Source organism: Bacillus sp. FSL K6-3459 (assembly GCF_038003305.1).
Classification (GTDB): domain Bacteria; phylum Bacillota; class Bacilli; order Bacillales; family Bacillaceae; genus Bacillus; species Bacillus pumilus_O.
The window spans coordinates 1,326,446-1,441,788 of record NZ_JBBOOW010000001.1; the positions used below are offsets into that span (position 1 = coordinate 1,326,446).

The 115,343-nt window shown below is 40.7% G+C and carries 124 protein-coding genes (2 of these 124 running past the window's edge); 91 read left to right on the forward strand and 33 right to left on the reverse strand.

The genetic code is table 11. The features are described from left to right. From ptsP to MHI35_RS06585, 6 genes are all read left to right on the forward strand, one after another. Positions 1-1,508: the 3' portion of a phosphoenolpyruvate--protein phosphotransferase gene (ptsP, locus tag MHI35_RS06560; protein ID WP_335349798.1), read on the forward strand. It extends 211 nt beyond the left edge of the window; the window shows 1,508 of its 1,719 coding nt (coding positions 212-1,719); its start codon lies beyond the left edge, outside the window; it ends in the stop codon at positions 1,506-1,508. 97 nt (positions 1,509-1,605) lie between these two features. Then, a complete protein-coding gene (locus MHI35_RS06565) occupies positions 1,606-1,848 on the forward strand; it encodes a transcriptional regulator SplA domain-containing protein (RefSeq protein ID WP_044331928.1) in 243 nt (80 codons plus the stop codon). Between the two features lie 82 nt (positions 1,849-1,930). Further along, positions 1,931-2,959, forward strand: a complete 1,029-nt coding sequence (gene splB / locus MHI35_RS06570) for a spore photoproduct lyase (protein ID WP_335349799.1) — start codon at positions 1,931-1,933, stop codon at positions 2,957-2,959. A gap of 118 nt (positions 2,960-3,077) precedes the next feature. After that, entirely contained in the window at positions 3,078-5,039 is a 1,962-nt protein-coding gene (locus MHI35_RS06575; RefSeq protein ID WP_335349800.1) for a methyl-accepting chemotaxis protein, read from the forward strand. Between the two features lie 74 nt (positions 5,040-5,113). Further along, positions 5,114-5,899 carry an SDR family oxidoreductase gene (locus MHI35_RS06580; RefSeq protein WP_144522839.1) on the forward strand — a complete coding sequence of 262 codons (786 nt, stop codon included), beginning with the start codon at positions 5,114-5,116 and terminating at the stop codon, positions 5,897-5,899. Between the two features lie 13 nt (positions 5,900-5,912). After that, a complete protein-coding gene (locus MHI35_RS06585) occupies positions 5,913-6,782 on the forward strand; it encodes an NAD(P)-dependent oxidoreductase (RefSeq protein ID WP_144522838.1) in 870 nt (289 codons plus the stop codon). 40 nt (positions 6,783-6,822) lie between these two features. On the opposite strand, the gene MHI35_RS06590 is transcribed toward MHI35_RS06585, so the two are convergent. Continuing rightward, positions 6,823-7,617, reverse strand: coding sequence for a CAP domain-containing protein (locus tag MHI35_RS06590; RefSeq protein WP_012009765.1), 795 nt, complete (start codon positions 7,615-7,617; stop codon positions 6,823-6,825). 336 nt (positions 7,618-7,953) lie between these two features. Here MHI35_RS06590 and MHI35_RS06595 point away from each other — a divergent pair, with 336 nt between their 5' ends. Further along, entirely contained in the window at positions 7,954-10,080 is a 2,127-nt protein-coding gene (locus MHI35_RS06595) for a peptidoglycan D,D-transpeptidase FtsI family protein (protein ID WP_335349801.1), read from the forward strand. Between the two features lie 155 nt (positions 10,081-10,235). Next, positions 10,236-12,065, forward strand: coding sequence for a PAS domain-containing protein (locus MHI35_RS06600; RefSeq protein ID WP_335349802.1), 1,830 nt, complete (start codon positions 10,236-10,238; stop codon positions 12,063-12,065). 26 nt (positions 12,066-12,091) lie between these two features. On the opposite strand, the gene MHI35_RS06605 is transcribed toward MHI35_RS06600, so the two are convergent. Further along, a complete protein-coding gene (locus MHI35_RS06605; RefSeq protein WP_144503362.1) occupies positions 12,092-13,261 on the reverse strand; it encodes an aminotransferase A in 1,170 nt (389 codons plus the stop codon). Positions 13,262-13,553: 292 nt separating this feature from the next. On the opposite strand from MHI35_RS06605, the gene MHI35_RS06610 reads away from it, so the two are divergent. Continuing rightward, positions 13,554-14,438 (forward strand): cation diffusion facilitator family transporter, encoded by an 885-nt coding sequence (locus MHI35_RS06610; protein WP_144523711.1) that lies wholly within the window; start codon positions 13,554-13,556, stop codon positions 14,436-14,438. A gap of 61 nt (positions 14,439-14,499) precedes the next feature. Here the strand turns inward: MHI35_RS06610 and MHI35_RS06615 are convergent, their stop codons facing one another. Continuing rightward, positions 14,500-14,652, reverse strand: a complete 153-nt coding sequence (locus tag MHI35_RS06615; RefSeq protein ID WP_186303696.1) for a hypothetical protein — start codon at positions 14,650-14,652, stop codon at positions 14,500-14,502. A gap of 300 nt (positions 14,653-14,952) precedes the next feature. On the opposite strand from MHI35_RS06615, the gene MHI35_RS06620 reads away from it, so the two are divergent. From MHI35_RS06620 to MHI35_RS06630, 3 genes are all read left to right on the forward strand, one after another. Beyond that, positions 14,953-15,492 (forward strand): RDD family protein, encoded by a 540-nt coding sequence (locus MHI35_RS06620; protein WP_144469948.1) that lies wholly within the window; start codon positions 14,953-14,955, stop codon positions 15,490-15,492. 125 nt (positions 15,493-15,617) lie between these two features. Then, on the forward strand, positions 15,618-16,928 hold the full coding sequence (locus MHI35_RS06625; RefSeq protein WP_211063918.1) for an MFS transporter: 1,311 nt from the start codon (positions 15,618-15,620) through the stop codon (positions 16,926-16,928). A 73-nt stretch (positions 16,929-17,001) separates the two neighbouring features. Next, entirely contained in the window at positions 17,002-17,910 is a 909-nt protein-coding gene (locus tag MHI35_RS06630; RefSeq protein ID WP_012009773.1) for a chemotaxis protein, read from the forward strand. Positions 17,911-17,944: 34 nt separating this feature from the next. Here MHI35_RS06630 and MHI35_RS06635 read toward each other — a convergent pair whose 3' ends face one another. Both MHI35_RS06635 and MHI35_RS06640 read right to left on the reverse strand, forming a co-directional pair. Next, positions 17,945-18,406: a YkyB family protein gene (locus MHI35_RS06635; RefSeq protein WP_335349803.1), complete on the reverse strand. Its 462-nt coding sequence runs from the start codon at positions 18,404-18,406 to the stop codon at positions 17,945-17,947. Between the two features lie 503 nt (positions 18,407-18,909). Then, positions 18,910-19,125, reverse strand: a complete 216-nt coding sequence (locus MHI35_RS06640; RefSeq protein WP_144523236.1) for a hypothetical protein — start codon at positions 19,123-19,125, stop codon at positions 18,910-18,912. Positions 19,126-19,301: 176 nt separating this feature from the next. Between MHI35_RS06640 and MHI35_RS06645 the strand changes: the two genes are divergently transcribed. Further along, positions 19,302-19,469, forward strand: coding sequence for a hypothetical protein (locus tag MHI35_RS06645; protein WP_186325104.1), 168 nt, complete (start codon positions 19,302-19,304; stop codon positions 19,467-19,469). Between the two features lie 126 nt (positions 19,470-19,595). Next, entirely contained in the window at positions 19,596-20,951 is a 1,356-nt protein-coding gene (locus tag MHI35_RS06650) for an IS1182-like element ISBpu1 family transposase (protein ID WP_284553833.1), read from the forward strand. A gap of 114 nt (positions 20,952-21,065) precedes the next feature. Here MHI35_RS06650 and MHI35_RS06655 read toward each other — a convergent pair whose 3' ends face one another. The 3 genes from MHI35_RS06655 to MHI35_RS06665 form a co-directional block, all read right to left on the reverse strand. Further along, positions 21,066-22,343 carry an MFS transporter gene (locus MHI35_RS06655; protein ID WP_211063915.1) on the reverse strand — a complete coding sequence of 426 codons (1,278 nt, stop codon included), beginning with the start codon at positions 22,341-22,343 and terminating at the stop codon, positions 21,066-21,068. A 73-nt stretch (positions 22,344-22,416) separates the two neighbouring features. Next, a complete protein-coding gene (locus MHI35_RS06660; protein WP_335349089.1) occupies positions 22,417-22,914 on the reverse strand; it encodes a L,D-transpeptidase family protein in 498 nt (165 codons plus the stop codon). 156 nt (positions 22,915-23,070) lie between these two features. Continuing rightward, complete coding sequence (locus tag MHI35_RS06665; RefSeq protein WP_335349090.1) at positions 23,071-23,928, reverse strand: metallophosphoesterase; 858 nt, start codon at positions 23,926-23,928, stop codon at positions 23,071-23,073. A 137-nt stretch (positions 23,929-24,065) separates the two neighbouring features. On the opposite strand from MHI35_RS06665, the gene fadH reads away from it, so the two are divergent. The 15 genes from fadH to MHI35_RS06740 all read left to right on the forward strand — a co-directional run bounded on the left by fadH (position 24,066) and on the right by MHI35_RS06740 (position 35,158). Next, positions 24,066-24,830, forward strand: coding sequence for a 2,4-dienoyl-CoA reductase (gene fadH, locus MHI35_RS06670; protein WP_335349091.1), 765 nt, complete (start codon positions 24,066-24,068; stop codon positions 24,828-24,830). Between the two features lie 64 nt (positions 24,831-24,894). Then, complete coding sequence (locus MHI35_RS06675; RefSeq protein ID WP_335349092.1) at positions 24,895-26,115, forward strand: EAL domain-containing protein; 1,221 nt, start codon at positions 24,895-24,897, stop codon at positions 26,113-26,115. A 291-nt stretch (positions 26,116-26,406) separates the two neighbouring features. Further along, a complete protein-coding gene (locus tag MHI35_RS06680; protein ID WP_012009782.1) occupies positions 26,407-27,303 on the forward strand; it encodes a manganese catalase family protein in 897 nt (298 codons plus the stop codon). Between the two features lie 183 nt (positions 27,304-27,486). After that, a complete protein-coding gene (locus MHI35_RS06685) occupies positions 27,487-27,729 on the forward strand; it encodes a YkuJ family protein (RefSeq protein ID WP_003212254.1) in 243 nt (80 codons plus the stop codon). A 147-nt stretch (positions 27,730-27,876) separates the two neighbouring features. After that, positions 27,877-28,392 carry a ribonuclease H-like YkuK family protein gene (locus tag MHI35_RS06690; protein ID WP_144523231.1) on the forward strand — a complete coding sequence of 172 codons (516 nt, stop codon included), beginning with the start codon at positions 27,877-27,879 and terminating at the stop codon, positions 28,390-28,392. A 149-nt stretch (positions 28,393-28,541) separates the two neighbouring features. Next, on the forward strand, positions 28,542-28,733 hold the full coding sequence (gene abbA / locus MHI35_RS06695) for an antirepressor AbbA (protein ID WP_003210802.1): 192 nt from the start codon (positions 28,542-28,544) through the stop codon (positions 28,731-28,733). A 147-nt stretch (positions 28,734-28,880) separates the two neighbouring features. Next, positions 28,881-29,324: a cyclic-di-AMP-binding protein CbpB gene (gene cbpB / locus MHI35_RS06700; RefSeq protein WP_003210874.1), complete on the forward strand. Its 444-nt coding sequence runs from the start codon at positions 28,881-28,883 to the stop codon at positions 29,322-29,324. A gap of 96 nt (positions 29,325-29,420) precedes the next feature. Next, positions 29,421-30,302 (forward strand): LysR family transcriptional regulator, encoded by an 882-nt coding sequence (locus MHI35_RS06705; RefSeq protein ID WP_144523230.1) that lies wholly within the window; start codon positions 29,421-29,423, stop codon positions 30,300-30,302. A gap of 86 nt (positions 30,303-30,388) precedes the next feature. Further along, positions 30,389-30,811 carry a DUF4275 family protein gene (locus MHI35_RS06710; RefSeq protein ID WP_088003931.1) on the forward strand — a complete coding sequence of 141 codons (423 nt, stop codon included), beginning with the start codon at positions 30,389-30,391 and terminating at the stop codon, positions 30,809-30,811. Positions 30,812-30,997: 186 nt separating this feature from the next. Beyond that, positions 30,998-31,474, forward strand: coding sequence for a flavodoxin (locus tag MHI35_RS06715; RefSeq protein ID WP_335349093.1), 477 nt, complete (start codon positions 30,998-31,000; stop codon positions 31,472-31,474). Beyond that, complete coding sequence (locus tag MHI35_RS06720; protein WP_335349094.1) at positions 31,464-32,357, forward strand: WD40/YVTN/BNR-like repeat-containing protein; 894 nt, start codon at positions 31,464-31,466, stop codon at positions 32,355-32,357. Before MHI35_RS06715 ends, MHI35_RS06720 begins: the two co-directional genes overlap by 11 nt. 16 nt (positions 32,358-32,373) lie before the next feature. Next, entirely contained in the window at positions 32,374-32,832 is a 459-nt protein-coding gene (locus MHI35_RS06725) for a flavodoxin (protein WP_417894677.1), read from the forward strand. Between the two features lie 109 nt (positions 32,833-32,941). Beyond that, positions 32,942-33,652, forward strand: coding sequence for a 2,3,4,5-tetrahydropyridine-2,6-dicarboxylate N-acetyltransferase (gene dapD, locus MHI35_RS06730; RefSeq protein WP_211063904.1), 711 nt, complete (start codon positions 32,942-32,944; stop codon positions 33,650-33,652). Between the two features lie 32 nt (positions 33,653-33,684). Beyond that, entirely contained in the window at positions 33,685-34,869 is a 1,185-nt protein-coding gene (locus MHI35_RS06735) for an N-acetyldiaminopimelate deacetylase (protein ID WP_335349095.1), read from the forward strand. Between the two features lie 46 nt (positions 34,870-34,915). Next, positions 34,916-35,158 carry a YkuS family protein gene (locus MHI35_RS06740; protein ID WP_003211408.1) on the forward strand — a complete coding sequence of 81 codons (243 nt, stop codon included), beginning with the start codon at positions 34,916-34,918 and terminating at the stop codon, positions 35,156-35,158. Positions 35,159-35,184: 26 nt separating this feature from the next. Here the strand turns inward: MHI35_RS06740 and MHI35_RS06745 are convergent, their stop codons facing one another. Further along, entirely contained in the window at positions 35,185-35,994 is an 810-nt protein-coding gene (locus tag MHI35_RS06745) for a mechanosensitive ion channel family protein (protein ID WP_144523224.1), read from the reverse strand. Between the two features lie 271 nt (positions 35,995-36,265). On the opposite strand from MHI35_RS06745, the gene ahpA reads away from it, so the two are divergent. The 3 genes from ahpA to rok all read left to right on the forward strand — a co-directional run bounded on the left by ahpA (position 36,266) and on the right by rok (position 38,401). After that, on the forward strand, positions 36,266-36,808 hold the full coding sequence (gene ahpA, locus MHI35_RS06750) for a biofilm-specific peroxidase AhpA (protein WP_003211758.1): 543 nt from the start codon (positions 36,266-36,268) through the stop codon (positions 36,806-36,808). Positions 36,809-36,890: 82 nt separating this feature from the next. Continuing rightward, the gene (locus MHI35_RS06755) at positions 36,891-37,349 is read left to right on the forward strand and encodes a TlpA family protein disulfide reductase (RefSeq protein WP_050945138.1); all 459 of its coding nucleotides are present in this window, start codon (positions 36,891-36,893) and stop codon (positions 37,347-37,349) included. Positions 37,350-37,819: 470 nt separating this feature from the next. Further along, positions 37,820-38,401 carry a transcriptional regulator Rok gene (rok, locus tag MHI35_RS06760; RefSeq protein ID WP_144523223.1) on the forward strand — a complete coding sequence of 194 codons (582 nt, stop codon included), beginning with the start codon at positions 37,820-37,822 and terminating at the stop codon, positions 38,399-38,401. Between the two features lie 50 nt (positions 38,402-38,451). Here rok and MHI35_RS06765 read toward each other — a convergent pair whose 3' ends face one another. After that, the gene (locus tag MHI35_RS06765; RefSeq protein WP_144523222.1) at positions 38,452-39,369 is read right to left on the reverse strand and encodes a sigmaE regulated sporulation protein; all 918 of its coding nucleotides are present in this window, start codon (positions 39,367-39,369) and stop codon (positions 38,452-38,454) included. 84 nt (positions 39,370-39,453) lie between these two features. Here MHI35_RS06765 and MHI35_RS06770 point away from each other — a divergent pair, with 84 nt between their 5' ends. From MHI35_RS06770 to moaD, 6 genes are read left to right on the forward strand one after another with little or no spacing between them, the layout of a single operon-like run. Beyond that, positions 39,454-40,035, forward strand: a complete 582-nt coding sequence (locus tag MHI35_RS06770) for a molybdenum cofactor guanylyltransferase (RefSeq protein WP_211063903.1) — start codon at positions 39,454-39,456, stop codon at positions 40,033-40,035. A gap of 29 nt (positions 40,036-40,064) precedes the next feature. Then, positions 40,065-41,081, forward strand: coding sequence for a thiazole biosynthesis adenylyltransferase ThiF (locus tag MHI35_RS06775; protein ID WP_144523220.1), 1,017 nt, complete (start codon positions 40,065-40,067; stop codon positions 41,079-41,081). A gap of 9 nt (positions 41,082-41,090) precedes the next feature. Continuing rightward, positions 41,091-42,368, forward strand: coding sequence for a molybdopterin molybdotransferase MoeA (locus tag MHI35_RS06780; RefSeq protein ID WP_260983052.1), 1,278 nt, complete (start codon positions 41,091-41,093; stop codon positions 42,366-42,368). After that, on the forward strand, positions 42,350-42,874 hold the full coding sequence (mobB, locus tag MHI35_RS06785; protein ID WP_335349096.1) for a molybdopterin-guanine dinucleotide biosynthesis protein B: 525 nt from the start codon (positions 42,350-42,352) through the stop codon (positions 42,872-42,874). The genes MHI35_RS06780 and mobB overlap by 19 nt, the downstream gene beginning before the upstream one ends. Next, positions 42,871-43,362 (forward strand): molybdenum cofactor biosynthesis protein MoaE, encoded by a 492-nt coding sequence (locus tag MHI35_RS06790; RefSeq protein WP_335349097.1) that lies wholly within the window; start codon positions 42,871-42,873, stop codon positions 43,360-43,362. The genes mobB and MHI35_RS06790 overlap by 4 nt, the downstream gene beginning before the upstream one ends. Further along, a complete protein-coding gene (moaD, locus tag MHI35_RS06795; protein WP_065097192.1) occupies positions 43,355-43,588 on the forward strand; it encodes a molybdopterin converting factor subunit 1 in 234 nt (77 codons plus the stop codon). The genes MHI35_RS06790 and moaD overlap by 8 nt, the downstream gene beginning before the upstream one ends. Positions 43,589-43,634: 46 nt before the next feature. On the opposite strand, the gene MHI35_RS06800 is transcribed toward moaD, so the two are convergent. After that, a complete protein-coding gene (locus MHI35_RS06800) occupies positions 43,635-44,012 on the reverse strand; it encodes a Rok-like winged helix domain-containing protein (RefSeq protein ID WP_003211488.1) in 378 nt (125 codons plus the stop codon). A gap of 517 nt (positions 44,013-44,529) precedes the next feature. Here MHI35_RS06800 and MHI35_RS06805 point away from each other — a divergent pair. The 8 genes from MHI35_RS06805 to lepB all read left to right on the forward strand — a co-directional run bounded on the left by MHI35_RS06805 (position 44,530) and on the right by lepB (position 52,824). After that, the gene (locus MHI35_RS06805) at positions 44,530-45,156 is read left to right on the forward strand and encodes a YIP1 family protein (RefSeq protein ID WP_012009800.1); all 627 of its coding nucleotides are present in this window, start codon (positions 44,530-44,532) and stop codon (positions 45,154-45,156) included. 9 nt (positions 45,157-45,165) lie between these two features. Then, the gene (locus tag MHI35_RS06810) at positions 45,166-46,272 is read left to right on the forward strand and encodes an efflux RND transporter periplasmic adaptor subunit (RefSeq protein ID WP_144523216.1); all 1,107 of its coding nucleotides are present in this window, start codon (positions 45,166-45,168) and stop codon (positions 46,270-46,272) included. Then, positions 46,269-46,970 (forward strand): ABC transporter ATP-binding protein, encoded by a 702-nt coding sequence (locus MHI35_RS06815; protein WP_144523215.1) that lies wholly within the window; start codon positions 46,269-46,271, stop codon positions 46,968-46,970. The genes MHI35_RS06810 and MHI35_RS06815 overlap by 4 nt, the downstream gene beginning before the upstream one ends. Beyond that, the gene (locus tag MHI35_RS06820; protein WP_144523214.1) at positions 46,957-48,150 is read left to right on the forward strand and encodes an ABC transporter permease; all 1,194 of its coding nucleotides are present in this window, start codon (positions 46,957-46,959) and stop codon (positions 48,148-48,150) included. Before MHI35_RS06815 ends, MHI35_RS06820 begins: the two co-directional genes overlap by 14 nt. Before the next feature lie 320 nt (positions 48,151-48,470). Next, the gene (locus MHI35_RS06825; RefSeq protein WP_144503347.1) at positions 48,471-49,226 is read left to right on the forward strand and encodes a DeoR/GlpR family DNA-binding transcription regulator; all 756 of its coding nucleotides are present in this window, start codon (positions 48,471-48,473) and stop codon (positions 49,224-49,226) included. After that, positions 49,223-50,134 (forward strand): 1-phosphofructokinase, encoded by a 912-nt coding sequence (pfkB, locus tag MHI35_RS06830; RefSeq protein ID WP_144523213.1) that lies wholly within the window; start codon positions 49,223-49,225, stop codon positions 50,132-50,134. The genes MHI35_RS06825 and pfkB overlap by 4 nt, the downstream gene beginning before the upstream one ends. 13 nt (positions 50,135-50,147) lie before the next feature. Further along, positions 50,148-52,040 (forward strand): PTS fructose transporter subunit IIABC, encoded by a 1,893-nt coding sequence (locus MHI35_RS06835; RefSeq protein WP_211063899.1) that lies wholly within the window; start codon positions 50,148-50,150, stop codon positions 52,038-52,040. A gap of 211 nt (positions 52,041-52,251) precedes the next feature. Beyond that, positions 52,252-52,824, forward strand: coding sequence for a signal peptidase I (gene lepB, locus MHI35_RS06840; protein ID WP_284553841.1), 573 nt, complete (start codon positions 52,252-52,254; stop codon positions 52,822-52,824). A 65-nt stretch (positions 52,825-52,889) separates the two neighbouring features. Here the strand turns inward: lepB and MHI35_RS06845 are convergent, their stop codons facing one another. Further along, positions 52,890-53,165: a hypothetical protein gene (locus MHI35_RS06845; protein WP_340991516.1), complete on the reverse strand. Its 276-nt coding sequence runs from the start codon at positions 53,163-53,165 to the stop codon at positions 52,890-52,892. A gap of 143 nt (positions 53,166-53,308) precedes the next feature. Between MHI35_RS06845 and MHI35_RS06850 the strand changes: the two genes are divergently transcribed. Further along, entirely contained in the window at positions 53,309-54,928 is a 1,620-nt protein-coding gene (locus MHI35_RS06850; RefSeq protein ID WP_050945126.1) for an ABC-F family ATP-binding cassette domain-containing protein, read from the forward strand. Positions 54,929-55,034: 106 nt separating this feature from the next. Here the strand turns inward: MHI35_RS06850 and MHI35_RS06855 are convergent, their stop codons facing one another. The 4 genes from MHI35_RS06855 to mreBH form a co-directional block, all read right to left on the reverse strand. Further along, on the reverse strand, positions 55,035-56,390 hold the full coding sequence (locus MHI35_RS06855) for an IS1182 family transposase (protein WP_340991384.1): 1,356 nt from the start codon (positions 56,388-56,390) through the stop codon (positions 55,035-55,037). 289 nt (positions 56,391-56,679) lie between these two features. Then, a complete protein-coding gene (locus MHI35_RS06860; protein WP_335349098.1) occupies positions 56,680-57,912 on the reverse strand; it encodes an aminopeptidase in 1,233 nt (410 codons plus the stop codon). Positions 57,913-58,018: 106 nt separating this feature from the next. After that, on the reverse strand, positions 58,019-58,150 hold the full coding sequence (locus MHI35_RS06865) for a protein YkpC (protein ID WP_335349099.1): 132 nt from the start codon (positions 58,148-58,150) through the stop codon (positions 58,019-58,021). Positions 58,151-58,224: 74 nt separating this feature from the next. Next, positions 58,225-59,232 (reverse strand): rod-share determining protein MreBH, encoded by a 1,008-nt coding sequence (gene mreBH / locus MHI35_RS06870; protein WP_144523207.1) that lies wholly within the window; start codon positions 59,230-59,232, stop codon positions 58,225-58,227. 275 nt (positions 59,233-59,507) lie between these two features. Here mreBH and MHI35_RS06875 point away from each other — a divergent pair, with 275 nt between their 5' ends. The 5 genes from MHI35_RS06875 to ade all read left to right on the forward strand — a co-directional run bounded on the left by MHI35_RS06875 (position 59,508) and on the right by ade (position 64,781). After that, positions 59,508-59,786 carry an AbrB/MazE/SpoVT family DNA-binding domain-containing protein gene (locus MHI35_RS06875; RefSeq protein WP_012009813.1) on the forward strand — a complete coding sequence of 93 codons (279 nt, stop codon included), beginning with the start codon at positions 59,508-59,510 and terminating at the stop codon, positions 59,784-59,786. A 144-nt stretch (positions 59,787-59,930) separates the two neighbouring features. Continuing rightward, positions 59,931-61,241 (forward strand): ATP-binding protein, encoded by a 1,311-nt coding sequence (locus MHI35_RS06880; protein WP_335349100.1) that lies wholly within the window; start codon positions 59,931-59,933, stop codon positions 61,239-61,241. Positions 61,242-61,245: 4 nt separating this feature from the next. Beyond that, complete coding sequence (locus tag MHI35_RS06885; protein WP_335349101.1) at positions 61,246-62,082, forward strand: gamma-glutamylcyclotransferase; 837 nt, start codon at positions 61,246-61,248, stop codon at positions 62,080-62,082. 37 nt (positions 62,083-62,119) lie between these two features. Further along, complete coding sequence (locus tag MHI35_RS06890; RefSeq protein ID WP_144523204.1) at positions 62,120-62,788, forward strand: potassium channel family protein; 669 nt, start codon at positions 62,120-62,122, stop codon at positions 62,786-62,788. A 262-nt stretch (positions 62,789-63,050) separates the two neighbouring features. Beyond that, on the forward strand, positions 63,051-64,781 hold the full coding sequence (gene ade, locus MHI35_RS06895; protein WP_211063896.1) for an adenine deaminase: 1,731 nt from the start codon (positions 63,051-63,053) through the stop codon (positions 64,779-64,781). Between the two features lie 102 nt (positions 64,782-64,883). Here the strand turns inward: ade and rnjA are convergent, their stop codons facing one another. Continuing rightward, positions 64,884-66,551, reverse strand: coding sequence for a ribonuclease J1 (rnjA, locus tag MHI35_RS06900; RefSeq protein ID WP_335349102.1), 1,668 nt, complete (start codon positions 66,549-66,551; stop codon positions 64,884-64,886). A gap of 5 nt (positions 66,552-66,556) precedes the next feature. Then, the gene (locus MHI35_RS06905; protein WP_003211882.1) at positions 66,557-66,766 is read right to left on the reverse strand and encodes a DNA-dependent RNA polymerase subunit epsilon; all 210 of its coding nucleotides are present in this window, start codon (positions 66,764-66,766) and stop codon (positions 66,557-66,559) included. A 395-nt stretch (positions 66,767-67,161) separates the two neighbouring features. Here MHI35_RS06905 and MHI35_RS06910 point away from each other — a divergent pair, with 395 nt between their 5' ends. Further along, a complete protein-coding gene (locus MHI35_RS06910; protein ID WP_335349103.1) occupies positions 67,162-67,941 on the forward strand; it encodes a Cof-type HAD-IIB family hydrolase in 780 nt (259 codons plus the stop codon). Between the two features lie 237 nt (positions 67,942-68,178). Here MHI35_RS06910 and def read toward each other — a convergent pair whose 3' ends face one another. Together def and MHI35_RS06920 are read right to left on the reverse strand one after the other, a co-directional pair. Beyond that, positions 68,179-68,736, reverse strand: a complete 558-nt coding sequence (def, locus tag MHI35_RS06915) for a peptide deformylase (RefSeq protein ID WP_144523201.1) — start codon at positions 68,734-68,736, stop codon at positions 68,179-68,181. Positions 68,737-68,848: 112 nt separating this feature from the next. Further along, positions 68,849-69,037, reverse strand: a complete 189-nt coding sequence (locus tag MHI35_RS06920) for a YjcZ family sporulation protein (protein WP_041816227.1) — start codon at positions 69,035-69,037, stop codon at positions 68,849-68,851. Positions 69,038-69,271: 234 nt separating this feature from the next. Between MHI35_RS06920 and MHI35_RS06925 the strand changes: the two genes are divergently transcribed. The 5 genes from MHI35_RS06925 to lpdA all read left to right on the forward strand — a co-directional run bounded on the left by MHI35_RS06925 (position 69,272) and on the right by lpdA (position 75,315). Then, on the forward strand, positions 69,272-69,940 hold the full coding sequence (locus MHI35_RS06925) for a YkyA family protein (protein ID WP_144523200.1): 669 nt from the start codon (positions 69,272-69,274) through the stop codon (positions 69,938-69,940). 410 nt (positions 69,941-70,350) lie between these two features. Continuing rightward, complete coding sequence (gene pdhA / locus MHI35_RS06930) at positions 70,351-71,466, forward strand: pyruvate dehydrogenase (acetyl-transferring) E1 component subunit alpha (protein ID WP_003211678.1); 1,116 nt, start codon at positions 70,351-70,353, stop codon at positions 71,464-71,466. A gap of 3 nt (positions 71,467-71,469) precedes the next feature. Then, positions 71,470-72,447: a pyruvate dehydrogenase complex E1 component subunit beta gene (gene pdhB, locus MHI35_RS06935; protein ID WP_003211433.1), complete on the forward strand. Its 978-nt coding sequence runs from the start codon at positions 71,470-71,472 to the stop codon at positions 72,445-72,447. A gap of 107 nt (positions 72,448-72,554) precedes the next feature. Then, complete coding sequence (locus MHI35_RS06940; RefSeq protein ID WP_335349104.1) at positions 72,555-73,898, forward strand: dihydrolipoamide acetyltransferase family protein; 1,344 nt, start codon at positions 72,555-72,557, stop codon at positions 73,896-73,898. Positions 73,899-73,902: 4 nt separating this feature from the next. Next, entirely contained in the window at positions 73,903-75,315 is a 1,413-nt protein-coding gene (lpdA, locus tag MHI35_RS06945) for a dihydrolipoyl dehydrogenase (protein WP_003211097.1), read from the forward strand. Positions 75,316-75,632: 317 nt separating this feature from the next. On the opposite strand, the gene MHI35_RS06950 is transcribed toward lpdA, so the two are convergent. Beyond that, positions 75,633-76,013, reverse strand: a complete 381-nt coding sequence (locus MHI35_RS06950) for a hypothetical protein (RefSeq protein WP_249407426.1) — start codon at positions 76,011-76,013, stop codon at positions 75,633-75,635. Positions 76,014-76,329: 316 nt separating this feature from the next. Between MHI35_RS06950 and MHI35_RS06955 the strand changes: the two genes are divergently transcribed. Continuing rightward, positions 76,330-76,449 (forward strand): GapA-binding peptide SR1P, encoded by a 120-nt coding sequence (locus MHI35_RS06955; protein WP_003212464.1) that lies wholly within the window; start codon positions 76,330-76,332, stop codon positions 76,447-76,449. Positions 76,450-76,492: 43 nt separating this feature from the next. On the opposite strand, the gene MHI35_RS06960 is transcribed toward MHI35_RS06955, so the two are convergent. Next, positions 76,493-77,965 (reverse strand): aminotransferase class I/II-fold pyridoxal phosphate-dependent enzyme, encoded by a 1,473-nt coding sequence (locus MHI35_RS06960; protein ID WP_144523196.1) that lies wholly within the window; start codon positions 77,963-77,965, stop codon positions 76,493-76,495. A gap of 190 nt (positions 77,966-78,155) precedes the next feature. On the opposite strand from MHI35_RS06960, the gene MHI35_RS06965 reads away from it, so the two are divergent. After that, positions 78,156-78,425, forward strand: coding sequence for a UPF0223 family protein (locus MHI35_RS06965; protein ID WP_050945118.1), 270 nt, complete (start codon positions 78,156-78,158; stop codon positions 78,423-78,425). Positions 78,426-78,455: 30 nt separating this feature from the next. Here the strand turns inward: MHI35_RS06965 and MHI35_RS06970 are convergent, their stop codons facing one another. After that, positions 78,456-79,091, reverse strand: a complete 636-nt coding sequence (locus MHI35_RS06970) for a DUF1054 domain-containing protein (RefSeq protein WP_335349105.1) — start codon at positions 79,089-79,091, stop codon at positions 78,456-78,458. Between the two features lie 288 nt (positions 79,092-79,379). Between MHI35_RS06970 and MHI35_RS06975 the strand changes: the two genes are divergently transcribed. Next, positions 79,380-79,568 carry a hypothetical protein gene (locus MHI35_RS06975; protein WP_003211901.1) on the forward strand — a complete coding sequence of 63 codons (189 nt, stop codon included), beginning with the start codon at positions 79,380-79,382 and terminating at the stop codon, positions 79,566-79,568. Between the two features lie 133 nt (positions 79,569-79,701). Next, complete coding sequence (locus MHI35_RS06980) at positions 79,702-80,508, forward strand: inositol monophosphatase family protein (RefSeq protein WP_335349106.1); 807 nt, start codon at positions 79,702-79,704, stop codon at positions 80,506-80,508. Positions 80,509-80,664: 156 nt separating this feature from the next. On the opposite strand, the gene MHI35_RS06985 is transcribed toward MHI35_RS06980, so the two are convergent. Both MHI35_RS06985 and MHI35_RS06990 read right to left on the reverse strand, forming a co-directional pair. Then, a complete protein-coding gene (locus tag MHI35_RS06985) occupies positions 80,665-81,300 on the reverse strand; it encodes a hypothetical protein (protein WP_211063892.1) in 636 nt (211 codons plus the stop codon). A 274-nt stretch (positions 81,301-81,574) separates the two neighbouring features. Then, positions 81,575-81,754: a DUF5325 family protein gene (locus MHI35_RS06990; RefSeq protein ID WP_003211596.1), complete on the reverse strand. Its 180-nt coding sequence runs from the start codon at positions 81,752-81,754 to the stop codon at positions 81,575-81,577. A 113-nt stretch (positions 81,755-81,867) separates the two neighbouring features. On the opposite strand from MHI35_RS06990, the gene typA reads away from it, so the two are divergent. Together typA and MHI35_RS07000 are read left to right on the forward strand one after the other, a co-directional pair. After that, positions 81,868-83,706: a translational GTPase TypA gene (gene typA / locus MHI35_RS06995; RefSeq protein ID WP_144523533.1), complete on the forward strand. Its 1,839-nt coding sequence runs from the start codon at positions 81,868-81,870 to the stop codon at positions 83,704-83,706. Between the two features lie 96 nt (positions 83,707-83,802). Beyond that, positions 83,803-84,084, forward strand: a complete 282-nt coding sequence (locus MHI35_RS07000) for a YlaH-like family protein (protein ID WP_044334035.1) — start codon at positions 83,803-83,805, stop codon at positions 84,082-84,084. Between the two features lie 31 nt (positions 84,085-84,115). Here the strand turns inward: MHI35_RS07000 and MHI35_RS07005 are convergent, their stop codons facing one another. Both MHI35_RS07005 and MHI35_RS07010 read right to left on the reverse strand, forming a co-directional pair. Continuing rightward, positions 84,116-84,346 carry a YlaI family protein gene (locus tag MHI35_RS07005; RefSeq protein ID WP_012009835.1) on the reverse strand — a complete coding sequence of 77 codons (231 nt, stop codon included), beginning with the start codon at positions 84,344-84,346 and terminating at the stop codon, positions 84,116-84,118. A gap of 101 nt (positions 84,347-84,447) precedes the next feature. Continuing rightward, on the reverse strand, positions 84,448-85,065 hold the full coding sequence (locus tag MHI35_RS07010; protein WP_335349107.1) for a YhcN/YlaJ family sporulation lipoprotein: 618 nt from the start codon (positions 85,063-85,065) through the stop codon (positions 84,448-84,450). A 140-nt stretch (positions 85,066-85,205) separates the two neighbouring features. Between MHI35_RS07010 and MHI35_RS07015 the strand changes: the two genes are divergently transcribed. Then, positions 85,206-86,528 (forward strand): PhoH family protein, encoded by a 1,323-nt coding sequence (locus MHI35_RS07015; RefSeq protein WP_144523530.1) that lies wholly within the window; start codon positions 85,206-85,208, stop codon positions 86,526-86,528. A 15-nt stretch (positions 86,529-86,543) separates the two neighbouring features. On the opposite strand, the gene MHI35_RS07020 is transcribed toward MHI35_RS07015, so the two are convergent. Continuing rightward, positions 86,544-87,023 carry a peptidyl-prolyl cis-trans isomerase gene (locus MHI35_RS07020; protein WP_335349108.1) on the reverse strand — a complete coding sequence of 160 codons (480 nt, stop codon included), beginning with the start codon at positions 87,021-87,023 and terminating at the stop codon, positions 86,544-86,546. A 120-nt stretch (positions 87,024-87,143) separates the two neighbouring features. On the opposite strand from MHI35_RS07020, the gene glsA reads away from it, so the two are divergent. The 5 genes from glsA (at position 87,144) to MHI35_RS07045 (ending at position 94,957) form a co-directional block, all read left to right on the forward strand. Next, positions 87,144-88,073, forward strand: a complete 930-nt coding sequence (gene glsA / locus MHI35_RS07025; RefSeq protein WP_335349109.1) for a glutaminase A — start codon at positions 87,144-87,146, stop codon at positions 88,071-88,073. 122 nt (positions 88,074-88,195) lie between these two features. Next, on the forward strand, positions 88,196-88,477 hold the full coding sequence (locus MHI35_RS07030; RefSeq protein WP_003212509.1) for a YlaN family protein: 282 nt from the start codon (positions 88,196-88,198) through the stop codon (positions 88,475-88,477). Between the two features lie 207 nt (positions 88,478-88,684). Beyond that, the gene (gene ftsW / locus MHI35_RS07035) at positions 88,685-89,896 is read left to right on the forward strand and encodes a putative lipid II flippase FtsW (RefSeq protein ID WP_335349110.1); all 1,212 of its coding nucleotides are present in this window, start codon (positions 88,685-88,687) and stop codon (positions 89,894-89,896) included. An 80-nt stretch (positions 89,897-89,976) separates the two neighbouring features. Beyond that, positions 89,977-93,423 carry a pyruvate carboxylase gene (gene pyc / locus MHI35_RS07040; protein WP_335349111.1) on the forward strand — a complete coding sequence of 1,149 codons (3,447 nt, stop codon included), beginning with the start codon at positions 89,977-89,979 and terminating at the stop codon, positions 93,421-93,423. 100 nt (positions 93,424-93,523) lie between these two features. Then, a complete protein-coding gene (locus tag MHI35_RS07045) occupies positions 93,524-94,957 on the forward strand; it encodes a cryptochrome/photolyase family protein (RefSeq protein WP_335349112.1) in 1,434 nt (477 codons plus the stop codon). A 40-nt stretch (positions 94,958-94,997) separates the two neighbouring features. On the opposite strand, the gene MHI35_RS07050 is transcribed toward MHI35_RS07045, so the two are convergent. Continuing rightward, on the reverse strand, positions 94,998-95,921 hold the full coding sequence (locus tag MHI35_RS07050; protein WP_144494271.1) for a COX15/CtaA family protein: 924 nt from the start codon (positions 95,919-95,921) through the stop codon (positions 94,998-95,000). 393 nt (positions 95,922-96,314) lie between these two features. On the opposite strand from MHI35_RS07050, the gene cyoE reads away from it, so the two are divergent. The 6 genes from cyoE (at position 96,315) to ctaG (ending at position 102,482) form a co-directional block, all read left to right on the forward strand. Beyond that, entirely contained in the window at positions 96,315-97,232 is a 918-nt protein-coding gene (gene cyoE / locus MHI35_RS07055; RefSeq protein WP_047201764.1) for a heme o synthase, read from the forward strand. A gap of 278 nt (positions 97,233-97,510) precedes the next feature. Then, positions 97,511-98,578: a cytochrome c oxidase subunit II gene (coxB, locus tag MHI35_RS07060; RefSeq protein WP_003212202.1), complete on the forward strand. Its 1,068-nt coding sequence runs from the start codon at positions 97,511-97,513 to the stop codon at positions 98,576-98,578. Between the two features lie 171 nt (positions 98,579-98,749). Then, positions 98,750-100,621 (forward strand): cytochrome c oxidase subunit I, encoded by a 1,872-nt coding sequence (ctaD, locus tag MHI35_RS07065; protein WP_012009844.1) that lies wholly within the window; start codon positions 98,750-98,752, stop codon positions 100,619-100,621. Further along, on the forward strand, positions 100,621-101,241 hold the full coding sequence (gene ctaE, locus MHI35_RS07070) for a cytochrome c oxidase subunit III (RefSeq protein WP_003210862.1): 621 nt from the start codon (positions 100,621-100,623) through the stop codon (positions 101,239-101,241). Before ctaD ends, ctaE begins: the two co-directional genes overlap by 1 nt. A 2-nt stretch (positions 101,242-101,243) precedes the next feature. After that, positions 101,244-101,573, forward strand: a complete 330-nt coding sequence (gene ctaF / locus MHI35_RS07075; protein ID WP_003211520.1) for a cytochrome c oxidase subunit IVB — start codon at positions 101,244-101,246, stop codon at positions 101,571-101,573. A 30-nt stretch (positions 101,574-101,603) separates the two neighbouring features. Beyond that, positions 101,604-102,482 (forward strand): cytochrome c oxidase assembly factor CtaG, encoded by an 879-nt coding sequence (gene ctaG, locus MHI35_RS07080; protein WP_335349113.1) that lies wholly within the window; start codon positions 101,604-101,606, stop codon positions 102,480-102,482. 31 nt (positions 102,483-102,513) lie between these two features. On the opposite strand, the gene MHI35_RS07085 is transcribed toward ctaG, so the two are convergent. Beyond that, the gene (locus MHI35_RS07085) at positions 102,514-102,879 is read right to left on the reverse strand and encodes a YugN family protein (protein ID WP_211063885.1); all 366 of its coding nucleotides are present in this window, start codon (positions 102,877-102,879) and stop codon (positions 102,514-102,516) included. A gap of 161 nt (positions 102,880-103,040) precedes the next feature. Here MHI35_RS07085 and MHI35_RS07090 point away from each other — a divergent pair, with 161 nt between their 5' ends. The 9 genes from MHI35_RS07090 (at position 103,041) to coaD (ending at position 108,100) form a co-directional block, all read left to right on the forward strand. Beyond that, a complete protein-coding gene (locus tag MHI35_RS07090; RefSeq protein WP_213019757.1) occupies positions 103,041-103,463 on the forward strand; it encodes a CBS domain-containing protein in 423 nt (140 codons plus the stop codon). Positions 103,464-103,587: 124 nt separating this feature from the next. Then, positions 103,588-104,631: a CAP domain-containing protein gene (locus MHI35_RS07095; protein WP_144523516.1), complete on the forward strand. Its 1,044-nt coding sequence runs from the start codon at positions 103,588-103,590 to the stop codon at positions 104,629-104,631. Positions 104,632-104,738: 107 nt separating this feature from the next. Further along, entirely contained in the window at positions 104,739-105,152 is a 414-nt protein-coding gene (locus MHI35_RS07100) for a YlbD family protein (protein ID WP_144523514.1), read from the forward strand. Positions 105,153-105,171: 19 nt separating this feature from the next. Continuing rightward, positions 105,172-105,420, forward strand: coding sequence for a YlbE-like family protein (locus tag MHI35_RS07105; RefSeq protein ID WP_058014067.1), 249 nt, complete (start codon positions 105,172-105,174; stop codon positions 105,418-105,420). Positions 105,421-105,492: 72 nt separating this feature from the next. Further along, positions 105,493-105,900, forward strand: coding sequence for a hypothetical protein (locus MHI35_RS07110; protein WP_211063882.1), 408 nt, complete (start codon positions 105,493-105,495; stop codon positions 105,898-105,900). A gap of 57 nt (positions 105,901-105,957) precedes the next feature. Continuing rightward, positions 105,958-106,407 carry a YlbF family regulator gene (locus MHI35_RS07115; RefSeq protein ID WP_007499807.1) on the forward strand — a complete coding sequence of 150 codons (450 nt, stop codon included), beginning with the start codon at positions 105,958-105,960 and terminating at the stop codon, positions 106,405-106,407. A 66-nt stretch (positions 106,408-106,473) separates the two neighbouring features. Continuing rightward, positions 106,474-106,746, forward strand: coding sequence for a YlbG family protein (locus MHI35_RS07120; RefSeq protein ID WP_003212137.1), 273 nt, complete (start codon positions 106,474-106,476; stop codon positions 106,744-106,746). A gap of 280 nt (positions 106,747-107,026) precedes the next feature. Next, positions 107,027-107,614, forward strand: a complete 588-nt coding sequence (gene rsmD / locus MHI35_RS07125) for a 16S rRNA (guanine(966)-N(2))-methyltransferase RsmD (protein ID WP_335349124.1) — start codon at positions 107,027-107,029, stop codon at positions 107,612-107,614. 3 nt (positions 107,615-107,617) lie between these two features. Continuing rightward, positions 107,618-108,100: a pantetheine-phosphate adenylyltransferase gene (gene coaD / locus MHI35_RS07130; RefSeq protein ID WP_044142001.1), complete on the forward strand. Its 483-nt coding sequence runs from the start codon at positions 107,618-107,620 to the stop codon at positions 108,098-108,100. A gap of 13 nt (positions 108,101-108,113) precedes the next feature. Here coaD and ylbJ read toward each other — a convergent pair whose 3' ends face one another. After that, positions 108,114-109,322 (reverse strand): sporulation integral membrane protein YlbJ, encoded by a 1,209-nt coding sequence (ylbJ, locus tag MHI35_RS07135; RefSeq protein WP_335349114.1) that lies wholly within the window; start codon positions 109,320-109,322, stop codon positions 108,114-108,116. Positions 109,323-109,480: 158 nt separating this feature from the next. On the opposite strand from ylbJ, the gene MHI35_RS07140 reads away from it, so the two are divergent. Together MHI35_RS07140 and MHI35_RS07145 are read left to right on the forward strand one after the other, a co-directional pair. Continuing rightward, entirely contained in the window at positions 109,481-110,260 is a 780-nt protein-coding gene (locus tag MHI35_RS07140) for a patatin-like phospholipase family protein (protein WP_012009855.1), read from the forward strand. A gap of 4 nt (positions 110,261-110,264) precedes the next feature. Then, positions 110,265-111,293 carry a SepM family pheromone-processing serine protease gene (locus MHI35_RS07145; protein WP_211063880.1) on the forward strand — a complete coding sequence of 343 codons (1,029 nt, stop codon included), beginning with the start codon at positions 110,265-110,267 and terminating at the stop codon, positions 111,291-111,293. 38 nt (positions 111,294-111,331) lie between these two features. Here MHI35_RS07145 and MHI35_RS07150 read toward each other — a convergent pair whose 3' ends face one another. Beyond that, positions 111,332-112,576, reverse strand: coding sequence for a nucleotidyltransferase (locus tag MHI35_RS07150; protein ID WP_335349115.1), 1,245 nt, complete (start codon positions 112,574-112,576; stop codon positions 111,332-111,334). A 206-nt stretch (positions 112,577-112,782) separates the two neighbouring features. Between MHI35_RS07150 and MHI35_RS07155 the strand changes: the two genes are divergently transcribed. The 3 genes from MHI35_RS07155 (at position 112,783) to gerR (ending at position 114,174) form a co-directional block, all read left to right on the forward strand. Then, complete coding sequence (locus MHI35_RS07155) at positions 112,783-113,301, forward strand: YceD family protein (protein WP_003210956.1); 519 nt, start codon at positions 112,783-112,785, stop codon at positions 113,299-113,301. A gap of 21 nt (positions 113,302-113,322) precedes the next feature. Beyond that, positions 113,323-113,496: a 50S ribosomal protein L32 gene (gene rpmF, locus MHI35_RS07160; RefSeq protein WP_008354700.1), complete on the forward strand. Its 174-nt coding sequence runs from the start codon at positions 113,323-113,325 to the stop codon at positions 113,494-113,496. Between the two features lie 138 nt (positions 113,497-113,634). Further along, positions 113,635-114,174 (forward strand): sporulation-specific transcriptional regulator GerR, encoded by a 540-nt coding sequence (gene gerR, locus MHI35_RS07165; protein WP_335349116.1) that lies wholly within the window; start codon positions 113,635-113,637, stop codon positions 114,172-114,174. Between the two features lie 46 nt (positions 114,175-114,220). Here the strand turns inward: gerR and MHI35_RS07170 are convergent, their stop codons facing one another. Further along, the gene (locus tag MHI35_RS07170) at positions 114,221-114,700 is read right to left on the reverse strand and encodes an N-acetyltransferase (RefSeq protein ID WP_003211702.1); all 480 of its coding nucleotides are present in this window, start codon (positions 114,698-114,700) and stop codon (positions 114,221-114,223) included. A gap of 209 nt (positions 114,701-114,909) precedes the next feature. Here MHI35_RS07170 and MHI35_RS07175 point away from each other — a divergent pair, with 209 nt between their 5' ends. Next, a protein-coding gene (locus MHI35_RS07175; protein ID WP_335349117.1) for a 2-dehydropantoate 2-reductase crosses the window boundary here: on the forward strand, positions 114,910-115,343 show its 5' end (the start). It continues 466 nt past the right edge of the window; only the first 434 of its 900 coding nucleotides appear in the window; the start codon lies at positions 114,910-114,912; the stop codon falls past the right edge of the window.

The following is a 115,343-nucleotide window of genomic DNA, read 5'->3' on the forward strand; positions in this document are numbered from 1 at the left end:
ATATCTTTTCTGCACACCTTCTTGTGTTAAGTGATCCAGAGCTGCTAAACCCAGTAAAGGATAAAATCAACTCTGATAAAGTAAATGCTGAATTTGCTTTAAAAGAAACAGCGACAATGTTTGTTACGATGTTCGAAGCAATGGACAATGAATACATGAAGGAACGTGCAGCGGATATTCGCGACGTAACAAAACGTGTAACTGGACATTTGCTAGGCGTTGACATTCCGAATCCAAGCATGATTTCTGAAGAAGTGGTCATCATTGCTGAAGATTTAACACCTTCTGATACTGCTCAGCTGAACAGACAATTTGTCAAAGGTTTTGCAACAGATATCGGCGGTCGTACTTCTCACTCAGCGATTATGGCAAGATCAATGGAGATTCCAGCCGTTGTTGGAACAAAAGAAGCAACAAAAACCGTGAAAAACAATGATCTGATCATTGTGGATGGTATTAGCGGAGACGTCATCATTCAGCCTTCTGAAGATGAAGTGAAAGCGTATCAAAAAAAGCATGAAGATTACTTAGCTCAAAAAGCGGAATGGGCGAAACTTGTTGATCAACCAACGGTCACAAAAGACGGCGTTCACGTAGAGCTAGCTGCTAATATCGGAACACCTGAAGATGTAAAAGGTGTACTTGAAAATGGCGGCGAAGCAGTCGGATTGTACCGTACCGAATTTTTATACATGGGCAGAGATCAGCTTCCTACAGAAGAAGAGCAGTTCGATGCGTATAAAACGGTTTTAGAGAAAATGGAAGGCAAAGCAGTGGTTGTCCGCACACTTGATATTGGTGGCGATAAAGAACTTCCTTACTTGCAGCTTCCAAAAGAAATGAACCCGTTCCTTGGCTATAGAGCGATCCGCCTTTGCCTTGAAGAACAGGAGATTTTTAGAACACAACTACGCGCCTTACTTCGTGCAAGTACATATGGAAACTTGAAAATCATGTTCCCTATGATCGCGACGTTATCAGAATTTAGAGAAGCAAAAGCTATTTTACTTGAAGAAAAAGAAGCATTGGTTGCCACTGGTACAGACGTTTCTGATTCCATTGAAATCGGAATGATGGTGGAAATTCCATCAACTGCTGTTATCGCAGACCAATTTGCAAAAGAAGTTGATTTCTTCAGTATTGGAACGAATGACTTGATTCAATACACAATGGCTGCTGATCGAATGAACGAACGAGTGTCTTATCTTTACCAGCCTTACAATCCAGCCATTTTACGTCTCATTACGCTTGTTATTGAAGCAGCGCATAAAGAAGGTAAATGGGTTGGCATGTGCGGTGAGATGGCAGGAGATGAAATCGCAATCCCTCTTCTACTTGGATTAGGATTAGATGAATTCTCAATGAGTGCAACATCTATTCTTCCAGCAAGAACACAGCTAAGAAAGCTTTCTAAGGAAGAAGCTGCATCATATAAAGAGCATATTTTATCACTTAGCACGACAGAAGAAGTGGTTGATTTCGTAAAGAAAACGTTTCAACATAACTAAGTGAATTCAAACCAGACAGTCACCCTGTCTGGTTTTTTTGTCGAATTTTATCATATTGGGTCATATCCGTCAGAGAGAAGGGCATTCTATAAGAAAAATGGAGGTGACCAGATTGCCTTTCTCAGACTATAAACCGGGTGATCAAGTATATGTGATTTATCGAAATCCGCATGCAGCAAACGTAGCACAAATCAAAGAAGCAGAAATTGTTTCACATCCATACAACGAAGAGGAGCTTGCCCTCTTTTTACTTGAAACGTACCATCCTTTAGCTCCAGATGATGCGGTCTTTCCCACATATGAAGAAGCAGAAGCTCTTTATCAAGATTTGTTTGAATAAGGGAGATTTTAGAAAGGATAAAAGCCATCCTGCACGGTTAAAGTAACGGTATGAAAACCTATAAGGTAAGGATGTGCTAAATATGATCAAACCTTTTGTGCCCCAGCTTGTGTACATTGAACCACGGGCGTTAGAGTACCCGTTAGGACGAGAGTTGAAGGAAAAGTTCGAGGGTATGGGGATTGAAATAAGAGAAACGACTTCACATAACCAAGTAAGAAATATTCCAGGTAAAAATGACTTACAAAAGTATCGTAATGCAAAATCAACGCTTGTCATTGGTGTGAGGAAAACGTTGAAGTTCGATACGTCTAAACCATCTGCGGAGTATGCGATCCCTTTTGCGACAGGCTGTATGGGACATTGTCATTATTGCTACCTGCAAACGACGATGGGAAGTAAGCCATACATTCGAACATATGTGAATGTTGAAGAAATATTAGATCAGGCGGAGCAGTACATGAACGAGCGTGCGCCAGATATCACAAGGTTTGAAGCTTCGTGTACGTCAGATATCGTCGGAATAGACCATTTGACACATACATTAAAAAGAGCAATTGAATACTTCGGTCAGACTGATCTTGGTAAGCTTCGTTTTGTGACCAAATTTCATCATGTCGATCATTTACTTGATGCAAAGCATAATGGCCGGACAAGATTCCGCTTTAGTATCAATGCGGATTATGTCATTAAATATTTCGAACCTGGTACATCACCGTTAGATCAGCGGATTGAAGCGGCTGTCAAGGTTGCAAAAGCAGGTTATCCGCTAGGCTTTATTATTGCCCCAATTTACATCCACGAAGGCTGGCAGGAAGGATATAAAGTTCTTTTTGAAAAACTAGATGCAGCCCTTCCTGAAGATGTAAGACGCGATATCACCTTCGAAATGATCCAGCATCGTTTTACAAAACCAGCGAAGCGTGTCATTCAAAAAAACTATCCGAAATCAAAATTAGAATTAGATGAAGAAAAAAGACGTTACAAGTGGGGTAGATATGGAATTGGGAAATATATCTATCAAAAAGATGAGGAACAAGAACTAAGACAGACGTTAGAATCATATATCGATCAGTACTTTCCGAATGCAAAAATTGAATATTTTACTTAAAGCAAGCCTGTATGGCTTGCTTTTTTCTATTTAAATTTTCTCACAACTATTGAATGCGGTATCAATTATGCCGATATATACAACAAGGTATGAAAGTAGGATATAGGGGTGTGAGGAGATGTTTAAGAAACTTCAAGTGAGAATAGCTGTTTTCATCTCAGTTATTTTAATTTTAACCGTTGTGGCAGTTCAAGTGGGTTCCAACTTGGTATTAACACCACTGATTGAACGAGATGCAAAAACGACCGCTACAGCAACGGCAGAAAGCATGAGAGATATTATTGCTCAAAAGCTTGATAATTACGGGGATACAATTTACAAACTGGCAACAAGTACGCTGACAGAAGATTTTGCCCAAAAGCAAACAAAACAGACATTAGCCTTTGAAAACGATGAACTAAAAGGCTTGCAAGAGCAGGATGAATTGATTTCACTTGCCTATATAGGAACAAGTGACGGCAAAATGTTTGCCTTCCCAGAATCTGATTTTGGTGAAGGATATGATCCAACAAAGAGAGATTGGTTTATCCATTCTGCTGAAAAGCCTGATGAAGTCATCTGGACAGATCCGTACATTGATAAAGCAACGAATGAAATGGTTGTCTCTGCCACCAAGGCAATTGTGCGAAATGGAAAGGTTGTTGGAGTGGCGGGACTTGATTTGAAGCTATCTTCCATTCAATCGTATATTAAGGAACAAAAGATTCCTTATATGGGGACTGCTTTCTTAGTTGATGGCAAAGGAACGATTTTGGCACATCCAACTGAACAAGGAAAAAACATATCAAAAGTTGCTTATGTAAAAAAAGCGGTCGACAATTCCGGAATTGATGATAAAAAAGAACTGACGGTTATTTCTAAAATCAAAGATGCAGACTGGACAATAGGTGTCAGCTTTGAGAAAAAGAAACTGCTTTGGATCACAGAACAAATGAATCAGACAAGCATCATTATTTCAATGATTGCCATTATTATTGCGATCATTCTCAGTTTCTTATTAGCAAGAAGCATTACAACGCCAATCAAGCGTCTGATCGAGCATGTGCGTAAGGTGTCTGAAGGTGATTTAACCAGCTCACTTGAAACGAAGTCTCAAGATGAAATTGGTCTCCTCACGAAAAGCTTTAATCAAATGATAGAGGACATCAGGGAGTTAATTGAAAAAGTGAAAGGGGCTTCAGATCAAGTTGTGACATCAACAGATGAAGTGACCCAAATTTCAAATGAAACCTTGCTGTCGAGCGAACAGATTGCAACTGCCATTCAAGAGGTGGCAACAGGGGCGTCTAAACAGGCATCAGATGCAGAAACGATTAATGAGAAATCAGAGCATTTGTATGAGAAAGTGCGCCATATGGGTGATCTTGCCTCACAAATGCAAACCAACTCAAAATCATCTGAAGATGCAAGCTATAAAGGGCTAGATGCACTTGGTGTGCTCGTCCAAAAATCAACAAAAGCGAGCGAAGAATCGAAAAAGGTAGAGCAAATGTTGCTCGACCTTGAGCATAAAACGAAAAATATTGAAAATGTTGTGACAGCGATCTCTCAAATCTCGGATCAAACGAATTTACTTGCCCTGAATGCAAGCATTGAAGCAGCGAGAGCTGGAGAAAGCGGAAGAGGTTTTGCTGTTGTTGCAGAAGAAGTCAGAAAGCTTGCTGAGCAATCTGCGCAATCAACTAAACATATTAGTGAAACCGTCAAACTCATTCAAGATGAATCGAAGAAGGCGGCTGAAGCGATGACAGTAGCAAGCAAGATGAATGAAGAACAAGGTGACGCCATTAATGCAACAGGCGAGGCACTGAGCAGCATCACAATGGAAATGCAGGCACTTGTCGGATCAATCGACAGTATTCATACACAGATCAATGAAATGACAGAAGAACAACAGAAGATGAGTGACTCTATTCAAAGCATTGCGGCAATTTCTGAAGAATCTGCGGCATCAGCCGAGGAAGTGCATGCGTCTACAGATGAACAAGTTCAGGCGTTGGAAAGAACGAAAACTTCGACTGAAATGCTGAACGAATCAAGCCAGGCGTTACGTCAGGCGGTTGACCGATTTAAGGTGTAGTCATGAAGAAAGGAACCTTGCGACGTGAGCAAGGTTCTTTTTGTATGATAAAATAATGCAGAGGAGGTGTTGACATGAATGTCAATTTATCTGGAAAAAAAGCATTGGTCGCTGCAAGCAGTCAAGGTATCGGAAAAGCGATTGCCTTTGCTCTAGCAAAAGAGGGAGCAGATGTCATGCTTTCAGGAAGACATGAGCACACGCTGAAAGAAACAGTGAAAGAATTATCTCCGCTTGTAAAAGGAAAGCTGACTTATCAAGTATGTGATGTGTCTGACGCGCAGCAAATCAAGGCGCTGGTTCAAGCGGCAGCTGGTGATGAGAAGTGTCTCGACATTCTTGTGAACAATACAGGTGGTCCTAAAACAGGGACGCTTGAAACCTTAACAGATGAAGACTGGTTTGAATCATTCCAGCTTCATTTACTGAGCTATATTCGATTATTAAAAGAGGCATTGCCTTATTTGAAAAAACGCGGTGCACGCGTGTTAAACATTGCGTCTATGTCCGTAAAAGAACCGATCCCAGGCTTGATGCTGTCAAATACGTTTAGACCGGCTATTGTCGGCTGGACAAAAACAGCTGCTCAGGAGCTTGCCAAGGATGGAATTTTGATTAATACGTTAGCCCCAGGGAAAATTGAAACAGACCGCGTCAAACAGCTAGACAAGCACCGCGCGCAGGCAGAACACCAAACAGTTGAAGAAATCAAAGCACAGGCTGAACGTACGATTCCGCTTGGCCGTTATGGACAGCCAGAGGAATTTGCAGCATATGCAGCATTTCTTTTATCTGAAGCAAATACATACATGACAGGTCAAACACTCATCATTGATGGTGGTTTGACAAAGTCTCTTTAAGGAGGAACAAGTGATGACAATCAAAACAGTTGGTTTTATTGGAATTGGTGTAATGGGACGCAGTATGGCAGAACATTTAATGGATGCTGGATATGAAGTTCTCGTTTATACAAGAACAAAAGCGAAAGCAGATGCACTCATTCAAAAAGGCGCAACATGGAAGCCGGAAGTGAAGGAAATTGCACAACATGCAGATGCTGTGATCACAATGGTAGGATACCCATCAGATGTAGAAGAAATTTATTTAGGTGAAGAAGGGCTTGTGGCACATGCTACGCCTGGTACTTATCTGATTGATATGACTACATCGAAGCCTCAGCTGGCAAAAGAAATTGAAGAGAAAGCGAAAGAAAAAGGGCTGTTTGCATTAGATGCACCAGTTTCTGGCGGAGACGTAGGCGCAAAAAATGGAACGCTTGCGATCATGATTGGCGGAGAAAAATCAGCCTATGAAGCGTGTCTTCCTTTATTTGAGAAAATGGGCGAAAATATTCAATATCAAGGACCTGCAGGGAGCGGTCAGCATACCAAAATGTGTAACCAAATTGCGATTGCAGCAGGGATGGTAGGTGTCGCAGAGGCGATGGCCTATGCTGAAAAATCAGGACTTGATCCAGAGCATGTGCTTAAAAGTATTACAACGGGCGCAGCAGGAAGCTGGTCTTTGTCAAACCTTGCACCAAGAATGCTGAAAGGGGATTTTGAGCCAGGGTTCTATGTGAAGCATTTTATTAAAGATATGGGCATTGCACTTGAAGAAGCAGAACTGATGGGAGAGGAAATGCCAGGGCTATCACTTGCAAAGTCACTCTATGAAAAGCTGAGTGAGCAGGGAGAAGAAAACAGCGGCACACAGAGTATATATAAATTATGGGTGAAATAAAAAAGCCTGTCCCACTTAGGGACAGGTTTTATTGATCTTCTTATTTTCCGATGAATTGCTGCGTCCAGTAGTTGCCAGATTTCACATAGCCAACACCGATATGTGTATAGTTTTTGTTTAAGATATTGGCTCTATGACCTTCACTGTTCATCCAAGCAGTTACCACTTCTTGAGGAGATCTTTGACCTTGGGCAATGTTTTCACCTGCTGTTTTGTAAGTGATCCCGAATTGCTTCATTTGATCAAATGGAGATCCGTAAGTTGGGCTTGTATGAGAGAAATAGTTTTTATCTTTCATATCTTGAGATTTTGCGCGAGCAGATTTGCTTAATTTTGAATCAACAGAAAGTGCTTTTAATCCTTGTTTTGCACGCTCTTTGTTTGTAAGCTCAACGACTTCTTTTTCAAATGCATTCAAGCTGCTGTCTGCTTTTGTTGCCGTTGTGTCTTTTTGGTCAGCTTTTGTATTGTTATTTGTGTTTTGTTTTGCTGGTGTACTTGGTTTAGAAGCAGTAGGTTTTTTCACTGATTCTTGTTTTTGTTCATTTTTTGCTTTGTTTACTTCTTTCACCACTTTTGTGCCAGTAACAGGTTGACCACTTTTGATCAGCTTGTTTAAAAGAGCTTCGATCTCTTTTTGATTCGACTTGCTTAGCTTGTTTACATCTGAAGAGATATGTAATTTTGCAGCTAATGTATGAAGATCAATGGTTTGATGCTGTACTTGTATCACTTGTTTCAGGTTAAGCTCCTTCGCATCAGCTGAATGTCCCCCGGTGAACGTGATGAGTGCAGCAGCCGTTAGCGCTGAAAAAAAGAATGATTTCTTCTTCATATTGTAACTCCTCCTAAAATCTTTGTTTTGTTTTCTCACAGAAAATCATAACATGGACTTTTTGTTATAAACGTACCAGCATCCTCCATTGACAATGCCTGTTTGTCATTTTTGTTAAAGTCACAAAAAAACCCGCCTCATATCAAAGGATAGGGAATTCTACCATTTAATGAAAACGACATAAACATACCAATATTTTAAAGTGTTAGTATATTTTTTTGCATAATAGGGATTGACAGCTTTTTTTCACTTGTTTCGCTGTAACAACTATTACAAAAGTGTTACAATAATGAGTGGTAATTGTAAAAGATTGAAAGGATGAGAGGAGCTACATAAGTGGGAGAGAAACAGCATCAAGGTGGTGCCGAGCAGAAAAAAATCAAGCGCCGGAACGCCTGGAGGATTAATCTCTTTTTCTTCGCTGTCTTTAGTTTATTTGCTGTACTTGTGATCAAGCTTGGTGTGCTGCAGATCGTCAATGGTGAGGATTATAAAAAGCAGGCAAACCGAACAGAGGTCAAAACAGCATCATACCCGTCCCCGAGAGGAAAAATGTATGACGCAAGAGGAAGAGTCGTCGTTGATAATGAAAGTGTACCTGCCATTGTTTATACATCAGAAAGCGGTGTGAAAGCGGAGGATAAGATTAAAGTAGCAAGAAAACTTGCGACTTATATAAAAATGGATACTAATTTTTTAAGAGAGCGTGATATTCGAGATTTTTGGCTGGCAAGCCATCCGAAAGAAGCGGATAAGCTCATTTCAAAAGCAGAGCAAAAGAAACTTAAAGCAAAAGATGTCTATCCGCTTCAAGTAGAGCGCGTGCCTAAGGAAGAAGTCAAGGCGATCGAAAAAAATGCAGAGGAAAAAGCAGTTGCAGCGATCTATCGCAGGTTTACAGGCGGATATGCCTTTGAGCCTCAAATCGTGAAAGCAATGGACCCAAATGAAGAGAAAAAAGGGGACGAAAAAGTTGCTCTACTCGATGAAACAAAAGAGTCAAAGCAGACATCATCTGTCAGTTTGACCTATGAAGAGATTTCACTTGTGTCAGAGCATCTTGATGAGCTGCCCGGTGTGAATGTTATCAATGATTGGACAAGAAAATATCCGTATGAGAAAACCCTTTATAATGTGCTTGGCGGTGTGACTACACCAGAGCAAGGGATTATAAAAGAGCGTGAAGATTACTATATGGCTAGAGGTTACTCACGTAATGACCGAGTAGGAAAGAGCTATTTAGAGTATCAATACGAGGATTTTCTAAATCCAGAGAAAGCGACCATTCAATATACACAGGTTGGCGGGAAGCTGCTCGATGAAATTAAGCGGACAGAGGGACGAAGAGGACTTGATCTGGCACTGACATTTGATATGGAGTTGCAAAAGGAAGTCGACAAGATCGTCGAATCAGAGCTTAGATCCGCTAGTGCGAGAAACTATATGATGGACCGCGCATTTGTCGTGATGATGGACCCTCACACTGGGGATGTTCTTGCGATGTCTGGCAAGAAAATGGACGGTAGAGACGTCACCGATTATGCCATCGGAACATTTACGACCCAGTACGAAATGGGCTCTGTAGTCAAAGGAGCCACAGTACTTGGCGGTTATCAGGACGGAATGTCACATAACCAATCCTATATGGATACACCGCTCTTTTTTGCAGGAAGTGGGGGAAAACCGAAGAGGTCTTACAAAGATCTTGGATGGGTCAACGACATTCAAGCACTCCAAAAAAGTTCCAACGTCTACATGTTCCAAGTAGCGATGAGAATGGCGGGCATTACTTATCAAAAGGATGGTCCATTACCAGCACGACCTGAGCACCTGCAAAAAATGAGAAACTACTATGCGCAATTCGGTCTTGGCGTGAAAACAGGGATCGATTTGCCGCAGGAATCAAGCGGGATGCAGACACATCCGAAGACGGTCGGCGGACTTTTGCTCGATGAAGCAATTGGCCAGTATGACACGTATACACCACTTCAAGTGGCGCAGTACATGTCGACGATCGCCAATGGTGGAAATCGCGTTCAGCCAAGAGTAGTGAAAAGCGTTCATCTTCCAACGAAGAAAGATGAAGTCGGCCCAGTTGTGAAAAAATATGAGCCGAAAGTGCTGAATACAATTAACAACTCGAAAGCAGATATTGACCGCGTCAAAATGGGACTGAAAATGGTCACATCGACCGGCGGTACTGCCGCAGGCCGTTTTGGTCAGCATGATGTCGCAGGAAAAACAGGCACAGCCCAAACCTTCTACTATGGTGCCAACCGCAGCTGGTGGGGAAATGCCACGTACAATTTAACCTTTGGAGGATATTATCCATCGTCCAATCCAAAAGTGGCTTTTAGTGTCGTGGCACCTTATGTCTCAGACAAAGATTCCGTCATTAAAACCATCCCAAGTAAAATTGTTGATAAGTACGTTGAATTACAAAAGAAATACGAAAAGCAGTAAACAGCAGAGAGCACAGCAAGAGAATGTGCTCTTTTTTGCTGAAAATATGGACGTTTCCCTCGATGACGGAAGGAAAATACGGGTTTTCTAGCGAATCTTTTTTATACATCAATCTAAGGACAACCCTAAAAAATGAAAAGGAGGGTCGGACGACGATGGAACAAAAAATGAAAGATTCGAATCACCTTTATTCGAATATCGATTTACATGCCGTTCTTTCTTCCAATGGCCGCTTTCTCTACATTTCTTCTAACTGTAAGCAGCTTTTGCTCTATGAACAAAAGGATTTACTAGGGTGTTTTTTGAAAGACTTTGTTCATACCGAAGATCAATTTCTCGTCGAGAGTTATTTCTACAATCAGCACATGCTAGAGATTTGCCACTTTAGGCTGCTTAGAAGTGATCTAACAGCTGTATGGATTGAAGCTAGTATTGATTTTGTTGCTTGTGATGAGTTAGACAGTGAATTAAGTAGAGAAATGATCCTAAAAATGAGGGTACTAGACGCTGAACCGCAAAAAGCAGCATTTCAAACAACATCAGAAGTGTCAGAACAGTCGTTAGGCAGTCTGCCGGCTTTCCAACATGTTAGTGAAGCTGAACAATTGATTGCCATGCTGCCAAATCCGTTATGTATTACGATTTTAGGGGAAATTGTTTATGCGAATGATGCGATGCTTCAATTAATGGGGGTCAGTACAAGAGATGACATGATCGGCAAAACTGCATTTGACTTTATTGCTGAGGAGTACCATGACATTGTGAGAAGCCGAATTACGAGGCTACAAGAAGGTCTTCCAGTCGGAATGATTGAACAGATTTGGAAGCGGAAAGATGGGAGTAGCATTCATATTGAAGTGAAATCATCACCAACAATCTATCAAAATCAGCGGGCAGAGCTTTTACTGTTAGTAGACATCTCATCCCGTAAGAAATTCCAAACCGTTCTGCAAAAAAGCCGGGAGCGGTATCAGCTGCTTATCCAAAACTCCATTGATACGATTGCAGTCATTCATGATCACAAATGGGTGTTTATGAATGAATCAGGCATTAAATTATTTGAAGCCGAGCATTACGATAAATTAATAGGAAAAGATATTTTCCATCAAATCCATTCATGTGACCAGCAAAAAGTGAAAAAGAGCATATCACGTATTATTGAAAGAGCTTCAGATTCTGAGATTGTCACGATGAGCTGTCATACGTTTAAACACAAGCTGATTTATACGGAAATGGTATGTATCCCAACTACATTTTTTGGAGAAACAGCCGTTCAAATTATTTTAAGAGATATATCCGAACGTAAGCAGACAGAAGAGCTCATGCTTCGATCTGAAAAATTATCGATCGCAGGCCAATTGGCTGCGGGCATTGCACATGAGATCAGGAACCCATTAACTGCCATCAAAGGCTTTTTGCAGCTCATTAAACCGAAAACGAAAGATCGAGATCAATATTTCGAGATTGTTTTTTCTGAACTGAGCCGGATAGAAATTATTTTAAGCGAGCTGCTCATGCTGGCAAAACCGCAGCAAACGGCATCGATGCAGACACTAGATTTGAAAAAAATCATCAGCGAAGTCACGGCTTTATTAGAAACACAAGCGAATTTAAATGGCATTTTAATGAACACGAGTGAGATAGAAGAGGGTCTCCTGATGAACGGGGACCAAAATCAGCTCAAGCAGGTGTTTATCAATTTAATCAAAAATGCCGTAGAATCCATGCCGGATGGAGGGAAGGTTGACATTACTGCCAAAGCAGAAAGAGACGGAATTCACGTCACCATTCGTGATGAAGGGATCGGCATTCCTGAATCGGTTATGAAGCGAATAGGAGAGCCCTTTTTAACGACAAAGGAAAAAGGGACTGGGCTAGGGCTTATGGTGACATTTAATATTTTAGAAAATCACAACGGGACGATCCGTGTGGACAGTCATCCAGAAAAGGGCACCGCATTTCACATCATGTTTCCTGCAAAATAAAAACAACGGCAGGAGGAGCCGTTGTTTCAGTCTGTTAAATGAATGGAACGTTTTTCAAGAACGAATTGTTCAAGGCGGTCAAGTCCTTCTTTCAGTGTTTCAAGTGAATAAGCATAGGATAGACGCACATACCCCTCGCCGAGTGGAGAGAAAGCAGACCCTGGTACAACAGCCAGTCTTGTACTTTCTAACAGCTCCATACAAAAATCAAAGGAACTCATCCCAAACGATTCAATGGATGGAAAAATATAAAAAGCGCCAGAAGGTTTAATGACCGGAAGCCCCATAGAAATGAGCCGATCATAAACATAATCGAGTCTTTTCTTATATTGCTCTCTCATGATAAGTGCATCATCCACACCATTTGTCACAGCTTCAAGTGCCGCCTTTTGTGAGACAGCCGAGGCACAAGACACGTTATATTGATGTACTTTTAATACATGTTTAGCAATTGGAGCTGAAGCAAATAAAAAGCCAATTCTCCAACCGGTCATGCTATGAGACTTAGACAGTCCGTTAATCACAATGGTCTGTTCCTTTAAGAAAGAAGCGATTGAATGATGCGGCCGGTCAAATGTTAGCTCGCTATAGATTTCATCGGATAAAATAAAGATGTCTTTCCCTTCAAGGAGCTGGGCAATCTCTTTCAATTCTTCTTCTGAAAGCGTGACACCAGTTGGGTTTGAAGGATAAGGAAGCACAACACACTTTGTCTTTTCCGTTAATGCATCCTCAATCAGCTTGGCATTTAATTTAAAGCCAGCATTCGTTGTGTCGATATGTACGGGCTTCCCCCCGCTCATTCGAATGATCGGTTCATAGCCAGGGTAGACAGGTCCAGGTAAAATCACTTCGTCACCCTCTGACAAAATGGTTCGAAACGCAGCATCAATCGCTTGACTTGCACCTGTGGTCACAATGATCTCTGACTCAGCCTCATAATCAAGATTGACCTTCTTCTTGATGTAGTGCTGGATCGCTTGTCTTAGCTCTAGGAAACCAGCATTGTGTGTGTAGGAGGTGAAATTCTCATCAATGGCTGCTTTGGCAGCTGTTTTGACATGATGCGGCGTATAAAAATCGGGCTGGCCTATCGTCAAAGAAACGACATCCTCATATGACGATACAAGATTTGAAAATGTTCGAATGCCTGAAATTTCAATATCCTTTACTCTTGGATTCAGCAAATGCTCCATTTCTCATCACCTTAAAAATTTATGTTTTTATCCTATTTTACCATTCACTGCATAAATGTCACCTGCGAAAGGCACTGGATATCATTATCTGTAGTCTATTCTCCTATTCATCACAGCATGAGTGATATATTGAAGAAAGAGCAACATTTATTATAGCGTAACCTCACGAGAAAATACAGGCTGCGATGAACATGATTAGAAAACGGCAAAATTGTGTAAACTGAAAGAACGAGAGAATTAAGTCATGGGAAGTGCTTTCATAGACATACGATCTCCTAAAGGAGGACGATAAATGGAACAATCAGCGAAGACATCGAAAATAGCGTTTCTATCCGTGATGAGTAACACATTTGTTGTCATCTTAAAAATCATTGTAGGTCTGCTCACTGGATCTGTTGCGGTGTTATCAGAAGCCATTCATTCTTTTCTCGATTTAATGGCATCTTTTATTGCATTTATCTCTGTTCGTATTTCAAGGAAGCCAGCAGATTCTAAACATCCGTATGGACACGGAAAAGTCGAAAATATTTCTGGAACGATTGAGACCTTACTGATTTTTGTTGCTGGCATTTGGATCATCTACGAATGTGTTCACAAATTAATGCATCCAGAGCCAGTCAAGCTGCCTGTACTTGGCATTGTGGTGATGCTAATAGGCGCGATGATCAATTTAATCGTATCGAAGGTTGTGAACAAAGAGGCGGAAAGGGTCCATTCTGTCGCCATGAAATCGAATGCATTGCACCTGTTAACAGATGTGTATACGTCATTAGGGGTGGCATTCAGTTTATTGCTTGTCGCATTAACCGACTGGTATTTCCTAGATCCGATCATTGGAATGATACTTGCTCTCTTTATTATGCGTGAAGCGTTTAAGCTCATGAAAGAAGCCTTCCCGCCGCTCGTAGACGCCCGGCTAACGCCCGAGGAAGAACAATCGATCGAAGCAATCATTCAAGGATTCAGTCAAGAGTTTATCGAATATCATGACTTTCGAACAAGACGATCGGGTGCAGAGGAGTATATTGATTTTCATTTGATTGTAGATGGCAAAACAACAATTGAAGATGTTCATCAATTATGTGATCGAATTGAGGAGAAGATTGAGAAAGAATTTCCGCATGCACAAATCTTTATTCATGTAGAACCTGAAAGTGAAAGAAGCACGCAAACGTAAAAAGGGCGATCAACCACCTTAGGTTGTATCGCCTTTTTTACGCTTCATCTATGAAATGAAATCAATATCCATAAGCAGTATCGTAATCTTCATACCAAGAGACATAAGCTGTATCATCATTTGACAAATCATGCTTCATGTCTAAAAAATCAGCTTCGCAAATATCTTCAATTACAGTCATTTCATTGTTCTTTAATAGTACGACAGTTCCCATCATGAACACCTTTCTTTAAAAAATCCTTGACTATTGTACCATGTGAAGAACGATTGTCAACAGCAGAATGGAAACAAGACAAAAATATCACAAAATGTTAAAAAATCCGGAGGTAAAAGAACTAGAAGTGCCATGATTTTCACAAATTTTCAGTATTTATTCACATAAATCATTGAGGACGACATGATCTAAAATATATGTAAAAGTGTAAAGTTACATTGATCTTGCGATATTCATAGGATATAATAACGAAGATTATAAGAAATTTATAGAAAACATACATAATAAAGGAGAAATAGGATGGAAACAAACATAACAGAACCACACATTCAAGAAAAGAAGCATCCTGAACTAGCAGGCGTAGGTTATCGTTTTCTTGCACATCTTTTAGATGGTATTATCATCGGCGTACCATATTCTTTTGTCATGTTTATTTTGGCAACACTCTTTTTTGTCTCTAGTCCTGAGGCAGCAATGATGATGGATGACGACAGCTATTACTATTCAACAACTGTTATGACAGATGAGGACTGGGCAGTGATTATGGGACTTATCTTTTTCTACATAGGAGCGATCTTGGTCGGTATCGTGGTGACATGGCTTTATTACGCCATCATGGAATCATCAAAACTGCAAGGAACGCTTGGTAAGATGGCTCTTGGGATTAAAGTGACAAGAGTAACGGGCGAAAAAGTGACATTCGGCCGTGCAACAGGTCGCTTCTTTGCAAAAGGCTTTTTGTCTCCAATCTTATATATTGGCTACATCATTGCCTTCTTCACAGAGAAAAAACAAGCACTTCACGATTTAATCGCAAGTACCATTGTTGTGAAGAAATAATGAAAAAAAGCACCTCTGCACATTCGTAAGAGGTGCTTTTTCTATAGATTGCTTGTATGGAAGAGGGACGCATGACATAAAATAGAATGATAGTGAAAAATCAGGCAGGGAAGGGAGACAAACGATTGAAAACAGGGAAAAAGACCATGCAGAAAAAAGGGGCAGGCTTCGGGCTGTTTTTGACAGCACCCATTTTGGCCTGGGCATTGTATGACTTTGCAAATACGATATTTTCATCGAATATGATCACCATTTTCTTCCCATTCTACTTGCAAGAAACGATCGGAGACAGTGCGAGAATGGATCAGATCGCTAGTACATTTATTTCTTATGCAAATGCATTAGCCAGTTTTTTTCTCGTCATTTTCACACCATTATACGGAGTCCTGATCGATCGGACAGGAAAAAAGAAGCGCTACATCACAGTGTTTACTCTAATATGTATAGCTTGTACGTTTTTAATGGGGATCTTTGCTGGAATTGATTTCTCAAGCGAATGGTTTGGGCTTCCTGTCTCTTTATTAGTCGTGGTCACCTTGTTTGTGATTGCAAAATTCTTTTATCACTCGAGCCTAGTGTTTTATGACACCATCCTGCCCGATCTTGGGACAAAGGATGACATACCGCTTATTTCTGGATTTGGCATTGCCGTTGGTTATTTAGGGACACTCGTTGGTCTCACAGTTTATTTACTTGTTGGCAATGACCAATTTCATGAAGCATTTATTCCGACAGCGCTATTATTCTTTCTCTTTTTCCTGCCATTTCTCTTTTTTGTAAAAGACCCTCAACCGCTGCCGCAGCAAGAGAAAAAGGCGTCATTTTTCAGCGGGTATAAAGAAATTATTCGCACGTTTAAAGAGATGAAGCATTACAAGCCGGCTTTTATTTTTATGATTGCTTTCTTTTTTATGAATGATGCCTTACAGACAGCGATTGCGATGATGGCGGTGTATGCCAAAATCATTATTGGCTTTACCGCTGGGCAATTTATTCTGCTTTATCTTGTGTCGACCATTTCAAGTATCATTGGTTCCTTTCTATTTGGATATATCACAAAAGCGATTGGGGCAAAGCGCTCGATTACAGTCGTGTATGTGATTTTGATCGTTGCTCTGATTCTGGCTGTGACAGCCACAACGGAATGGGTCTTCTGGGTGGCCGGCAGTTTATTTGGAATTTCACTCGGCGCAAGCTGGGGGGCATCACGAATATTGATTATTGAGCTGACACCAAAGGAAAAAAGAGGACAGTTTTTTGGTCTCTTTGCATTCTCAGGAAAGGTGTCTTCCATTATTGGTCCTATCATTTATGGCTCAGTCACTCTGCTGTTTGCAGAGCACGGAAATTTCGCAAGCCGCCTTGCGCTAGGGTCTTTACTCATTCTTGCAGCGATAGGACTTGTGATTCATCAATTCGTACGAGAGAAAGCGTAAAGAAACGTCAACTTTTTACCTATGCTGCCGATATAAAAAGTACAATCTTATATTGAAGAATAGAGGGATTTCCGTGGCTTTAAACAAACAAGAAATTTTACTTGACTCTGGTACCAATGAATTGGAAATTGTGAAGTTTGAAATTGGTTCAAATCAATTCGGCATTAACGTCATGAAAGTAAGAGAAATCATTCAGCCGGTTGAGGTGACGGTAGTACCGCACTCTCACCAAGATGTAGAAGGGATGATTAGTTTACGAGGCGAGATTTTACCAGTCATCAATCTATTTTCCTTTTTTAATGTCGAGTCAGATCAGTCAGAACAAGAGAAATATATTGTGACTGAATTCAACCAACGGAAATTTGTGTTCCATACAGGAACGGTATCACAAATTCACCGCGTCAGCTGGGAAGAGATTGAAAAGCCAACTGCACTCAATCAAGGAATGGACCGTCATTTAACCGGTATCATTAAGCTTGATGAAAAAATGATTTTCCTTCCAGATTACGAGAAAATCATTTATGATATTGAATCCGCTTCTGGCGTAGAAACGTATCATATGTTTGACGGTGAGAAAGACGAGAGAAGAACAGGGAAGAAGCTTTATGTCGTTGAAGACTCTCCGCTTCTCATGCGTTTATTAACAAATGAATTAACCGAAGCAGGCTATAAAAACATTGTGACCTTTGAAGACGGGAAACAGGCATATGACCACGTGATGGACCTTGTGAGCAAAGGAATTACTGTGACAGAAGAAATTGATATGATTATTACAGATATTGAAATGCCTAAAATGGATGGTCACCGATTAACGAAATTGTTGAAGGAAAATCCTTTAACGAGTTCTATACCGATTCTTATCTTCTCTTCATTAATCACTGAAGATTTACGCCATAAAGGGGAAACAATTGGTGCAGATGATCAAATTAGTAAGCCAGAAATTCATCAACTGATTGAAAAAGTTGATCACTTTATTATTTAAACAAAAAACCACTCGTCATGAGTGGTTTTTTTGTTTAAAAATAACTTTCCCCGAGTCGTTTGAAGACGGGCTTTGTATAATGTGGTTTTTGTTTTGTGGCGGTAGGTTTTTCTTTTAAACCGACATACGTTTGAAGCAGTTGCTTTGCTCGGTTTAATGACATATTCGCTTTCGGATTGCGATATGACTGATTTAAATTTCCTAAGTGTGGCAAAAATTCGAAGTCTTCTTTGGTTGGTGGCAGGTGAAAATAATAATCTCCAATTTCAATCAGCACGTCGGACTGTTGTTGACTATATTTGGGATTGTTAGAGAAATGTAGGCCCACTTTTCTTCCTTTACCTTCTTGCAACAGTTTTTGCAGCGCACGTTTTTTCAAAAGATAAAGAAACTTGGGATTTGGTGCGGTTTTAGCATGGCGGTTAACAGTATAAATGGCTTTTGCGATGTTTTCTGCTGTAGGTTCTATGTCTTTAGTATGAGCATAATCGTCCATTTTTTCTCTCCTTTGTCTTTCGTCTTCCTGTGCTTAGTATAAATTATACGTTTTTATTAGTAAATTGCAAATAGAGATATTGTAAAAAGCGATAGGACTCCTATACCTCTCTTATCTACAATAACCGTTCAGGACGAGTCTAAAACTTGGTTGACAATAAAAATGGCAGAATGATCAGCAAAGACTATGATTTTTCAGGTGGAAAGAATGCGGTATATTTCATTTTATATATGCTAAAGGTGTTGTATATTCATTCTTTGAAACATATGCTTCACATAACTTGTGATCGCGTGGCGATTTGCGTTAATGGACAAAGGAGAAGAGACGTTCATTGCAAGAAGCGTATAATAATTGACTGAATCAAATATATATGAAGTGAACTATTAGTTCATGATAACTACCTATTTTAAATAAATGGGTAGTTTCTCAATTGTATTCATTTTGCATCTGAAACTTTACCATATGCCAGACAACATGTTGAACATATCGTTTCATTATAAGGTCTATTTCTTATGACTTGAATAAGCGCAATAGAAGCAACCATTAAAATCAGTTTCATTCGTCATTTGTTTAGCTTCATCAATGGCACTTTCGCCATTCATGTGCAGACCAATCAATTTACGGCTTGAAGCATCACCTAAAAATGCACAATCCTCTGTATGTACAACATACTGCCCTTGATCATCTTTTGTATGAATAAAATAATAACTTTTTAGCATACCCCTCACCTCCAACCTGACTATCCTACTATAAAACTTCTAATGATGTAAAGATTTTTAATTAAAAATATTGCGATTTTATACACGTTCCTTTTATTTCATAAAAAGTAAAATATGTTATAAGATAAGGAGATTAAAGTTAATGAGAACAGAAAGGACTGTGAGGATTGAAAGATATGTTAACTCCTTTATTTGTCGCACTTGTCGTTGGAGGCATTGTGTACGTGATAGACGATCGGCCGATTCATCCTTTGCTTCTATTTCTCATCCTATTTATTAGCATTTATGCAGTTGAAAGAATCATTCATTTTGCTTCCACTCATTTCGATGAGCAGAAAAAATAAGCGCCATTTATGTTTCAGGCATACAAAAAGGACTTTCTATAGAAGAAAGTCCTTTCAGCTTGTAGACAAAGTCTACAAGCTTTTTTGTATAATAAGGGTAATAACAATAATCTGTGGGGGATAAACATGTTATCGAAACGTGAAGAAGAAAGAAGAAATCAATTAGAAGTAGTGGCTTTAGATGAATTAGTGCCTGAAGATCATCTTGTGCGGAAAATTGAACAAGCAATCGATTTCGACTTCATTTATGATCTTGTCAAAGATCATTATAGTTCTGATAATGGTAGACCAAGTGTTGATCCTGTTGTTCTCATTAAGATGGTCTTAATCCAATATCTATTTGGTATTCGCTCTATGCGTCAAACCATTAAAGAAATTGAAACCAACGTGGCTTATCGTTGGTTTATTGGATATGGGTTTTCGGAGAAAATTCCGCACTTTTCTACCTTCGGTAAAAACTACGTGAGACGCTTCCACGATACAGATTTATTTGAACAAATTTTTTACCGAATCTTAAGAGAAGCGATGAAAAAAGGGTTCGTTGACCCGTCTATTGCCTTTATTGATTCCACTCATGTCAAAGCGAATGCCAATAAGAAAAAACTTGAAAAGAAAATCGTTCGGGTAGAGACGAGAAGTTATCAAAATCAGCTTCATGAGGAGATCAATGTTGATCGTGAGGAACATGGAAAAAAGCCGTTACCCCTACAGAATAAAGAGAAGAAAAAAGAAATGAAAGTCAGTACAACTGACCCAGAGAGTGGCTATTATGTAAAGGATGAACGTGAAAAGTCATTTGCTTATTCATTTCATACAGCTTGTGATTCAAAAGGATTTATTTTAGGCTCGCTGGTCACAGGCGGAAATGTTCATGATAGTCGTATGTTGGATTCACTCGTATCAAAGGTGACAGAGAAAGTCGGAAAACCAAATGTAGTCGCAGTAGATGCGGGATATAAAACACCTTACATCGCTAAGTTCTTAATGGATCAAGAGATAAGACCTGTCATGCCATACACTCGTCCAAGAACAAAAGCTGGTTATTTGAAAAAGAATGAATACGTATACGATGCATATTTTGATTGTTACATTTGCCCCAACGGGCAAATTCTCTCTTATCGTACAACGACTAGAGAAGGTTATAAGCAATATGCGTCCGATTCAGAAGTATGTAAGTCCTGCTCGTTTTTAGATAACTGTACCCAAAGTCAAAACCACACCAAACAAATTCATCGGCATATTTGGCAGGATTACCTAGATGAAGCAGAAAATCTGAGACTTACTGAAATAAATAAGAGCATCTACGCAAAACGGAAAGAAACGATTGAACGCGTTTTTGCGGATGCAAAAGAAAAGCATGGTATGCGTTGGACGAAACTTCGTGGACTAAAAAAAGTTTCAATGCAAGCGATGCTTACTTTCGCTGCCATGAACCTTAAAAAGCTAGCAAACTGGACATGGAAAGTACCATGTCCAGCGTAAAACACATGATGTTTTTTCAAAAAAAGTGAAAACCCCACTTTTACTTGAAGTAAAGGTGGGGTTTGTCTACGGTCTGAAAGGACTTTCTATAGAAGAAAGTCCTTTTCGCTTCATTTATTGCGCTCCCTGTCCTTTAAGTTCACGCTGCACATCTAAGTCGTCAGCTTCTCTGCTGAACTTTGGCAGTGTAAAGAAGTAAAAAAGGAAAACGAGTAAAATAATAACGCCCATTCCGTAATAAATATAAGAAACGTTTGTAATGAGTTTTGGAAATAGTACCGCAATCAAACCTAATGTCATGGATTGAGCAAACATGGTAAGTGGATCAACCCAACCTGACACACGTCCCATCAAACGAGGGTGGACGATTCTCGGCAGCCAGCCGCCAATGACAATGTTGACTGGACCAATGCATGTACCAATGACAAATGATGTGACATAAAACAACCATAGTGTATGCGTGGAACCAAGTACAAAAATCAGAATGCCTGCAACCAAAATTGGAAGTGACATGAGATATTGCATCTTTACTTTTTTAGCGAGAACAGAGCCCATTAAGCTGCCAACAAGTAGACCTGCACCGATCGCGATCGTAAAGAAGGATGTATGCAGTTCAAAATGGTCTGGTGAAAGGCCATATTTCATTGTAAACATCGGAAGTACAGCAAATGCGCCATTGACTAGACCAAAAACAAAGAAGCCAAAAATTAAAGAAGCCAATAATTTATTTTTTACAATGTAAAGAATGCCTTCTTTAAAATCTTTTAGAGACGTTTTAATGGTCATGCCTCTCCAACCTGCTTGTCCATTTGGCTGACGTGCTTCAATTGGAATGTTACATGAACGAATCAGGATGCCTGACACAATAAAACTGATTAAATCGATGGTAATGGCACCATGAAGTCCAATTGTCTTATACATAATCGCACCGATTCCAACACCAAATACCATGAATAAACTAAACAGCATTTGATTTAAGCCAGCGGCTTTTGCATATTGATCTTTATTTAAAATCGCCTGAACGAGAGAGGCTTCAGCTGGATAGAAGAACTTCGTAATGGCACTTCGTATAAACAAGATCAAGAAAATAAGTGGAAGTGAATTAAAATAAATAACAATGAATAAAACAATCGTCAGCCCAGCTCGTATCCAATCGCAATTCTCTGCGACTTTTTTACGATCAAAACGATCTGCTACGACACCGACCATAAAAAAGACAAAGATCGTTGGAAGTGAATACATGAGCTCTGCTAATGTGGCATAGGCGGGCTGATGACTAAAATGATCGAGCAAATAAAAGGCAAACGCCATATTGCCGACTGTTGTCCCCATTTGCGAAGCAAGTGCTGCAAAAAAGAGACGAACAAAATTTCTGTTTTTAAAAATATCCATAAATACGCTCCTTAACCTGAAGATCCCACTTTATATCATATAAAATTTTAAGCATTCATACAATTGATTTCTACTACTGGCTAATGGTCACAGGTGTTCCATTTGGAACGATTGAAGCAAGTTCGATGACATTCTGATTATACATACGAATGCATCCACTAGACACAGCTTTACCAATTGAAGACGGGTTATTCGTACCGTGGATGCCGTAATGAACTTTTGAGAGGCTCAGCCAATAGGCGCCAAAGGGACCTCCTGGGTTTGGCTGTCTGTTCACAATATAATAAGAACCTGTCGGTGTCATATTTAAAATTCTTCCTGTTGCAATCGGATACGACCGAATCAGCTCTGATCCAGAAAACAAGACGAGACGTTTCCTAGAAATCGAAACAGAGATGCGGTAAGGGATCGTATTTGGATCGGGCAGACCAGGAATGGTGATGACCTCATTTTGTACCGGCTCTTGACCTTGCAGTGAAGGGTTTGCAGCCTTTAAAGCATCTGTTGTTGTTCGAAAATCAAGCGCTATAGAAGCAAGCGTTTCTCCGCGTTTTACCGTATATCGCAGCACCAAAGGACACTCCTTTTGCTCAAATAAAAGAAGCCAAGATGCCCGTCACTTGCTATATATATGGACGGAATCAGGCTAAGGAAGGTTTCTCCTAACATTTGTCATGAGAAAGATCTTTGATTATCTATATGCAAAAAGAAGCGGTTTGGCTTCTGTCTAAATGCGAGAAGAGAGGGTGAAAAAGGTTAATTCAGGTTTGGCTAAAAATCGAAGCGGCAATCTTGTTGTCCCAAGTCCGCGGTTGACATAGATTCGGTGCTGATAACTACCGTATAAACCTTCCACATATGTATGGCCGAAAGGTGCTGTGAGAATGGGTCCATAGAAAGGAAGCTGCACCTGTCCGCCATGGGTATGTCCAGAAAGCTGCAAGTTAATAGGGGTTGTATCCAGCTCTAATGCTGCATCAGGCTCATGTACGAGCAGCAAGGTAAATAAATCAGATGATACTTCCCGCTTCATCAGGTCATAATCCGGCACACTCATCATCAGGTCATCCATCGTCGCAATCTGAATATGTGCCCCTTCTTTTTCTAATGGAAACACATCATTTTTACATATTGTAAAACCGCAATCTTCCATCGTTTTCTCATAAAGATCAATGCCAAATGGTCCGTAGTCATGATTACCGCATATCGCGAGCTTACCAAACGGGGCATGTAGCTTAGTCAAATAGGCTTTTGCTTTTTCATGCTCTTCAATCGATGCTTGATAATCAACGAGATCCCCTGTGAATACAATGAGGTCTGGAGATTCAGCGTTGATTTGCTTCACGACGGATTCTAATTCCTTCGCAGGAAATGTATCACTTAAATGAACATCACTAAATTGAGCAATTTTAAACTGATCAAATGAAGCTGGAAGCTGAGCATCCCGAATGGTCATTGACACGGTATCAATCATGCGTGGTTCGATGTATCTGGCATATCCATACCCACATGTTGTAGCTAAAAAACCGAGAATGCTCGCACCAGCTGCTCCTTTTAAAAACTGTCTCCGAGAAAGTTGCTTCATATAAGACTCCTTTATAAATAAAATTAAGTATAGCATCATATTTAAAGAATCTCCCATATGGTGCATCTAGGGTCAATCATGATATGATAGGAAATAATGAATGAATAGTCATTCAAAATCACAGAGGGGGAGAACAAATGACGAAACAAACAGTGATTGTCACAGGAGGATCAAGCGGAATGGGGAAGGCGATGGCTGTCCACTTGGCACATGAAGGCTGGAATGTCGTGATTACGGGAAGAACAGAAGAAACGTTAGAAAAGGTAGCAAATGAAATCAAACAAAATGGCGGCTCGATCGCTTACTTCCAAATGGATGTGCGAAACCCAGAGGATGCTGATCAAATGGTCAAATTTACTGTAGATACATTTGGTGATGTGGACGCTCTGATTAACAATGCTGCAGGAAACTTTTTGGTTCCAGCAGAAAAACTATCTCCAAACGGCTGGAAGGCTGTCATTGATATTGTATTAAATGGAACATTTTTTTGCAGTCATGCGGTGGGCAATTACTGGATTCGTCAAAAGAAAAGGGGAAGTATGGTCAATATGGTGGCAACCTATGCATGGGGTGCTGGTGTAGGGGTGGCGCATTCAGCAGCAGCAAAGGCAGGCGTTTTATCCCTCACTCGAACGCTTGCAGTGGAGTGGGGAAAGCAATATCGAATTCGCGTCAATGCCATCGCGCCAGGTCCAATCGAGAGAACAGGCGGTGCGGATAAACTATGGGAATCGGAAGAGGCAGCGCAAAGAACATTAGATAGTGTTCCTCTTGGCAGACTGGGCACACCAGAGGAAATCGCAGAACTCGCAAGCTTTTTATTATCTGAACAAGCGTCTTATATAAATGGCGATTGTATCACAATGGATGGAGGGCAATGGCTCAACCAATCCCCATTTTGAATGACGATGTAAGACCTGCTTTTGATGTGTTATAATCACACAAAGAGAGAAGCAGGTGATGAAAATGGTCGATCCATTGGATATTTTAACGAATATTGAAGATGTTTTCCCGCACTATCAAGCGATATTCAGTGCGGAAGAGCAAAAAGTGATAGGCTATGAGATTTTAGGAAGAATGAAGCTCGAGTCTGAAACAGTTAGCCTAGGCTCCTTCTTTACGGATTCATCTATTCCTGACGAATATAAAGTGGAAGTAGATCATAAAGTACTGACGCAAGCACTCGATCTTTTCACAAAAGATGATGATGATTTGCTCATTTTTATTAATCATGATGCCAATATCCTGATGCTAGATCATGGTGAAAGCTTATTAGAACTCTTGAAGGAATATGAAGCAAGGGGCATTCAACTGAATCGGTTTGTTATCGAATTTACAGAGCATACGTTTAGCGGCGATATTGAACAGCTTTACCATACGTTAACGTATTTTCGTACATATGGTATTAAAATCGCCATCTCGAATATTGGAAAAGAAAGCAGCAATCTTGACCGGATTGCCTTGCTCTCACCCGATCTATTAAAAATAGATTTACACGCATTAAGGGCATCGGCTCCTTCGCCTTCCTATGAATATGTCTTGTACAGCATTTCATTGCTTGCGAGAAAAATAGGGGCGGCTTTAATTTATGAAGACATTGAAGCAAATTTTCAGCTGCAATATGCTTGGAGAAATGGCGGGAGATACTTTCAAGGGTTCTATCTTCACGAGCCGGCGGCGGAATTAATCGACCGCAATAAACGAAAAGATCAGCTGAGAGAAGAATTCCAGCAATTTATTGCCCATGAGAAAAAGAAACTTCAAACGGTCTACGAACATTCTGAAACATTTTATAAGCGAATTCACCAAGCTGTCACGACCTTAAAAAAATCATGCAGCACAAATGATGAGCTCATCCAAAAGCTGGCTTTAGAATTAACAGATTGCAGCTTTCGGATTTATATGTGTAATGAAGAAGGCTTTCAAATCACTGGAAATGTGTTTAAAAAAGAAAATGAATGGTTGTTTCAGCCTGAATATATTGAGAAAAACTGGAGCTGGCGTCCTTATTTCCTAGCAAATATTCTCCAAATGAGAATGAGCGGGAAAGGATTTTTCAGTGATATTTACAGCGATTTAGAAACTGGTGAGAGGATACGTACGTTTTCTTACCCGTTAGAGGGAGATATGTATTTATTTATAGATCTTCCGTATGCCTATTTATATGAGCAAGATGGATTAATTTAAAGTACAGTGAGAAGATCGCATGAACAATTTGAGTAGCCTTTTAGGCTGCTTTTTTTGATTGAAAAAAAGAAATAAAAAATGGTTGACAATGAAACTGATAATCATTATCATTTAGTTATAGAGAGAAGCTACTCTCTGTTCCCCAACCCCTCTATCAGATCAAGATCCAAAAAACTTGGCGCTACCCCCGCCAAGTTTTTTTTGTGCTTTTCATCTTCGCCTCATGCATAGGACAGCCCAATCCTTCCATACAACTTAAGTGATGACAGTTAGACGGTAGGAGGGAACGTCATGATCAAACGTGACAAGCGGCTGCTGATTGATTTGCCTAGACCAGATCACCCAGATGCAAATGGTGCTGCTGCTGTGCAAGAATTACTCGGCGGAAAATTCGGTGAAATGTCCACATTAAATAATTACATGTTCCAATCCTTTAACTTTAGAGGAAAACGAAAACTAAAACCGTTTTATGATCTCGTATCCAGCATTACAGCTGAAGAATTCGGTCATGTAGAACTTGTGACAACAGCTGTGAATCTCATGATTACAGGGACCACCCATGGAGGAGACCCAGATACGACACCGATGAAAGCGGCTGTCGATAAACGAAATACACAGCATTTTATTCAAACGGCTCAAACAGGTTATCCGTTTGATTCCATGGCAAAACCTTGGACCGGAGAGAATGTGTTCTCAAGCGGCAACCTGATTCTTGACCTCCTTCATAATTTCTTCCTTGAATGCGGGGCTCGTACGCACAAAATGCGCGTATATGAAATGACAGATCATCCTACAGCAAGAGAGATGATCGGTTATTTACTTGTGCGGGGCGGTGTGCATGTTGTGGCATATGCAAAGGCGCTTGAGGTAGCTACAGGAGTAGATGTAGGAAAAATGCTCCCGATTCCAAACCTCGACAACAAATACTTTGATTCAGCGAGGAAATTTGAAGACCAAAATATTCATACAAAACTGTACACATTTAGTGATACGGATTACAAAGATATCAATAAAATTTGGAAAGGTAGCCATCCGATTGATGGAAAGCCGCTCACAGTGATTGAGGGCACCCCGCAAGGAGCACCTGTGCCAGATTATCGAGAATTACCGGAAGAGTTTGCCCCAGGCATTTCCAAAGAGGATTTTGACGAAATTGCCAAACGGTTAATGAGATCTGCGGGTTTATAAAAACATGGTGCATGAGATCACAAAAAAGACTCAAACTAAAAAAACAGATTCTTTTTCTTTTTTTGAATTCAAGAGGAAAAATATCATCTGAGAACACTTTATGGTATGATGCTTTGTAGGACTTGTGTATAATCAATACGGGTTCATCTTGAGTTGTTTTTTTGAAAGGAGTCTTTTTTTAGAATGTCACAATTAATGGGTATCATTACAAGGCTGCAAAGTCTTCAAGAGACAGCAGAAGCTGCAAACGAGCCGGCACAGCGTTATTTCGAAGTGAACGGTGAGAAAATCTGTAGTGTGAAGTATTTCGAAAAGAATCAAACGTTTGAATTGACTGTTTTTCAACAAGGGGATAAGCCAAACACTTTCCCATTTGACAACATTGATATGATTTCGATTGAGATTTTTGAGCTTTTACAATCCTAAGCTGAATCGTATGAAATGTTTTTTCTAAGGATTCCTTCGTTTATTTGCGGCAATATACATGTGTCATCATAGGCGCATTGTACAAATGGAAGATGATCATTCTGCGCATATTTCGGATAAGAGACCATGAAAAAGGAGTTCCTTTCTGTGAGTGATTCTTTTTATTACAATCTTTCTGAAGATCATTTAGCGTTTTCTGATGTCGTCATGAGAATGAAAGACTTTATTCGAAAAGACCCTAGATCCGCCTATGTGTTATCAATTGGTACGGACTCTCAGGTCAATCAAAATGTCACAAGATTTATGACTGCAATTCATCTCCACCGGATTGGCAAAGGGGCTTGGGGCTGCCTCACGCAACAAGTGATCGAGAGGCCCGTGCAAAGCCTTAGAGAAAAAATTTCATTAGAGACAGCGTTTAGCCAAAAGGTATGTGCAGACATCCTTGAGGGGCCTTTAACAGAACTGATGGATTTGCTTCTTCCGTTTGCTGAGGAAGGGGCAGACCTTCGTTTTGAAGCCCATTTAGATATTGGCAAAAAAGGAAGTACAAAAGAGCTGATCCAGGAAATGACCGGAATGATCACAGCTATGGGAATTGAAGCTAAAATAAAACCCGACTCATACGCAGCATTTTGCTATGCCAATCGATACACAAAATAAATTCCGTCATTTTTCTCCAAACCTTGTCGAAACGTGCGGTTGACGATTCGATTCTAGTTCCTTATTCTAGCTGTATAGAGAGGAAGCAGACATTCAAAAGCCTGCTAATCAATATAAAAGCATATATGAAACAGGGGGCCTGATGTTGGATGAGCGTCATCGAAAATCGTTTTAATGAAGAAGAGAAAAAGCTATTATTAAACGTATTGCTGAATCAGGAATATGCTGTCGAATTACTAAGCAGTGAGATCAATGATATAGAATGTGGAACAAAAAATGTCGATGACAATACGTATAAGCAATTGATCACATTGTATGACAGAGTAAGGTTTGAGAATTAATAATGATTTAACATTCTATTAGATACTCGGGAGCTGAGTATCTTTTTTATGCAGAAAAAAATCTTTCGACAAATTTCGTTTTAGTTTATGCTTAATGGTAAAGGGGAATGTATGATTGATGATTGAGAGAAAAGGGGTCGAAGAAACATGATAGAGATAGAACCAACTCAATTGCTTGAGTCAACAGTAGCTGAGCATATGATTGATGCAGATAAAGTGGCACATGTTCAAATTGGAAATAATCTTGAGCATGCTCTATTGGTCCTTACAAAAACAGGATATACAGCCATCCCGGTACTAGATCCTTCTTATCACCTGCATGGGTTAATTGGAACGAATATGATTATGGATAAGATCTTTGGTTTAGAACGAATTGAATTCGAAAAACTGGACCAACTGAAGGTAGAAGAGGTTATGCTCACTGATATCCCTAGACTTAAAACGACAGATCCTGTGCTAAAAGGTGTTCACGCTGTAACGAATAATGGATTTGTTTGTGTCGTAAATGAGGAGCAAGTCTTTGAAGGAATATTTACCCGACGTGTTGTATTAAAGCGCTTAAATGAAGTGATTCATGCCGCAAAAAAATGAGCTGAAGCCCAGCTTATTTTTTTTGCCTTCATAAGCAATAATTTATATAATGACCATATGGAATAAGAAAAACTTATAGAGAGAAAGGGGACGCCCATGCAGCTTCAGGAGTTACATATGCTTGTTGTGCTAAGTGAAGAATTAAATATGAGAAAGGCTTCGGAGCGGCTCTTTGTCTCTCAGCCTGCTTTATCCCAAAGATTGCAGACAATTGAAAAAGAGTGGGGAACCAAAATCTTTTTTCGTTCTCAAAAAGGGCTCACCGTGACTTCGGCAGGTGAACAGATCATTCAATTTGCAAAAGAAGTAACAGTTGAGCAAGATCGAGTGAGAGAACGAATCGATGAACTTGAAGGGGAAATTCACGGTACGCTAAAGCTTGCAGTTGCCTCTATTATTGGGCAGCACTGGCTGCCAAAAGTGTTAAAGCGATATGTCGAAAAATTCCCAAATGCGAAGGTATCACTTGTGACCGGCTGGAGTAGTGAAATGCTCAAAAGCTTATACGAGGATCACGTACACATTGGGATCATTCGCGGAAACCCTGATTGGAAGGGAACTAAGGAATACTTAATGACAGATCATTTATATTTAGTCGATTCTGTTATCAAAGACGTGGACGAGTTAATCGAGACAGAACGCCCGTTTATTCAATTTAAAAGCGACAGCACGTATTATCAGGAAATTCAGCACTGGTGGCATCAAAAATTCAAAGTGTCTCCAAAGCAGACGATTCTAGTGGACCAGATTGAGACGTGTAAACAAATGGCCTACCACGGTATCGGCTACGCCATTTTGCCTTCAGTCACCTTATACGACCATGAAAAAAGTGTTCATAAAACACCGCTTGTTGACGTGAATGGAGAGCAAATTGGACGTGATACATGGCTGCTAGGCTATGAAGCTTCTTTTCAATTAAAACAGGTGCAAGCATTTGTTGGTGTGGTCAAAGAAATGCTTGAAAGCGATGCGGTATAAGTATCTTCTTGGAAGAGGAAGGTGCTTTTTTTAGGTGAGTGATCATTTACTTAGATAGAGCGAATGATAGAGGAGACTTCAATCTTATGAAAAACAATCAATTAATCAAAATACACAAACCTGAATGGGGAGATCGTTTGCGTGCGAGGTGGCGTGAACGTTTTGCTAGTCATCTTTCAATGAAAGAACAAAACGAGATATCAATAGATGCTTTTTTATGGCATTTATGCAGTTTTGAAATGGTTACATGTCTTGAAAAGGCTGAAGCGATAGACGCATTTCTTCAGCAATCAAAGGATAAGTGCACTGTTTTTTATCAATTTGTGGATGATGCATATCTTTTCGAAAATGCCAGCTCTCTTTCCATCAATGATTTACCATATCAAACGAATCATATGGATTATAACGATATGTATGTGATGGATTGGAATGAAAAATGGACATTTGTAATGACGCACGAAACGGATTATGGTCCATATTTTATTCAGATAGATGAAACGAACGAATGAGAAACCGATGATCTCTTCAATACGAAAAACCCGCCTTCCAATTGGGAAGAGCGGGTTTTTCATTGAGTTAAAGTAATAATTAGTCAAAGCTTTTTCATGAAATCATTTGACAATGAAAATCATTATCATTTAAAGTGTACATATAATAATTGAAAATGATTATCATTTAGATGAGGTGACCAATAGATGAAAGCACTAATTGCATTTGCGAGTATGTCTGGTAATACAGAAGATATGGCAGCGATTATAAAACAAACACTAGAAGGAAAAGGGATCGATACGGAGATGTTGGAATTTGATGATACAAGTGCAGAGGACCTTTCTTCATACGATTATGTGTTCATCGGTTCTTATACATGGGGTGATGGTGATTTACCTTATGAAGCAGAGGATTTTTATGAAGAGGTTTCTGCACTTGAACTAAGTGACATCAAAGCAGCTGTGTTCGGATCTGGAGATTACAGCTATCCGAAGTTTTGTGAGGCTGTCCATACATTTCATGACATGCTCAAATCAACTGGTGCATCTGTATTCCCTGAAACACTGAAAATGGAGCTTGCGCCTGATACAGATGAAGATGTGGCGTGCTGTCAGGAATTTGCGACAAGCTTTTTAACGTGGGCGGCGCTATCTAAGAAACGAGTTGAAAATCATGTTTCATAAAGGGGCGACGGCCGTTGCTGCATCTAAAAGCGGCGGGTACTTTGTCGCTGTAAAACGTGAAGGTATTTTTCACTACAGTGTGGAGAGCGGGTGGCAGCAACTGTTTAAACTCAAGCATAAAATTCATGCCATCAGCTATATTGGACCTTATTTGTTCGGGGTTGGTGAAAACGGCACAGTGATTAGATCTGGAGATGAAGGTCATACATGGGCGCTATCATCCTTTCCAACAAATGCAGTCGTTTGGTCTATTACAGGACGCAAAGACGGGTTTGTGTGTGCACATGGAAAACATAGTATTTATGTGTCAAATGATTTCGGGATTTCCTGGGAAATTATGAAGCCATTTGCTCATGTGAACCACCCGCCTGTCATTCGTTCTTTGTGTGCTGCAGGTGATCATCTTTATATTGGAACTCAAATTCATGAGGTTCACGGAGGAATATGGGTGTATAACTTGGAGAGTGAACAGGTTTTCCTCCTAAACAGAGAGGAGCACCGGATGACAGCTTCTATGCTGCTGTGTCATGAGCATCTGCTTGTTTGCGCATTGGGGTCAAAAAAAGGCAAAAAGGGATCTGTTCAAATTTTAGATTTACATACCAATAGGCTGCATGATATTCAATCACAAGCCTTTGCTAGAGAGGAATCATTTTTGGATGTGTCAGAGGATAATGGCATTGTGTATGTGACAACTTCACAAGACGAATACGGATTTTCTAAAGTGTATCAGCTTGATATGGAACAAAAAGAGCTCAAGTGGTTTGATACGATCAAAGGACACGGTTTTCGTGTAGCCAATCAAAATGAAAACTTTTTCTGTGCTGGTTTATATGAAAGCAAGTTTGTAAGACCATATGAGGAGCCGGCATTGATTCATTGATAAGGAGGAAGAAAAAGTGACAGAAAAGGTTTTACTAGTGTATGCCACGATGTCTGGGAATACAGAAGCGATGGCAGATTTAATTGCAAAAGGAATAACAGAAGCAGGGGCTGGTGTGGACCGTCATGAAGCGATGGATATTGATGCAGAGCTTCTCAATGATTACACGCACATTATGTTAGGTGCGTACACATGGGGTGATGGTGACCTTCCTGATGATTTTATTGATTTATATGAAGAAATGGAAGAGCTTGATTTAACGGGAAAAGCATTTGCTGTATTCGGTTCTGGGGACACATCTTATGAGCATTTTTGCGGAGCTGTTGACCTAATCGAAGAAAAAGTGAAGGAACTTGGCGGGGACATTGTCCTGCCATCCGTCAAGATCGAGCTAAATCCAGAAGGAGAAGAAGAAGAGAAATTGATTTCTTTTGGCAAACAATTTGTTCATCTTCACCAGCAGGAAGCGGGGTAACCGGTCCCGCTTGTTTTATTTTCCATTGAAGAGTCAACTCTTTCACTTGTCATTAAAACTCTCCTTTGGTACAGTAATGAAGTATAAATTAATAGGAGGACATACATACATGAAACAAATGGACGCTAATGAAATTATTTCATTTATTCAAAATAGTACAAAATCAACACCTGTCAAAGTCTACATCAAAGGTGATTTAGAAGGTATTGAGTTTGGTGAACAGGCAAAAACGTTCATCACAGGAAACACTGGAGTTGTTTTCGGTGAGTGGAGCGACATTCAAGTAGCGCTAGAAACGAACAAAGACAAAATTGAAGATGTTGTCGTTGAAAATGATCGCCGCAACTCTGCCATCCCAATGTTAGATTTAAAGAACATTAAAGCACGTATTGAGCCAGGTGCAATCATTCGTGACCAAGTTGAAATCGGTGATAATGCAGTCATCATGATGGGGGCTTCTATTAATATCGGTTCTGTGATCGGCGAAGGTACAATGATTGACATGAACGTGGTGCTTGGTGGCCGTGCGACAGTAGGTAAGAACTGTCATATCGGTGCTGGATCTGTTCTTGCAGGTGTCATTGAGCCACCGTCTGCTAAGCCAGTTGTCGTAGAAGATGATGTTGTCATCGGTGCGAACGCTGTTGTTCTAGAAGGTGTGACAATTGGTAAAGGTGCAGTCGTAGCTGCAGGTGCGATCGTTGTGAACGATGTAGAACCTTACACAGTTGTAGCAGGTACACCTGCAAAGAAAATCAAAGACATTGATGAAAAAACAAAAGGTAAAACAGAAATTAAACAAGAACTGCGTCAGCTTTAATTCATAATTCGCAGCTGAAGACATAGACGTGGATGATATATCCACGTCTTATTCGTATAGAGGAAAGGAAGCGAGTTCACTTGTTAAATCGTGAGCAATTGATATCCATTCGAAGAGATTTACATCAAATCCCTGAGCTTGGTTTTAAGGAATTCAAAACACAAGCGTATCTCATCAAACATCTTGATGCTTATTCAAAAGATCGCATTGAAATGGAAACATGGCGAACTGGACTTTTTGTCAAAGTAAAGGGAACAAATCCTGAGCGCGTATTTGCGTATCGTGCAGATATGGACGGGCTGTCTATTCCTGAGGATACAGGGTATCCATTTCAATCAGTACATGAAGGGAAGATGCATGCGTGTGGACATGACCTTCATATGACCATTGCACTTGGGGTCATTGATCATTTCGTTCATGAGCCAATCAAAGAAGATCTATTATTCATGTTCCAGCCGGCAGAAGAAGGTCCGGGCGGAGCTGAACCGATGCTGACAAGTGATGTGCTGAAAAAGTGGACGCCAGATTTTATTACAGCACTGCATATTGCACCTGAATATCCTGTCGGAACGATAGCCACAAAGCCAGGGCTGCTTTTTGCTAATACGAGTGAGCTTGTGATTGATCTTGAAGGAAAAGGTGGACACGCTGCTTACCCTCATTCAGCGAATGATATGGTTGTGGCAGCGAGTGCACTTGTAGGTCAGCTACAATCGGTTATTTCTCGTAATGTCGATCCTCTTGATAGTGCGGTCATAACGATTGGTACGATTACCGGAGGAACGGCTCAAAATATCATTGCGCAGCATGCAAAGCTTGATGGCACCATTCGTACACTTTCACCAGAATCTATGGAAAAAGTGAGAAAGCGAATTGAAGCACTAGCAAAAGGGATTGAAATTGGCTACGAATGCAAGGCAACCGTGCGATACCCTTCATCTTATTACGAAGTGGATAATTCAAAGGAACTGACAGAAGAATTTATGTCATATGTTGCTGAAGAAGGGCTTGCGAATGTGGTTGAATGCAGAGAAGCCATGACAGGAGAAGATTTTGGCTACATGCTGAAAAAATACCCTGGCTTCATGTTTTGGTTAGGGGTCGATTCAGAATATGGCCTGCATCATGCAAAACTTATGCCTGATGAAAAAGCGATAGAAACAGCAGTAAATGTTATGACGGCTTATTTCAAAAAGCAAGCAGGTGAGAATGAATAATCAAGCTGCCTCCTGTACACCTTATGAACAGGAGGTGTTCTTGATTATGACAAGAATTGGTGTAGAACCATCTTTATCCGATGTAGAAGAACTACTGAAGCAAAAAGGATATGACGTCGTACGTATTCAAAATGAACAGCAAATGGATCAGTGCGACTGCTATGTCGTCACAGGACTAGATTCAAATGTTCTTGGCATTTCAGACACAACGACAAAGGCATCTGTGATTACCGCGTCTGGTATGACGGCTGATGAAATTTGTCAAGAAGTAGAACAGCGTGTTCAATAAAACAAACCATAAAAAGAACCGGTAGATTATCGTCCCGGTTCTTTTTGCTCTTTTTCTATATCGAGTACTTCTTTCATTTTTTTGCGCAAGATTCGTTCTACCCGCCATTGCTCCATTGTTTCGGTCTTAGCAATGATGCGCAGTACAAGGGAGGAGGATCCGAACGCCTCCACGCCGACAACTTGAGGTCCTTCGATAATTTGAGGAATGTCTTCCCGCACTTCATCACACGCCGCTTGAAGGGCAGTGATCATTTGATCCACATTCTCTTCTGGAGATAGCTCGATATCAACGAGTGCCTGCATAGTCCCTCTTGAATGATTGCTCACGTTCAATATGCTTCGATTTGGAATAAAATGAAGGGTGCCGTCAAAGCTTCGAAGCTGCGTGGTCCTAAGTCCAATTTGTTCAACGATCCCATCAAATCCAGCAACTGTTATATATTCTCCTACATCGAATTGTTTCTCTAATAGGATAAAGAATCCTGTCACAATATCACTTACTAGTCCTTGAGCGCCAAAACCGATCGCAAGCCCCACAACGCCTGCACCAGCTAGCAAAGCGGTCGGGTTATAATGAAATAAGTCGAGGATCATGACGACTAGAATAAAAATCAATAAGTAGGCGAAAATATTCAACGTAAGACTTTGTAGCGTTTGAGCTCTTGATAAAGAGACATCGTGCTTTTCGGAGAATGTGGAATAAGCACGCTTAATCATCTTATTTCCGATGGCTCTAATGATAAAGTAAATCGCGAAAATAGCGATTAATTTTAGCAAAATCATACTGCTATTGAGGATAATGGAAACCCAATCTACTTGTTCAAATGCTTTCATGATCTTCAAAACCTTTCTATGTATGCTCTAATAGAGATGCTAATCATTTGTTCCCTTCTGCAAGACATGTTAAACTTTTATTAAGTGGAACAAGAGATTGTGACAAATCGTTAATTAAATTTATTATTAATTAATATTGACTAAAAACCGCTTAAGTATTATAATTGTAATTGTGAAGTTATTAACTAAATGAGAATTTCAACTTTTGATTCTCATTTTATATACAGCTTAGAAGCCTGTATAAAGATATTATTTTTGGAGGGATTTACATATGGCAGAGCGTTTTGTAGGAAAACAAGCTCCACGTTTTGAAATGGAAGCAGTACTTGCTAACAAGGAATTTGGTAAAGTGAGTCTAGAAGAAAACATGAAGAATGACAAATGGACAGTTCTTTTCTTCTACCCAATGGATTTCACATTTGTTTGCCCAACAGAAATTACAGCAATGAGCGATCGTTATGATGAGTTCGAAGATTTAGATGCTGAAATCATTGGTGTATCTACTGATACAATCCATACGCATCTTGCTTGGATCAACACAGACCGTAAAGACAATGGTCTAGGTGAATTGAAATATCCGCTAGCGGCTGACACAAACCACACAGTATCTAGAGAATACGGCGTTTTAATTGAAGAAGAAGGAATTGCACTTCGCGGTCTATTCATTATCAACCCAGAAGGCGAACTTCAATATCAAACAGTATTCCACAACAATATCGGTCGTGATGTAGATGAGACATTACGTGTTCTTCAAGCATTACAAACTGGTGGACTTTGCCCAGCGAACTGGAAGCCTGGTCAAAAAACACTTTAATTGATAGCTGAAGAAACAGGAGGGTCTAACTAATGTTAGACCTTTTTGTTTCGACACATACAATGGATGGAGGCGCTTCATAATGAAATTACGTCAACCAATGCCAGAGCTAACTGGTGCAAAAGAATGGTTAAATGGAGAAGTAACAAAAGAAGATCTAATTGGTGAGAAACCAACTTTGATTCATTTCTGGTCAGTCAGCTGTCACCTTTGTAAAGAGGCAATGCCTCAAGTCAATCAATTCCGTGATGAATACAAGGATCAACTAAACGTGATAGCCGTTCATATGCCGCGTTCAGAGGATGATCTAGATCTAGATAAGATCAAAGAAGTTGCGAAAGAGCATGAAATCACGCAGCCAATTTTTGTGGATAGTGATCATAAATTAACAGAAGCCTTTGAAAATGAATATGTACCAGCATATTACGTATTTGATAAAACAGGTGCTCTGCGTCACTTCCAAGCTGGCGGAAGCGGAATGAAAATGCTTGAGAAACGTGTCAATCGAGTGCTTTCTGAGTCTGAAAAGGCTGCAGAATAGGCTTCCCCCCATAAATGGGGGTTTTTTCATGGACAAAAATAGGCGACCTATTGCACGGAATGGACTTATTCTTCTTAAGAAAAGAGAAATTGAGGGAGTTTATTAAAAAATATTCCTGAAGCAAAAAGGTATAACGACCTATTTACATTTTTGTTTTGAAATGAAAATGTAAAGATTTTAACTTTTTACTATTCAGAACGTTTTTGCACAAAAGAAATTTCAGTTTGGTAAATAACGATGTAAATCAAGTAGTATAAGTGTTTATTCAAATTTTTTACAATATTTTAAGGTTTGTCAAAAGCCTTTAGTGGCAATGAAATGGATGCCGATTGTTCCTCTTTGGCAAAATTTTAGTTGAAAATACCTATCTGATAACAAACTGTAAAATGATAAAAAAATAGTTGATAAAATTAGTTTTCTAATCTAATATTTACTATAGAATATTTTTTATATGATGAGGGGGAAATCCATTGTTTAATGAGAGGGAAGCGTTACGATTACGATTGGAACAATTAAACGAAGCAGAAGTAAAGGTCATCCGTGAATATCAAATTGAGCGAGATGCGATTTATGCAAAATTAAGAGAATTAGACCGTCAAGGAACAGGTCTAGTGTCAGATACAAAAAAAGAAGTGCGTACAGAAAGAAAAACGGATTCACTGCCTGTATTAGCTGAGCTGGCTGCACAGGAAATGAGAAGCTACCAGCCGCCTGCACAATCACAATCAAATTCTGCATCAACTTTAGGAACAGGGCAGCTAAACAGTGCGCCTGTAGGTATTCCTGAAGGATCTACAAGACGCAGAAGAGGCACAGCTCGCCCTGGCTCAAAGGCAGCTAAGCTTCGTGAAGCTGCGATCAAAACGTTAAAGCGTCATAATGCGGCGATTAAAAGCTCTGAACTTCAAAAAGAAATTGAAAAAGAGAGCGGTCTTGAAATTCCAAATATGACAACGTTTATGCAAAGCTTAATTAAAATGTATCCTGAAGTGAAAAAGCCATATCGCGGACAGTATATTTTAGAAGGCGATATTCAAACAGAAGACGAATAAATAAAAAAGAAACTGCTGACGTCAAGCCAGCAGTTTTTTTATTGCGAGAATTACTTTTTTTGATCAACCGTATAGACAATTTTTCGTTCCTTTGGCAGGTGGTCACGCTGTTTTTTGAAACCGTCAATCTTCACTGTCATGATCTCTCCATTTTGCTGCACCGCATCAACTTGTGCTTGGAGCGTTTGAACTTGTTCGTTCAGCTTTTTCAAGATAGGTTCGATTTCTTCCGTTGTTTGTAGGAGGGTTTCTCGAGAGAATGGCTGTGGATTTGTTTGGGCTGACTGATCAATATCAGCAAAATGAGATGCGATCCATTCCTCGCTTTCGGCTAACTGCTTTTGATAGCTGATGAGCGTTTCATAAAAAATCGCTTCCTTCGCTTTTTCGATTTGCAGTAATTTCTCTTGTGTTTCATAAAAACGCTCCTGCAGGTGTTTAACGCCTTCCTGTAATAGATGAAGCTCTGCGTTTTTATCACTTAATGTTTGCTGTAGTTTCTCAATCACAGCGGATAAAGTATTTCCTTTTTTCTCCTCTTTTGCAAGCCGTTTATCTTGATCCTGCATCCGTTCATTTAATTGTTGAGAGATTTCTTTATATTTGATGACTTTTAAATGCAACCGGTGTTTTTCTTCCGTTTCTTTCCTTCTATGAAAGGTTTCTTTTTGGAGCATTTCATGAAGAAGGACTATTTTATGTAATAATTCAGATTTGCTGTAGGAAAGATCCTGTATTTTTGAGGCCGTATGATCTTGAGCAATGGTCATTTCATCCAATTGTTGCTTTAATTGCGTGTAATCCTTTTTCATCTCATGATATTCTTGAGTTAACTTCTTATTTTTAGAATACGTATATGAGGACTGTAAATCAGAGATCATTTGTTGGTATTTTGCTGCTTCCGCTTTTAAGTACAAATTCTCTTGAGATAGATCATGGAATAGGGGAGAAGCATGGCGCTTGTTCATTGATAGACCCTCCTTATTCATGTTATCAATAAAGTATGCGAGATGAGAGTGATTAGAACAACCATATCAAAGGAGGGAGAGCGGATGGACGTAGTCAATGTCATGTTAGCTGGAGGAGCATCGAGACGTTTTGGAGAGCCAAAGGCAAGTTATATGTATCAAGGAAAACCACTATATGAGCATGTGAAAAAACAGCTTTTGAAAGGACAGACGGTCATCATCAGCCATCCATCACTTCTGACCTTTTTCAAAGAAAGAGGTGAACGAGATGTGTGGTTAGATGATGAACAGGTGCGCGGATATGGGCCGCTTGCAGGTATGTATACGGCGATGCAAAAGAAAGAAGCAGCATGGTATTTAGTGACGGCATGTGACATGCCTTTCATACGGAGGGAGACCGCCGAAGCATTATCGTCCTATTGTAGCGAGCACGTAGACGCAATTATCCCGCTTGTTCAGGGCAGATTACAGCCTTTATTTGCGCTTTATCACCACCGCTGTCTGCCGGCCATTGATGCGTGTTTAAAAGAGAACCAATTAGCTATGAAAGATTTAATACAAAAGCTAAAGGTTCGTATCGTCTCAGAGGAGGAACTGAACGCAACGCCAAACGAATTTCGAAATATCAATAAAAGAAACGATTTACCTGAAAACGGTATGATATGATACATAAAAATGGTGAGGAGAGAACAGCATTGAATGATCGATATTCAAGACAAATCTTGTTCCCTCCGGTTGGGGAAAAGGGTCAGCGTGCGCTTGCTGACAGTCATGTTCTAATTGTTGGAGCGGGTGCACTTGGAACGGCCTCAGCAGAAGGGCTTGTCCGGTCTGGGATCGGCACGTTAACGATAGTAGATCGTGATTATGTAGAGTTTTCAAATTTACAGCGGCAGCAGCTTTACACAGAACATGATGCAAAGGCACATGTGCCAAAAGCAGTTGCGGCAAAAAAACGTCTCCAAGAGATCAATCATGAAGTAACCATAGATGCCCTAATTGAAGATGCAGGTGTTGAGCTGTTAAGACCGTTATTTCAAAACGCAAATATTGTCATTGATGCGACGGATAATTTTGAGACGAGAATGATCATGAATGATTTATCGCAGGAAACGAAGACGCCTTGGATATATGGCGCTTGTGTAAGCAGTCAGGGGATGTATATGACCGTTTTGCCGGATAAAACGCCGTGTTTATCGTGTGTCTTTACAGAAATGCCTGTTGGCGGCTTGACGTGTGATACAGCGGGGATTATTTCTCCAGCAGTTCAGATGGTTTCTGCTTATCAGCAAACAGAGGCGCTAAAATATTTAACAGGACATGAAGATCAAATCGAACGGAAATTTGTCACATTTGATCTTTGGCAGGCGACCTCGTTTAAAATGGATTTGTCTCTTACTAAGCAGACTGACTGTCCATCTTGTGGCAAAGATAGAACCTATCCTTATTTACACGAGCAACGTAAAAAAACGACGATTCTATGCGGGCGGGATACCGTACAAGTTGTATCTAAGGATTTAGCTAATCTATCATTTCAACATGTGAAAGAACGGCTGTCATCTATTTGTGAGATGGAAGTGAATGACTTCTTAATCCATGTCCGCTATGAGTCATATCGTATTGTCATTTTCAAAGGTGGACGTGCATTAATCCACGGGACAAATGATGAAAAAGCAGCCAATTCATTACTAGCAAAACTGCTAGGGATATAGGAGTGAAGTGTGATGGAAAGACGTCAGCCAATTCCAGTACAAGAAGCCATTCAGAAAGTCCATCAATATGAAAAGTATGGAGAAGTAGAATGGGTGCCTTTAAGAACTAGCCTTGAAAGGTTCATTGCAGAAGATATTTTGGCAGATCATGATGTGCCTGCATTTGATCGTTCCCCGTATGATGGTTTTGCACTTCGGGCAGAGGATACAAAAGAAGCGTCAAGCGAGCATCCGGTTGAATTTGAAGTCATTGATCATATTGGGGCAGGAATGGTCTCAGCAAAAACCGTCGGTCCCTTCCAAGCCATCCGTATCATGACAGGAGCAAAAATCCCGAATGAAGCAAATGTCGTCATCATGCTTGAGCTGACTAAAACCTTTGAAAAAGACGGAAAATCATATATGTCACTTAAAAGACCGCTGAAAAAAGGGGACAATATTTCTCGTCAAGGAGAAGAGGTACTTGAAGGGAATGTGATGCTCAAAAAAGGAACCAAAGTTACTCCGGGCGTGACAGCCTTATTGGCGACATTTGGATATGCGGTCGTCCCAGTGGTCAAAAAGCCAGTGATTGGCATCATCTCAACAGGCACAGAACTTCTTCAAGTGAGTGATGCGATGGTGGACGGGAAGATTAGAAATAGTAACCTTAGTATGGTTTATGCTCAGATCCTCAAAGCTGGGGGTGAGCCGCTTGATTTAGGTGGTGTGTCCGATGATTTTGACAAAAGCTATCAAGCAGTCAAAGCAGCCTTAAGCAAAGTAGACTTCTTAATCACAACAGGCGGAGTTTCAGTAGGTGATTTTGACTTTCTCCCCGCAATTTATGAAAAGCTGGGAGCTGAAGTGCTATTTAATAAAGTGGCCATGAGACCCGGAAGTGTGACGACGGTTGCTGCAATGCCAAATGGTCAACTGCTGTTTGGCCTGTCAGGAAATCCTGCTGCCTGTTTTGTTGGCTTTGAATTATTTGTGAAACCGATGATCTATAAATGGTCTTTGAAGAAACAGCCGTTCCCTGATTTTGCTGAGGCGAAGCTGACACACGATTTTCCAAAAGCCAATCCGTTCACTCGGTTTGTCAGAGCAGCACTTCAATTCACAGGCAGTCAGCTCAGTGTGACCCCAACAGGTCTTGATAAATCAAGTGCCGTGACATCAATTGCAGAGGCTAACTGTTTCATCGTGCTGCCAGGTGGAACAAGAGGTTTTAAGGCCGGTGATCAGGTACATGTTCTGCTGTTTCAGCACGAAGGCGAGGGTTCCCCATGCTGGATGACACATTAAGTATATTACAGGTGGTCGGTTATCAAAACAGCGGAAAGACGTCGTTAATTGAAAAGATCTGTCAGCTAGCTGTACTTGATGGGCTGAAGCTAGGCTGCTTTAAACACCATGGACATGGCGGTAAACCAGATTGTCTTTTGAAAGAAAAAGACACCGATCGATATGTCGGGGCGGGTGCATTTGCCGCAGGCGTGGAAGGCGAGGGTGAATTTCACTTTTCGATGCAGCACATCACGTTAAAGCAATTGCTCAGCATGTGTCAGCATCTTCCATTAGACGCAGTCTTGATAGAAGGGTATAAACAGGCACCATACCGCAAAATCGTTTGTGTGAAGAATGAAGAGGAGCTTATTGATCTATCAACACTTTCCAATATACAAGCAGCTATTTATTTTTCTCAAGAGTTTCAGTTAGCCAAAAATTACTCTTTTCCAGTGTTTTCAGCCTTTGAAAAGGATGCGAATCCATTTTGTTATAACTTATTGAAGGGAGGCGGCTCTTTTTGAGTGAACTTTTTAAAATAACAAAAGTGCCGATTGATGTGAATGAATTGATTCAGCACGTGACAAGTCGGAAGGCAGGAGCCATTACGACGTTTATCGGGACGGTCAGAGAGTGGACTAACGGTAAGAAGACGTTGCGCTTAACTTATGAAGCTTACATACCAATGGCAGAAAGCATGCTATGTCAAATTGGACAGGAAATCAAGAAACGGTGGCCTGATACTGAAGCCGCCATTGTGCACCGGATCGGAACACTTGATATAACGGATATTGCTGTTGCGATAGCCGTTTCATCTCCTCATAGGAAGGCTGCGTACGAAGCGAACGAATATGCTATTGAGCGAATTAAAGAAATCGTGCCAATTTGGAAAAAAGAATATTGGGAAGACGGGGAGGCCTGGATAGGTAATCAGCTTGAAACAGTTTCATATCCTGAGGGTAAACCTAGCGATCTTCAACTAGCTAAGAAAGAAGGTGATCAGCTTGATTAGTGTATTATTGTTCGCCGGCCTTGCTGAAAAGGCCGGTAAACAACAAATCATCATTCAAAAAGATCAAACAACGGTTGATGAGATTAAATTAGAATTACAGGAGGTATATGGTGTTGATGCTGCACAAAACGTGATGGTTGCAGTCAACGAATTATATACGAGGGGAAACGCTGAAGTGCGTAGCGGGGACACTGTTGCATTCATTCCTCCTGTAAGTGGTGGATAATAGATATTAGAGGATTTGGTTATGGCCAGCGGCTGTAACCAATTTTTTATGTGTGAAAAGATTGTAGAGGTATTTGGGTGTGATCTTCGTAAATAAAACATCCCCTTCGTGCTTTAGAAATGTGAGGATCGAGCTGTTGTATCAGATCATACAATTCGCTAATTCGTCTCACATTGAAATCTGTCTGTGCTTGAAGCTGTTCTTTTAATTCTTTTGTGCTCACAATGCTTCCCTTTTTCTCTTTAATAATATCTACACATCTAGCAGCGTAGTATATTTTGTCATTAGAGGGTCTGCTTTCTTTCATATCAAGTAATTTGAGCTCATGATAAATCAGTTCTCTTTCCTTTCGAAAGTATTGCCATGCTTCTTGTTCCTTTTCATAAAGTAAAATCAATTGCGTTTTCAATTTTTCTCTTAACATTCACTTGACTCCATTTCCACTATCATTTAACCTACCTCTATTTTACATTATATGAAAAAATAACTTTTGATCAAGTAAAATCATGATATTTTTAATTTTTTAATATGAAAGTATTGTTACTAAAGGCTCATTTGTTCTATAAAAGAAACCAATCATAGTCCTATAAAGCCGGGATTTGTTGAAATTACTAGGATTATTTTAACAAAAAATTGTTGTGTCTCACGAAGATCACCCAAATTCAAAGGAAAAGGATATTTATTCCGAAAGACATGTGTTTTTTTGATAAAATGATTTTTACGTCAGTAAACCTCTATTTTTTGATATGAATATGGTCTGGTTATGGTGTCATTTGGAGGATGTCATTCATGATAATAGAATAATAGATCATTTTTTCCCGCAATGAAAACAAGAAAATCAAATCAGCCATCACTTATTGGCAATCTTTTGATAAAATAGAAAGATAAAGAGAGAACATGTGCGTTTGCATACTTGCGTGGCATAGAGAGGATGACATTTGATGAAAGAAAATGTGCAAAAGCCTACGATCATTGGAGTGAGTACAAGACCTTCAGAGCACCTGAAAAGAGTATGGGAGAATCCGGTGGTTTGGTGGCCTTTAACTTGTGTCCTTCTTTTAACAGTGATTGTGACTTATTTGTCAGAGCTGGTGAATGAAGGAATGTGGGCAGATTTAAGCTTGCCGGTATCGGTCGTTTATGTGGTGACGCTTATTGGTCTCCTTCTCGGGCTTGTGGTTAATGCTGCAATATATAAGCTTATCGTATTTTTAGCAAAGGGGGATGCATCGTTTCAGCAGCTGTTTTCAGCGGTCCTGTTTATTACACCAGTTACGATCGTTGGGACGATTATTTCTCATCTGTCCATCATTCTGTTCCATGTACCAAAAAACACCACAATCACCTCATTAAATGCACTCATTCAAACGTCTGGTCCATGGCATGCTGTGCTTGCCAATATAGATCTATTTGTGATCTGGAATCTTGTTTTAACAGGCTTTTTATTGATGAAAGTTGGTCATATATCGCCAAGAATAACTTGGACTATTATAGGAGTCTTTTATCTCTTATCTATCATTTTTCAATATGTAGGAACTGCAATCACCATATCAGTAAGCTGGGGGTAGAATGTCTTTATGAGAAAGAAAATCATCATCGGATCCATTTTTATTATTGTTATCGGTCTATTTATTGGCTTTAACATTGCAAAAAATCAATCAAATCCTGCTTCAACAGCAGCGATTAAAACAGTAAAACCCATGCAAAAAGAAATCACCACTAAGGTCATGACGCCAGGCACACTTTCATTCTCTGAAGAGCAATTCATTTATGCAGAAGAGGACAAGGGACATTTGAAGGGGATTTCTGTAAAAGAAGGAGAAAAGGTAAAGCCTGGAACGCCGCTTCTTACATATGAAAATAGGGAGCTAGAGCTTGAAGAAGAGCAGCAAGCTCTTGCGGCTGAATCCAGTACGTTAAAACGCGAACAATTACAAAATAGATTGAACGAATTAGATAAAAAACAAGAAGGTGACTCTGCTGCCAATCCTAAAAACGAGCGAGACCAGCTTGAACTAGAGCTGAAAGCAGCTGAATTAGAACAAAAACAAGCAGAGATCAGCCAAGAAAAAGTAAAAGCACAAATAGAAGATTTAATCGTACATAGTAAAATTGACGGTACAGTGATTTCCATTGAGCAAGAAGATGGGGCCGGAAAGCCGGAAGAAAGGCAGCCGATTATTCATATTGGCAATGAGAAAAAAATGATTGTGCGAGGATTGATTTCTGAGTATGACGCCATAAAAGTGAAAAAGAAACAAAAAGTAAAGATCACGTCTGATGTCATTCGCGGAAAGAGCTGGCAAGGGGTCGTGAAAAAAGTGGGAGTTGTACCTGCTCAGGCAACATCCGAAACAACTGCTGGTGATCAAACGGTGCAATATCCAGTTGAAATCGAAATAAAGGGAAAAAAACCTGAAGCAAAACCTGGTTTTAAAATGATCATGGAAATTGAAACAGATAAGCGGCAAGCACTAACGATTCCTGAATCAGCTGTAAAAAAAGAGGATGATGGACAATACGTTTATGTAGTCAAAAAGAATGTACTTAAAAAAGTAAAAGTGGAGCTAGGGGAAACGTCAGGTAAAGACCTTGAAGTGACAAACGGTGTCGTAGCTGAGGATCAAATCATTTCTCATCCATCAGAGGACATGTATGACGGAATGGAAGTGAATGCTGAATGATTCAGCTTTCAAACGTGACAAAAAGCTATGAGGTTGCCCAAGAAGCATTTGATGTATTAAGTGAGATCGATCTTGCCATTGAAAAAGGCGAGTATATGTCCATTATGGGCCCGTCTGGCTCTGGAAAATCGACGTTAATGAATATCATTGGCTGTTTAGACCGGCCAACTACAGGACAATATCGTTTTCAAGGAAGAGAGCTGTCAGCAGCAAAGGATCAAGACCTCGCAGTGATTCGAAATCAATTCATTGGATTTGTCTTTCAGCAGTTTCACTTGTTGCCGAGGTTAAATGCGAGGCGTAATGTTGAGCTTCCGATGATTTACGCTGGTATCAGTCAAAAGGAAAGAAAAGAACGCGCAGAGATGGCACTTGAAAAGGTTGGTTTGGCAGACCGAATGAAACATATGCCAAGTGAGTTGTCGGGAGGGCAAAAGCAAAGGGTGGCAATTGCCCGTGCAATTGTCAATAAGCCGCAGCTTATCTTAGCAGATGAACCGACAGGCGCTCTTGACTCAAAAACAAGCTTCTCCATCATGGAACAGTTTACGAAGCTGAATGAGGAAGGGACAACGATTGTACTTGTTACCCATGAAGAAGAAATAGCTGCATATACAAATCGAACGGTCGTTGTAAGAGATGGACGACTCGTTGAAGATAGATTGACACAAGGGGACGCTATGAATGAAACTCTTTGAAAATATCAAAATAGCGATGAATTCTGTTTTAGCTCATAAATTACGTTCTATTTTAACGATGCTTGGGATTATTATTGGTGTTGGATCAGTCATTGCGGTTGTAGCTATCGGTCAAGGCGGCGAGCAAATGCTAAAAGGATCGATTTCAGGTCCAAACAATACCGTTGATATGACGTATACGCCTTCTGACGAAGAGTTAAATGCAAATCCTAATGCTTTATTCGACGCCACATTTACTGAAGAAGACATTAAAAGCATTAAGACAATGAATGGAGTGAATCAGGTTGCCTCTTCGACTGCGCAAGGAATGCAGCTGAGATTTCAAGATACGACAGTGGACGCGACAGTTAACGGTATAAATGAAGGGTATACGAATGTCCATTCATTACAAATAGCAGAAGGACAGAATTTAAAAGATATTGACTTTAGAAGCGGCAGAAGAGCCGCCCTGATCTCTGAAGGCTTACAAAAAGAATTATTTAATGGCAAGAAGGCCTTGGGCGAAATGATTTGGATGAACGGACAGCCAGTTGAAGTCATCGGTGTTTTAGCCAAACAGAAAGGGATGCTTTCATTCGATATGAATGAAATATATGTCCCATTTGCAATGCTCACCTCCACATTTGGGATCAATGAATACGATAAGTTGTCAATTCAAGTCGCACATGCTGATCAAATGAAGGAAGTAGGAAAGAATGCGGCTGCATTATTAAATGAAAATCATCATACAGAAGATGCTTATGAAATGATCAATATGGAAGAAATCGCAGAAGGCATCGGTCAAATCACGTCCGTTATGACAACAATCATTGGCTCCATAGCTGGAATTTCTTTACTTGTCGGCGGTATCGGCGTGATGAATATTATGCTTGTTTCTGTGACAGAGAGGACAAGGGAAATCGGTATTCGAAAAGCAATTGGAGCAACGAGGGCTCAAATACTCGTTCAATTTTTAATTGAGTCTGTCGTGTTAACCTTGATCGGTGGGTTGATGGGGATTGCACTAGGTATAGGCGGTGCCTCGTTAGTATCACTCATTGCTGGCTGGCCGTCCTTAGTATCTTGGCAAATCATCTGTGTAGGTGTGCTGTTTAGTATGCTTATTGGGATTGTTTTTGGGTTAATTCCTGCAAATAAAGCAGCAAGACTAGATCCGATTGATTCTCTTAGATATGAATAATTTCGATAGAACAAAAGCATACAAACAGTTTGAATTCCGCTGTAATCAAGTATCAAAAGCTTTTATGCATATCGCATAAAAGCTTTTTTTAGTTCTATTGAATGAAATGAAAAATGATAGAAATGCTAAGATCATGACTTTCATCTTAATGTCACATATTTTTCAGTTTACAAATGGTACATATAAAGGTAAGATGACCATGGTGAAAGATTTTGATAGTTATTGAATGTATTTGATTGTTTTGTATTGATAATGTTGAAAAAAGCGATTACAATAAAGGTGCGCGCAAAATGAATACGTTTTCAAAAGGGGGTGTTTTCATGTTAACACCGGAAAGACATCAACTCATTATCGACTGTTTAGAAGAAAATGATGTCATCAAAATACAGGACTTAACGATTATGACGGATGCGTCTGAATCTACTATTAGAAGAGATTTATCAGCCCTTGAAGAAAAAGGATTTTTAAAAAGAGTCCATGGGGGAGCAGCCAAGATATCAAGTATCCGTCTTGAACCAGATGTATTTGAGAAATCTGCCAAAAACCTTCAAGAAAAGTCATTGGTTGCAGAGGCAGCTGCTTCACTTTTAAAACAAGGCGATTGTATTTATTTAGACGCTGGTACGACCACACAGCAAATGATTGAATATATCGATCCAGATCAAGATATTGTTGTGGTGACAAACGGTGTTATGCACATTGAAGCACTCATGAGAAAAGGCATTTCTTTTTACCTGATAGGCGGATCAGTGAAACATCGAACAGGAGCCATGGTCGGAGCCGCAGCTTTGACGGCGATGGAACATTATCGTTTTGACAAAAGCTTTGTTGGGACGAACGGTATTCATCCCGAGGCGGGGTTTACAACACCTGATCCAGAGGAAGCGCTCATGAAAAAAAGGGCCATGAAGCAGGCGAAAAAAACCTATATCTTAACAGATGCCTCAAAGTTTGGCGAAATATCGTTTTCAACCTTTGCTAGTTTACAGGAAGCCACCATTATCACAAACGACGCAAAAGAGGATTCATTCGATAATTACCATGAAAAAACGGTTATAAAGGTAGTGAAAACATGATTTATACAGTTACTTTAAACCCATCAGTTGATTACATCGTACACGTGGAGGATTTTGCAGTCGGTGGTTTGAATCGTTCAACCTATGACAAAAAATATCCGGGCGGAAAAGGAATTAATGTCTCAAGACTTTTAAAACGTCACGGTGTTGAATCAAAGGCGCTTGGATTCATAGGTGGATTTACAGGCAAATATATTCAAGACTTTTTACAAAACGAACAATTACAAACGGCCTTTCACGAGGTGTCAGAAGATACACGAATTAATGTGAAACTAAAAACAGGTGAAGAAACCGAAATCAACGGACTCGGTCCATCAATTACTGAAGCGCAATTTGATTCGTTTCTGTCTCAATTTACTTCATTGATTGAAGGAGATGTCGTTGTGTTAGCTGGCAGCATTCCTTCTTCATTGCCTCATAACACGTATGAACGTATTGCTGAGGTATGCGAAAAGCAAGGCGTTAGAGTGGTCCTTGATATTTCTGGAGAAGCCTTAAAAAAAGCAGCAGGCTTGAAACCGTTCTTAATGAAACCAAACCATCATGAACTAGGCGAAATGTTTGAGACAAGTATCTCTACTTCGGAAGAAGCCATTCCTTATGGGAAGAAGCTGTTAGAACAAGGTGCTGAACATGTCATCGTATCCATGGCTGGAGATGGTGCTCTCTTATTTAGTAAGGAAGGGATTTATCAGTCCAATGTTCCAAAGGGTACGCTTGTTAATTCGGTTGGTGCAGGGGATTCGGTCGTTGCAGGATTTTTAGCCGGCGTTTCGAAAGGTCTTTCGATTGAAGAATCATTTAAGCTCGGCGTCACATCAGGCAGTGCTACAGCATTTTCTGAAGAGCTTGGGACAAAAGAGCTTGTCGACACACTATTACCACAAGTAAAAGTCACACGCATTTAAAGGAGGAGTCATCATGAAAATAACAGAACTACTCACAAAGCAGACCATTAAGCTTCAATTAGACAGCCAGCAGAAAGAAGCAGTCATTGAAGAACTAGTCACTGTTTTAGATACAGCAGGCAAGTTAAATGATAAAGAGGGCTACAAAGAAGCGGTGATCAACCGTGAAAAACAGAGCTCTACTGGTATTGGTGAAGGAATTGCTATCCCTCACGCTAAAACAGCGAGTGTCAAAGAGCCTGCTATTGCATTTGGTCGCTCGGTAGCTGGTGTAGATTATGAATCGCTGGATGCGCAGCCGAGCCATCTTGTCTTTATGATTGCAGCAACTGAAGGCGCAAACAACACGCATTTAGAAGCGCTTTCTCGTTTATCAACACTTTTGATGCGTGAAGAAATCAGAAAGCAACTACTTGAAGCGGCTTCTGAAGATGAAATCATTGATATCATCAATACGCATGATAAGGACGATGAAGAAGAAGAGGAAGTTCAAGAGGAGCCTGTTGTAGCAGGTAAACCAGCTAAGATTTTAGCAGTAACAGCTTGCCCAACAGGTATTGCACATACATTTATGGCAGCAGATGCTTTGAAAGAAAAAGCGAAAGAAATGGGCATTGACATTAAAGTCGAAACAAACGGCTCTGGCGGTATTAAACACGCCCTTACTGCAAAGGAAATCGAAGAAGCACCAGCCATTATTGTGGCAGCGGACAAGCAAGTGGAAATGGAACGATTTAAAGGCAAACATGTCATTGAAGTACCTGTGACAGCAGGAATCCGTCGTCCGCAGGAGTTGATTGAAAAAGCAGTTAATCAAGATGCGCCGATCTATAAAGGCTCTGGCGGCAGTTCTTCAAAAGACGAACATGAGTCATCTGGCAAAGGGAGAAGTGGTTTTTACAAGCACTTAATGAGCGGTGTAAGCAACATGCTTCCATTTGTTGTCGGAGGCGGTATTCTTGTTGCAATTTCATTCTTCTGGGGAATTAACTCAGCAGATCCTAAAGACCCTTCATTTAATTCATTTGCAGCTGTATTAAAAGGCATTGGCGGAGATAATGCACTTGCCTTAATCGTGGCTGTATTAGCTGGATTTATTGCGATGAGTATTGCAGATCGTCCAGGTTTTGCGCCGGGTATGGTCGGTGGATTTATGGCGTCAGCAGCAGGTGCAGGATTCTTAGGTGGACTCATTGCTGGTTTCCTTGCTGGTTATGTCGTTGTGTTACTTAAAAAAGTATTCACATTCGTACCGCAGTCACTCGATGGGATTAAACCGGTTCTGCTGTATCCATTGTTCGGTATTTTCTTCACAGGTATCATCATGCATTACATTGTGAACACACCAGTAAAAATGGTGATGGACGGATTAACTCATTGGCTTGAAACTTTAGGTACTGGAAACCTTGTCTTAATGGGCATTATCTTAGCAGGTATGATGGCGATTGATATGGGTGGCCCAATAAACAAAGCGGCTTACACATTTGGTCTTGCGATGATTGCTGCTGGAAACTATGCACCGCACGCTGCTATCATGGCAGGCGGAATGGTACCACCACTAGGTATTGCACTTGCTACAACAATTTTTAGAAATAAGTTCTCAAAACGTGACCGAGAAGCAGGGATTACATGCTACTTCATGGGAGCTGCCTTCATTACTGAAGGGGCGATCCCGTTTGCAGCGGCTGACCCTCTACGAGTGATTCCTTCAGCTGTCATTGGAGCAGCTGTGGCTGGTGGATTAACGGAATTCTTTAGAGTCACGCTTCCTGCACCGCACGGCGGACTATTCGTTTTCTGGGTAACAAATCATCCAGTTCTTTATATCATTAGCATCTTAATCGGTGCCGTTGTAACAGCGATTTTACTTGGTATTTTGAAAAAACCAGTGAAACTAGAAGCGTAATTCAGAAGAGAAGCATCGTGAAGAGCGGTGCTTCTTTTTGTTTAAGTATGAACAAATTAGGAAAAAATATCTAATTGAATGGTTGTCTTGTGAATTTTTAATTGACATGTGATAAAGTAAAGTTATTCAATTCACGTTTCAAGTCTTTTAGCAGAAAGTCTTAGGAGGAAGCAGTATTTTGAACGAAGAAAACAAACAAAACGAAAATGATATTCAATCTGATGCAAAGCAAGCCAAAACAGAGAAGAAAAGTTCACTGTTTGAATGGATCAAAGCCATTTTAATTGCACTTGCACTCGTCTTGCTCATCCGAACGTTTATATTTGAGCCGTATGTGGTGGAAGGAGAATCGATGGAACCGACCCTTCATGATGGAGAAAAGTTGTTTGTCAACAAAACCATTAACTATCTAGGTGGTGTCAAACGAGGTGACATCGTGATTATTAATGGAAAAGATGGTCAGAAAATTCATTATGTAAAACGATTGATCGGTCTTCCAGGAGACACGATTGAAATGAAGGATGATACACTTTACATTAATGGTAAAAAAGTTGATGAGTCTTATTTAAAAGAGAACAAGGCACATGCGAAAGAGTATGAAGTGCATTTGACAGGGGATTTTGGTCCAGTAAAAGTACCGAAAAACGATTACTTTGTGATGGGGGACAACAGACTCAATTCCATGGACAGCAGAAATGGACTTGGACTCATTGAAAAGGATCGGGTTGTCGGGACATCAGAATTTGTTTTCTTCCCATTTGGCGACATTCGGCAAACAAAATAAAAGCACCCTTCTCAGGTGCGTGAGAAAAGTGCTTGAATGGGCGACCCTTAAAAGAAGGGTCGTTTTTAATTTGGCGTGAGCACCGTAACAATGAGCACAATCGCCAACACAGAAACAAAAACAGACTCGGTAATGGCTAAGACGGACCGAAACAATCCGATCTTATGATTTTCTTTCCCTCGCTTTTGTAAAAAGCGTTTTGAAAAGATGTGTACCAGTGTGTAAATAAGCACAAGCCCAATATAAAGGCCAAAATCCCTCGCATTAAAGCCTGTTGCAGATAAATAAATACCCATAAAGAAAATCAATAAACAGTATTCCATCAGTGTAAGTAATCTCAAATCGCACGAACTCCTTCAATCAATCATTCCCGCTTATTATAACATATTGGACAATTTGTCTTCGTTCTTAGTGAGAGACGTTTCTAACAAACGTTATTCATGTTATACTTCATAGTGATGAATGAGTGATGGAGGATTAATAAATGATTGCAGTAAATAATGTTAGTTTGCGATTTGCTGATCGTAAACTATTTGAAGAAGTAAATATTAAATTCACTCCTGGCAACTGCTACGGTTTAATTGGTGCCAATGGAGCTGGTAAATCAACGTTTCTAAAGATTCTTTCAGGTGAAATTGAGGCTCAGACGGGCGATGTTCACATGAGCCCTGGTGAGCGTTTAGCGATTCTAAAACAGAACCACTTTGAATACGAAGAATTTGAAGTATTAAAAGTCGTCATGATGGGTCACAAACGTCTATATGATGTGATGCAGGAGAAAGATGCGATTTATATGAAACCTGATTTCTCAGATGAAGACGGGATTCGTGCAGCAGAGCTTGAAGGTGAGTTCGCTGAGTTAAACGGCTGGGAAGCAGAAAGTGAAGCAGCGATCCTATTAAAAGGTCTTGGCATCCCAGAGAGTCTTCAATCGAAGAAAATGTCTGAGCTTGGCGGTTCTGAAAAGGTAAAAGTACTACTAGCCCAAGCTTTATTTGGTAAGCCTGACGTCCTTCTTCTGGATGAGCCAACGAACCACTTGGACTTACAAGCCATCCAGTGGCTGGAAGAGTTCCTCATTAATTTTGAAAATACCGTGATCGTCGTTTCGCATGACCGTCACTTCTTAAACAAAGTATGTACACATATTGCAGACTTAGACTTCGGAAAAATCCAAGTGTATGTCGGTAACTATGATTTCTGGTATGAGTCCAGCCAGCTAGCGCTGAAACTTAGCCAAGATGCAAATAAGAAAAAAGAAGAGCAAATTAAGCAGCTTCAAGAGTTCGTTGCTCGGTTCAGTGCGAACGCTTCTAAATCGAAGCAAGCGACCTCAAGAAAGAAATTGCTTGATAAAATCTCTTTAGACGATATTAAGCCATCTTCACGTAAATATCCGTATGTTCATTTTGCGCCAGAGCGCGAAATTGGAAATGATGTCCTTCAAGTAGAAGGTCTATCGAAAACAATTGACGGTGTAAAAGTACTTGATAACGTCAGTTTTATCATGAATCGCGAGGATAAAATTGCGTTCCTAAGCCGTAATGAGCTGGCAGTGTCTACTTTATTTAAAATTCTTGCTGGTGAGATGGAACCAGACAGCGGGACATATAAATGGGGCGTCACAACATCTCAAGCCTTTTTCCCGAAAGACAATAGTGAATACTTTGAAGGAAACGATGTTGATCTAGTGGATTGGCTTCGCCAGTATTCTCCTAATGATCAAAGCGAGAGCTTCTTACGCGGATTCTTAGGACGTATGCTTTTCTCTGGAGAAGAAGTAAAGAAAAAAGCAAGTGTCTTATCAGGAGGAGAAAAGGTTCGCTGTATGTTATCGAAAATGATGCTGTCAGGAGCGAATGTGCTGCTTCTAGATGAGCCAACGAACCACTTAGACCTAGAATCCATTACGGCGCTCAATAACGGTTTAATGAGCTTTAAAGGCGCGATGCTCTTCTCATCTCATGACCATCAGTTTGTTGAAACAGTGGCAAACCGTATTATCGAAGTGACGCCAAACGGCATCGTCGATAAACAAACAACATATGATGAGTTTTTATCAGATCAAGAGATTCAAAAGAGGCTCGTTGAGCTTTATGCGTAAATAAGAAAAGACATCCACAAGTGGATGTCTCAGACCGTAGACAAACCCCACCTTTACTTCAAGTAAAAATGGGGTTTTCACTTTTTTTGAAAAAACATCATGTGTTTTACGCTGGACATGGTACTTTCCATGTCCAGTTTGCTAGCTTTTTAAGGTTCATGGCAGCGAAAGTAAGCATCGCTTGCATTGAAACTTTTTTCAGTCCACGAAGTTTCGTCCAACGCATACCATGCTTTTCTTTTGCATCCGCAAAAACGCGTTCAATCGTTTCTTTCCGTTTTGCGTAGATGCTCTTATTTATTTCAGTAAGTCTCAGATTTTCTGCTTCATCTAGGTAACCCTGCCAAATATGCCGATGAATTTGTTTGGTGTGGTTTTGACTTTGGGTACAGTTATCTAAAAACGAGCAGGACTTACATACTTCTGAATCGGACGCATATTGCTTATAACCTTCTCTAGTCGTTGTACGATAAGAGAGAATTTGCCCGTTGGGGCAAATGTAACAATCAAAATATGCATCGTATACGTATTCATTCTTTTTCAAATAACCAGCTTTTGTTCTTGGACGAGTGTATGGCATGACAGGTCTTATCTCTTGATCCATTAAGAACTTAGCGATGTAAGGTGTTTTATATCCCGCATCTACTGCGACTACATTTGGTTTTCCGACTTTCTCTGTCACCTTTGATACGAGTGAATCCAACATACGACTATCATGAACATTTCCGCCTGTGACCAGCGAGCCTAAAATAAATCCTTTTGAATCACAAGCTGTATGAAATGAATAAGCAAATGACTTTTCACGTTCATCCTTTACATAATAGCCACTCTCTGGGTCAGTTGTACTGACTTTCATTTCTTTTTTCTTCTCTTTATTCTGTAGGGGTAACGGCTTTTTTCCATGTTCCTCACGATCAACATTGATCTCCTCATGAAGCTGATTTTGATAACTTCTCGTCTCTACCCGAACGATTTTCTTTTCAAGTTTTTTCTTATTGGCATTCGCTTTGACATGAGTGGAATCAATAAAGGCAATAGACGGGTCAACGAACCCTTTTTTCATCGCTTCTCTTAAGATTCGGTAAAAAATTTCTTCAAATAAATCTGTATCGTGGAAGCGTCTCACGTAGTTTTTACCGAAGGTAGAAAAGTGCGGAATTTTCTCCGAAAACCCATATCCAATAAACCAACGATAAGCCACGTTGGTTTCAATTTCTTTAATGGTTTGACGCATAGAGCGAATACCAAATAGATATTGGATTAAGACCATCTTAATGAGAACAACAGGATCAACACTTGGTCTACCATTATCAGAACTATAATGATCTTTGACAAGATCATAAATGAAGTCGAAATCGATTGCTTGTTCAATTTTCCGCACAAGATGATCTTCAGGCACTAATTCATCTAAAGCCACTACTTCTAATTGATTTCTTCTTTCTTCTTCACGTTTCGATAACATGTTTATCCCCCACAGATTATTGTTATTACCCTTATTATACAAAAAAGCTTGTAGACTTTGTCTACAAGCTGAGACATCCACAAGTGGATGTCTCAGCGTGTAGACAAACCCTCGCATTCGGTGTCAGTCCTGCGTGCTGGTGCTCACGAATGTCAGATTCGCTCCGCGCCAGTACTCGTCTTTCCTAGACTGCAAAGGTTTTCTATCACGCTGTAAAGAAGACAAAGGGCTAAAATCAAGCCCTTTGTCAACAATCTGAGACATCCACAAATGGATGTCTTTTTTTCGGTTAAATCGCCCAGTTTCCATTACGGAAGATCGGTTCGCGTTTCCCGTCTTTTGTAATACCGTCAATATTCATTTCCTTTGAACCAATCATGAAATCGACGTGTGTAATACTGTTGTTTACACCAGCTGCATCCAATTCTTCACGATTCATCTCTTTTCCGCCTTCGATATTGAACGCATATCCGCTGCCGATGGCAAGGTGATTCGATGCATTTTCATCATAAAGGGTATTGTAATAGAGAATATTCGAGTTAGAGATTGGTGAATCATCTGGTACGAGAGCAACTTCACCTAGATAATGAGAGCCTTCATCTGTTTCAACGAGCGAAGTTAAAATGTCTTCGCCTTCCTTCGCTTTCACATCGACAATTCGGCCATTTTCAAATGTTAAAGTAAACTCATCAATGATATTTCCTGCATAGCTGAGCGGTTTTGTGCTTGAGACAGTCCCATTTACACCATCTTTTTTAGGTACGGTAAACACTTCTTCTGTTGGCATGTTGGCCATGAAAGAGACGCCGCGCTCACTCACGCTGCCGGCACCTACCCAAATGTGCTGTTCAGGGAGCTCAATCGTTAAATCAGTTCCAAGAGCATCATAATGAAGCTTGTGGTAGTGGCGCTCATTTAGGATTTTAACCTTTTCATTTAGCGACTCATCGTGCTTTTTCCAAGCCTCCACAGGGTCTGCTTGATCAGTGCGAGCGACTTTAAAGATTTGATCCCATAATAAAGCGACAGCTTCTTCATCTGTCTTGTCAGGGAAAATCTTTTTCGCCCAATCTTTTGATGCAGCGCCGACGACCGTCCAAGCCACTTTGTCTGATTGAACGTATTGGCGATATGTATGAAGGGCGGATCCAGCGGCTTTTTGCTGTGCAGCGATTTTTTTCGAATCAATGCCTCGCAGAAGGTCAGGGCTTTCTGACAAGATCGTGATAAAAGCGCCGCCGCGTTTTGCAATGGTTTCCATCATCTGTGCTTCCCATTCAGGGAATTGCTCAAACACATCCTGCGGTGCATGTTCATATTTTAAACGAGCAAGAACACCGTCACTCCAGCGGATATGTACGTTTTTCGCCCCGCGCTCATACGCATGTTTCGCGACAAGACGAACAAGGTCTGCAGATTCAGTTGATGCGGATACGACAACTTCTTGTTCTTTTTGAACATTCACACCAACTTCAACGATGGTTTTCGCATATTGATCTAGTTGTTTTTCAAATGAACTCATAAAAACCCTCCTTTAGTCATGTTCATCATATCAGATTTAAGACCGAAAAGGAAAATGGGGAGCATGCGAAAAGCCAAAATAAAAAAGCCGCTTTCATGCGGCTTTTTTAGCGGTTCAGTTGTTTCACAGGCTGTGCATTAGAAGGGGGCATATGTGAAAACGACAGGCTCATTCCTCCTAAGATAATACCCGTTAAAATGACTGTGACAATGACCCGTTTACCTAAATCAAGCAACATGTTCTTCCTCCTTCAAGTTTATCCATTCCTCACGATATGATCGAAATGATAAAAAAAGAAGTAGAACAAGGAGATTATTTTAATGTTTTTTGCAATTTATGAATGACTTCTAGTGAACGACCTGTTCCGATTGCAACAGATTCAAGTGGATTTGCTGCAATATGAACTGGCACGACAATTTCCTGTGAGAGCCATTCTTGAATTCCGTTTAACAAAGCGCCACCGCCAGTTAAGATCACGCCGCGGTCTACGATGTCACCACTAAGCTCCGGGGGGCTGTCCTCTAATGTGGCGCGAATCGCCTCTAAAATATGAAGAAGTGACTCTCGCATAGCACCTTGAATTTCATGAGATACAAGTGTGATCGTTTTTGGAAGACCTGTCACTAGATCACGTCCACGTACTTCTAATGACTCTGGCTCATGCTCAATAAGACCATAACCAATTTCCATTTTAACCTGTTCAGCTGTCCGCTCGCCGATTAATAGGTTATATTTCTTTCGCACAAACGTAATGATATCTTCATCCAGCTGATCTCCGCCAATTCGAATGGAATGACAAGAGACCACGCCGCCAAACGAAATGATGGCAACCTCCGTTGTTCCTCCGCCAATATCGACTACGACGTTTGCAACAGGCTCATCTACTGGCAGATCAGCGCCGATTGCCGCTGCAACAGGTTCTTCGATTAAATGCACGTGCTTTGCTCCGCAGTTTTTCACAGCATCACTGATGGCACGGCGCTCAACAGCTGTTGAACCAGAAGGTGTACAGACGACGACCGTTGGTTTTCTGAAAGTAAACCCGATATTTTTTCCTGCTTTTTTCATGATTTGTTTGAGTAAATCTGTTGTCATATCATAATCAGCGATGACACCGTCTTTCATTGGACGGATCGCCACAATTTTCCCAGGAGTTTTCCCGATCATTTCTTTAGCTTCTGTTCCGACGGCAAGTACAGTTTTTGTTTCTGTATCGACTGCCACGACGGACGGTTCATTTAAAATAATTCCCTTATTTTTACTATAAACCAATATGTTAGCTGTTCCTAAATCAATTCCAATTTCGGCATTTTGAAACATGTTTTCACCCAATCTCTATTTTTGCTATTTAAACAATTTTACATTTAAAAGTTCAGAGGGGTGAGGTCATTTGTGGGGGTTTGTGATGACCTTGAAATGAACTTGTAAAATTCAAGTATCATTTTGACAATCACAATAAATTTTCCCTTTGTTTTTTCTTTTATGAAAAAAATTTTTATAGAAGAGAAACCTTTTGAGAATCTCTTACGTCTACGATATATCAATTGGTGAAAAACAGATTGATCTTGAGCTAATGAAAGAAAGAGGGAACGAATTTGAAATCTATCGGAGTCGTAAGAAAAGTAGACGAACTAGGGCGTATTGTAATGCCAATCGAACTGAGAAGAGCACTTGATATTGCTATTAAAGACAGTATGGAATTTTTTATAGATGGGGATAAAATCGTCTTGAAAAAATACCAGCCAGAAGGTGTTTGCCTCATGACTGGTGAGATTACATCAGAGAACCATGATTATGGAAATGGTCAAATTACATTAAGCGCTGAAGGCGCAGAACTACTATTAAAAGAGCTGCAAGAAGCTCTTCAGCAGTAATGAAAAAAGCCTGATCTCTTCCTTTGTGCTGAGAACAGGCTTTTTTTTTCTGAAAAAGTTCCTTAAAAATGCCCCATCTCCCTCAAAAAATAAGTGGAAAATGGTACAATTGACAAAGAATCTCAGGGCGGCAGGTGGAATCATTTGAACAAAACATATCAAGTGCGGATCGTGTTATCTGTTCTTGCATTTATTTTAATTTTAAGCTGGGATTTCTTTTATTATCTAGGTGGCTATCAAATTAATTGGCCGCTCGATTTAGCCTTTACAGTCCTTGTTCTAACAGGGATCTGGGTTGTCTCAGGCTATGTAGACCGCTTAAATCTACTTGTGTCAGACTTAAATACGAGAGAAAAAGAAGCACACGAACTGACAGAGCGGCTGAATCGAATCACAGATAACTTGCAAGAAATCGTCTTTGAAACAAATGAAAAAGGTGAAATTATTTTCTTAAATCAAGCATGGACACAAATGACGGGCTATGACATCGATGAATGTCTAGGTACCATGTACAATCAGTACTTTGATCAAGAGGAACGCGTGGTCCAGCATTTATTATCTGTGATCAAGGAGCATAAGGATGCGGGACGAGTAGAGCTGCAGCTTCTCCATAAAGAGGGAAAGAAGGTATGGGGAGACGTTCATTACAAGCTCTATTTTGACGAGCATCACCAGTTTACCGGGGGAATTGGGACGGTAGCAGATATAACGAAACAAAGGCAGGCGAAGCTTGAGCTTGAAAGATCCAATCAGCAATTGCAAATGCAGGCGCAAAAGCTGGCCGTCGCTGGACAAATAGCCGCTGGAATCGCCCATGAAGTCAGAAATCCACTGACATCCGTAAATGGCTTTTTGCAGCTGATGAAGACACAATATCCTGAAAGAACCGATTATTTTGACATTATCTTTTCTGAAATTAAACGGATTGATTTTGTTTTGAGTGAGCTACTTGTATTGGCTAAGCCTCAATCGGTCCATTTTCAAGAAGTCCAGCTTCATGAGCTTCTAGAACAAGTGATTACTTTATTAAAAACAAATGCCGTTCTTTCAAATATTGACCTCAAGCAGCCATTTAAAAGGCAGGATGCCGGTGCCATCCTAGCAGACGCTAACCAAATGAAGCAGCTGTTCATTAATTTAATCAAAAATGCGATCGAGGCAATGCCTGAAGGTGGCAGCATATACATATCTACAGAAAAAGTATTGAATGAATGGAAGATTACCATTCAAGATGAAGGAAAAGGGATGTCTCAAGAAGATATTCAAAGAATATATGATCCTTTCTTTTCCACGAAAAAAGAAGGGACAGGGCTCGGTCTGACTATATGTGCGACAATTTTAAAAGATCATCACGGAAGAATGGACGTGTCAAGTGAGCTAGGAAAAGGCACAGCTTTTCATATTTATTTGCCTGTGTGTCAAAAAAGCAGACAGCAGCAAGTTGAGAGGACGTGAAGTCATGACGGTGAAAGCATTATTTGTATATGGGACGCTATTGCAGCATGAAAAGCACCACGAAACGTACATGAAGGAAAGCAGACTATTAGCGAAATCCGCTTGGATGAGTGGAAGAATCTACGATACAGGTCAAGGATATCCAGCGTGTGTTCCCTCAGAAAAAGGCACTGTATATGGAGAATTAAACGAGGTCACCGCTGACGCGTTGAATAAGATAGACGTACTAGAGGAAGGGTATGACAAGCAGGAAATCAATGTCATGACGGATCAAGGTCTGGTAGCAGCCGTGACATACACTTTGCCAGAGCAGAAGGCATCAGCGCTCAAAGAAATAAAGAGAGGGTGCTGGAAAGCTTATCAAATTTGGCAGCAGAAGCCATTATCCTTCTTTTATTTTGCCTATGGCTCCTGTATGGATGATGCTAGGTTTAAGCTCGCAGAAGTCGATCATCACTTCAAACAAATCATCGGCGGTGGTGTACTAAATGGTTTTACGACAAGATTTACATTGGTGAGGCCAGATGGATCAAGAGCTGATATGGTAGAAGACGGCGGCGAAACAGAGGGTGTTTTATATGAAGTTCCTTTTGATGCCATTCGTTATTTGTATAAACGAGAAGGAGTATATGAAGGGACATATCGTCCAGCATTTGTCGATGTCAAAATAGGAGATCAAATGTATGAGGACTGTTTAACCTTTCTTGTGCTTCAAAAAAGCGAAGAAATCGCTCCGCCAGCGCATTATCGCAGTGAAATCGAAAAAGGAGCAGACCTGTACTTAAGTGAAGCGTTCCGCAAAAAAATTCGTTCGCATATGGATTCATTAATCAAACCGTAGTAAAATGCATGGTAAGTGAGATAAAAGGAGTCTGAACATGAAAAAGGAATATGCAGTCATTGGTCTTGGACGCTTTGGTGGAAGTATTTGCAAGGCGCTGAGCGAAGAAGGACTTGAAGTCATGGCGATGGATATGAATGAAGATCGAGTAAACGAGTACGCGAAAATTGCCTCGCATGCGGTTATTGGTGATTCGACGGACGAAAACGTTTTAAAAAATCTTGGTATTCGCAATTTTGATCATGTCATCGTTGCAATTGGCGAAAACATTCAGGCAAGTATTTTAACAACGATTATGCTGAAAGAGCTTGGCGTCAAAATGGTCACCGTAAAAGCGCAAAATGACTACCATGAAAAGGTGCTCAACAAAATTGGAGCGGATCGCGTCGTTCATCCAGAGCGAGATATGGGCAGACGGATAGCACATAAAATCATTTCAAATAACGTGCTCGATTACCTCGAACTGTCAGATGAGTACAGCCTGATTGAGATTGTGGCAAACAGCAGGCTTGCGGGACATTCTCTATTAGATCTTGATATACGGGCGAGATACGGCATTAACATTGTGGCCATTAAGCGCGGAAAAGAAGTCATTGTTTCCCCCCTGGCTGATGAAATGATTCAAAAAGAAGATATCCTCATTGTCATTGGGGCGGTAGCCGATATAGGACGCTTTGAAAAACGAGAAATGCAGAACGATTATTAAACACTCCGAAGACGGGGTGTTTTTTTACATGAATGTGTTCATGACAGGTGGACATTGAGGCAGAAATAGATATTGAAAAAGGTTGCTTTGTTCAAGTAAAACCGCAAAAATAAATCATCTTATTTTTCATGCAATTATCACTATTCAGAAATGAAAATCAGTGTTTTGATATGGTTGATTTTCTCTAAATGTCATTGACTGGACAAACAGATTCGTTTACGATAAGAAACATTATATTGTTTACTTGGAGGAGGCAGTGTCGTTGGATAAGGAGCTTTTCAGACATCAAATTGAGGTAGCAGCAAAGAGAAAAAAAGCAGCCCTCGTGATTAAACATGCGAAAGTCATGGATGTGTTTAATCAGGAATGGATAGACGCAGATGTCGCTGTTGAAAATGGACAAATCGTCGGGATAGGAGAGTACGAGGGAGAACAGGAGCTAGATGCAGCAGGTCAAATGCTTGTGCCTGGTTTTATTGATGGCCATGTTCATATCGAGTCTTCAATGGTTACCCCTGCTGAATTTTCCAAAGCTGTCGTCCCTCACGGTGTGACAACTGTTGTAACAGACCCGCATGAAATTGCCAATGTCTCAGGAATAACAGGCATCCGTTTTATGCTGGAAGAAGCGAGAAAAGCTGCCTTACATATTTATTTCATGCTCCCATCCTGTGTACCGGCAGTCAGTTTTGAACGATCAGGTGCTACATTAAAAGCGAAAGATTTAAAGCCTCTTTATCAAGAAAAGGAAGTGCTTGGTCTTGCTGAGGTGATGGATTATGTCGGTGTGGAGCAGGCAGAAGAAGATATGCTTCAAAAGCTGCTTGATGCGCAAAACGAGAATAAACTGATTGATGGCCATCTAGCAGGCTTAACAGATCGATTAATCAACGTCTACCGGACAGCGAGTGTCCAAACAGACCATGAGGTGACAACAGCGCAGGAAGCCCTTGAACGTGTAAAAAGAGGCATGTATGTGATGCTGAGAGAAGGATCTGTTGCCAAAAACGTGAAAAACGTTTTACCCGCTGTAAATGAAAAGAATGCGAGACGCTTTTTCTTTTGTACAGATGATAAACATTTGGATGATTTAATGGCACAAGGAAGTATTGATGAGCAAGTACGAATGACCATAAAAGAAGGCTTAGATCCATTTTTAGCCTATCAAATGGGAAGCTTAAATGCCGCAGAGTGTTTTGGTCTTAAAGCAAAAGGAGCCATAGCACCAGGCTATGATGCTGATTTTATGCTTGTCTCAGACTTTCATCATGTAGACATTACAAGTGTATTTATCGCAGGGGAATTGGTTGCACAGAACGGTGAGTATAAGCCGAATGTCGAAAAGATCGCACCGAGCCCAGCATTATTACAATCTGTTCATGCAGTAGATGTTCAAGAGGAAGATATTGCACTACGTATCACGGGCGATCAACATATGAATGTCATCCGTATTATTCCGAATCAGCTTGAAACAAAGTTAGAACAAGTCTCTCCTTCAGAAATGAACGGACACTTTACAAGTGATACAGACAGAGATGTATTAAAAATGGTGCTTGTTGAACGTCATCAAGGTTTATCTGAAATGGGCGTAGGGATTGTCAGCGGCTTCGGCATCAAACAGGGTGCGATTGCAACAACAGTTGCACATGATTCGCATAATTTAATAGCTGTTGGCACAAATGATGCTGATATCATCAAAGCGATTGAGGCGTTAAAAGAAGCAGGCGGTGGTCTGACTGTTGTTAAAGAAGGGCAGTCACTTCATACGCTACCATTACCAATCTCTGGTTTGTTGTCAGATCAGCCGGCACATCTCGTCAATGAAAGCCTACAGTCACTTCATGAAGCGTTAAAAGAAACTGGTTTTTCCTTAGACTTTAATCCGTTTTTGACGCTTTCCTTCTTGGCACTTCCAGTCATTCCTGATGTGAAAATGACGACAAAAGGCTTATTTGATGTCAGAAACTTTCAGCACCTCCCAATACAATCATAAAAAGTGAGAAAGACCGCATGTGTACGATGTATATATGCGGCTTTTTTCAATACTTGATGAAAAAAGAGACACAGCCAAGTTGGCTCGTGTCTCTTTTTGTGATTACACTTCCATAATAATCGGTAAGATCATTGGACGGCGTCTTGTTTTTTCGTAAAGGAAAGGAGCAAGTGTGTCCGTAATTTCGTTCTTAATTTCCGACCACTGAGTTGTCTTGCGTTCCATTACTTTTTCAAGATGATTTGAAATCAGATCTTGTGCGTCGTTGATGAGGTCTCCAGATTCTCTCATGTAGACAAAGCCTCTTGAGATGAGATCAGGACCAGCAGAGATTTTGAATTCTTTCATGTCCATGCTGACGACTACAATGACAAGACCTTCTTCTGAAAGAATGCGGCGGTCTCTTAAGACGATATTCCCGATATCGCCAATTCCGCTTCCGTCGATATACACGTTACCTGAAGGAATTTTGCCAGCGACACTTGCTTCGTCGCCTTTAAGTGCAAGAACTTCACCATTATCCATGATAAAGCAGTTTTCCTCAGGAATCCCGCAATCATTCGCCAGTTTAATATGCGTTTTTTGCATGCGGTATTCACCGTGAATCGGCATAAAGAATTTTGGTTTAATTAAACGGAGCATCAGCTTTTGTTCTTCTTGTCCGCCGTGACCAGATGTATGAATATTATTTAGTGAGCCATGAATGACCTCAGCGCCAGCACGGTACAGCTGGTTAATGGTGCGGCTTACGCTAATATTGTTACCCGGAATCGGTGAAGATGAGAAGACAACAGTGTCTCCAGGGTTAATCGAAATCTGGCGGTGAGTACCGTTTGCAATACGAGAAAGAGCAGCCATCGGCTCACCTTGGCTTCCAGTACAAAGAATTGTCACTTTGTTTGCTGGTAGGCGATTAATTTCATTATGTTCAATAAACGTGTTTTTCGGACATTTAATGTAGCCAAGATCTTGTCCAATATCAATGGCGGATTCCATACTGCGTCCAAACACCGCAACTTTTCGGCCGTTGGCAACAGCGGACTCGATCACTTGCTGAAGTCTGTGAATGTTCGAAGCAAACGTAGCAAAGATAATACGTCCATCAACTTTTCTAAAGATGTCATCAATGCTTTCGCCCACGCGTCTTTCAGACATCGTAAATTCTGGAATTTCACTGTTTGTACTATCGGATAAAAGACATAGAACGCCTTCTTTCCCGATTTCAGCCATTTTTGTTAAGTTGGCAGGTTCGCCAACAGGCGTAAAGTCAAACTTGAAATCACCTGTATGTACGATGTTACCAGGAGGTGTCTTCACGACAATTCCATAAGAATCTGGAATACTGTGTGTAGTTCTAAAGAAAGACACAGCTGTTTTTCTAAATTTAATGGTATCTTCTTCTTCATAAATGTGAAGTTTTGTTTGTCTCAAGAGACCGTGCTCTTCCAATTTATTACGAAGTAGGCCGATTGCGAGTTTGCCGCCGTAAACTGGAATATTCACTTGCTTGAGAAGGTAAGGGATACCGCCGATGTGGTCTTCATGTCCGTGAGTGATGAAAAGACCTTTGATTTTATCTTCGTTTTTAACTAAGTACGTATAGTCAGGGATGACGTAGTCAATTCCAAGAAGCTCATCTTCAGGGAACTTAATACCAGCATCAATTAAAATGATTTCATCTTGAAATTGAACGCCATACGTGTTTTTACCGATCTCGCCTAAACCGCCGAGCGCAAAAACTGCCGCCTGATCGTTTTTTACAAATTTCATTCCTCTCATAGCTCCAATACTTTAAAATTTTCACTTTCTCGTTCATAGTCTAAAAAAGCACCGTCTACAGGCTGAATGAATTCAATGTTGTAGCTATGTTTTTTCAACTTATCGCGTACGTCTCTTTCAGAAACTGCTTCAACGTATAGTGAATCTGTGTGTTCTCTTACAGGTACCTCAGTAGTACTTGCCTGAAAAAATACCTTATATATCATCCAAATCTCTCCTTAAATACCGTATGTTACACTCGCTATTTCTATTATATTAAAAAAACGCGCATAAGAAAAGTCTCTGAGAAAAAAGGACCCTCAGCAAATGTGCGGAAGATCCTTTTAAGCGATCGATTTTTTACGAAGCATGTCCTTCCATTGTCTTCTAATTTTCTTACGCAGACGACGAAGCATCGCAGGTCGCCTCCTTTCGAATTGAAGTTAGATTAGACCTTCTATTCCGTTCTCTCTTTATACTTGTATTATATGACGTTTCCATTGAATGTTACATGGTTATATGTGGGAAATGGGCGTTTTCATCGGAAGTGGTTTCGAAAGCAGAAATCTTTCTGTATGATGAAAGGGAGTAGGTATACATAACAAGAGACAGGAGACGGGATATGAATAAAAAAGTCATCTTCTTTGATATCGATGGTACTTTATATGATCATGATAAAAAGATACCTGAATCAACGAAGCGAGCGGTTCATTTATTAAAAGAAAAAGGCCATCATCTCTTCATTGCATCTGGGCGTGCGCCTTTTTTAATTAAGCCTATTTTAGAGGAATTGGGGCTTGACTCCTTTATTGCTTATAACGGTCAGTATGTCATGTATGAGGGAGAAGTCATTTACGGCAATCCGCTTAAACTGGAGCTGATGGAGAAAATTTATGAAACGGCAGATCGTCAAGATCATCCGCTTGTTTTCATGGGAGAAAAAGCGCTGAAGGCTTCTGTGCCAAATCATCCGTTTATCCATGAGGGGATTGGGACTTTAAAAATAAAGCATCCTGAACATGATTTGTCTTACTTTAAAGAAAACGAGATTTTTCAAATACTGTTATTCTGTAAGGCAGAAGAGGAAGTCAAGTACGAGGCGTTCAGCGAAGAAATTGATCTTGTCAGGTGGCACGAGCTGTCAACAGATGTCGTGCCAAAGGGCGGTTCGAAAGCTGAAGGCATGAAACGAGTTATCGAAAGACTACCTTACGAACAAAAGGATACCGTTGCCTTTGGAGACGGTCTGAACGATCGAGAGATGATTTCGTTTGCTGGTACAGGTGTCGCCATGGGAAATGCTGTGAATGAACTAAAAGATTTGGCTGATTTTGTGACAAAGCCAGTAGATGAAGACGGCATATTCCATGCAGTGACTCATTTAGGCTTGATTGAAGAATAAAAAAGAAGACCCATAGGTTATTGGGTCTCAGCGTGTAGACAAACCCTCGCATTCGTTGTCAGGTCTGCGCTTCGGTGCTCACGAATGTCAAATTCGCTCCGCTCCGGTGCTCGTCCTTCCTAGACTTCAAAGGTTTTCATGTCACGCTGAAAAGAAGACAAAGGGCTAAAATAAAAATCATTTTAGCCCTTTGTCAACAATCTGAAGACCCATAGGTTATTGGGCCTTCTTTTTATTTTATGATCTGCCGATCGCAACAGAATTGTCAGGTTCAGCGAATGGCTGATCCTTTTGAATATGATCATAAAACATAATGCCGTTTAAATGGTCAATTTCATGCTGAAACACAATGGCTGGGAAGCCTTTTAGGCGAATATCAATGTCCTCACCTTCAAGCGTTGTGGCCTTCACCCTGATTTTTTGGTAGCGAGGGACAAATCCAGGAATGGCTTCATCAACAGATAAGCAGCCTTCACCTGTCGTTAAATAAGCTCTTTTGACAGAATGACTGACAATGCGTGGGTTGAAAAGGGCATAGCTGTATTCCTCTCCATCTTCATCCTCACAGTGAACAGCGATCATTCGTTTACTAATGTTAATTTGCGGAGCAGCGAGTCCAACGCCGGGTCTGAGTCCATACTTTTCAGCTATTTCAGCATCTTGACTATTTTTGACGAATTCAATCATATCAGCTAATTGCTGTTTTTCCTCTTCTGTTGGCGGGAGCTCGACCGCTTCAGCTGTTTGTCTTAAGACGGGATGTCCGTCCCGTACGATATCTTCCATGGTAATCACAAATCTTCACTCCTATTTCCTTTGTATGTAAAGTATATAAAATGATACACAACATATGCAATGAAATAAAGAAGACCGGTCCTATGAGACCGGTCAGAGGCTTAAACAGCCATTAGCAGCAGCCGCCACCGCCGCCTAAGAATGCTGCGCCAACGATGATTAATAGGATGAAAAGGACAACGATTAAAGCGAATGTGCGTCCTCCGCCGTATCCGTACCCACCGCCATAACTTGGGTAACAACAGCCACCGCCATATCCACCACCGTATCCATACCCGTAACCGCCGTATCCACCATACATACTTCCATGACTATAATTAGACATACTTTTGACCTCCTTTGGAAATACACTCGGCCTCTCATAAGTGAAGGCGAAGCGTGTAATATAAACTATGTATGAATGCACTATTTGTATAGTCATGCGCCTATCACTTGAAAAAAATCTTCTTCGGCTCCTCAAAATGACCTCTTTCCTTGTCACAAACGCCTATAAAAATTATAGTGGTATGTGGAGATATAAAGGGGGAACCTTGTGATGAAACAAATAAGAAGAAGCATGAAAGCAGGTGCTGCTTTAGCGGGGATATGTACCCTTTTGCTGACGGGATGCGGAGGTCAAAGTTCGTTTCATGACATGCAAGAGGCGATGACGAAAATGAACGAAAAAGAGGCATCTTTTGAAAAAGAGCAAGGCACACTGCAAAGCTATGAGAAAAAAGAGCAGCAGCTCTATAAAAAAATGATCCAAACCACAAAGGATCACACAAAAACAGTGTCAAGCCTTTCTGATCAGGCGTTAGCATCTGTAGCGAAACGAGAAGAACATTTGAAAACAGAAAAAGACAGCATGGATGAATCGAAAAAAGAATTGAAAACGGTCAAAGAATCTGCGGAACGTATACAAGATACGGATTTAAAAGAAAAAGCAGATGAAACGGTCAAATCGCTTGAGAAAAGATATGCATCGTATGACCAGCTTTACAAGGAATATCAAAAGGCGCTGAAACAAGATCAGCATTTGTATCAATCTTTAAAGAAGAAGGACTTAGGATATAAAGAGCTGAAATCTAAGCTGAAGACGGTGAACCGTTCTTATAGCAAAGTCAGAAAAGAAGGTAAAAAGTTCAATCAATATACAAAGCAATTGAATGAGCATAAACAGGCTTTGTCAAAAGCGGCAGATCAAGAGTCGAAAAAGAGCTGAAAAAACAGCTCTTTTTTTATTTTTCGACAAAAACAAACATTTTCTATTGTAGTACAGTAGCAAGCTCTATACTAGTACAGTTGGAGTTGTTTGTTAAACAGATTGATACAGCTCACCATAAAAAGTAAAGCGAATACATTTATTTAAATAAAGCCGTTAAATCAATTGACGGACTATTTTTCTTGTTGTAAACTAGTCCTTGTTAACAGAAGTTGTATTAGTTATTTGTGAACTATCGTTAATACAGTTAGAAGAACTCAAAAACGAGTGATCATTCAATGTTTCGACAACGATCCCAGTGGCTATTATATACAGGAGTCATATGCGTATTTTGGGTTATCCTATATCTGTATGTATAAATGGATTCACGACAAATTGACTGTTAAAAGAAAGGAAGAGGTGACTTTAGAATGGCTGCAAAAACAAAAAAAGCAATTGTTGATAGCAAAAAGCAATTTGATGCCATCAAAAAGCAGTTTGAAACGTTTCAAATTTTAAACGAAAAAGGCGAAGTCGTAAACGAAGCGGCAATGCCGGATCTCTCAGATGACCAATTAAAAGAATTAATGCGCCGTATGGTGTTTACACGAGTATTAGATCAACGTTCAATTTCATTGAACCGTCAAGGACGTCTTGGCTTCTATGCGCCAACAGCTGGACAAGAGGCTTCTCAGCTTGCAACTCACTTTGCACTTGAGAAAGAAGATTTCATTCTTCCAGGATATCGTGATGTACCACAATTAATCTGGCATGGCCTTCCATTAACAAAAGCGTTCTTGTTCTCTCGTGGACACTTTGTTGGTAACCAAATGCCTGAAGACTTGAATGCACTTTCACCACAAATCATTATCGGTGCACAAATCATTCAAGCTGCTGGTGTAGCTCTTGGTTTGAAAAAGCGCGGTAAAAATGCTGTTGCAATCACTTACACTGGTGATGGCGGAGCTTCACAAGGTGATTTCTACGAAGGTATTAACTTTGCAGGGGCTTACAAAGCGCCAGCGATTTTTGTTGTCCAAAACAACAGATATGCGATCTCTACTCCTGTTGAGAAGCAATCTGCTGCGCAAACAATTGCACAAAAAGCAGCTGCAGCTGGTATCGTAGGCGTACAAGTTGACGGTATGGATGCATTAGCTGTATATGCAGCAACTGCTGAAGCTCGTGAGCGTGCTGTAAATGGCGAAGGCCCAACATTAATCGAAACTCTTACATTCCGTTACGGCCCACATACAATGGCTGGTGACGATCCAACAAGATATCGTACAAAAGAAGATGAAAACGAGTGGGAGCAAAAAGATCCATTAGTACGCTACCGCAAATTCTTGGAAAACAAAGGCCTATGGTCTGAAGAAGAAGAGAATAAAGTCATCGAAGATGCAAAAGAACAAATCAAACAAGCGATCAAAGAAGCTGACGAACAGCCTAAGCAAAAAGTCACTGACTTGATTGAAAACATGTACGATGTGAAACCATTCAACTTAGTTGAACAGCTTGAAATTTACAAACAGAAGGAGTCGAAGTAAGCCATGGCGCAAATGACAATGATTCAAGCGATCACTGATGCGTTACGCACAGAACTGAAAAATGACGAAAACGTTCTCGTTTTCGGAGAAGACGTTGGTAAAAACGGCGGCGTATTCCGTGCGACTGAAGGATTGCAAAAAGAGTTTGGTGAGGATCGTGTATTCGATACACCACTTGCTGAATCTGGTATTGGCGGTCTTGCAATTGGCCTTGGACTACAAGAATTCCGCCCAGTAATGGAAATTCAATTCTTCGGATTCGTTTACGAAGTATTAGATTCTGTTTCTGGACAAATGGCTCGTATGCGTTACCGTTCTGGCGGACGCTGGCATTCTCCAGTGACAATCCGTTCTCCATTCGGTGGGGGAGTTCACACACCTGAGCTTCACGCTGACAGCTTAGAAGGTCTTATCGCTCAACAGCCTGGTATCAAGGTGGTCATTCCTTCAACACCTTACGATGCAAAAGGACTATTAATTTCTGCAATCCGCGACAATGATCCGGTTGTATTCCTTGAGCATATGAAACTGTATCGCTCTTTCCGTCAGGAAGTTCCTGAAGAAGAGTACACAATTGAAATCGGTAAAGCTGATGTGAAACGTGAAGGTTCTGACCTTTCAATCATCACTTACGGTGCAATGGTTCACGAATCACTTAAAGCTGCTGAAGAACTTGAAAAAGAAGGCGTTTCTGCTGAAGTAATCGACCTTCGTACAGTAAGCCCGCTTGATATTGAAACAATCATCGCTTCTGTTGAAAAAACAGGTCGTGCGATCGTTGTTCAAGAAGCACAAAAACAAGCTGGTATTGCTGCAAACGTAGTAGCTGAAATCAATGACAGAGCAATCCTTAGCCTAGAAGCACCAGTACTTCGTGTAGCTGCACCTGATACTGTATTTGCTTTCTCTCAAGCTGAGACTGTATGGCTTCCAAACCATAAAGACGTGCTTGAAACAGCTAAGAAAGTTCTTGAATTTTAATTAAATGACTGAGGGGAAAAGAATTTATTTCTCTTCCCCTTTATCAATTACATGACCGTGTAAACATACACAACAAGGATTCAACAAAATCTAGGAGGCGAAAAACAGTGGCATTTGAATTTAAACTTCCGGACATCGGAGAAGGTATCCACGAAGGTGAGATCGTTAAGTGGTTTGTAAAACCAAACGACGAAATTAATGAAGATGATGTTTTAGCAGAGGTACAAAACGATAAAGCAGTTGTAGAAATTCCTTCACCTGTTAAAGGAAAAGTATTAGAATTAAAAGTTGAAGAGGGAACAGTTGCAACTGTAGGACAAACAATCATTACGTTTGATGCACCTGGTTACGAAAATCTTCAATTTAAAGGTAGCGAAGAAGAAGGCGAAGCAAAAACTGAAGCTCAAGTACAAGGTACTGCTGAAGCTGGTAACGAGCCAGAGAAGAAAGAAGTGGCACAAGAAGAAGCGGCAGCAGCAACTGGTGCAGGCGCACAAGAGCAAGTAGATGCTGATCCAAACAAACGCGTTATCGCTATGCCATCTGTACGTAAATATGCGCGTGAAAAAGGCATTGAAATTTACAAAGTTGCAGGTTCTGGTAAAAACGGACGTGTGTTAAAAGAAGATATCGACAGCTTCGTTAATGGTGGTTCTGTAGCTCCAGAAGCAGCGCCTCAAGCAGCTGAAAGTGCGAAAGAAGAATCAGCTCCTAAAGCGGCAGCAGCAGCTCCAGTTCTTGAAGGAGAATTCCCAGAAACTCGCGAGAAAATGAGCGGAATCCGCAAAGCAATCGCGAAAGCAATGGTGAACTCTAAGCATACAGCTCCTCACGTAACATTAATGGATGAAGTGGATGTAACGAACCTTGTTGCTCATCGTAAACAATTCAAACAAGTTGCAGCTGATCAAGGAATCAAGTTAACTTACTTGCCTTACGTTGTAAAAGCTCTTACTTCTGCTTTGAAAAAGTACCCAGTACTTAACACTTCTATCGATGATAAAACAGATGAAGTTGTTCAAAAGCATTACTACAACATCGGAATTGCAGCTGATACTGAAAAAGGCTTGCTCGTTCCAGTTGTGAAAAATGCAGATCGCAAAGCAATTTTTGAAGTGTCTAACGAAATCAACGAGCTTGCAACAAAAGCACGTGATGGTAAATTGGCTCCAGCTGAAATGAAAGGTGCATCTTGCACAATCACAAACATCGGTTCTGCTGGTGGACAATGGTTTACTCCAGTCATCAACCACCCAGAAGTAGCGATCCTTGGTATTGGCCGTATCGCTGAAAAAGCGGTTGTTCGTGATGGCGAAATCGTTGCAGCTCCAGTCTTAGCTCTTTCCCTAAGCTTTGACCACCGTATGATTGACGGAGCTACTGCGCAAAATGCCCTTAACCACATCAAGCGTTTATTGAATGATCCACAATTAATTTTAATGGAGGCGTAATGTCATGGTAGTAGGAGATTTCCCAATCGAAACAGATACTCTTGTCATCGGTGCAGGTCCAGGTGGATATGTAGCTGCTATTCGTGCTGCACAGCTTGGACAAAAAGTAACAATCGTTGAAAAAGGAACACTTGGCGGTGTGTGTCTAAACGTTGGTTGTATTCCTTCAAAAGCATTAATCAATGCTGGCCATCGTTTTGAAAATGCTAAGCATTCTGAAGACATGGGTATCAAAGCTGAAAACGTAACAGTTGATTTCACAAAAGTTCAAGAGTGGAAAGCTTCTGTTGTAAACAAATTAACAGGTGGAGTTCAAGGTCTTCTTAAAGGAAATAAAGTAGACATCGTTAAAGGTGAAGCTTATTTCGTAGACAGCAACTCTGTACGTGTAATGGATGAAAATTCAGCACAGACGTACACTTTCAAAAATGCAATTCTTGCAACTGGATCTCGTCCAATTGAATTGCCTACTTTTAAATACACAGACCGCGTGATCAACTCAACCGGTGCTTTAGCGCTTAAAGAAGTACCTAAGAAGTTAGTTGTGATCGGTGGTGGATATATCGGTACTGAGCTTGGTACTGCTTATGCAAACTTTGGAACAGAAGTTGTCATCCTTGAAGGTGGAGACGAAATCCTTCCAGGTTTCGAAAAGCAAATGAGCTCATTGGTTAAACGTAACCTGAAGAAAAAAGGAAACGTTGAAATCCATACAAACGCTCTTGCAAAAGGCGTTGAAGAAAAATCTGATGGTGTCACTGTTACTTTCGAAGTAAAAGGTGAAGAAAAAACAGTTGATGCTGATTACGTACTTGTGACTGTTGGTCGTCGTCCAAACACAGATGAGCTTGGTCTTGAGCAAGTTGGTGTTGAATTGACTGATCGTGGAGTTGTCAAAACAGACAAACAATGCCGTACAAGCGTATCTAACATCTATGCAATTGGTGACATCGTTGATGGACCACCACTTGCACACAAAGCTTCTTACGAAGGTAAAATTGCAGCTGAAGCAATCGCTGGAGAGCCAGCTGAAATTGATTACCTTGGTATTCCTGCTGTTGTATTCTCTGAGCCAGAACTTGCAACTGTTGGATACACTGAAGCAGAAGCAAAAGAAGAAGGAATCGACATCGTTGCAGCGAAATTCCCATTCGCAGCAAACGGACGTGCACTTTCTCTTGATGCAACTGATGGCTTCATGAAGATGATCACTCGTAAAGAGGATGGTCTTGTGATCGGTGCACAAATCGCAGGTGTTGGCGCTTCTGATATGATTTCAGAGCTTAGCCTTGCAATCGAAGCTGGAGTGACTGCTGAAGATATCGCAATGACAATTCACGCTCACCCAACTTTAGGTGAAATTACAATGGAAACGGCTGAAGTAGCAATTGGAAGCCCAATCCATATCGTAAAATAATGATCTTATTAAACCCCTCTCCTTATTGGAGAGGGGTTTTTTGAGCACTGCATGAGAAAAGCCCCTCATTTCATGAGGGGCATCAGCGTGTAGACAAACCCTCGCATTCGTTGTCAGTCCTGCGTGCTGGTGCTCACGAATGTCAAATTCGCTCCGCGCCAGTACTCGTCCTTCCTAGACTTCAAAGGTTTTCTATCACGCTGAAAAGGAGACAAAGTGCTAAAATCAAGATCATTTTAGCACTTTGTCAACAATATGAAGCCCCTCATTTCATGAGGGGCTTTTTCATATGGATAAATAAGTGCAAGGAGAGGTCATTAATTTGTATTCACGCGGTCTAAAGCGTGGCATAAGGGCGATAAAATATCCTCTTTACTATTGACATTTCCTTCAACCTTCACTATGACTTTTTCATTATTTACAAGTAAAATAGCCGGCAATTCGTCTACTTCATTTTTCCAGCCTTTAAGATCTTCTTTCACAATCATTTTTGACATTTCCTTCGGGTATTCATTCTTTAAATCGAGGACTGCATCATAATAAGGACTTTCTTTATCAAGATTTTCTGCATCTGTAAAAAAGAGAATTCTTGGTTTTTGAATATGACTGACTTGGTCTGTCTGATTCGGTATGATATACGCAAATGAGCATGAACTAAGTACAAAGAGCATGGGGAATATAATGAGAAGTGTCCTCATAAAATTCAATCTATTCACCTCAAAATCCTTTGGGGTTGTCCCAACATTTTTAGGAGCTGGTTACCTGTTAGTCACTCTAGTGTATCATGTCCTTTTTGACAATTTTCGATTGTTACCCAATTGTTACAGAATTGATATGAAGCAAAATACAATTGAAACGTTCCCTCAATATGATGAAAAAACAGCACATATTCATAAAAAATAATTAAATGTGTCATACAATTAACCGTTGACAACTTAAATGTGACATCATATTATAGAAGTATGAAATAGATTAAACGCTTTCAAATATTGAATGAAGAAAAGGGGAATGTACGTGGGTACAATTATTTGTCAAGATTGCAATGAGACCATTGATCAATTTGAAAATGAAAAAGTGACAACTCTCTACGGAACGTGTGGTCACTGTCATTGCTGTGATGAAGCCTCTGAATAAATAAAAAAGCATGCAGCTCCATTTGGGGCTGCATGTTTCTTTTTTATAAAATTGGTTTTTGCTCTTTAATGACGCGGATCATTTCGAGCGTTGAATCTTCAGGTCCTTGGACAGGAAGACCAATTTCAATGTTTTTAAAGACATAAGAGATATTTTCTTCTGTGATAATCTCTCCTGGTATAAAAATAGGTATGCCTGGCGGGTATACCATGACAAACTCTGCGGTGATGCGGCCCGCTGCTTTTTTAAATGGGACCACTTCAGTTGTGGCGTAAAAGGCATCACGCGGCGTCATGGCAAGCGATGGAATCTCAGGAAGCAGGACTTCAGTTACCGCTTGTGTGCCGCTCTCACTTGTAGAGGTTGCGGCAATGTCTTTCATAGCTGTGATCAGCGCATCGATTGTTTCATCAGAATCACCAGGGGTCACAATACATAAAATGTTGTAAAGGTCAGAGAGCTCCACTTCAATCCGGTAGCTTTCTCTCAACCATTTTTCGACATCATGGCCATTGAGCCCAAGGTCTTTAATTGAAATAATTAATTTCGTTGGGTCATAATCGTACGTAGAAGCTGAACCGAGAATTTCCTTGCCAATACACGTAATGCCATCAATTTGATTCAAACGGTTTCTCGCTGAATCCGCTAAACGGATGGCTTCATCTGCTAGTGCCTTTCCTTCAGTGGCTAATCGTTTTCGAGCGACATCAAGTGACGCCAAGAGCAAATAAGATGTAGACGTTGTCGTCAACATACTCAAAATCGACTGCACGCGATCTTTTGAGATAAGCCCTTCCTTCATATTTAAAATAGAGCTCTGAGTAAGGGAGCCGCCAAGCTTATGGACACTTGTTGCAGCCATGTCGGCACCTGCTTGCATGGCTGATAGTGGGAGCTTATCGTGAAAATGAATATGCACGCCGTGCGCCTCATCGACAAGGACAGGCACATCAAATGAATGGGCAATGTCTACAATCGATTTTAAGTCTGCTGAAACGCCGAAATACGTCGGATTAATCACAAGTAGACCTTTTGCATCTGGATGCTCTGTGAGTGCCTTTTTCGCTGATTCTGGTGTAATACCGTGAGAGATGCCAAGCTCTTTGTCTATTTCTGGGTGAATAAAAACAGGAACTGCGCCAGAAAATACAATCGCGGACATAATCGATTTATGGACGTTACGCGGAACGATGATTTTATCCCCAGGTCCGCATACGGTCATCACCATTGTCATGATGGCGCCGCTTGTACCTTGAATACAGAAAAACGTATGGTCAGCACCGAAGGCTTCAGCAGCTAAATCTTGTGCTTCTTTTATCATTCCTCGAGGTGAGTGTAAATCATCAAGAGGTTCTATATTAATGAGATCAATGCTTAATGCATTGTCGCCAATGAATGATCTAAATTCAGGGTCCATTCCGGCTCCTTTTTTATGGCCAGGAATGTGAAATTGGACTGGATTGGTTGCTGCGTGTTTTTTTAGTCCAGTGTATAAGGGTGTATCATGTTGTGACAATTGCTTTCCCACCTTCATCGAAATACCTGCTATTATTGTGCCAATAACGACAGATTTCATTGCATAAAACAAAAGAATTATATTATGAACTGATCGGAATGTAAAGCATAAAATCAATCGGTTTCTGATCGAACAGATGCTATAATAAAAGTTCAAATAAGAAATGAGTGTTAAAGTGAGGGACAAGTAAATGGAATATCAATATCCAATGGACGTTGACTGGACGACAGAGGAAAAGATTGCGGTTATTTCGTTTTTTCAAGCTGTTGAAAAAGCCTATGAAAAAGGAATAGCGAAGCAGGAGTTATTAGATACTTATAAACGATTTAAAGAGATTGTGCCATCAAAAGCAGAAGAAAAGACGCATTGTGCAGCGTTTGAAAAAGAAAGCGGGTATTCTCCTTATCGTACAGTGAAAACGGCAAGAGAAGCAGAAGAGTCCGCCATTATACGTATGTAAGAAAAAACGAGCCTGTATGGGCTCGTTTTTTTATACAGATTGTTTTTGTGTAAAGCGGTATAGATATGTTACCGTGCGGAAGGCTTCTTCAATTTTTGATAAGAATTCTTCATTATTCATTTGAACGACTTCTTCTCTAGGCAGCTGAATGCCGCAAAGGAGCTCGGCTTTCTTCACCGTTTGGACACGTTCAAACAGTGTTTTCAGCTGTTCTGCATCGAGCTCGCTGTGACGCATGACATCTGGTTTCATATGATCTTTAGACCAAACAAAATTTTGCGGTATTTTCTTCTGAATGGCATCTAGTTCTTTTTCGAATAACTGACCATATTCGCCTTTTACAGGAGATTCATAAATAAGAGCAAACCATACAAAGACATGTGTTTTCCAAAGCCCAATTTGAAAATGAGGGAGTTTTTTGTACCCACGCTTGCTGTTTGCAAAAGCAACCCACGTATCATTTGGCGGATTGACTGATCTTCTAGCATGCTTTGCGACGTGTACAAACATTTCGTCTCCTGTAATAGAAGAAAGAAGTGGTGCAAAGTGTTCGCCAAGTGCCTCAAGCTTTGGACGGACTCTTTCTTTTAATATGGTCATTCGTTCATCTAAACCGTCAACTGTAAATGTCTCAAAATCTTCATCTCTAAAACGCATTTCACTCATCGTATGCCTCCTGTATTCTTTCGCTGATCATATTTTATCATAGCTTGGGTTAAGCTCAAAAAAAGATGCACCATCAGATCAAAGATTGTAGAGGAGGTAGGGCAGCGTTTAAAAACAACGATTTTGTGGTACATAACAAATAGGTAAAGACACAATTTTCAGAATGTCGTTGCGGTTATGCGATCGCTTCATACGATATAAGCAAGAACCAATTCTCTTATCGATTGAATTTTTTATCATTGAAAACTGACATGGAATGAATCATTCTCTGGAAGGGGCGTTGACCAAATGAAGCAAATCGTGAAGCAGGGGTATAGACAGGAGAAGAAGAATCGCATCGCTGTGTGGAGATTAGAGGTGGACTATGAGCTTTCTACGCTTCATGAAGCCATCGAGCAAAAAGATGACATCCAAATCGAACGCAGCAAACGAAAGCTTGAGCGCCTAAGAAAAGAATGGGAGCAGCTTAAAGGGTAAAACAAGGTGAGGTAAAAACGAACCAATTCATCGGTTCGTTTTTGTATGAAGCTGCTTTTTTCTTGCTTTTACGTACATAATATCAGTATGCTATTACAAATAGGTATTACATAGAAAAGAGGTTTACAGTCTGATGACAAACTGGGTGGAAATTGACCGTCTTGCAAAGCTTTGGGTAAAAGAAGCAGGAAGCCGTATTAAAGCGTCCATGCAGGGTGGTCTATCAATTGAAACAAAATCAAATCCAAATGATCTTGTCACAAATATCGATAAAGAAACAGAACGTTTTTTTATTGAAAAGATACAATCGACATTTTTAGATCATCATATTTTAGGTGAAGAAGGACAAGGGGAAGAGGTGACCTCACTGGATGGGGTCGTGTGGATCATTGATCCAATCGATGGCACAATGAACTTTGTCCATCAAAAACGAAACTTTGCCATTTCAATCGGGATATTTGAAAATGGCGTTGGGAAAATCGGTCTCATTTATGACGTCATTCATGACGAGCTTTACCATGCGATCAAAGGAGAAGGGGCTTATATGAATGATACCCTACTTCCTCCATTACAAGATGTAGCGATTGAAAAAGCCATCGTTGGCATTAACCCGACCTGGGCGATTGAAAGCCCTTATTTTGATGCGAAACCATTCGCCCGCCTTGTGCGTGATGTGAGAGGGACGAGAACGATTGGATCAGCTGCCTTGGAGCTCGCTTATATCGCAAGCGGCAGAAGTGACGCATACGTCACGTTAAGGCTTGCGCCGTGGGATTATGCAGCAGGCTGTGTGCTACTTGATGAAGTAGGGGCAGTCTACTCAAATATACACGGAGAACGCCTAACGTTCCTGGACAAAAACAGCATTGTCGCTGGAAATCGATCCGTTTGTGAAAAAATCTTGCATGATTACATAAAAGGCAGTGGAAATAAAAAATAAACCAAATCACTTCATGAGAATGAAGTGATTTTTTGTGTTTGATGAAACTTTTTAATGAAGCACAACTGGCTATCGATATGAAAAAGCCAGATGATCATTCTTTATTGGCTGAATTAAAAAACCCCCATCTGGGCGATCCAGGTGGGGGTTTCGAGCTTAGCTTAATTTTTCTTTAGCAATTTGGATTGCATCATATACTGATTTTAATTGCTCTTGAGGAATTTTTTTCAGCATTTGGTTGAAAACAAGTAATTCAGTAGAGCTGAATCCAATACCTTTAGCGATTTTTGAATCAATGACAACATTACCTTTTTTGTCTAAAACAAGTGCATCACCAGCAAGATCAGCAATTCTGATCACTGATTTCAACAGCTTTTCAAATTTAGCTGCTTCTTCTTTTGTAAGACCAAGTTCAACAGCTTTCGCTGCATCAAAAACCAATTTTCCTTTTTCGTTTTTAGTGATGCTTTCACTGAAAACGATTGTCAGAACAGCTGCGCGATCTAAGAATTTCTCAGCAGTTGCCGCTTCTTCTTCAGTTAGTCCAAGCTCAACAGCTTTTTTCACATCAAATGTGTAGTTGTTGTCTTCCTCAACAAATGAGTTGATGAGAATGTTGATGACACGCTCGTTTTTCTCCAATAATTCTTTAATGACTTGCTGCTGCTCGAAAGGAATCCCTTTGAACGTTGCAGCGTTTGCTTGCCCAGGAGCTACTGTTGTGAAAGTAAGAATAATAGCTAAAGCGAAAAATACAACAGAGCTGAGCGATTTGCTCAAAATCTTCTTCATGCTTCTTTTCTCTCCCTTTTCTGTTAAATTTTGTTGCAAGTACAGCATATCACGAGAAACTTTGTGGAAGAATAGGAAAATTGTAACTTTATGTTTGATTTTGGAGAACTATAAACCTTATTGTCGAAAAATGGAGAGGTTCAGATGACTTACTTTTGCCAAGTCTAAATGATACGTTCTGTCTTTATACCCGACCTTTCATAGGTGATTGGTCTTGTTTTTATCAAAAATAAAAGCCTTCTACATATAGAATGTAAAAGGCTTTTGAGAAATTTTATGATTGCACGTTTAATTTTCTTTTTAATGTAAATCCTGTACCCATGAAAATCATGGCAAACACAATACTTAGACAAATACCCAGCACGTTTTTTTCTGCAAGAGTTACCCCAATAAAAGCCATACTGACAACCGCAAGTAATGCACATAATAATAGAAGCCATTTGATTTGTTTCATTTTTCTCCATCCCTTTTTTTAGAGTTAATATAAGTTTACAGAAAAACGATCGGCATTTAAAGGGGATTGTGATATAATATGAAAGTTATCTAATTATTTTAGGAGATGAAAATGTGAAACTTCGAAAAGATCTTCGCAACATCGCAATTATTGCCCACGTTGACCATGGTAAAACGACGCTTGTTGACCAATTGCTCCATCAAGCTGGTACTTTCCGTGCGAATGAAAATATCGCTGAGAGAGCCATGGATTCAAATGATTTAGAGCGAGAGCGCGGTATTACGATTTTAGCTAAAAATACTGCGATCCATTATAAAGATACACGCATTAATATTTTAGATACACCAGGACACGCCGATTTCGGTGGTGAGGTTGAGCGTATCATGAAAATGGTAGATGGTGTACTTCTCGTTGTGGATGCTTATGAAGGCTGTATGCCTCAAACACGCTTTGTGCTGAAAAAAGCACTTGAGCAAAACTTAACACCAATCGTTGTTGTCAACAAAATTGACCGCGACTTTGCTCGTCCGGCTGAAGTAGTCGATGAAGTCATTGACTTGTTCATTGAATTGGATGCAACAGAAGAACAGCTTGAATTCCCAGTTGTCTATGCATCAGCAATCAATGGTACAGCAAGTAACGATGCGAGCAAACAAGATGAAAACATGGAATCTTTGTTTGAAGCCATTGTTAACCATATCCCTTGCCCAGTTGATAACCATGAAGAGCCGCTTCAATTCCAAGTGGCGCTACTTGATTACAATGATTATGTTGGAAGAATTGGGATCGGCCGTGTATTTAGAGGAACAATGCAAGTAGGACAGCAAGTAGCCTTAATGAAAGTTGACGGCAGTGTGAAACAATTCCGTGTGACGAAGATTTTTGGTTTCCAAGGGTTAAAACGAGTGGAAATCAACGAAGCGAAAGCTGGAGATCTTGTTGCTGTATCTGGAATGGAAGACATCAACGTAGGTGAAACGGTTTGTCCTGTTGAACATCAAGAGGCTTTGCCAATCCTTCGTATTGATGAGCCGACACTTCAAATGACGTTTGTTGTGAACAACAGCCCATTTGCAGGCCGTGAAGGAAAATACGTAACATCACGTAAAATTGAAGAGCGCCTAGAGCAGCAGCTTCAAACAGACGTTAGTCTTCGTGTTGATCCAACTGATTCACCGGATGCTTGGGTGGTATCTGGACGCGGAGAGCTTCACTTATCCATTCTTATTGAGAATATGAGACGTGAAGGTTTTGAATTACAAGTATCGAAGCCAGAAGTTATTGTAAAAGAAGTTGACGGTGTTCGATGTGAGCCTGTTGAACGCGTTCAAATTGATGTACCAGAAGAGCACACTGGCTCTATCATGGAATCAATGGGCGCACGAAAAGGTGAAATGATTGACATGATCAATAATGGTAATGGTCAAGTTCGCCTGATCTTTACAGTGCCATCACGTGGTTTAATCGGATATACAACTGAATTTCTTTCATTAACTCGTGGTTTTGGTATTTTGAACCATACGTTTGACAGCTACCAGCCAATGCAGTCTGGTCAAGTCGGCGGACGTCGTCAAGGTGTACTTGTTTCAATGGAAACAGGTAAAGCGACTGCTTACGGAATCCAAGGCGTTGAAGAGCGCGGTGTGATCTTCGTTGAGCCGGGTGTTGAAGTATACCAAGGAATGATTGTTGGTGAGCATAACCGTGAGAACGATCTTGTTGTCAACGTAAGCCGTATGAAACAACAAACAAATGTGCGTTCAGCGACGAAAGATCAAACGGTGAGCATGAAAAAACCACGTATTATGTCACTTGAGGAATCTCTTGAGTACTTGAACGAGGACGAATACTGTGAAGTTACACCTGAATCAATTCGTTTAAGAAAGAAAATTTTAGATAAAAACGAACGTGAGAAAGCAGCGAAGAAGAAAAAGATAGCAGGATTATCGTAATTCCATGAAGAATTAAAAAGATAGAACCCTGAAAGATAAGGGGAGGGAATCTTTTTGAATGAACAGGAAGTAAGTGAAAATCTATCCTTTTTCGCGATGCTGTTTCGTGTCGATGAAAATCCGCAAACAGGGATGTGGCTCCTATATGGCACCATCCTTGTTTTAGCAATTATTGTTTTTAAGCTCGGCTTTGCTAGACGTTTACCGATTTTAAAAGCGCTCGTGATTTACTTGTTTTTGATTTTTGGCTGCACGTTTCTCACATTTCTAGGAATCTTCCTGCCAGTAGCGGAAGGTCTAGTCGTGGCAGCTGCCATTTTGATTATTTATAAAATCAGGCTGCATCGTGCGAAAAAAGAAGGAACAGTGAATACGTAAAAAAAGACCTGAACTTGTGTCAGGTCTTTTTTTATGTCTTTTGTTCTTTTTTTCCTTTTTTCTTCTTTTTCTCTTTCGTCGCAGGATCTTGATAAAGAGAGAATCTGCCAGTCTTGATGCGTGCTTCTGTCTTTACTTTAATACGTTCCTGACAGTCATCGCACATATATGTATGAATCGGTCGATTTCTTAACCGCTTAGCAACGAGTGTATCATCATCAATGGTTTCAAGCTTCTCACATAATGAGCACTTCACTCTCATCCTTTTCACCTCACTTATTGCATTTATTATAGCATGTTTTCCAGCTACTTAAAATCAGCGTAGAAAACGGCTTATATCACAGGAGATATAAGCCGTTCTCTTTATTTCTTCTGATTCATATGATGGTTTGATTGATCGTTTTGATGTTCGTCTAATCTCTTTTGATCATTTTGTTTGAGCTGATCATTCGGTTCATTTGTTGGATCTGTTTCGCGGCGATCAATTTCATTTCTCGGCATCTCTGGCATTACGCGGCCGACAATGGCGGCTAGTTCATCCATAATCCCGCTGACAGGACGGCCTGCTTGTATTTCTTTACCCATTTCTTTTAACCGGCTGACTGTATCCGGATCAGCGACAACAACAGCATTCGCACCTTCTGGATCATTTTTCAGCGCTTTTGCAACTGAATATTTAATGGTTTCTACTTTGCTTCTATCTAAATCATCTTTTACATCAATACCAACAACAGCATAGCGGCCGATGACGACTGCCGTTGCATCATTAACATCTGCTACGTGCTCTGTCACTTTGACAAGATGCTGCGCCACATCTGTGGAAGACCTAGCTTGATTGGTCTGTTTCTTAGTGGAGTCTGACACTCTTACTACGTGCTGGCGTCCATCTTGCTTGTCCAGTGCTTCACTCTTTTCCTGCTGCTGGCAAGCGCCTAACAGCATGATGGCTTGAATCATGAATAATGTCAAAAATAGTCGCATCTGTATTCCCTCCTTCACAAACTGCATGATTTATTTTATTGTTGAATTAACCTTCTAACTTTATTCATGAAAACATATATTTTAACAATCGTTTTGGGAAAGACAAGGATGAATGAAACCCCGATCAGGAGGCGAAGGACCTGAGTAAAATTTATGTATTAGACACAAATGTGTTATTACAGGATCCGAATTCAATCTTTTCATTTGAAGACAACGAGGTCGTCATACCAGCCGTTGTGTTAGAAGAAGTAGACTCAAAAAAGAGATATATGGACGAGGTTGGACAAAATGCCCGGCGCGTCTCACGTCTAATCGACGGTTTAAGATCGAAAGGGAAACTGCATGAAAAAATTACACTAGAGTCGAAAGGGACACTGCGCATTGAACTGAATCACCGTTCTTTTCATGAGCTTCAAGAAATTTTCATTGAAAAAACGAACGATAATCGAATATTGGCAGTTGCGAAAAATTTAAGCTTAGAGGAAGAAACAAAGCCTCATGGCCGGCCTGTTATTTTGGTCAGTAAGGATGTGCTAGTGCGGGTAAAAGCGGATGCTATAGGGCTTCAAGCAGAAGACTTCTTAAGTGACCGTGTTTTGCAAAATGAAGACATCGATAATGGCTATCATGAGCTTTACATTCCGACTGAGCAATTGAATACATTTTATAAGCAAAATCAATTACCAATAAAAGAGGTCACAAGTGCACCATTCAACCCTCATCAATTTGTCATCATGAAGGGAAATGAAGGTGGTTCTGCTTTAGGAATGCTTGATCAAAAGGCAGAGCATGTAAAACGTCTCGTTTATGATCAAGAGCACATTTGGGGAATCCGTCCAAAGAATGTCCAGCAGACGATGGCACTTGAGCTGCTTTTGCGCCGTGATATTCCGCTCGTGACACTGATTGGAAAAGCGGGGACTGGTAAAACATTGCTTGCGCTTGCCGCCGGGTTAATGCAGACAGAGGATCTTGATATGTTTAAAAAGTTAATCGTGGCGCGCTCCATCGTGCCTGTTGGGAAAGATATAGGGTATTTGCCAGGAGAAAAGGAAGAAAAGCTCAGACCATGGATGCAGCCGATCTATGACAACCTAGAGTTTTTATTTAATACAAAAAAGCCGGGTGAGCTTGATGCGATTTTAGCGGGAATCGGATCTATTCAAGTCGAAGCATTGACGTATATTCGGGGAAGAAGTATCCCTGATCAATTTATTATCATTGATGAGGCGCAGAATTTAACAAAGCATGAGGTGAAAACATTATTAACGCGGGTCGGAGAGGGAAGTAAAATTGTGCTGATGGGAGATCCAGAGCAGATTGATCACCCTTATTTAGACAGCTTAAATAATGGGCTTACGTATGTCATCGAGCGGTTCAAAGGACAGCAAATATCTGGACATGTCAAGCTTGTCAAAGGAGAAAGGTCTGGACTTGCACAGCTTGCCGCTGATTTGCTATAGTCCAGACCCTCTGACTTATGTAATAACGAGCTCTTTGACACCTTTTATCGGCTGAGTGAGGTTGGACTGATCCGCGAAATAGACGTGGATTGGTCCTTCTTCTGTGATTGGCTTACCATGTTGGCTGAAATGAGCAATGCTTTCCATTGCCTGAGAAAGCGGGACAGCAAATGTACCTGTTTCTGTGACAAATTCGCATGAATCCGCATGTTCAAGCGGATCAGCATTTTTTATCATATCGCCAAGCTTCATCCCGAAGCTGCCTGTGACGAGTCTTTCTTTCTCGTACTTTTTCTCTGTTTTTAACGTCGGTGGAAGTGTTTGGCCTTCTCTTATCACCCGCTCTTGGTCAAGCTCCTGATCAAGCAGATTCTCTTCACTTGCTGCATTTTCAAAAAATGAATCCATTAAAAATTTGCGGTCATCAAAAATCCATACACTTGGATCAATGGTGATCTTGTACTGTACGTTCCCTTTGATTTGAATGATGCTCATGTTCAAGACAACCCCTTTCCAACATAAATTATAGAAGTTTTCGTCCAATTTGTCACTTTCATAAACAGGCTACACCTTGTACACACTAATCGTACATGAAAGATAGGGAGTGTATGAGGCATGGCATGTCGCGACAATGAAGAGCTTCAGCGATTTGTAGAAGAAGCAAAAAAAGTGGCCAAAGATGGTCAAGTAGCATCCTATATTCCTGCTCTCGGCAAAGCGAATCAGACGGATTTATCTGTGGCTGTGTATCATGTGAGTAATACGTGCCACTCTGCCGGGGATGTAGATAAACGATTTACGCTTCAAAGTATTTCAAAAGTATTAGCACTGGCGCTTGTGCTCTCAGAAGAAGGGCCAAAAAAAGTCTTTCAATTTGTTGGACAAGAACCAACAGGAGACCCATTTAATTCAATGATCAAACTGGAAACAGCGAGCCCGAATAAACCGCTGAATCCCATGATTAATGCAGGGGCACTCGCCGTCACGAGTTTAATCAGAGGAGCGACCCCAGAAGCTCAGCTGGGCCGGTTGCTTAGCTTCATTAGAGAGCTTGCAAATGACAAAAGCATTACATACTGCAAGGAAACCGCTGCGTCCGAATTTGAGACATCCATGATTAACCGGGCGATGTGCTATTATATGAAGCAATATCATATTATTAGAGGGAACGTAGAAGAAGTCATGGACGTCTATACGAAACAATGTGCCATCATGATGAACAGCTTGGATTTGGCGAAAATTGCTTGTGTTTTTTCATTAGACGGCAGACACCCAGAAACGGGAAAGCAAATTCTTTCGAAAGATGTCGCTAGAATTTGTAAAACCTTTATGGTGACGTGCGGCATGTACAATGCGAGCGGAGAATTTGCCATTAACATCGGAATTCCTGCAAAAAGCGGTGTCTCAGGCGGGATTATGGGCGCTGCACCATATGATTTTGGAATCGGTATCTTTGGTCCGGCTTTGGATGAAAAAGGGAATAGTATTGCTGGGATTAAGCTGCTTGAGCTGATGAGTGAAAAATACGAGATGAGTATCTTTTAATGAAGGAAGGCTTCTTTTTATTTTTACAAAGCGAACTGTACAAATCTGCTTGCAATTTTGGGCGTTTCGCTTTATGATAAATAGAAGAATTAGGTACTCGCCTGGGGAACGGAGGGATACTTTTGGCGTCAGAAATTTTAGTCGATCATCGGCAAAAAGCACTGGCTTTATTAAAATTGGATGCAGATAAAATTTTAAAATTGATCCAAGTGCAAATGGACAACTTAACGATGCCGCAATGTCCTCTTTATGAAGAGGTTTTAGATACTCAAATGTTCGGATTATCGAGAGAAATTGATTTCGCTGTCCGGCTTGGATTAGTTGATCAACATGAAGGTAAGAAACTACTCGATAAACTTGAGAGAGAGCTTTCCGCACTTCATGATGCGTTCACAAAAAAATAATGATTGAAAACTCAAACTTCTTGAACATAAGTTTGAGTTTTTTTGTCCTCTATTTTTTCATTGATTCATGTCAAACGGACTTGATTCTTTCATGAATGACGAACAATATAAAAGAGGTAAAACGAGATCAAACGGAGAAAATGTAGTAGAATAAAAACAGCTAAGAGGATATCAAGCAGTAGAAACAGACGTTAGGAAGAGGATTATATGTTAAAGAGAATGCTAAAATCGTATGACTACTCATTATTGTTCGCCATTATTTTAATTAGCGCATTCGGTTTGGTCATGGTGTATAGCTCAAGTATGATTACATCTGTGATTAGATACGATGCTGCGCCAGATAATTTTTTTAAGAAACAGCTTTTATTTATGATCGTTGGAGCGGTCATATTGCTCTTTACGGCACTCGTTCCATATCAGCTGTTTTCAAATAAGAAATTTCAGATCGGTATGCTGCTGCTATCCGTTTTTTCCCTCATCTATGTGTACTTTGGCGGTCATATTGCAGGGAACGCAAGAAGCTGGATTAAAGTAGGTCCATTCAGTCTTCAGCCAGCGGAATTTGTGAAGATTGTCGTCATTATTTATCTTGCTGCTGTGTATGCAAAAAAGCAGCATTATATTGATCATATTTTACGAGGAGTCACACCTCCAATCGTGATTGTCTCGATCTTATGTGGATTTATCATTTTGCAGCCAGACTATGGGACAGCCTTTATCATTGGCATGATCGCGCTTGCGATGATTTTATGTTCAGGGTTTAGCGGGAAAACACTTGCGAAGCTACTGGCGCTATTTAGTGCCGTGATGGTCGTCGTGACCCCATTTATTATTCTTTTTTGGGATAAAATTTTCACGCAAAATCGTCTTGGGCGTTTTGAGAGTTTCCAAGATCCCTTTAAAGATGCAGGGGCTACGGGACATCAATTGATTAATTCCTATTACGCCATTGGATCAGGTGGTTTTTTTGGACTGGGATTAGGAGAAAGCGTTCAAAAGTACGGGTATCTTCCAGAGCCGCACACAGATTTTATCATGGCAATTATTTCAGAAGAGCTTGGCTTTTTCGGTGTATTTTTTGTACTCGCTCTCCTTGGGTTCATCGTCGTGAAAGGTTTTTATATTGCAAGAAAGTGTGAAGATCCATTTGGAAGTTTGCTTGCAATAGGAATTTCCTCCATGATTGCAATCCAAACATGCATTAATTTAGGCGGTGTTTCAGGTCTGATTCCGATTACTGGGGTCACGCTTCCGTTTATTAGCTACGGGGGATCGTCTATCATTTTACTGAGTGGTTGTATGGGAATATTGCTGAATATCAGCATGTTTACTGAATATAAAGAGCGTTACAAAAAGAAAAAATCAATGAGCAAACCATCAATTCAAAAAAATGGAATGCAGAAAACTTTGAATCTTTAGAAAACAAAAGTGTACAGTTTTCATTTCTTCCTTTATTATAGAGTACATATAAAATTTTAAGGGATATGGAGGAGTGAGAAATGTCACAGAGAACAATTCAAAAGGTTCTAGTTGCAAACAGAGGGGAAATTGCTATCAGAGTCTTCAGGGCCTGTACGGAGCTCAATTTACGTACAGTAGCCATTTATTCCAAAGAAGACTCGGGCTCTTATCATCGCTATAAAGCAGATGAAGCATATCTAGTTGGAGAAGGAAAAAAACCGATTGATGCCTACCTTGATATCGAGGGGATCATCGAAATTGCAAAACGAAATGACGTGGATGCAATCCATCCAGGTTACGGATTTTTATCTGAAAATATTCATTTTGCAAGACGATGCGAAGAGGAAGGCATTCAATTTATCGGTCCAACTTCTCAGCATTTAGATATGTTTGGAGATAAAGTAAAGGCAAGAGAAGAAGCGAAAAAAGCGGGAATTCCAGTCATTCCAGGGAGTGACGGACCAGTTGATTCGGTCAAAGAAGTCGAAAAATTCGGTGAAGAATACGGTTACCCGTTTATTATTAAAGCTTCACTAGGCGGCGGCGGCCGAGGTATGCGGATTGTCAGAACGAAAGAGGAGCTGAAGGAAGCCTATGACCGTGCGAAGTCAGAGGCAAAAGCGGCTTTTGGTAATGACGAAGTATACGTTGAAAAACTGATTGAGAATCCGAAACATATTGAGGTTCAGGTGATTGGTGACAATCACGGCAATATCATTCATTTATATGAGCGTGACTGCTCTGTTCAAAGGCGACATCAAAAGGTCATCGAAGTGGCACCAAGTGTGTCTCTTACAGATCAACTGCGTGAAGACATTTGCGAAGCGGCTGTTCAGCTGGCTCGGAATGTATCATATATCAATGCAGGAACTGTAGAATTCCTTGTTGCAAATGGAGAGTTTTACTTTATTGAAGTCAATCCAAGGGTACAGGTAGAACACACGATCACTGAAATGATCACTGGTGTCGATATTGTCCAAACCCAAATTCTTGTCGCGAAAGGTCATGACCTTCACAGCAAGGAAGTCGGTATACCAAAGCAAGAAGATATTTTCACACATGGTTTTGCCATTCAATCAAGGGTTACAACAGAAGATCCTTTAAATGATTTTATGCCAGACACAGGGAAAATTATGGCCTACCGTTCAGGTGGAGGATTTGGTGTACGACTTGATACAGGGAACAGCTTTCAAGGTGCAGTCATTACACCTTATTACGATTCACTATTGGTCAAGCTGTCCACATGGGCGCTCACATTTGACCAAGCGGCTGCTAAAATGGTTCGAAACTTACAGGAATTTAGAATTCGCGGAATTAAAACAAACATTCCGTTTCTTGAAAATGTGTCAAAGCATGAGAAGTTTCTAAAAGGGGAATACGATACGTCATTTATCGATTCAACGCCAGAGCTATTTAATTTCCCTAAACAAAAAGACCGTGGAACGAAGATGCTGACTTATATTGGTAACGTGACCATTAATGGATTCCCTGGTATTGCAGAGAAAAAGAAGCCTCATTTTGACAAGCCTGTTGTACCGAAGCTTCCTCTCAAGCGAGAAATTCCATCTGGGACTAAACAATTGTTAGATGCCCATGGACCTGAGGGCCTTGCCAATTGGGTAAAAGAACAAAAGAACGTTCTTTTAACAGATACAACCTTTAGGGACGCGCATCAGTCTTTGCTTGCGACCCGCTTCAGAACGCATGATTTAAAGAAAGTGGCCCAGCCAACAGCAGGTTTATGGCCAGAGCTGTTTAGTATGGAAATGTGGGGCGGTGCTACATTTGATGTTGCGTATCGTTTCTTGAAAGAAGATCCTTGGCAGCGATTAAAAGAGCTTCGCCAAGAAGTGCCAAACACGTTGTTCCAAATGCTTTTAAGATCATCAAACGCTGTTGGATATACAAACTATGCGGATAATGTGATTAAAGCATTTGTAAAAGAATCTGCCGAGGCAGGCATTGACGTGTTCCGTATTTTCGATAGCTTAAACTGGGTGAAAGGCATGACGCTTGCCATTGATTCTGTTCGTGAATCAGGCAAAGTGGCAGAGGCAGCCATTTGTTATACAGGGGACATTCTCGATCCATCTCGTCCGAAATATGATCTTAAGTACTATGTATCTCTTGCGAAAGAGCTTGAATCTGCCGGAGCGCATATTTTAGGTATTAAAGATATGGCGGGATTATTAAAGCCGCAGGCAGCTTACGAGTTAGTCTCTGCTTTAAAAGATGAGCTCACGATCCCTATCCATCTTCATACACATGATACGAGTGGAAATGGACTGTTCACCTATGCAAGGGCAATTGATGCAGGTGTTGATATTGTCGATGTGGCCGTCAGCTCTATGGCAGGACTCACATCACAGCCAAGCGCAAGCTCACTGTACTATGCTTTAGATGGGCATGAAAGAAAGCCAGATATGAATGTCCAATCTGTCGAACACCTTTCTCAATACTGGGATTCTGTCAGAAAATACTACCGTGAATTTGAAAGCGGCATGAATTCACCTCATACAGAAATTTATGAGCATGAAATGCCTGGCGGACAGTATAGTAACTTGCAGCAGCAGGCGAAAGGTGTCGGACTTGGCGACCGCTGGAATGAAGTAAAAGAAATGTACAGACGTGTGAATGACATGTTTGGTGATATTGTGAAGGTGACCCCTTCTTCTAAAGTAGTCGGAGATATGGCACTTTATATGGTACAAAATGATCTAACAGAGGAAGAGGTCTATGAAAAAGGAGCAACTTTAGACTTCCCGGATTCTGTTGTGGAACTATTTAAAGGATATTTAGGTCAGCCGCATGGCGGATTCCCTGAAAAATTGCAAAAGCTAATTTTAAAAGGAGAAGAACCGCTTACTGTCAGACCTGGTGAGAAGCTGAAGCCTGTTGACTTTGAAGCTATTCAGCAGCAGTTCAAAGAATCTCATGACCTGACGCTGACTGAGCAAGATGCGATTGCGTATGCCTTATATCCGAAAGTCTTTTCTGAATTTGTCCAAACAGCAGAAAGCTACGGAGACATCTCAGTTCTTGACACACCAACGTTCTTCTATGGGATGAGGCTTGGTGAAGAGATTGAGGTAGAAATCGAAAAAGGGAAAACCCTCATTGTGAAACTCGTGTCAATCGGAGAACCGAACCCAGATGCCACAAGAGTTCTTTACTTTGAGTTAAATGGACAGCCTCGTGAAGTCGTGATTAAGGATGAAAGCATCAAATCGTCCGTTCAAGAAAAAATGAAAGCGGACCGTTCAAATCCAAATCACATTGCCGCTTCAATGCCAGGCACTGTCATCAAAGTGCTCGTGGAAAAAGGACAGAAAATCTCGCAAGGTGAGCATTTGATGATCAATGAAGCCATGAAAATGGAGACGACTGTACAAGCCCCATTCACTGCAGTAGTAGATGAAATACATGTGACAAATGGAGAACCGATTCAAACCGGTGATCTGCTCATTGTGTTAAAGCCTGAATAATAAGTGAGACACATCCGTCGTGATGTGTCTTTTTTTTGAGCGCATTAAAATGTGCAGTAGCCTGCGAGAGTGATTACACTATAGAGTGAGGTGAAGAAAGTTGGAAATTGTCGTGATTTGGTTTCGCCGAGATATGCGATTGGATGATCATATCGCCTTATCAAAAGCGATCACATATGCAAAAAAACATGAGTACAAATTATTGGCTCTTTATCATTTAGATCCATTTTTTACTGAAATGAAAATGGATCTAAATAATGAACATTTCTTTCAAAACTTGGCGCATTTCGTCAAGGAAGCGAGAGAATCTCAAGTGTATGTTCACCTTATCCATGATGATGTCCTGAGCGCCTTTCAGCAGGTCATGGATGTGTATAACATCAACGCCGTCTTTTTTAATGAAGATGAAGTGGGGATTGGCCAAAGGCGCGACAAGCAAGTAACCGATTTTTTAGAAAAGAAGGGCATTCATGTGTCAACGTGGCAAGATACACACCTTCACGGGGCGCGAGATATTTTAAAAGCAGATGGGTCACATTATCAAGTGTTTACCCCATACTATCAATCATGGCGTAAGCAAGAGAAGCAGCCTGTGATAAAAGTTGACAAATCATTTTTCAGCAGTGGGCATATGATTTGTGATGAGTCACTTTCACAAAGAGGAAATGATAAACTACGAGACTTGATAAAGGGCTGCTCAAGGAAGTTTGATCAAATTGGTTCAGACAAAGCGATGAACACGCTGCAGCAATTTATCCAAAAAAGATTAACGCGCTACCATGAGAAACGAGATATTCCGTCTATTTTTGGAACGAGCAAGTTGTCGAGGTTCTTAAAAACAGGCACTATTTCGATTCGAACGATCTTTCATGCGATATATGAAGAAGCACTCTATGAAGACGAGGGCAGAGAGACCTTTATCAAAGAGTTGGCTTGGCGTGATTTTTACCATATGATTTATGCGCATTATTCTGAGATGAAAGAAAAAGAAATCAATTCAACGTTTCAAGGGATGAAATGGAATGAAGATGAGGTGCTGTTTGAAGCTTGGTGTAAAGGAGAAACAGGCTTTCCGCTCGTTGATGCAGGGATGAGACAATTAAATGAGGAGGGCTGGATGCATAACCGCTTGCGAATGGTTACAGCCTCATTTTTAACAAAGGATTATTTGATTGATTGGAGAAAAGGCGAAGCGTATTTTGCAAAAAAACTTGTGGATTATGATGAAGCGTCAAATATCGGAGGATTTCAGTGGGCAGCCTCCGTTGGAACAGATGCGGTGCCGTACTTCCGTATTTTCAACCCGATCACTCAGTCAAAGCGATTTGACCCAAGAGGGGAATTTATTAGAAAATATGTACCAGAGCTAGAGCATGTCGATGAAAAATGGATTCATGAACCAAGTAAAATGCCGATTGATGAGCAATTGAAGTCGGGATGTGTGCTAGGTGATACATATCCGCTTCCGACGGTAGACCACCAGGAAAGACGCAAAAAAGCTATTTCGCTATTTGAAGAAGCAAAACAACAATAAAACAAATCCCCCAGACCGTATGGAAGGGGGATGCAAATTCTTATTTGAATGGCTCTTTGCTTTCATATTTAAACCGGGCAATGAGTAGGCAGAAGTAACAGAGTACTCCAAACAAACAGGAAATAAAGAATGAATGAGCCAGCGCATAGCCTAGTGCGAGCTGGGAATACACAGACATCACACCTGAAATCGCTTGAAGTGTAATGAGAATGGCTGAAATGATCCATCCATAATACAGCTGCTTCTGTTCTTTATAATGTTTCATGGCATGGAACATCGCAACAAATATCCAGACGAATAAAAGAAGTGCTGCTGCTCTGTGAGACATTTGCACCCACTGATTAAAGTACGCTGGAAGTGCACCGTCTTTTGAACAAAACGGGAAAACAGAGCAAGCAAGGCTTGATTTTGTATGCCTTACATAAGCACCCGTGTACACTACGATATACGTATAGGTGATCAAACCATAAATATGAAACTGCATTTTTTTGCCGATATGAAGCGGCTTCACAAGCTTTGTTTCAGATCGTGTTGCCTCGAATACAAGAAGCGCAAGCAATAACACTGAAGCAAAAGAAATGAGTGAAATACCGAAGTGCAGTGCCATGATAAGTGCGTTGGAACCAAACACGACGGCAAGAGCCCCTAACAGTGCTTGTAGCAGTAAGAATATAATCGACATGATGACCAAAAATTTGGTTTCACGGAATACTGGACTAATCTTTTTCCAGCATAAGACCGCCAGTGCCAAGACAAGAATGGTTGAAACCCCTGTTGACATGCGGTGACTCCATTCAATGATGGAAGCAGGGTTCATTTCAGGGAAGAAACGACCGTGGCAAAGGGGCCACTGTCTGCCGCAACCAAGACCCGAGCCGGTTTTTGTCACAAGCGCACCACCAATCAAAACGATCAGCATCACAAACGTTGTGATCACGCTCAATAACCTTAAAGCAAATTTCATCAAATTATTTCACCTTCTCTAAAAAACTTCTGATCTAAATGAAAAACCTCACATGCTCTCAAGTTTAAGCCAAATGCGTGTTCTGTTGCAATTCATAATGACCAAAGTTCACAAAAAAATGATATGTTAGTTCACAAAGTTTACAGATTTAGAGTGCTTGATCTTTCTTTCACAGTCTGATAGAAATAGAGGAGAGAATATTTCATTTTGCACCGCCTTCTGAAACACAGATAAATCCTAATAAATTCACGAAAAGTTCACAAATAACTTCGAGATTGTCGTTTATTATTTAATAGGATGTTTTTTTACAGCTGTTTATCTTGTATGATAGAGTTGTAACGAATTTACGTTTCATCGTTCGTTTGAAGGTTTGGGCAAGGGAGGTTATACACATTGGCAAATTCCAAAACAGCCGCGGAAGCAGCTATTCATGGACAAATAGAAGAAACAACAGCTTGGAAAGATTTTCTTGCTCTGATTAAAATGGGCATCGTCAATTCCAACTTCATTACGACATTTACTGGAATGTGGCTTGCGTTTTATTTTACAGGGATGAGTTTCCTTGGAAATCTAGATATTGTGCTGTTAACAATGATTGGTTCTTCTCTTATTATTGCCGGTTCATGCGCCATTAATAATGCGTTTGACCGTGATATTGATATATTAATGGAAAGAACAAAAACAAGACCGACGGTTACAGGTAAGATTCAGCCGGGGCAAGCGTATGCATTTGGTATTTTGCTTGTTGTACTTGGACTCATCATGCTTCTGATGACAACCGTAACATCAGCAGTGATTGGATTTATTGGCGTCTTTACTTATGCGGTTCTTTACACCATGTGGTCTAAACGTCATTACACCATCAATACCGTTATTGGAAGTGTATCTGGTGCAGTGCCGCCATTAATCGGCTGGACAGCTGTCACAGGTACCATCGACACAACGGCTTGGGTTTTGTTTATGATTATGTTCATTTGGCAAATCCCGCACTTCCTGTCACTTGCGATTAAGAAAACGGAAGATTACCGTAAGGCAGGTATTCCAATGCTGCCAGTCGTTTATGGCTTTGAAGTCACGAAACGCCAAATCATCATTTGGACAGCATGTCTTCTCCCACTTCCATTTTTCTTAGGTGGATTAGGATGGCCGATTGTCGCACTTGGCACATTGCTGAATATTGGATGGCTTGTCATTGGCCTTATGGGCTTTAAAATGAAAGACGTCATGAAGTGGTCAACGCTTATGTTCGTTTATTCATTAAATTACTTAACCATCTTTTTCGTTGCGATGATTATTATTACACTATTCTAGAGTAAAATACACTTTGATCACATCAAAACAAGGCTATATCTTATAACACAACATTTTCTAACAACTATGAAAGCCGCCTGATATTCAGTTCTATTTAGGCGGCTTTCTGTTTATACATAGATGGTATTTTGAGTAAAAACATCATTTTTTTATGAAAAGAGGAAATGTAAGTGCTTTTATAAGAGGCGGGGGTTATGGATGGGTGAAAAGTGATTTTATAAATAAGAGGTAAAAAGCGAAAGGCAAAGGAGATCAAGCAAAAGGGGTTGGGACAAATTATGATAAGAAAATGGCGTGTTTATTCACTGTTTCTCTTATTGACGCTCGTTTTGGCGGGCTGTGGTGAACCATACTTATCAACACTCAAACCAGTTGGGGAAGTAGCAGATAAACAATTCTTCCTAACGGTACTGAGTACACTCATTATGGTTCTTGTCGTCATTGTTGTATCGATCATTTTCTTTTACGTCATCATTAAATTCAAACGTTCTAAAGTGGGAGAAGATACGATTCCAAAGCAGGTTGAAGGGAACCGTAACCTAGAAATTACGTGGACAGCGATTCCGATTCTTCTCCTCATTATTCTCGTTGTGCCTGTTGTGGCATATACACTTGAGCTTGGGGATACAAGCGCTATGGATAAGAAAAAACGAGATCCTGAAAAGACACTTGTTGTCAATGTAAGAGCCAGTTTATATTGGTGGGAATTCGAATACCCTGATTATGGGATTGTCACAAGTCAGGAATTGATTGTACCGACAGATCAAAAGGTTTACTTTAAGCTGAAAGCATCTGATGTGAAACACTCTTTCTGGGTTCCATCGGCTGGCGGTAAAATTGATACAAACACAGACAATGAAAACAAGTTTTATTTAACCTTTGATTCAAAACGAACGAAAGATGCAGGAGAATATTTCTACGGGAAATGTGCGGAGCTTTGCGGTCCATCGCATGCTTTAATGGACTTTAAAGTTAAAACGCTTTCTCAAGATGAGTTTTTAGGATGGACGAAAAAAATGGCTGATTACAAGAAGCCTACATCCACAAAAGATCTTGCTCTTGAAGGTGAAAAATTATTTAAAGAGAAAAACTGCTTAAGCTGTCACGCAGTAGAGCCTGGGGACGAACGGCCGGAAGCGGCAAGGACAGCACCAAACCTTGCAACCTTCGGAGAGCGAACGAAAGTAGCTGGAATTAAAGACATGAACAAAGAAAACGTGAAAGCATGGCTGAAAGATCCAGAGAGCTTTAAACCAGGAAATAAAATGACAGGAACGTACCCTAAATTAAATGACTCAGAAGCAGATGCACTTTATGAGTATTTAAAAGGACTTAAAATCGAGTAATTTCTAATTTGAATGTGCAAGAGGGTATGTAATCGATGTGAAGTTTTTGTTAAGAGCTCCCGAATATGTCTCTACAACCAAGAAATAGCCATCTGTCAGACACAGTCTGTGTAAAGTGAAAATAGACATTGATATGAAAAAGGGGCAAATGGGAGATAAGAGGGGGATTTCATGGTGAGTACAATAGCTAAAAAGCGGGGGTTTGGCGCTGTCTTATGGGATTACTTGACAACGGTTGACCACAAAAAAATAGCCGTACTATATTTAGTGGCAGGGGGATTTTTCTTTTTAATTGGCGGCCTGGAAGCGATGATAATCCGTATTCAGCTAGCCATCCCTGAAAATGATTTTGTAAGTGCTGGGTTTTACAATGAAGTCATGACGATGCACGGAACAACGATGATTTTCCTTGCAGCGATGCCGCTTTTATTTGCATTAATGAATGCGGTTGTACCTATTCAAATTGGTGCACGTGACGTAGCATTTCCGTTTGTGAATTCACTTGGTTTTTGGCTATTCTTTTTCGGGGGAATTTTCTTAAACCTTGGATGGTTTATGGGCGGGGCACCTGATGCAGGTTGGACTGCATACGCTTCACTCACGCTGAATTCAGAAGGACACGGCATGGATTTCTATATTTTAGGGTTGCAGATAGCGGGTATTGGTACGCTAATTGCCGGGATCAACTTTCTTGCAACGATTATTAATATGAGAACGCCTGGTATGACGTATATGAGAATGCCACTCTTTACTTGGACGACATTTGTCGCCTCAGCACTGATTTTATTCGCATTCCCGCCGCTTACAGCAGGGCTTGCAATGCTGATGCTTGATAGAATGTTTGATACGAGCTTTTTCAATCCAGAGCTTGGCGGTAATACAATCATCTGGGAGCATTTGTTCTGGATTTTCGGACACCCAGAAGTTTATATTTTAATTTTGCCAGCATTCGGGATATTTTCTGAAATCATTCCAGTGTTTGCAAGAAAAAGGCTGTTTGGCTATTCGTCCATGGTGTTTGCGACTGTATTGATTGGTTTCCTTGGATTCATGGTGTGGGCGCATCACATGTTCACAACAGGACTTGGTCCGATTGCCAATGCCATCTTTGCTGTCGCCACTATGGCAATTGCGGTGCCGACAGGAATTAAAGTATTTAACTGGCTTCTCACCATATGGGGCGGTAATGTGAAGTTTACAACACCGATGCTGTATTCCGTTGCCTTTATACCGTCGTTTTTACTTGGCGGGGTAACCGGAGTCATGCTTGCAGCCGCTGCAGCAGATTATCAGTTCCATGATACGTATTTTGTTGTGGCGCATTTCCACTACGTCATTATCGGTGGGGTTGTATTCGGTATTTTAGCTGGTGTGCATTACTGGTGGCCGAAGATGTTTGGAAAAATACTGAATGAGAAGCTTGGGAAAATTAGCTTTGTGCTGTTTTTCGTCGGTTTTCATTTAACTTTCTTTATTCAGCATTTCCTCGGTCTTTGGGGCATGCCGCGCCGAGTCTTTACATTCCTGCCAAATCAGGGGTTAGACCTTGGGAACTTGGTCAGTACGATTGGGGCGCTGTTTATGTTTGTAGCTGTTGTCATCCTGCTGATTAACGTCATCTGGACGACAGCAAAAGGGGAGCGTGTATCGGGAGATCCTTGGGGAGACGGAAGAACGCTTGAATGGGCAGTGTCTTCACCTCCGCCAGAATATAACTTTAAACAGCTTCCACTTGTCAGAGGACTAGATCCATTATGGATTGAAAAAATGGATGGTAAAAAAGGAATGACAGCATCTGAACCGCTCGATGATATTCACATGCCGAATAATTCCATCTTACCTGTCATTATCTCATTCGGTCTATTTGTGTCAGCGTTTGGCTTCATGTATCGCCAAGAGCACAGCTGGGGACTTCCAGTGATTCTCATTGGTCTTGGTATTACATTTGCGACCATGCTGGTTCGCTCTCTTAAAGACGATCATGGGTATCATATTCACAAAGAAGATCTGACCGATGACGATGATAAAGGGGTGAAAGCATAATGGAACCACAAAAAATGACAGCAGAAACTTTTCCGGCTTCTCCTGAGAAAGCCACGTTAGAAGGAAAGAATAAGTTCGTCGGGTTCTGGTTGTTTCTTGGAGGAGAAACCGTTCTGTTTGCATCGCTCTTTGCCACGTATTTGGCGCTGAAAAACTCTAATGCAGGCGGAGCAAAAACAACTGATATGTTTGATCTCACACTTGTCTTTATTGCCACAATGCTTCTACTGACGAGTAGTTTAACGAGTGTGTATGCAATGTATCATATGAAAAACTTTGCCTTTAAAAAGATGCAGCTTTGGCTTGGCGTGACTGTGCTATTAGGTGCTTCATTTCTAGGGGTTGAAATTTATGAGTTCTATCATTATGTGCATGCGTATGATTTTACCATTACCAGCTCAGCTCTTGGTTCCTCCTTCTATACACTTGTAGGAACTCACGGAGCTCACGTTGCCTTCGGACTTTGCTGGATTACCGCTCTTATGATTCGAAATATGAGACGCGGACTCGATTTATACAATGCGCCAAAATATTATGTAGCAAGTCTGTATTGGCACTTCATTGATGTTGTGTGGGTCTTCATCTTTACCGTTGTATATTTAATGGGAATGGTGGGATAAGAATGGGAAATAAAAACACAAATCAGTCTAAAGTCGATCTTGTATACCGTAAAAAGAAAAATGCCGAAGAAATGAAGCATCAGCTCATTTCTTTCGGCTTGATGATTGGATTAACCTTTGTTGCCTTTTTAACAATCGCTTCTGAAGACGTAGGAAACTGGTTCGCAGTACCATTTATTTTACTGCTTGCCGTGATTCAGGTGGCTTTTCAGCTTTATTATTTTATGCACATGAACCAAAAAGGGCATGAAACACCCGCATTGTTTCTTTATTCAGGTGTGTTTGTCGCGTTTATTACCGTCTTAGCCTTTTTGACCATTATTTGGTGGTAAGTCCGCTTTGCCCTTGAAGGAGGCGCAGCAATGGAGAACTTAGAAATATTCGGATTTCGGGCATTATGGAGCCCTTACTATTTGACTAGCATTGTCATAGCAGCTGCTCTTTATCTGCTTCTTGTGACAAAGGGGAAGCATCGTGCGACGGTAAAAGAGAAAACGTTGTTTCTGACGGGGCTTGTTCTGTTATACGCCGTGAAAGGAAGCCCAACTGATTTAATGGGACATATTATGTTTAGTGCACATATGGCGCAAATGGCGGTGCTCTATTTAGTCATTCCGCCCCTCCTTATTACAGGATTGCCTGCGGCCATATGGGAGCGGATCATACAAACACCAGGCATTCAGCAGATGTTTCGTTTGTTTTCCAAGCCTTTAATTGCATTGCTCGGGTTTAATGGCTTGTTTTCGATGTATCATATTCCGCTTGTGTTTGACTTTGTGAAAACAGATCCGTTTTATCATGCGTTGATGACAGTAGTCATTTTTATCGCTGCCTTTTTCATGTGGTGGCCGCTCGTTCATAAAGTCCAAAGTCAGCCGCAGATTACAGGCATTTTAAAGCTTGGTTATATCATGGCAGACGGGATATTAATGACTCCTGCGTGTGCACTCATCATGTTTAGTGAGGCACCAATCTATGCAACCTATTCTGATGCTGGTGCATGGATACAGGCACTGCATCTATGCGTTCCAAGTGATACGCTGGCAGGTCTTGCGCTCACAGGTCCTGAAATGTTCCATACCTTGCCGCTGCTAGAAGACCAGCAGCTAGGCGCGATTTTGATGAAAATTATTCAGGAGATTGTGTACGGCTCGATCCTTGCTGTTGTCTTCTTTGACTGGGCAAGAAAAGAAAGAGCGAAAGATGCCGTACCAGATGCGCTGATTCCGAAATACGAATGAAAAAAGCACAGCCATATGGCTGTGCTTTCGTTTATGCTTCTGCAGTCATTGCTTCTAGTTTTTCTTTCAGCTGATTAAGCGTTTTTTTGCTTGATTGAATGAGAGACTTAGGGAAATCTTCGCCTTCGCCGTATTCAACACCATGCGGATAGTAATGTTTTCCGAGTAAAGGTGTGAGAAGCTGTACGTGTGCTCTTTTTGAACCAACATCTCCTTCAGTGGCGTAGCCGGAAATCCGTAAATAAAAGGTTCCCTCTACCATGTTATACTTTCTGTCGTACGTCACACGTTCATAATCCCATTGATCGGCTCGTACAAATCCTTCACTTTCCATGATGAAATCTAATTTATTTAAGTCAGCTGCTACCTTTTCAATCCCCGTACCTTCAAACTTCACCCAAAACCCCTCCTTATAAAAATTCCCTTTACTGACAATCATAGTATGAAAGCGTTAAACTTTCAACTGTGAAAGGTATGTTCTTTTATAACCTGGTTACAGTAATAAAGAAAATAACAGATGGAGGAATCAACGTGAAAACAAAAAAAATCAAAGATATTATGACAAAAAAAGTAGTGACATGTCAGCAAGATGACAATACGTATGAAGCCGCAGTCAAAATGAGAGACGCAGACATTGGTGCCATTCCTGTGGTTAATGGAGATCAGCTCGTTGGCATCGTCACAGACCGTGACCTTGTACTCAGAGGCATTGCAGAAAAAAAGCCAAACTCACAGGAAGTAGGCTCGCTGATGACGAGGGAAGTACTGACAGCAGAAGAAGATGCAACGCTTGAAGAAATTGTCCGGCTGATGTCAGAGCACCAGCTTCGCCGCATTCCAGTTGTGAAAAACGGTGCATTAACAGGGATTGTCGCTCTTGGAGATTTATCCGTCGAAGATTTATCGAATGATCGCGCAGGAGATGCATTGACAGAAATCTCTCAACAGGATCAAGATCATGGGCAAGGATTTCTCCATTAAGAGGGGCATATTTTAAATTCGTGTTAAATAGGCTGTATTGTCGTTGATAAATGAAGCGAGTTTTGTTTAAATGACAGTAGAAGGTACTTTTTTGGTACCTTGCCAATTTAACGGAGGTGTTTATTTGAAAACTGTGCTCAAAACACTCCTCATCCTCCTGATTATATCTGGAACGTACGTTCTGTTTATTCAATATGGATCTTCACCAGAAAAAGAAAACAGCAATGAACCGAAGGTGTCTAATGAAGAAACATCTAGCGATAAGCCGATCAACATCCCGAAAAAGGGGCTCATGTCCTTTATGGGGAAATCTTCAAACGAAGTGCTTAAACAGCTGGGAGAACCAGATCGCATTGATCCTTCCGCATATGATTATGACTGGTGGATCTACAATCAATCGAAGAAGCACTATATTCAAGTAGGGGTAAAGGATAGTAAAGTGGTGACATTGTTTGCAACAGGAGACGGGCTCAATGTTGAACCGTTTAAAATCGGTCAAGCCACAAGTGAGGTATTTAAAAAAACACAAATTGCACCTTACATTCATGTAGAGGATGAACAAAATTCATACCGCTTTGAATTCTCGGAAGATGATATGAATACAAGACCCACCGTGAAAGTGGACGATGATGTATATGTTCAGCTTTACATGGATAAGTTTGAAAGCACCCTATCAAGTATCAGGGCGTTTAACGCAGATACATTTGTGAAGCAAAAGCCATACGAAGTCGTCTATCGTGGTCAATTGATAGAACCAGAGGCAATATCGGGTGAAAAATGGAAAGAGATCGAAGCGTCCAGTCAAAAACAAATTTTTGATATGACCAATATTATTCGTCATAAATATAAACTGCCGATCTTAAACTGGGATGATGAAACCTCTGAAGTGGCATTCATGCATAGTGAGGACATGAAAGAGAATCATTATTTCTCCCATGAATCGAAAAAATACGGTACGCTAAAAGACCGATTAGAAAGAGGCGAGGTGCCATTTCAGCTTGCAGGTGAAAATATTGCCTATAATTATGTAGATGGACCTGCAGCGGTAGAAGGCTGGCTCAATAGTGAAGGTCATAGGAAGGCGTTATTAAATAAAGATTACACACACCTTGGCGTCGGTGTGAAAGAAAAATACTACACCCAAAACTTCATCAAAAAAACATCTTAAACGAAAACAGCTGCAGCATCGCAGCTGTTTTTTTGTTTCAAAAAGAGGCTCACCAAAATAACTGCTGGTGTATATAGTATAGTAGGCATTTGTATGGGGGTGAGGATATGACAAACAAGCAAAAACAAACATCCATTGATGAATTTAAACAATTCGTCAGACGCCATCCGAAGTTAATTCAAGAAGTACAAACGCAAGAAAAAAGCTGGCAAAGTGTATATGAAAATTGGGTCATGTTTGGTGAGGAAGATGAGATGTGGTCTTCTTACCGGCAAACGCAATCTGAGGACGTGAAAGAAGAAAAAGCCTCAAAGCCAAGTGAATCGGGAAAAGCAGATTTTATGTCTAAAATGGTTTCTGCTGTGAAAAAAATGGACGCTGATCAAATGAATGAACAAATCAACAAAATGAGCCAGTCTATTTCCTCTTTACAAAGCTTACTCGGACAATTTTCATCAAATGGCTCAAAGAAAGGTTCATCTGGAGGCAGTCAGCACCCATTCTCCTTCAGGAAAGATTAATTGAAAGGGGATGCTTTTGGTGCGGAAAGAAGTACAGGAGTTTGTCATGGCCGAAGAGGAGCGAATCAAATTCATCAGACAGCGTCCTCTCTGGTACAGACAGTTGACTCGACATCCTGATAAGCTATCGTCCTTTGAATTAGATAAAATGAATTTTTACGAAAAAACGATTCCTCATCGTGTGAGTCAGTTGAGTAACAGTGTCCAAATGGCTGAAATGATGATTCAAATGTTCCAAGCAATGCGCAATCAAAATGGAGCCGGGTGAGGCTTTTTTGAGTTGATTAAGATGTCTATTTCCTGAGCATCCTATAAAAGTAGATGAAAGGAGAATGAGATGATGAAATGGATGCTGTCAATATGCGCATTGCTTTTTCTTGTCACCGGGTGTCAAAGTCAACATGAAGAGAAGCAAATCACAAAGCAAGATCCAGCTGTACCAGTGATGCAGCAAACCAAAAGCGAAATGAAGCAGCAAGGTTTTTTAAAATACAAAGTGCAGGGATCTTCTGTTTATATAGAAAGTACACTTCAAGATTTTCATCTTGAGTCGACGCGACTAAAAAAGGATGAGAAGACGGGATATTTTACAGTGTATGTAGACGGAAAACGTGTGGGCAATGAGTATACTGCTGCATTTGTGGTCAAGCATCTTTCAAAAGGAAAGCATAAAATGACCGTTGAGCTCAATTCTCGTCATCCGGAATATAGGCAGAAAAGAGAGACATGGGATGTATTTGTGGCGTAAAAGCATTTTCTGATCCATAGGTTTCGTGGTAAACTATGAATTGGAGGTGCAACATTTATGTATGCGACAATCGAATCCGTGGAGCTCCAAGAGGAAGCAAATCAATTGGCTGCCATGATTCTTCAGTCGGAGGAGGCTGAACATTACCGCAACTGCTTTAAGCGTCTCCAGCAAGACGAAGAAGCCCAACAAATTATTGCCCATTTTACAAAAGTAAAAGAGCAATATGAGGATGTGCAGCGGTTCGGCAAATACCATCCGGACTATAGAACGATCTCAAAGGAAATGCGTGAGGTCAAAAGAAAGTTAGATCTTCACGATACAGTGGTTGATTTCAAAAAAGCAGAAACAGCGATTCAATCCATCTTAGATGAGATTAGTATTGAAATCGGTCAAGCTGTATCAGCATATATCAAAGTTCCAACAGGGAACCCATATTTTGATGGTCTATCATCATGCGGCGGTGGCTGTGGATCTGGTGGCAGCTGTGGCTGTAAAGTATCTTGACGAGACTTGAATGTCTCGTCTTTTACATAATAACTGAAAAGAATTGAAAAAGCGGCAGGTGAAAAGATGGAAACCAAACGTCAAGGGATGGTCGTTTGGCTGCATTCGTTAAAGCAGTCAAAGGCGCTAAGAAAATTTGGAAATGTTCACTATATTTCAAGGAAAATGAAATATGCAGTGATCTATTGCGATATGAATGATCTCGAGCGCCATATGGCTAAGCTCAGCTCATTGCCATTTGTGAAGCGTGTTGAGCCTTCATATAAGCCTTTTATTAAATTAGAGTACGAATCCAAATTGGACAAAGCAAAAGAGTATGATTATAAAGTGGGCTTTTAAAGACACAAAAAAACCCCCGCGGCATCACCCGCGGGGTCCTTCTATTCTTAATGATTCATTAAGGAGAAGGCAAAGGGAGAGGAGAAACCGGAGGAAGAACTTATGGGGAAACGTAAGTCTTCTCCGCGGTTGGCAACAGCACCACATCAGATGCTGTTATAAGTAGTATGACCCCTCTTTCCTTGATCTATACATAGAAAATGAATGAAAGTCCGCGCATTGTCCCTTGCGGTGTGTTGTGGTAAGATAATGTTGGATTTTTTGTCATACACAATAACCAATAGAAGCAAGCAGAAAAAGTGGTGGAAAAATGAGAGTCATCTCTGGAACGAGAAAAGGCCGCACACTTAAAGCGGTACCAGGTCAATCAACAAGACCGACGACAGATAAAGTAAAAGAATCGATATTTAATATGATCGGCCCGTATTTTGAAGGCGGATGGGCGCTTGATTTATTTGCGGGAAGCGGTGGTTTAGGGATTGAAGCGCTTTCTAGAGGATTCGATCATTGCATATTCGTTGATCGAGATATGAAGGCGATTCAAACGATAAAAGGAAACCTCAATCAATTGGATCTGATTGATCAAAGTGAAGTGTTTCGAAACGAGGCAAAGCGTGCACTCGCAGCCGTTGTGAAACGAGAGGAATCCTTTCAAGCGATTTTTCTTGACCCGCCTTATAAAGATCAACAGCTGAAAGCACTTCTTGACATGATTGATGAGCATGCCTTATTAATAGATGACGGCGTGATCGTGTGTGAGCATGATAAGGACGTCACACTGCCAGAGGAAGCAGGACAGCTTTACATATCAAGACAGGAACTGTACGGATTGACTGGTATTACGATCTATAGAAAGCGGGGAAATTAAAGCATGGGGAACATAGCCGTTTGTCCGGGTAGCTTCGATCCAGTCACCTTGGGCCATTTGGATATCATCAAAAGAGGTGCAAAGATCTTTGATGAAGTGTATGTATGTGTACTAAATAACTCATCCAAGAAACCGTTATTTACCGTTGAAGAACGGTGTGAGCTCATTCGCCAAGCGACGAAGGATTTGCCAAATATCAAAGTTGAATCCTTTCACGGTCTGCTTGTTGATTATGCGAAACAGAAAGAAGCCAAAGTCATTTTACGCGGATTAAGAGCCGTGACAGACTTTGAATATGAAATGCAAGGGACATCAATGAATAAAGTGTTAAACGATGACATTGAAACATTTTTCATGATGACCAACAATCAATATTCTTTCTTAAGCTCCAGCATTGTCAAAGAAGTAGCGAAATATGATGGTTCAGTAAAAGATCTTGTGCCAAAAGAGGTTGAAGAAGCGCTGATAGAAAAATTTAAAGGATGAGTGCACTGCGCACTCATCCTTTTTTTACTTTCTGATAGTATAGCGCCATATACAAGATCAAGCTGCATAGCGTGATCAAAGGGCCAGCTGTCACAAGCTGATTCCAAAGCACACCGCTGTACATGACGACCTGCTGGCTTGCGTCAAAGGCACCCGCTGGGAGAGCCATATCAGATCGAGAGACATAAAGAGGCTTGAACAATAAAAAGGCAAAAATAGCTGCATAAATGCCGTGGAGTAAACGAGCGAAGAAGAATGGTTTAAAGCGTATATCTGTTGCCGCTAGAATGCCGGCGACCTGAGCTTGAACAGAAAACCCGCTAAATCCTAATATAAAGCTGACGACAACCGTTTTAGCAAGAAGGGTAACTTCCTGTGACCCTGTCAGCTGACTTCCTAACGTGATTTCAAATAAACCGGCAATCATCGCAAGATCTAATTCTGGCGGAAGGTGCATCGTTTGCAGCATATATCCGATCCCGACGGATAAGAGGTCCGTCACATGAACAACTGATAGCATTTTGCTAAACACAGAAAATAAGATAATAAAGCCGCCAATCATAAAGAGTGTTTGGACTGATGACATGACCGCATCACTTAAAATTTGGCCGAGCGGTCTTTTCTCTGCGAGTCTTGCTGTATGAAGAGCGCTGAATGCCTCTTGAAACGGTGGGAATAATAATCGCTTACGGCTTCTCAAATGTGCATCATGCCTTGCTTTATATCCCCGCATCGTGACCCCAACTGCGAGATTCCCTAAATAATGTGCGCACGCCAAAACAATTCCTAAAGCTGGATGATGAAAAAAACCAACAGCCACCGCACCGAAAATGAACAATGGATTCGATGAATTTGTAAAAGAAACGAGGCGTTCTGCTTCGATTTGTGTCAGTTGTCCTTCCTGCCTGAGTCGTGTGGTTAATTTCGCACCAGAAGGAAAGCCTGAAGCCATTCCCATCGCTAGGACAAATCCGCCTACACCAGGCACTCGAAAGATAGGGCGCATAAATGGTTCTAATAATACACCGACAAATCTGACAATCCCGAAACTAATTAATAGCTCGGACAAAATAAAAAAAGGAAGCAATGATGGAAATACAACCTCCCACCACATTGCAAGTCCATTTTTAGACGCTTGCAAAGAGGCTTGTGGATGTGTAATCACAGTGGCTGTTAAAAAGATAAAAAAAGCAGCGATGAACAGAGTGTTCCATTTTTTCATGGAGATTTCGCCCCTTGCCGTTATGATCTATTGGCGAGCTCGTGATCAAAAAAGAAAGAAACTAGCCGAGCCTGTCTTCTATTACTATACGAGCAGAAGGGGCATGTTTAGACCAATAGATTCGTATATATGCATAGAAAAGAGGAGGGTGGATTTTCATGAGGCGACCAGTCATCGGGCTTGCGTTAGGCTCTGGGGGTGCGAGGGGAATGGCACATATCGGCGTTTTATCTAGTCTTGAGAAACAAGGTATTCAGGTAGATATGATCGCTGGCAGCAGTATTGGCGCACTTGTTGGGAGTTTTTATGCGGCAGGACAAGACGTAGAAAAAATGAAAAAACTTGCACTTGTCTTCAGAAGAAAGTATTATGCTGACTATACACTGCCAAAAATCGGTCTTTTAAAAGGAAATCGAATTTTGCAGCTGATTCACACGTTTACATATGGGAAAAAATTTGAAGAATTAAGAATGCCCCTTGCAGTGGTTGCCTGTGACCTCGAGACAGGGGAGAAGGTCGTGTTTAAAAAAGGGTCTGTCTCACAAGCAGTCAGAGCAAGCATCAGCATTCCGGGCGTGTTTGTTCCTCATGAAATGGGCGGCAGACAGCTAGTGGATGGAGCGGTTGTAGACCGCATTCCTGTATCTGTTTTAAAAGATATGGGCGCAGACCTCATTATCGCCTCTGATGTATCAAGGGTGAAAAAAACAGAAAAGGCGACGAGATTATCGGATGTCATTATGCAAAGTTTGGACATCCTTCAAAATGAATTGGTCCGTCATCAAACCATTCATGCTGATGTCATGATCCGGCCGAGGCTTGAAACATTTAGCTCGAGTGCGTTTACACAGGTGCAGGAGATGATTGAAGCAGGAGAGCTTGCCGCAGATCAATTAACAGGTAAGCTAAAAGATGTCATTGATAAATGGGAGTGTTAATCGAATGAAAAAATTAAATATTCGCTGGCTTAGCTTTTTTGTCATTATTCTTGTATTATGTGGCTTAACCTTTGTCAAATTGCCATATTACGTGACAAAGCCGGGTGATGCAACCGAGATTGCTCCCCACATTCAAGTAGACGGCGGATATGGCGAGAAGGGCAGCTTCTCTCTTATGACAATTAAAGTAGGTCCAGCCAATCCGTATACGTATTTGCTTGCGAAAATGAATAAATATGACGAAATCGTCCCAGAAGAAAATATTAAAGCGGACGGGGAGTCGGATCAAGATTATATGAAAAGGCAGCTTCAGCTGATGAAAAGCTCTCAAGAAAATGCCATGATTGCAGCATATACAAAAGCAGGAAAAAAAGTAGATTATACGTTTAACGGCGTATATGCAAGCTATGTGATGAAAGGAATGCCTGCTTACGGTAAAATTGAAGTGGGCGACCGAATCAAAAGCGTAGATGGCAAGACGTATGATTCTGCTGATAAAATGGTTTCGTATATCAGCAGCAAAAAAGCAGGTACACCTGTCCGTTTTGTCCTAGAACGAAATGGCAAAGACATCACGGAGAAAGTGACGTTAAAACCATTTAAAGAAGAGCCGAACCGAGTTGGAATTGGTGTATCATTATTTACAGACCGAAATGTGAAAGTTTCACCGTCCATTAAGGTGGATATTGAAAATATCGGCGGCCCATCAGCGGGTCTTATGATGTCACTTGAAATTTATAACCAGCTGACAAAAGAAGACGAAACACATGGCTATGCAATTGCAGGAACGGGAACGATTGACGCTGATGGAACGGTCGGTCCAATTGGCGGAATCGATCAAAAGGTCGTGGCGGCAGATAAAGCCGGAAAAGATATATTCTTTGCACCGAACGATAAAGGTGATCCAAATTCAGACTACCGAAATGCTGTCAAAACAGCGAAAGATATTAAAAGTGATATGAAAATTGTGCCTGTAGATACAATGCAAGATGCTCTGAACTATTTAAACAAATTAAAAGAGAAAGCATCTTGATCAAAAAGAGCAGCCTTTATAAAGGTTGCCCTTTTTTGCTAAGACTGGAAGAGCCCAGTCTCTTCATCATACCGGATCGGTGAGGTTTTAAATTCCGCTTCCGTTAAGTTCGTTTGCATTGGCTCACTAACGGGTAGGCTGAAGACGCGGGATGCACGAATATCAAGATCAAGTGCGGGATGTGAAAAGGCAGACAGTTTACTGACGAGCGGCACGTCCAAATCTTTTTTCACACGAGATAAGTATTGCTGCCCTTTCTTTGACATACCAAGTAACCGAATGTAAGGTGCTTTTTTCTCTTTCAGCAGCTCATGCATGGCACTCTTTTTCACCCTCATTAAGAGATGTGTGTTCATCCGCTGCAACCTTGTCCACGTATAGCGTTTTGTTTTCACAAGTGATAGATATTCCTCGTAGGAGGATGCATGTGTAATCGCTTTTTGCATGCGGTGTTCGATGCCTTCTTCGATTTCATAGATGCCTTCTAGTTCTGCCATATCCATTGTGTGAAAAACGTGTTTTAAGAAGCTAAAGTAGGCTTCTTGTGTATGTAGAAGACCATATGAAGAATGATAGTCATGTAATTGCTTGAGCGTAGCCTCTGGGAGATAAGGAGCAACTGTTTCAAATGTACCATGATCTTTTAACGTTTTTCGTATACTTGTTGCGCTTGCGATTTTTTGATTTTCAGGTAGTTCTTCATCATGATAACCAGATGAAATCCTTTGAGAGGTAAAGGGCTGCATGTGAGGAGATCTCTCCATGATGGCTTTGACATAATGGAAACCTAAAATATTATTGGGCAAAGACAGATCAAGTAAGTGCTTAGGATCAATCACCTCTTGAAACGCAGCAACTGCTGCAGTTGGATAACTAAGGCCTTTTTTCACTTTTTCTTTTGTGAAAAGGTCAATTTCTTCTTTTTTCTCATGCCAAGCATGAGCCGTTCGCTCAAATGCTTTGATGTCACCATCCTCGCTGCCGAAAAAAAGGGAGCGGCATTTTAAAGCATCTAGAATCGCCACAGCACCGTTTGCAAAGGTTTCTGCCTTTTGCACTGCGTATATGTATGGGAGCTCACACACAATGTCTACATCGTTTTGTAGTGCCATTTTTGTTCGCGCCCATTTTGAGACGATAGCAGGCTCACCGCGCTGGAGGAAGGAACCGCTCATGACGGCAATGGCAACATCTGAGGAGGTATGTGTTTTCGCCTGACGAACATGATAGGCATGTCCATAATGAAATGGATTATACTCGACAACGACTCCTATTGCTTTCAATAGATGTTCCGCCTTTCTTGCTATGGTTAAATGGTCTATGCTACAGTAGCATAAGGGAAAAATGAAGCCCATTTTTTTCAGTGTAGGCATTCCGAGAACTGATGTCAAACAACGCTCTGACATCACAAAGGACTGTAAAGAAAAAATATTGACAAATAACATGATGAAAGCTATAATCATGTTTGTTGCTCTTAGAGGTGATACAATTGAAATGGACAGTTTATCAGTTACATCAAAAAGCTAAAAACAGCTTCGATTTTCATGAGACGGTTGACTTAAATGAACTTACTAGCCTTCATTCAGATATACGTCGCATTTCACCAGTAGAGGTGAAAGGGACTGGAGTGATCGAATCAAAGCAAGTCGCATTTGATTTAACCATCACAGGTGAAATGACATTGCCTTGTTCAAGAACGCTTGTTGATGTAAATTATCCATTTGCGATTTCAACGAAAGAACTATTTGTACTTCATAAGACAGACGACATAGAAGATGAAGACGTTTCTATCGTAGAAGACGACATCATCGACTTAACGCCTTTAGTCAAGGAAGAAATTCTTCTTGAAGTGCCGATGCAAATCTTTTGCGATCAAACTGACGTAAAAGGTGCTGCACCACAAGAAGGGAATGACTGGGCGGTCATTTCGGAAGATGCACATCAAAACCGAATTGATCCTCGTTTGGAAGGCTTGAAGAAGCTCTTAGAAGAAAATAATGAATCTTAACTCTTTAAGGAGGTGGGAATAATGGCTGTACCTTTTAGAAGAACTTCTAAAATGAAAAAAAGATTGCGTCGTACGCATTTCAAACTACAAGTACCTGGTATGGTAGCTTGCCCAGAATGCGGTGAAATGAAAATTTCTCATCGTGTCTGCAAATCTTGCGGAACATACAAAGGCAAAGACGTAAAAAGCAACTAATGCTTGATAAAAAAACGTGAGGGAATCTTCCCTTGCGTTTTTTTATTTGTCTATTTTTTAGGATTCTCTCCTGCAAATAGTCTATCTACTCTAGTAGGCGCATATGATGTGGTATTCAGATTCAGGGGGGATGATCAATTGACGATTACAAGGCAGGACGCATGGACACAGGATGAAGATTTACTTTTAGCAGAAGTCGTCTTAAGGCACATTCGAGATGGAGGAACGCAGCTTTCCGCATTTGAGGAAGTTGGTAAGGCATTGTCAAGAACCGCGGCAGCATGCGGTTTTAGGTGGAATTCATACGTGAGAAAGCAATATCAGGCAGGCATAGAACTAGCAAAAAAACAGCGGAAAGAATTACGTAAAAAAATAGGGATTCATTCCTCTGGTTTACCACAACATGCGTTAACCATAGAAGAGAAGACATCTTCAAACGAGGCAGAATTGACCCTTCGAGAAGTGATTCAGTTTTTAGAGCAGCTTGAAAAAGAACCTGATGGACCTGCTCATTTACGCGAAGAACTGGAAGATGCACAGCATCAATTAAAGTCCCTTACAGAAGAAAATGAACACTTAAAGCGCCAATTAAAAATGACAGAAGAAGATTACCGGGCACTCATAAGTATCGTTGAAAGAGTCAAACAGAATATAAGCTTAAAAGAATATGCTAAATAAAGAGACGCCCCTCACAGAGAAAGGAGGGGCGTTTTGTGATCAGCCTTTAAGCGGATTCACCTGTATTTTTTTGAATATGTGCGGGCTCCCAGATGAGTGGATTTTCACCCTTATCGCGCTCCATATCATATTTGACTGCTTCAAAGCCCATTTTATCCCAAAAACCGGCAGATTTGACACGCGGATTGGTCCGAATTGGCAATCCAAACGATTTAGCGAATTCAACAAGTGCTTCGCCGTACCCTTTGCGCTGATACCCAGGAAGCACTTCCAGCTTCCACAGCTCTAAATAATCATGGTTGTGGTTAAAATACGTTGTCGTTGAGCCATCCACTTGATAAAGGCTCATACGTGCCACTAGCTTATCTCCAAAATATATCCCATAAAATGGAGAGTTGCTGTCGTTTTCAATCATATTGCTTTCAAGGTCTTCAAGCATGGATAGCTCTTGTATGCCGTATTCCTTAAATTGTTTAAATTCCTCTAAAGTTTTGTAATTAATTAGAAGTCGTTTTACTTGTGCCATATGATCTTCCCCCTTACACACATAATGTCGACAGTGTTGTCATTGAAGGCGTTTTCATCCCATCCGCCTCAAAAAGTTTTTACACTTATTATTATAGTTTTTAAATTAAAAAAATTCAATCATAGCGCGTCATCTGCTTTTTGCATCACGACATGAACCTGTTAAAATAGTTGATATCATGAAGTAAACGAAAAAGGGATGTGCGGCAGTTGAACATTGGAATCATTGGCGGCGGTGCGATTGGTCTGCTTTGTGCTAGTTATTTAACGCAGCATCATGACGTCACAGTCTTTACAAGAAGAAACGAACAGGCAGAAGAAATTCGAGCATTCGGTATCGAGCGAACAGTAAAAGGAGAAACATGCGAGGCGTCTGTTCATGCAGAGACAGGAATAACAGGAGAATTTGATTTGCTCATTGTGACAGTGAAATATCACCATTTGCAAGATGTGCTTAGTGAACTATCGACATTATCTCCTCATCGTATCTTATTTTTACAGAACGGAATGGCTCACTTATTAGATTTGGAGAATTGGAAAACGGGACATTCATTATACATAGGTGTGGTAGAGCACGGAGCAATGAAGATGTCAGATCATGAAGTGAACCATACAGGTATTGGTGTCATCAAGTGGGGGGCATT

Coding starts and splice junctions, on each gene's coding strand:
- MHI35_RS06565 (WP_044331928.1), top strand. CDS start 1,606: ATGGAGGTGACCAGATTGCCTTTCTCAGACTATAAACCGGGTGATCAA.
- splB (WP_335349799.1), top strand. CDS start 1,931: ATGATCAAACCTTTTGTGCCCCAGCTTGTGTACATTGAACCACGGGCG.
- MHI35_RS06575 (WP_335349800.1), top strand. CDS start 3,078: ATGTTTAAGAAACTTCAAGTGAGAATAGCTGTTTTCATCTCAGTTATT.
- MHI35_RS06580 (WP_144522839.1), top strand. CDS start 5,114: ATGAATGTCAATTTATCTGGAAAAAAAGCATTGGTCGCTGCAAGCAGT.
- MHI35_RS06585 (WP_144522838.1), top strand. CDS start 5,913: ATGACAATCAAAACAGTTGGTTTTATTGGAATTGGTGTAATGGGACGC.
- MHI35_RS06590 (WP_012009765.1), bottom strand. CDS start 7,617: ATGAAGAAGAAATCATTCTTTTTTTCAGCGCTAACGGCTGCTGCACTC.
- MHI35_RS06600 (WP_335349802.1), top strand. CDS start 10,236: ATGGAACAAAAAATGAAAGATTCGAATCACCTTTATTCGAATATCGAT.
- MHI35_RS06605 (WP_144503362.1), bottom strand. CDS start 13,261: ATGGAGCATTTGCTGAATCCAAGAGTAAAGGATATTGAAATTTCAGGC.
- MHI35_RS06610 (WP_144523711.1), top strand. CDS start 13,554: ATGGAACAATCAGCGAAGACATCGAAAATAGCGTTTCTATCCGTGATG.
- MHI35_RS06615 (WP_186303696.1), bottom strand. CDS start 14,652: ATGGGAACTGTCGTACTATTAAAGAACAATGAAATGACTGTAATTGAA.
- MHI35_RS06620 (WP_144469948.1), top strand. CDS start 14,953: ATGGAAACAAACATAACAGAACCACACATTCAAGAAAAGAAGCATCCT.
- MHI35_RS06635 (WP_335349803.1), bottom strand. CDS start 18,406: ATGGACGATTATGCTCATACTAAAGACATAGAACCTACAGCAGAAAAC.
- MHI35_RS06640 (WP_144523236.1), bottom strand. CDS start 19,125: ATGCTAAAAAGTTATTATTTTATTCATACAAAAGATGATCAAGGGCAG.
- MHI35_RS06645 (WP_186325104.1), top strand. CDS start 19,302: ATGTTAACTCCTTTATTTGTCGCACTTGTCGTTGGAGGCATTGTGTAC.
- MHI35_RS06650 (WP_284553833.1), top strand. CDS start 19,596: ATGTTATCGAAACGTGAAGAAGAAAGAAGAAATCAATTAGAAGTAGTG.
- MHI35_RS06655 (WP_211063915.1), bottom strand. CDS start 22,343: ATGGATATTTTTAAAAACAGAAATTTTGTTCGTCTCTTTTTTGCAGCA.
- MHI35_RS06665 (WP_335349090.1), bottom strand. CDS start 23,928: ATGAAGCAACTTTCTCGGAGACAGTTTTTAAAAGGAGCAGCTGGTGCG.
- fadH (WP_335349091.1), top strand. CDS start 24,066: ATGACGAAACAAACAGTGATTGTCACAGGAGGATCAAGCGGAATGGGG.
- MHI35_RS06675 (WP_335349092.1), top strand. CDS start 24,895: ATGGTCGATCCATTGGATATTTTAACGAATATTGAAGATGTTTTCCCG.
- MHI35_RS06680 (WP_012009782.1), top strand. CDS start 26,407: ATGATCAAACGTGACAAGCGGCTGCTGATTGATTTGCCTAGACCAGAT.
- MHI35_RS06685 (WP_003212254.1), top strand. CDS start 27,487: ATGTCACAATTAATGGGTATCATTACAAGGCTGCAAAGTCTTCAAGAG.
- abbA (WP_003210802.1), top strand. CDS start 28,542: ATGAGCGTCATCGAAAATCGTTTTAATGAAGAAGAGAAAAAGCTATTA.
- cbpB (WP_003210874.1), top strand. CDS start 28,881: ATGATAGAGATAGAACCAACTCAATTGCTTGAGTCAACAGTAGCTGAG.
- MHI35_RS06705 (WP_144523230.1), top strand. CDS start 29,421: ATGCAGCTTCAGGAGTTACATATGCTTGTTGTGCTAAGTGAAGAATTA.
- MHI35_RS06710 (WP_088003931.1), top strand. CDS start 30,389: ATGAAAAACAATCAATTAATCAAAATACACAAACCTGAATGGGGAGAT.
- MHI35_RS06715 (WP_335349093.1), top strand. CDS start 30,998: ATGAAAGCACTAATTGCATTTGCGAGTATGTCTGGTAATACAGAAGAT.
- MHI35_RS06720 (WP_335349094.1), top strand. CDS start 31,464: ATGTTTCATAAAGGGGCGACGGCCGTTGCTGCATCTAAAAGCGGCGGG.
- dapD (WP_211063904.1), top strand. CDS start 32,942: ATGAAACAAATGGACGCTAATGAAATTATTTCATTTATTCAAAATAGT.
- MHI35_RS06735 (WP_335349095.1), top strand. CDS start 33,685: ATGATATATCCACGTCTTATTCGTATAGAGGAAAGGAAGCGAGTTCAC.
- MHI35_RS06740 (WP_003211408.1), top strand. CDS start 34,916: ATGACAAGAATTGGTGTAGAACCATCTTTATCCGATGTAGAAGAACTA.
- MHI35_RS06745 (WP_144523224.1), bottom strand. CDS start 35,994: ATGAAAGCATTTGAACAAGTAGATTGGGTTTCCATTATCCTCAATAGC.
- ahpA (WP_003211758.1), top strand. CDS start 36,266: ATGGCAGAGCGTTTTGTAGGAAAACAAGCTCCACGTTTTGAAATGGAA.
- MHI35_RS06755 (WP_050945138.1), top strand. CDS start 36,891: ATGAAATTACGTCAACCAATGCCAGAGCTAACTGGTGCAAAAGAATGG.
- MHI35_RS06765 (WP_144523222.1), bottom strand. CDS start 39,369: ATGAACAAGCGCCATGCTTCTCCCCTATTCCATGATCTATCTCAAGAG.
- MHI35_RS06770 (WP_211063903.1), top strand. CDS start 39,454: ATGGACGTAGTCAATGTCATGTTAGCTGGAGGAGCATCGAGACGTTTT.
- mobB (WP_335349096.1), top strand. CDS start 42,350: ATGCTGGATGACACATTAAGTATATTACAGGTGGTCGGTTATCAAAAC.
- MHI35_RS06800 (WP_003211488.1), bottom strand. CDS start 44,012: ATGTTAAGAGAAAAATTGAAAACGCAATTGATTTTACTTTATGAAAAG.
- MHI35_RS06805 (WP_012009800.1), top strand. CDS start 44,530: ATGAAAGAAAATGTGCAAAAGCCTACGATCATTGGAGTGAGTACAAGA.
- MHI35_RS06810 (WP_144523216.1), top strand. CDS start 45,166: ATGAGAAAGAAAATCATCATCGGATCCATTTTTATTATTGTTATCGGT.
- MHI35_RS06815 (WP_144523215.1), top strand. CDS start 46,269: ATGATTCAGCTTTCAAACGTGACAAAAAGCTATGAGGTTGCCCAAGAA.
- MHI35_RS06820 (WP_144523214.1), top strand. CDS start 46,957: ATGAAACTCTTTGAAAATATCAAAATAGCGATGAATTCTGTTTTAGCT.
- MHI35_RS06825 (WP_144503347.1), top strand. CDS start 48,471: ATGTTAACACCGGAAAGACATCAACTCATTATCGACTGTTTAGAAGAA.
- pfkB (WP_144523213.1), top strand. CDS start 49,223: ATGATTTATACAGTTACTTTAAACCCATCAGTTGATTACATCGTACAC.
- MHI35_RS06835 (WP_211063899.1), top strand. CDS start 50,148: ATGAAAATAACAGAACTACTCACAAAGCAGACCATTAAGCTTCAATTA.
- MHI35_RS06850 (WP_050945126.1), top strand. CDS start 53,309: ATGATTGCAGTAAATAATGTTAGTTTGCGATTTGCTGATCGTAAACTA.
- MHI35_RS06855 (WP_340991384.1), bottom strand. CDS start 56,390: ATGTTATCGAAACGTGAAGAAGAAAGAAGAAATCAATTAGAAGTAGTG.
- MHI35_RS06860 (WP_335349098.1), bottom strand. CDS start 57,912: ATGAGTTCATTTGAAAAACAACTAGATCAATATGCGAAAACCATCGTT.
- MHI35_RS06865 (WP_335349099.1), bottom strand. CDS start 58,150: ATGTTGCTTGATTTAGGTAAACGGGTCATTGTCACAGTCATTTTAACG.
- mreBH (WP_144523207.1), bottom strand. CDS start 59,232: ATGTTTCAAAATGCCGAAATTGGAATTGATTTAGGAACAGCTAACATA.
- MHI35_RS06885 (WP_335349101.1), top strand. CDS start 61,246: ATGACGGTGAAAGCATTATTTGTATATGGGACGCTATTGCAGCATGAA.
- MHI35_RS06890 (WP_144523204.1), top strand. CDS start 62,120: ATGAAAAAGGAATATGCAGTCATTGGTCTTGGACGCTTTGGTGGAAGT.
- rnjA (WP_335349102.1), bottom strand. CDS start 66,551: ATGAAATTTGTAAAAAACGATCAGGCGGCAGTTTTTGCGCTCGGCGGT.
- MHI35_RS06905 (WP_003211882.1), bottom strand. CDS start 66,766: ATGATATATAAGGTATTTTTTCAGGCAAGTACTACTGAGGTACCTGTA.
- MHI35_RS06910 (WP_335349103.1), top strand. CDS start 67,162: ATGAATAAAAAAGTCATCTTCTTTGATATCGATGGTACTTTATATGAT.
- MHI35_RS06920 (WP_041816227.1), bottom strand. CDS start 69,037: ATGTATGGTGGATACGGCGGTTACGGGTATGGATACGGTGGTGGATAT.
- MHI35_RS06925 (WP_144523200.1), top strand. CDS start 69,272: ATGAAACAAATAAGAAGAAGCATGAAAGCAGGTGCTGCTTTAGCGGGG.
- pdhA (WP_003211678.1), top strand. CDS start 70,351: ATGGCTGCAAAAACAAAAAAAGCAATTGTTGATAGCAAAAAGCAATTT.
- pdhB (WP_003211433.1), top strand. CDS start 71,470: ATGGCGCAAATGACAATGATTCAAGCGATCACTGATGCGTTACGCACA.
- lpdA (WP_003211097.1), top strand. CDS start 73,903: ATGGTAGTAGGAGATTTCCCAATCGAAACAGATACTCTTGTCATCGGT.
- MHI35_RS06950 (WP_249407426.1), bottom strand. CDS start 76,013: ATGAGGACACTTCTCATTATATTCCCCATGCTCTTTGTACTTAGTTCA.
- MHI35_RS06965 (WP_050945118.1), top strand. CDS start 78,156: ATGGAATATCAATATCCAATGGACGTTGACTGGACGACAGAGGAAAAG.
- MHI35_RS06970 (WP_335349105.1), bottom strand. CDS start 79,091: ATGAGTGAAATGCGTTTTAGAGATGAAGATTTTGAGACATTTACAGTT.
- MHI35_RS06975 (WP_003211901.1), top strand. CDS start 79,380: ATGAAGCAAATCGTGAAGCAGGGGTATAGACAGGAGAAGAAGAATCGC.
- MHI35_RS06980 (WP_335349106.1), top strand. CDS start 79,702: ATGACAAACTGGGTGGAAATTGACCGTCTTGCAAAGCTTTGGGTAAAA.
- MHI35_RS06985 (WP_211063892.1), bottom strand. CDS start 81,300: ATGAAGAAGATTTTGAGCAAATCGCTCAGCTCTGTTGTATTTTTCGCT.
- MHI35_RS06990 (WP_003211596.1), bottom strand. CDS start 81,754: ATGAAACAAATCAAATGGCTTCTATTATTATGTGCATTACTTGCGGTT.
- MHI35_RS07000 (WP_044334035.1), top strand. CDS start 83,803: ATGCTGTTTCGTGTCGATGAAAATCCGCAAACAGGGATGTGGCTCCTA.
- MHI35_RS07005 (WP_012009835.1), bottom strand. CDS start 84,346: ATGAGAGTGAAGTGCTCATTATGTGAGAAGCTTGAAACCATTGATGAT.
- MHI35_RS07010 (WP_335349107.1), bottom strand. CDS start 85,065: ATGCGACTATTTTTGACATTATTCATGATTCAAGCCATCATGCTGTTA.
- MHI35_RS07020 (WP_335349108.1), bottom strand. CDS start 87,023: ATGAGCATCATTCAAATCAAAGGGAACGTACAGTACAAGATCACCATT.
- glsA (WP_335349109.1), top strand. CDS start 87,144: ATGGCATGTCGCGACAATGAAGAGCTTCAGCGATTTGTAGAAGAAGCA.
- ftsW (WP_335349110.1), top strand. CDS start 88,685: ATGTTAAAGAGAATGCTAAAATCGTATGACTACTCATTATTGTTCGCC.
- pyc (WP_335349111.1), top strand. CDS start 89,977: ATGTCACAGAGAACAATTCAAAAGGTTCTAGTTGCAAACAGAGGGGAA.
- MHI35_RS07050 (WP_144494271.1), bottom strand. CDS start 95,921: ATGAAATTTGCTTTAAGGTTATTGAGCGTGATCACAACGTTTGTGATG.
- coxB (WP_003212202.1), top strand. CDS start 97,511: ATGATAAGAAAATGGCGTGTTTATTCACTGTTTCTCTTATTGACGCTC.
- ctaD (WP_012009844.1), top strand. CDS start 98,750: ATGGTGAGTACAATAGCTAAAAAGCGGGGGTTTGGCGCTGTCTTATGG.
- ctaE (WP_003210862.1), top strand. CDS start 100,621: ATGGAACCACAAAAAATGACAGCAGAAACTTTTCCGGCTTCTCCTGAG.
- ctaF (WP_003211520.1), top strand. CDS start 101,244: ATGGGAAATAAAAACACAAATCAGTCTAAAGTCGATCTTGTATACCGT.
- ctaG (WP_335349113.1), top strand. CDS start 101,604: ATGGAGAACTTAGAAATATTCGGATTTCGGGCATTATGGAGCCCTTAC.
- MHI35_RS07090 (WP_213019757.1), top strand. CDS start 103,041: ATGACAAAAAAAGTAGTGACATGTCAGCAAGATGACAATACGTATGAA.
- MHI35_RS07100 (WP_144523514.1), top strand. CDS start 104,739: ATGACAAACAAGCAAAAACAAACATCCATTGATGAATTTAAACAATTC.
- MHI35_RS07110 (WP_211063882.1), top strand. CDS start 105,493: ATGAAATGGATGCTGTCAATATGCGCATTGCTTTTTCTTGTCACCGGG.
- MHI35_RS07115 (WP_007499807.1), top strand. CDS start 105,958: ATGTATGCGACAATCGAATCCGTGGAGCTCCAAGAGGAAGCAAATCAA.
- MHI35_RS07120 (WP_003212137.1), top strand. CDS start 106,474: ATGGAAACCAAACGTCAAGGGATGGTCGTTTGGCTGCATTCGTTAAAG.
- coaD (WP_044142001.1), top strand. CDS start 107,618: ATGGGGAACATAGCCGTTTGTCCGGGTAGCTTCGATCCAGTCACCTTG.
- ylbJ (WP_335349114.1), bottom strand. CDS start 109,322: ATGAAAAAATGGAACACTCTGTTCATCGCTGCTTTTTTTATCTTTTTA.
- MHI35_RS07140 (WP_012009855.1), top strand. CDS start 109,481: ATGAGGCGACCAGTCATCGGGCTTGCGTTAGGCTCTGGGGGTGCGAGG.
- MHI35_RS07145 (WP_211063880.1), top strand. CDS start 110,265: ATGAAAAAATTAAATATTCGCTGGCTTAGCTTTTTTGTCATTATTCTT.
- rpmF (WP_008354700.1), top strand. CDS start 113,323: ATGGCTGTACCTTTTAGAAGAACTTCTAAAATGAAAAAAAGATTGCGT.
- MHI35_RS07170 (WP_003211702.1), bottom strand. CDS start 114,700: ATGGCACAAGTAAAACGACTTCTAATTAATTACAAAACTTTAGAGGAA.